General features: G+C 63.9%; 113 protein-coding genes and 1 tRNA gene (2 of these 114 running past the window's edge). 47 read left to right on the top strand and 67 right to left on the bottom strand.

Annotation, left to right across the window (positions count from 1 at the left end; genetic code table 11):
- Both O7B34_RS05045 and O7B34_RS05040 read left to right on the top strand, forming a co-directional pair.
- Positions 1-591: the 3' portion of an ABC transporter ATP-binding protein gene (locus O7B34_RS05045; protein ID WP_337145103.1), read on the top strand. The gene continues 135 nt to the left of window position 1, outside the view; 591 of the gene's 726 nt are visible here — the last part of the coding sequence; its start codon lies off the left edge, out of view; the stop codon is at positions 589-591.
- A complete protein-coding gene (locus tag O7B34_RS05040; RefSeq protein WP_337145102.1) occupies positions 588-1,310 on the top strand; it encodes an ABC transporter ATP-binding protein in 723 nt (240 codons plus the stop codon). The genes O7B34_RS05045 and O7B34_RS05040 overlap by 4 nt, the downstream gene beginning before the upstream one ends.
- Positions 1,311-1,394: 84 nt before the next feature.
- Here O7B34_RS05040 and O7B34_RS05035 read toward each other — a convergent pair whose 3' ends face one another.
- On the bottom strand, positions 1,395-2,813 hold the full coding sequence (locus O7B34_RS05035) for a sodium:proton antiporter (protein WP_337145101.1): 1,419 nt from the start codon (positions 2,811-2,813) through the stop codon (positions 1,395-1,397).
- Positions 2,814-2,847: 34 nt separating this feature from the next.
- Positions 2,848-3,462, bottom strand: coding sequence for a bifunctional nicotinamidase/pyrazinamidase (gene pncA, locus O7B34_RS05030; protein ID WP_337145100.1), 615 nt, complete (start codon positions 3,460-3,462; stop codon positions 2,848-2,850).
- Positions 3,463-3,812: 350 nt separating this feature from the next.
- Here pncA and O7B34_RS05025 point away from each other — a divergent pair, with 350 nt between their 5' ends.
- The 6 genes from O7B34_RS05025 to O7B34_RS05000 are packed head-to-tail and all read left to right on the top strand — an operon-like array spanning position 3,813 to position 10,868.
- Positions 3,813-4,667 carry an FAD binding domain-containing protein gene (locus O7B34_RS05025; protein ID WP_337145099.1) on the top strand — a complete coding sequence of 285 codons (855 nt, stop codon included), beginning with the start codon at positions 3,813-3,815 and terminating at the stop codon, positions 4,665-4,667.
- Positions 4,664-7,417, top strand: a complete 2,754-nt coding sequence (locus O7B34_RS05020; protein ID WP_337145098.1) for a molybdopterin-dependent oxidoreductase — start codon at positions 4,664-4,666, stop codon at positions 7,415-7,417. Before O7B34_RS05025 ends, O7B34_RS05020 begins: the two co-directional genes overlap by 4 nt.
- Entirely contained in the window at positions 7,414-8,949 is a 1,536-nt protein-coding gene (locus O7B34_RS05015; RefSeq protein WP_337145097.1) for a 6-hydroxynicotinate reductase, read from the top strand. Before O7B34_RS05020 ends, O7B34_RS05015 begins: the two co-directional genes overlap by 4 nt.
- On the top strand, positions 8,949-9,833 hold the full coding sequence (locus tag O7B34_RS05010; RefSeq protein ID WP_337145096.1) for a UPF0280 family protein: 885 nt from the start codon (positions 8,949-8,951) through the stop codon (positions 9,831-9,833). The genes O7B34_RS05015 and O7B34_RS05010 overlap by 1 nt, the downstream gene beginning before the upstream one ends.
- Entirely contained in the window at positions 9,826-10,410 is a 585-nt protein-coding gene (locus tag O7B34_RS05005) for an amino acid synthesis family protein (RefSeq protein WP_337145095.1), read from the top strand. The genes O7B34_RS05010 and O7B34_RS05005 overlap by 8 nt, the downstream gene beginning before the upstream one ends.
- Positions 10,407-10,868: a MarR family winged helix-turn-helix transcriptional regulator gene (locus O7B34_RS05000; RefSeq protein ID WP_337145094.1), complete on the top strand. Its 462-nt coding sequence runs from the start codon at positions 10,407-10,409 to the stop codon at positions 10,866-10,868. Before O7B34_RS05005 ends, O7B34_RS05000 begins: the two co-directional genes overlap by 4 nt.
- Positions 10,869-10,914: 46 nt before the next feature.
- Here the strand turns inward: O7B34_RS05000 and O7B34_RS04995 are convergent, their stop codons facing one another.
- The 3 genes from O7B34_RS04995 to O7B34_RS04985 are packed head-to-tail and all read right to left on the bottom strand — an operon-like array spanning position 10,915 to position 14,776.
- Positions 10,915-11,883 (bottom strand): substrate-binding domain-containing protein, encoded by a 969-nt coding sequence (locus O7B34_RS04995; RefSeq protein ID WP_140508341.1) that lies wholly within the window; start codon positions 11,881-11,883, stop codon positions 10,915-10,917.
- Entirely contained in the window at positions 11,880-13,193 is a 1,314-nt protein-coding gene (locus tag O7B34_RS04990; protein ID WP_337142159.1) for an ABC transporter permease, read from the bottom strand. The genes O7B34_RS04995 and O7B34_RS04990 overlap by 4 nt, the downstream gene beginning before the upstream one ends.
- Positions 13,190-14,776: a sugar ABC transporter ATP-binding protein gene (locus tag O7B34_RS04985; protein WP_337145093.1), complete on the bottom strand. Its 1,587-nt coding sequence runs from the start codon at positions 14,774-14,776 to the stop codon at positions 13,190-13,192. The genes O7B34_RS04990 and O7B34_RS04985 overlap by 4 nt, the downstream gene beginning before the upstream one ends.
- A 219-nt stretch (positions 14,777-14,995) precedes the next feature.
- Here O7B34_RS04985 and O7B34_RS04980 point away from each other — a divergent pair, with 219 nt between their 5' ends.
- Positions 14,996-16,015: a LacI family DNA-binding transcriptional regulator gene (locus tag O7B34_RS04980; protein WP_337145092.1), complete on the top strand. Its 1,020-nt coding sequence runs from the start codon at positions 14,996-14,998 to the stop codon at positions 16,013-16,015.
- Positions 16,016-16,067: 52 nt separating this feature from the next.
- Here O7B34_RS04980 and O7B34_RS04975 read toward each other — a convergent pair whose 3' ends face one another.
- From O7B34_RS04975 to O7B34_RS04960, 4 genes are all read right to left on the bottom strand, one after another.
- Positions 16,068-16,862, bottom strand: a complete 795-nt coding sequence (locus O7B34_RS04975) for an inositol monophosphatase family protein (RefSeq protein ID WP_337145091.1) — start codon at positions 16,860-16,862, stop codon at positions 16,068-16,070.
- Between the two features lie 80 nt (positions 16,863-16,942).
- Positions 16,943-17,944 carry an LLM class flavin-dependent oxidoreductase gene (locus O7B34_RS04970; protein WP_337145090.1) on the bottom strand — a complete coding sequence of 334 codons (1,002 nt, stop codon included), beginning with the start codon at positions 17,942-17,944 and terminating at the stop codon, positions 16,943-16,945.
- Positions 17,941-18,774 carry an arylamine N-acetyltransferase family protein gene (locus O7B34_RS04965; protein WP_337145089.1) on the bottom strand — a complete coding sequence of 278 codons (834 nt, stop codon included), beginning with the start codon at positions 18,772-18,774 and terminating at the stop codon, positions 17,941-17,943. Before O7B34_RS04965 ends, O7B34_RS04970 begins: the two co-directional genes overlap by 4 nt.
- A gap of 69 nt (positions 18,775-18,843) precedes the next feature.
- Positions 18,844-20,025, bottom strand: a complete 1,182-nt coding sequence (locus tag O7B34_RS04960) for an AI-2E family transporter (RefSeq protein WP_337142150.1) — start codon at positions 20,023-20,025, stop codon at positions 18,844-18,846.
- 295 nt (positions 20,026-20,320) lie between these two features.
- On the opposite strand from O7B34_RS04960, the gene O7B34_RS04955 reads away from it, so the two are divergent.
- Positions 20,321-20,887: a carboxymuconolactone decarboxylase family protein gene (locus tag O7B34_RS04955; protein ID WP_337145088.1), complete on the top strand. Its 567-nt coding sequence runs from the start codon at positions 20,321-20,323 to the stop codon at positions 20,885-20,887.
- Positions 20,888-21,012: 125 nt separating this feature from the next.
- Positions 21,013-21,825 carry a helix-turn-helix domain-containing protein gene (locus O7B34_RS04950; protein WP_337145087.1) on the top strand — a complete coding sequence of 271 codons (813 nt, stop codon included), beginning with the start codon at positions 21,013-21,015 and terminating at the stop codon, positions 21,823-21,825.
- Positions 21,826-21,881: 56 nt separating this feature from the next.
- Here O7B34_RS04950 and O7B34_RS04945 read toward each other — a convergent pair whose 3' ends face one another.
- Positions 21,882-22,943, bottom strand: coding sequence for an LLM class flavin-dependent oxidoreductase (locus O7B34_RS04945; protein ID WP_337145086.1), 1,062 nt, complete (start codon positions 22,941-22,943; stop codon positions 21,882-21,884).
- Positions 22,944-23,164: 221 nt separating this feature from the next.
- On the opposite strand from O7B34_RS04945, the gene O7B34_RS04940 reads away from it, so the two are divergent.
- Positions 23,165-23,593, top strand: a complete 429-nt coding sequence (locus tag O7B34_RS04940; protein ID WP_027143810.1) for a DUF6481 family protein — start codon at positions 23,165-23,167, stop codon at positions 23,591-23,593.
- Between the two features lie 181 nt (positions 23,594-23,774).
- Here O7B34_RS04940 and sugE read toward each other — a convergent pair whose 3' ends face one another.
- Complete coding sequence (gene sugE / locus O7B34_RS04935) at positions 23,775-24,089, bottom strand: quaternary ammonium compound efflux SMR transporter SugE (RefSeq protein ID WP_027143811.1); 315 nt, start codon at positions 24,087-24,089, stop codon at positions 23,775-23,777.
- Between the two features lie 202 nt (positions 24,090-24,291).
- Entirely contained in the window at positions 24,292-24,417 is a 126-nt protein-coding gene (locus O7B34_RS04930; protein ID WP_023772267.1) for a hypothetical protein, read from the bottom strand.
- Between the two features lie 211 nt (positions 24,418-24,628).
- Here O7B34_RS04930 and O7B34_RS04925 point away from each other — a divergent pair, with 211 nt between their 5' ends.
- The 3 genes from O7B34_RS04925 (at position 24,629) to O7B34_RS04915 (ending at position 27,039) form a co-directional block, all read left to right on the top strand.
- Entirely contained in the window at positions 24,629-25,438 is an 810-nt protein-coding gene (locus O7B34_RS04925) for a transglutaminase-like domain-containing protein (RefSeq protein ID WP_337145085.1), read from the top strand.
- A 119-nt stretch (positions 25,439-25,557) separates the two neighbouring features.
- Complete coding sequence (locus tag O7B34_RS04920; RefSeq protein WP_337145084.1) at positions 25,558-26,511, top strand: cation diffusion facilitator family transporter; 954 nt, start codon at positions 25,558-25,560, stop codon at positions 26,509-26,511.
- A 123-nt stretch (positions 26,512-26,634) separates the two neighbouring features.
- Positions 26,635-27,039 (top strand): GFA family protein, encoded by a 405-nt coding sequence (locus O7B34_RS04915; RefSeq protein WP_337145083.1) that lies wholly within the window; start codon positions 26,635-26,637, stop codon positions 27,037-27,039.
- A gap of 3 nt (positions 27,040-27,042) precedes the next feature.
- On the opposite strand, the gene O7B34_RS04910 is transcribed toward O7B34_RS04915, so the two are convergent.
- Positions 27,043-28,296: a DNA recombination protein RmuC gene (locus O7B34_RS04910; protein WP_337142138.1), complete on the bottom strand. Its 1,254-nt coding sequence runs from the start codon at positions 28,294-28,296 to the stop codon at positions 27,043-27,045.
- A 103-nt stretch (positions 28,297-28,399) separates the two neighbouring features.
- Between O7B34_RS04910 and def the strand changes: the two genes are divergently transcribed.
- From def to truA, 6 genes are all read left to right on the top strand, one after another.
- Positions 28,400-28,930, top strand: coding sequence for a peptide deformylase (gene def, locus O7B34_RS04905; protein ID WP_337145082.1), 531 nt, complete (start codon positions 28,400-28,402; stop codon positions 28,928-28,930).
- 75 nt (positions 28,931-29,005) lie between these two features.
- Positions 29,006-29,293, top strand: a complete 288-nt coding sequence (locus tag O7B34_RS04900; protein WP_337145081.1) for a plasmid stabilization protein — start codon at positions 29,006-29,008, stop codon at positions 29,291-29,293.
- Positions 29,290-29,715: a type II toxin-antitoxin system VapC family toxin gene (locus O7B34_RS04895; RefSeq protein ID WP_337145080.1), complete on the top strand. Its 426-nt coding sequence runs from the start codon at positions 29,290-29,292 to the stop codon at positions 29,713-29,715. The genes O7B34_RS04900 and O7B34_RS04895 overlap by 4 nt, the downstream gene beginning before the upstream one ends.
- A 40-nt stretch (positions 29,716-29,755) precedes the next feature.
- A complete protein-coding gene (gene fmt / locus O7B34_RS04890; RefSeq protein ID WP_337145079.1) occupies positions 29,756-30,709 on the top strand; it encodes a methionyl-tRNA formyltransferase in 954 nt (317 codons plus the stop codon).
- On the top strand, positions 30,706-31,212 hold the full coding sequence (locus tag O7B34_RS04885) for a GNAT family N-acetyltransferase (protein WP_337104661.1): 507 nt from the start codon (positions 30,706-30,708) through the stop codon (positions 31,210-31,212). The genes fmt and O7B34_RS04885 overlap by 4 nt, the downstream gene beginning before the upstream one ends.
- Before the next feature lie 23 nt (positions 31,213-31,235).
- Positions 31,236-31,985, top strand: a complete 750-nt coding sequence (gene truA / locus O7B34_RS04880; RefSeq protein ID WP_337145078.1) for a tRNA pseudouridine(38-40) synthase TruA — start codon at positions 31,236-31,238, stop codon at positions 31,983-31,985.
- A gap of 33 nt (positions 31,986-32,018) precedes the next feature.
- On the opposite strand, the gene O7B34_RS04875 is transcribed toward truA, so the two are convergent.
- The gene (locus tag O7B34_RS04875) at positions 32,019-32,651 is read right to left on the bottom strand and encodes a transporter (RefSeq protein WP_337142131.1); all 633 of its coding nucleotides are present in this window, start codon (positions 32,649-32,651) and stop codon (positions 32,019-32,021) included.
- A gap of 2 nt (positions 32,652-32,653) precedes the next feature.
- The gene (dapE, locus tag O7B34_RS04870) at positions 32,654-33,847 is read right to left on the bottom strand and encodes a succinyl-diaminopimelate desuccinylase (protein ID WP_337145077.1); all 1,194 of its coding nucleotides are present in this window, start codon (positions 33,845-33,847) and stop codon (positions 32,654-32,656) included.
- A gap of 125 nt (positions 33,848-33,972) precedes the next feature.
- Between dapE and O7B34_RS04865 the strand changes: the two genes are divergently transcribed.
- Positions 33,973-35,010 (top strand): 2-dehydropantoate 2-reductase, encoded by a 1,038-nt coding sequence (locus tag O7B34_RS04865; protein WP_337145076.1) that lies wholly within the window; start codon positions 33,973-33,975, stop codon positions 35,008-35,010.
- On the opposite strand, the gene O7B34_RS04860 is transcribed toward O7B34_RS04865, so the two are convergent.
- From O7B34_RS04860 to dapD, 4 genes are all read right to left on the bottom strand, one after another.
- Entirely contained in the window at positions 34,910-35,686 is a 777-nt protein-coding gene (locus O7B34_RS04860) for a hypothetical protein (protein WP_337145075.1), read from the bottom strand. The genes O7B34_RS04865 and O7B34_RS04860 overlap by 101 nt on opposite strands.
- A gap of 74 nt (positions 35,687-35,760) precedes the next feature.
- Positions 35,761-36,144 (bottom strand): DUF805 domain-containing protein, encoded by a 384-nt coding sequence (locus tag O7B34_RS04855; RefSeq protein ID WP_027143826.1) that lies wholly within the window; start codon positions 36,142-36,144, stop codon positions 35,761-35,763.
- Positions 36,137-36,499: a DUF805 domain-containing protein gene (locus O7B34_RS04850; protein WP_027143827.1), complete on the bottom strand. Its 363-nt coding sequence runs from the start codon at positions 36,497-36,499 to the stop codon at positions 36,137-36,139. Before O7B34_RS04850 ends, O7B34_RS04855 begins: the two co-directional genes overlap by 8 nt.
- Positions 36,500-36,571: 72 nt before the next feature.
- A complete protein-coding gene (dapD, locus tag O7B34_RS04845) occupies positions 36,572-37,426 on the bottom strand; it encodes a 2,3,4,5-tetrahydropyridine-2,6-dicarboxylate N-succinyltransferase (RefSeq protein WP_337145074.1) in 855 nt (284 codons plus the stop codon).
- A 143-nt stretch (positions 37,427-37,569) separates the two neighbouring features.
- Here dapD and O7B34_RS04840 point away from each other — a divergent pair, with 143 nt between their 5' ends.
- On the top strand, positions 37,570-38,415 hold the full coding sequence (locus tag O7B34_RS04840) for an LOG family protein (protein ID WP_337145073.1): 846 nt from the start codon (positions 37,570-37,572) through the stop codon (positions 38,413-38,415).
- A gap of 125 nt (positions 38,416-38,540) precedes the next feature.
- Here O7B34_RS04840 and O7B34_RS04835 read toward each other — a convergent pair whose 3' ends face one another.
- Entirely contained in the window at positions 38,541-39,245 is a 705-nt protein-coding gene (locus O7B34_RS04835) for a pyrimidine 5'-nucleotidase (protein ID WP_337145072.1), read from the bottom strand.
- 161 nt (positions 39,246-39,406) lie between these two features.
- Here O7B34_RS04835 and O7B34_RS04830 point away from each other — a divergent pair, with 161 nt between their 5' ends.
- The gene (locus O7B34_RS04830) at positions 39,407-40,168 is read left to right on the top strand and encodes a GGDEF domain-containing protein (protein ID WP_027143831.1); all 762 of its coding nucleotides are present in this window, start codon (positions 39,407-39,409) and stop codon (positions 40,166-40,168) included.
- 221 nt (positions 40,169-40,389) lie between these two features.
- Here O7B34_RS04830 and O7B34_RS04825 read toward each other — a convergent pair whose 3' ends face one another.
- Complete coding sequence (locus tag O7B34_RS04825) at positions 40,390-40,557, bottom strand: hypothetical protein (protein WP_337131892.1); 168 nt, start codon at positions 40,555-40,557, stop codon at positions 40,390-40,392.
- A 158-nt stretch (positions 40,558-40,715) separates the two neighbouring features.
- Between O7B34_RS04825 and O7B34_RS04820 the strand changes: the two genes are divergently transcribed.
- Positions 40,716-41,162 carry a MarR family winged helix-turn-helix transcriptional regulator gene (locus O7B34_RS04820; protein ID WP_337145071.1) on the top strand — a complete coding sequence of 149 codons (447 nt, stop codon included), beginning with the start codon at positions 40,716-40,718 and terminating at the stop codon, positions 41,160-41,162.
- Here O7B34_RS04820 and O7B34_RS04815 read toward each other — a convergent pair.
- From O7B34_RS04815 to O7B34_RS04805, 3 genes are all read right to left on the bottom strand, one after another.
- Complete coding sequence (locus O7B34_RS04815; protein ID WP_337145070.1) at positions 41,159-42,127, bottom strand: amino acid ABC transporter permease; 969 nt, start codon at positions 42,125-42,127, stop codon at positions 41,159-41,161. The genes O7B34_RS04820 and O7B34_RS04815 overlap by 4 nt on opposite strands.
- Entirely contained in the window at positions 42,124-43,428 is a 1,305-nt protein-coding gene (locus O7B34_RS04810; RefSeq protein WP_337145069.1) for an NAD(P)/FAD-dependent oxidoreductase, read from the bottom strand. Before O7B34_RS04810 ends, O7B34_RS04815 begins: the two co-directional genes overlap by 4 nt.
- Positions 43,429-43,498: 70 nt before the next feature.
- Complete coding sequence (locus tag O7B34_RS04805) at positions 43,499-44,263, bottom strand: transporter substrate-binding domain-containing protein (RefSeq protein WP_245262126.1); 765 nt, start codon at positions 44,261-44,263, stop codon at positions 43,499-43,501.
- A 429-nt stretch (positions 44,264-44,692) separates the two neighbouring features.
- Here O7B34_RS04805 and O7B34_RS04800 point away from each other — a divergent pair, with 429 nt between their 5' ends.
- On the top strand, positions 44,693-45,139 hold the full coding sequence (locus O7B34_RS04800; RefSeq protein WP_337145068.1) for an Lrp/AsnC family transcriptional regulator: 447 nt from the start codon (positions 44,693-44,695) through the stop codon (positions 45,137-45,139).
- 250 nt (positions 45,140-45,389) lie between these two features.
- Here the strand turns inward: O7B34_RS04800 and O7B34_RS04795 are convergent, their stop codons facing one another.
- Complete coding sequence (locus O7B34_RS04795) at positions 45,390-46,022, bottom strand: TetR/AcrR family transcriptional regulator (RefSeq protein WP_337142118.1); 633 nt, start codon at positions 46,020-46,022, stop codon at positions 45,390-45,392.
- Positions 46,023-46,125: 103 nt separating this feature from the next.
- Between O7B34_RS04795 and O7B34_RS04790 the strand changes: the two genes are divergently transcribed.
- Positions 46,126-46,530, top strand: coding sequence for a VOC family protein (locus tag O7B34_RS04790; protein WP_337145067.1), 405 nt, complete (start codon positions 46,126-46,128; stop codon positions 46,528-46,530).
- Between the two features lie 108 nt (positions 46,531-46,638).
- Here the strand turns inward: O7B34_RS04790 and phhA are convergent, their stop codons facing one another.
- Positions 46,639-47,475, bottom strand: coding sequence for a phenylalanine 4-monooxygenase (gene phhA, locus O7B34_RS04785; RefSeq protein WP_337145066.1), 837 nt, complete (start codon positions 47,473-47,475; stop codon positions 46,639-46,641).
- Between the two features lie 139 nt (positions 47,476-47,614).
- Between phhA and O7B34_RS04780 the strand changes: the two genes are divergently transcribed.
- From O7B34_RS04780 to O7B34_RS04770, 3 genes are all read left to right on the top strand, one after another.
- Positions 47,615-48,091, top strand: coding sequence for an Lrp/AsnC family transcriptional regulator (locus O7B34_RS04780; RefSeq protein ID WP_027143838.1), 477 nt, complete (start codon positions 47,615-47,617; stop codon positions 48,089-48,091).
- Positions 48,092-48,205: 114 nt separating this feature from the next.
- Positions 48,206-49,792 carry a magnesium-protoporphyrin IX monomethyl ester anaerobic oxidative cyclase gene (gene bchE / locus O7B34_RS04775; RefSeq protein WP_337145065.1) on the top strand — a complete coding sequence of 529 codons (1,587 nt, stop codon included), beginning with the start codon at positions 48,206-48,208 and terminating at the stop codon, positions 49,790-49,792.
- Positions 49,793-49,869: 77 nt separating this feature from the next.
- Positions 49,870-50,328, top strand: a complete 459-nt coding sequence (locus tag O7B34_RS04770; RefSeq protein ID WP_337145064.1) for a RidA family protein — start codon at positions 49,870-49,872, stop codon at positions 50,326-50,328.
- Positions 50,329-50,354: 26 nt separating this feature from the next.
- On the opposite strand, the gene argB is transcribed toward O7B34_RS04770, so the two are convergent.
- The 3 genes from argB to O7B34_RS04755 all read right to left on the bottom strand — a co-directional run bounded on the left by argB (position 50,355) and on the right by O7B34_RS04755 (position 53,445).
- A complete protein-coding gene (argB, locus tag O7B34_RS04765) occupies positions 50,355-51,248 on the bottom strand; it encodes an acetylglutamate kinase (protein ID WP_027143840.1) in 894 nt (297 codons plus the stop codon).
- 162 nt (positions 51,249-51,410) lie between these two features.
- Positions 51,411-52,907, bottom strand: coding sequence for an amidase (locus O7B34_RS04760; RefSeq protein ID WP_337145063.1), 1,497 nt, complete (start codon positions 52,905-52,907; stop codon positions 51,411-51,413).
- A gap of 106 nt (positions 52,908-53,013) precedes the next feature.
- Entirely contained in the window at positions 53,014-53,445 is a 432-nt protein-coding gene (locus tag O7B34_RS04755) for an SgcJ/EcaC family oxidoreductase (RefSeq protein WP_337145062.1), read from the bottom strand.
- A 184-nt stretch (positions 53,446-53,629) separates the two neighbouring features.
- Here O7B34_RS04755 and O7B34_RS04750 point away from each other — a divergent pair, with 184 nt between their 5' ends.
- The 3 genes from O7B34_RS04750 to msrB all read left to right on the top strand — a co-directional run bounded on the left by O7B34_RS04750 (position 53,630) and on the right by msrB (position 55,659).
- Entirely contained in the window at positions 53,630-54,169 is a 540-nt protein-coding gene (locus tag O7B34_RS04750; protein ID WP_027143843.1) for a sigma-70 family RNA polymerase sigma factor, read from the top strand.
- Positions 54,166-54,888, top strand: a complete 723-nt coding sequence (locus O7B34_RS04745) for an anti-sigma factor (protein WP_337145197.1) — start codon at positions 54,166-54,168, stop codon at positions 54,886-54,888. Before O7B34_RS04750 ends, O7B34_RS04745 begins: the two co-directional genes overlap by 4 nt.
- Before the next feature lie 267 nt (positions 54,889-55,155).
- A complete protein-coding gene (gene msrB / locus O7B34_RS04740) occupies positions 55,156-55,659 on the top strand; it encodes a peptide-methionine (R)-S-oxide reductase MsrB (RefSeq protein ID WP_337145061.1) in 504 nt (167 codons plus the stop codon).
- Positions 55,660-55,777: 118 nt separating this feature from the next.
- On the opposite strand, the gene O7B34_RS04735 is transcribed toward msrB, so the two are convergent.
- A complete protein-coding gene (locus O7B34_RS04735; RefSeq protein ID WP_337145060.1) occupies positions 55,778-57,370 on the bottom strand; it encodes a DHA2 family efflux MFS transporter permease subunit in 1,593 nt (530 codons plus the stop codon).
- Positions 57,371-57,444: 74 nt separating this feature from the next.
- Positions 57,445-58,635 carry an HlyD family secretion protein gene (locus O7B34_RS04730; RefSeq protein ID WP_027143848.1) on the bottom strand — a complete coding sequence of 397 codons (1,191 nt, stop codon included), beginning with the start codon at positions 58,633-58,635 and terminating at the stop codon, positions 57,445-57,447.
- 127 nt (positions 58,636-58,762) lie between these two features.
- Here O7B34_RS04730 and O7B34_RS04725 point away from each other — a divergent pair, with 127 nt between their 5' ends.
- Both O7B34_RS04725 and O7B34_RS04720 read left to right on the top strand, forming a co-directional pair.
- Positions 58,763-59,482 (top strand): TetR/AcrR family transcriptional regulator, encoded by a 720-nt coding sequence (locus O7B34_RS04725; protein ID WP_337145059.1) that lies wholly within the window; start codon positions 58,763-58,765, stop codon positions 59,480-59,482.
- Positions 59,483-59,622: 140 nt separating this feature from the next.
- Entirely contained in the window at positions 59,623-60,435 is an 813-nt protein-coding gene (locus O7B34_RS04720) for a tetratricopeptide repeat protein (RefSeq protein ID WP_337145058.1), read from the top strand.
- Here the strand turns inward: O7B34_RS04720 and O7B34_RS04715 are convergent.
- From O7B34_RS04715 to rpmH, 9 genes are all read right to left on the bottom strand, one after another.
- Positions 60,432-61,133, bottom strand: a complete 702-nt coding sequence (locus O7B34_RS04715; protein ID WP_337145057.1) for a hypothetical protein — start codon at positions 61,131-61,133, stop codon at positions 60,432-60,434. The genes O7B34_RS04720 and O7B34_RS04715 overlap by 4 nt on opposite strands.
- A 71-nt stretch (positions 61,134-61,204) precedes the next feature.
- Positions 61,205-61,864 carry a ribosome biogenesis GTP-binding protein YihA/YsxC gene (gene yihA, locus O7B34_RS04710; RefSeq protein ID WP_337145056.1) on the bottom strand — a complete coding sequence of 220 codons (660 nt, stop codon included), beginning with the start codon at positions 61,862-61,864 and terminating at the stop codon, positions 61,205-61,207.
- Complete coding sequence (locus tag O7B34_RS04705; protein ID WP_337145055.1) at positions 61,861-62,499, bottom strand: CatB-related O-acetyltransferase; 639 nt, start codon at positions 62,497-62,499, stop codon at positions 61,861-61,863. The genes yihA and O7B34_RS04705 overlap by 4 nt, the downstream gene beginning before the upstream one ends.
- A gap of 354 nt (positions 62,500-62,853) precedes the next feature.
- Positions 62,854-63,414, bottom strand: a complete 561-nt coding sequence (locus O7B34_RS04700) for a fasciclin domain-containing protein (protein ID WP_337145054.1) — start codon at positions 63,412-63,414, stop codon at positions 62,854-62,856.
- Between the two features lie 214 nt (positions 63,415-63,628).
- Entirely contained in the window at positions 63,629-65,596 is a 1,968-nt protein-coding gene (locus tag O7B34_RS04695; RefSeq protein WP_337145053.1) for a protein-L-isoaspartate(D-aspartate) O-methyltransferase, read from the bottom strand.
- A gap of 56 nt (positions 65,597-65,652) precedes the next feature.
- Entirely contained in the window at positions 65,653-65,871 is a 219-nt protein-coding gene (locus O7B34_RS04690; RefSeq protein ID WP_140716266.1) for a hypothetical protein, read from the bottom strand.
- A gap of 405 nt (positions 65,872-66,276) precedes the next feature.
- The gene (yidC, locus tag O7B34_RS04685) at positions 66,277-68,097 is read right to left on the bottom strand and encodes a membrane protein insertase YidC (protein WP_337145052.1); all 1,821 of its coding nucleotides are present in this window, start codon (positions 68,095-68,097) and stop codon (positions 66,277-66,279) included.
- A 14-nt stretch (positions 68,098-68,111) separates the two neighbouring features.
- On the bottom strand, positions 68,112-68,465 hold the full coding sequence (gene rnpA / locus O7B34_RS04680) for a ribonuclease P protein component (protein WP_027143858.1): 354 nt from the start codon (positions 68,463-68,465) through the stop codon (positions 68,112-68,114).
- A gap of 14 nt (positions 68,466-68,479) precedes the next feature.
- Complete coding sequence (gene rpmH / locus O7B34_RS04675) at positions 68,480-68,614, bottom strand: 50S ribosomal protein L34 (protein ID WP_008833937.1); 135 nt, start codon at positions 68,612-68,614, stop codon at positions 68,480-68,482.
- A 277-nt stretch (positions 68,615-68,891) separates the two neighbouring features.
- Between rpmH and O7B34_RS04670 the strand changes: the two genes are divergently transcribed.
- The gene (locus O7B34_RS04670; RefSeq protein ID WP_027143859.1) at positions 68,892-70,379 is read left to right on the top strand and encodes an ATP-binding protein; all 1,488 of its coding nucleotides are present in this window, start codon (positions 68,892-68,894) and stop codon (positions 70,377-70,379) included.
- 250 nt (positions 70,380-70,629) lie between these two features.
- Positions 70,630-70,706 (top strand) — tRNA-Arg (locus tag O7B34_RS04665).
- 65 nt (positions 70,707-70,771) lie between these two features.
- On the opposite strand, the gene O7B34_RS04660 is transcribed toward O7B34_RS04665, so the two are convergent.
- The 5 genes from O7B34_RS04660 to O7B34_RS04640 form a co-directional block, all read right to left on the bottom strand.
- Positions 70,772-72,430 (bottom strand): FAD-binding dehydrogenase, encoded by a 1,659-nt coding sequence (locus O7B34_RS04660; RefSeq protein WP_337145051.1) that lies wholly within the window; start codon positions 72,428-72,430, stop codon positions 70,772-70,774.
- Between the two features lie 109 nt (positions 72,431-72,539).
- Positions 72,540-73,526, bottom strand: a complete 987-nt coding sequence (locus O7B34_RS04655; RefSeq protein ID WP_337145050.1) for a Gfo/Idh/MocA family protein — start codon at positions 73,524-73,526, stop codon at positions 72,540-72,542.
- Positions 73,527-73,648: 122 nt separating this feature from the next.
- Complete coding sequence (locus O7B34_RS04650; protein ID WP_337145049.1) at positions 73,649-74,224, bottom strand: YceI family protein; 576 nt, start codon at positions 74,222-74,224, stop codon at positions 73,649-73,651.
- Positions 74,225-74,293: 69 nt separating this feature from the next.
- Positions 74,294-74,863: a cytochrome b gene (locus O7B34_RS04645; protein WP_337145048.1), complete on the bottom strand. Its 570-nt coding sequence runs from the start codon at positions 74,861-74,863 to the stop codon at positions 74,294-74,296.
- 52 nt (positions 74,864-74,915) lie between these two features.
- Positions 74,916-75,806: a LysR family transcriptional regulator gene (locus tag O7B34_RS04640; RefSeq protein WP_337145047.1), complete on the bottom strand. Its 891-nt coding sequence runs from the start codon at positions 75,804-75,806 to the stop codon at positions 74,916-74,918.
- 96 nt (positions 75,807-75,902) lie between these two features.
- On the opposite strand from O7B34_RS04640, the gene O7B34_RS04635 reads away from it, so the two are divergent.
- Positions 75,903-76,898 (top strand): aldo/keto reductase, encoded by a 996-nt coding sequence (locus O7B34_RS04635; RefSeq protein ID WP_337145046.1) that lies wholly within the window; start codon positions 75,903-75,905, stop codon positions 76,896-76,898.
- A gap of 203 nt (positions 76,899-77,101) precedes the next feature.
- Here O7B34_RS04635 and O7B34_RS04630 read toward each other — a convergent pair whose 3' ends face one another.
- The 7 genes from O7B34_RS04630 to infC all read right to left on the bottom strand — a co-directional run bounded on the left by O7B34_RS04630 (position 77,102) and on the right by infC (position 83,837).
- Positions 77,102-77,704 carry a nucleotidyltransferase family protein gene (locus tag O7B34_RS04630; protein ID WP_337145045.1) on the bottom strand — a complete coding sequence of 201 codons (603 nt, stop codon included), beginning with the start codon at positions 77,702-77,704 and terminating at the stop codon, positions 77,102-77,104.
- A gap of 46 nt (positions 77,705-77,750) precedes the next feature.
- On the bottom strand, positions 77,751-80,159 hold the full coding sequence (gene pheT / locus O7B34_RS04625) for a phenylalanine--tRNA ligase subunit beta (protein ID WP_337145044.1): 2,409 nt from the start codon (positions 80,157-80,159) through the stop codon (positions 77,751-77,753).
- Between the two features lie 40 nt (positions 80,160-80,199).
- Positions 80,200-81,252 (bottom strand): phenylalanine--tRNA ligase subunit alpha, encoded by a 1,053-nt coding sequence (gene pheS, locus O7B34_RS04620; RefSeq protein WP_337145196.1) that lies wholly within the window; start codon positions 81,250-81,252, stop codon positions 80,200-80,202.
- 299 nt (positions 81,253-81,551) lie between these two features.
- A complete protein-coding gene (gene rplT, locus O7B34_RS04615) occupies positions 81,552-81,953 on the bottom strand; it encodes a 50S ribosomal protein L20 (protein WP_337145043.1) in 402 nt (133 codons plus the stop codon).
- Positions 81,954-82,047: 94 nt separating this feature from the next.
- Positions 82,048-82,251 carry a 50S ribosomal protein L35 gene (rpmI, locus tag O7B34_RS04610; RefSeq protein ID WP_006201248.1) on the bottom strand — a complete coding sequence of 68 codons (204 nt, stop codon included), beginning with the start codon at positions 82,249-82,251 and terminating at the stop codon, positions 82,048-82,050.
- A gap of 183 nt (positions 82,252-82,434) precedes the next feature.
- Positions 82,435-83,061 (bottom strand): methyltransferase family protein, encoded by a 627-nt coding sequence (locus O7B34_RS04605; RefSeq protein WP_337145042.1) that lies wholly within the window; start codon positions 83,059-83,061, stop codon positions 82,435-82,437.
- Between the two features lie 239 nt (positions 83,062-83,300).
- Positions 83,301-83,837 (bottom strand): translation initiation factor IF-3, encoded by a 537-nt coding sequence (infC, locus tag O7B34_RS04600; protein ID WP_010912915.1) that lies wholly within the window; start codon positions 83,835-83,837, stop codon positions 83,301-83,303.
- A 217-nt stretch (positions 83,838-84,054) separates the two neighbouring features.
- Between infC and O7B34_RS04595 the strand changes: the two genes are divergently transcribed.
- The 4 genes from O7B34_RS04595 (at position 84,055) to O7B34_RS04580 (ending at position 87,425) form a co-directional block, all read left to right on the top strand.
- Positions 84,055-84,822: an alpha/beta hydrolase gene (locus O7B34_RS04595; RefSeq protein ID WP_337145041.1), complete on the top strand. Its 768-nt coding sequence runs from the start codon at positions 84,055-84,057 to the stop codon at positions 84,820-84,822.
- A gap of 2 nt (positions 84,823-84,824) precedes the next feature.
- The gene (locus tag O7B34_RS04590; RefSeq protein ID WP_337145195.1) at positions 84,825-86,009 is read left to right on the top strand and encodes a benzoate/H(+) symporter BenE family transporter; all 1,185 of its coding nucleotides are present in this window, start codon (positions 84,825-84,827) and stop codon (positions 86,007-86,009) included.
- Between the two features lie 75 nt (positions 86,010-86,084).
- Positions 86,085-86,567 carry a DUF2852 domain-containing protein gene (locus O7B34_RS04585; protein WP_337145040.1) on the top strand — a complete coding sequence of 161 codons (483 nt, stop codon included), beginning with the start codon at positions 86,085-86,087 and terminating at the stop codon, positions 86,565-86,567.
- A gap of 99 nt (positions 86,568-86,666) precedes the next feature.
- Positions 86,667-87,425, top strand: a complete 759-nt coding sequence (locus tag O7B34_RS04580; protein ID WP_337145039.1) for a M48 family metallopeptidase — start codon at positions 86,667-86,669, stop codon at positions 87,423-87,425.
- 76 nt (positions 87,426-87,501) lie between these two features.
- Here the strand turns inward: O7B34_RS04580 and O7B34_RS04575 are convergent, their stop codons facing one another.
- Positions 87,502-87,720, bottom strand: coding sequence for a hypothetical protein (locus tag O7B34_RS04575; RefSeq protein ID WP_337104617.1), 219 nt, complete (start codon positions 87,718-87,720; stop codon positions 87,502-87,504).
- 112 nt (positions 87,721-87,832) lie between these two features.
- On the opposite strand from O7B34_RS04575, the gene O7B34_RS04570 reads away from it, so the two are divergent.
- The 5 genes from O7B34_RS04570 to O7B34_RS04550 all read left to right on the top strand — a co-directional run bounded on the left by O7B34_RS04570 (position 87,833) and on the right by O7B34_RS04550 (position 93,145).
- Entirely contained in the window at positions 87,833-88,492 is a 660-nt protein-coding gene (locus O7B34_RS04570; RefSeq protein ID WP_337145038.1) for a phosphoribosylanthranilate isomerase, read from the top strand.
- A gap of 91 nt (positions 88,493-88,583) precedes the next feature.
- Positions 88,584-89,834 (top strand): tryptophan synthase subunit beta, encoded by a 1,251-nt coding sequence (gene trpB, locus O7B34_RS04565; protein ID WP_337145037.1) that lies wholly within the window; start codon positions 88,584-88,586, stop codon positions 89,832-89,834.
- A gap of 2 nt (positions 89,835-89,836) precedes the next feature.
- On the top strand, positions 89,837-90,676 hold the full coding sequence (gene trpA / locus O7B34_RS04560) for a tryptophan synthase subunit alpha (protein WP_027143876.1): 840 nt from the start codon (positions 89,837-89,839) through the stop codon (positions 90,674-90,676).
- Positions 90,677-90,723: 47 nt separating this feature from the next.
- On the top strand, positions 90,724-91,650 hold the full coding sequence (gene accD, locus O7B34_RS04555; RefSeq protein WP_442920935.1) for an acetyl-CoA carboxylase, carboxyltransferase subunit beta: 927 nt from the start codon (positions 90,724-90,726) through the stop codon (positions 91,648-91,650).
- 169 nt (positions 91,651-91,819) lie between these two features.
- Positions 91,820-93,145, top strand: coding sequence for a bifunctional folylpolyglutamate synthase/dihydrofolate synthase (locus tag O7B34_RS04550; protein WP_337145036.1), 1,326 nt, complete (start codon positions 91,820-91,822; stop codon positions 93,143-93,145).
- An 87-nt stretch (positions 93,146-93,232) separates the two neighbouring features.
- On the opposite strand, the gene O7B34_RS04545 is transcribed toward O7B34_RS04550, so the two are convergent.
- From O7B34_RS04545 to O7B34_RS04480, 14 genes are all read right to left on the bottom strand, one after another.
- Entirely contained in the window at positions 93,233-93,481 is a 249-nt protein-coding gene (locus tag O7B34_RS04545) for a plasmid stabilization protein (RefSeq protein ID WP_337145035.1), read from the bottom strand.
- 126 nt (positions 93,482-93,607) lie between these two features.
- Positions 93,608-93,889: a cupin domain-containing protein gene (locus tag O7B34_RS04540; protein WP_140506860.1), complete on the bottom strand. Its 282-nt coding sequence runs from the start codon at positions 93,887-93,889 to the stop codon at positions 93,608-93,610.
- A gap of 132 nt (positions 93,890-94,021) precedes the next feature.
- On the bottom strand, positions 94,022-94,345 hold the full coding sequence (gene trxA / locus O7B34_RS04535; protein WP_027143880.1) for a thioredoxin: 324 nt from the start codon (positions 94,343-94,345) through the stop codon (positions 94,022-94,024).
- A 74-nt stretch (positions 94,346-94,419) separates the two neighbouring features.
- Complete coding sequence (gene addA, locus O7B34_RS04530; protein ID WP_337145034.1) at positions 94,420-97,926, bottom strand: double-strand break repair helicase AddA; 3,507 nt, start codon at positions 97,924-97,926, stop codon at positions 94,420-94,422.
- A complete protein-coding gene (gene addB, locus O7B34_RS04525; RefSeq protein WP_337145033.1) occupies positions 97,923-101,054 on the bottom strand; it encodes a double-strand break repair protein AddB in 3,132 nt (1,043 codons plus the stop codon). The genes addA and addB overlap by 4 nt, the downstream gene beginning before the upstream one ends.
- The gene (locus O7B34_RS04520) at positions 101,051-101,779 is read right to left on the bottom strand and encodes a nucleotidyltransferase family protein (protein ID WP_337145032.1); all 729 of its coding nucleotides are present in this window, start codon (positions 101,777-101,779) and stop codon (positions 101,051-101,053) included. Before O7B34_RS04520 ends, addB begins: the two co-directional genes overlap by 4 nt.
- Positions 101,776-103,287 (bottom strand): tRNA (adenosine(37)-N6)-threonylcarbamoyltransferase complex ATPase subunit type 1 TsaE, encoded by a 1,512-nt coding sequence (gene tsaE / locus O7B34_RS04515; protein ID WP_337145031.1) that lies wholly within the window; start codon positions 103,285-103,287, stop codon positions 101,776-101,778. The genes O7B34_RS04520 and tsaE overlap by 4 nt, the downstream gene beginning before the upstream one ends.
- Positions 103,288-103,295: 8 nt before the next feature.
- A complete protein-coding gene (locus O7B34_RS04510; RefSeq protein WP_337145030.1) occupies positions 103,296-105,851 on the bottom strand; it encodes a sensor histidine kinase in 2,556 nt (851 codons plus the stop codon).
- Positions 105,852-106,038: 187 nt separating this feature from the next.
- A complete protein-coding gene (ahcY, locus tag O7B34_RS04505) occupies positions 106,039-107,439 on the bottom strand; it encodes an adenosylhomocysteinase (RefSeq protein ID WP_337145029.1) in 1,401 nt (466 codons plus the stop codon).
- Positions 107,440-107,611: 172 nt separating this feature from the next.
- On the bottom strand, positions 107,612-107,908 hold the full coding sequence (locus tag O7B34_RS04500; protein ID WP_015314359.1) for an HPr family phosphocarrier protein: 297 nt from the start codon (positions 107,906-107,908) through the stop codon (positions 107,612-107,614).
- Positions 107,905-108,306 (bottom strand): PTS sugar transporter subunit IIA, encoded by a 402-nt coding sequence (locus O7B34_RS04495; protein ID WP_010912939.1) that lies wholly within the window; start codon positions 108,304-108,306, stop codon positions 107,905-107,907. The genes O7B34_RS04500 and O7B34_RS04495 overlap by 4 nt, the downstream gene beginning before the upstream one ends.
- Before the next feature lie 164 nt (positions 108,307-108,470).
- Positions 108,471-108,929 carry an HPr kinase/phosphorylase gene (locus O7B34_RS04490; RefSeq protein ID WP_337145028.1) on the bottom strand — a complete coding sequence of 153 codons (459 nt, stop codon included), beginning with the start codon at positions 108,927-108,929 and terminating at the stop codon, positions 108,471-108,473.
- 12 nt (positions 108,930-108,941) lie between these two features.
- Positions 108,942-110,726, bottom strand: coding sequence for a sensor histidine kinase (locus O7B34_RS04485; protein WP_140506841.1), 1,785 nt, complete (start codon positions 110,724-110,726; stop codon positions 108,942-108,944).
- Positions 110,727-110,809: 83 nt separating this feature from the next.
- Positions 110,810-110,958, bottom strand: the end of a protein-coding gene (locus O7B34_RS04480) for a response regulator transcription factor (RefSeq protein WP_010912942.1). Its footprint extends 553 nt past the window's final position; the window shows 149 of its 702 coding nt (coding positions 554-702); its start codon lies off the right edge, out of view; its stop codon occupies positions 110,810-110,812.

Genomic DNA, 110,958 nt, shown 5'->3' with positions numbered 1-110,958 from the left:
TTCGTCAGCCTGGTCAGCGGCCGCATCCAGCCCTCTTCGGGGGGGATCCTCTTCGACGGCGCCGACATCACCGGCCTGCCGGCCTATGTCAGGGTCCGCCAGGGCATCGCCTACACATTCCAGATCACCAGCGTCTTCGCCAACCTCAGCGCCTATGACAATGTCGCGCTGCCGGTGCAGCGCACGCTGAGCGACGGCCGCTCGAAGGGTGCGGTACGGGCCGGCGTCATGTCGGCGCTCGAACGCACCGGGCTGGCCGGCCGCGCCCATATGCCGGCCGGGCAATTGTCCTACGGACATCAGCGATTGCTGGAAGTGGCGATGGGCCTGGCGCTGAAGCCGCGCCTGCTGATCCTCGACGAGCCGACGCAAGGCCTGGCCGATAGCGAGATCGATAATTTCATCGAGCTGGTGCGCGACATCGCCAAGAACGCCACCGTGCTGCTGATCGAGCACAACATGCCGGTCGTCATGCAGCTTGCCGACCGCATCACCGTCTTCAACGCCGGCAGGATCCTGGCCGAGGGCACGCCGGAAGCGATCCGTGACAACGCCGCGGTGCAGGAAGCCTATCTGGGGACCGCCCCATGAGGGAGACGAGCAAGACCGATGCACTGGTGATCTCGGGGCTGGACTGCTTCTATGGCGAGGTCCAGGTGCTCTACGGGCTCGATCTCGTGCTGAACAAGGGCGAGGTGCTGTGCCTGTTCGGCCGCAACGGCGCCGGCAAGACGACGACGCTGAAGGCGATCATGGGCCTGGTTCCGGCGAGTGCCGGTTCGATCAGGCTCGCCGGCCGGGAATTGACCGGCCTGCCGGCGCATGAAGTGCCGAAGGCCGGCGTCGCATACGTGCCGCAGGGAAGGCGGCTGTTCGCCGAGATGACTGTGGCGGAGAACATCGAGATCGGCCTGATGGCGCGCGGCAATGGCAAGGCGACGCGCGAGAACGTCCTCGATCTCTTCCCGCTGCTGCGCCAGCGGCTGCGGCAGCGCTCGGGCACCTTGTCCGGCGGCGAGCAGCAGATGCTGGCCATGGCGCGTGCGCTCTGCCTCGAGCCGCAGGTGCTTTTGCTCGACGAGCCGACCGAAGGGTTGATGCCGTCGATGATCGCCAAGATCCGCGAGACGGTGTCGAAGCTGCGCGAGATGGATGTCTCCACCATCCTGGTCGAGCAGCGGGTCGACGCCGTGCTGTCGGTCGCCGATCGGGTTTGCTTCATCGAAAACGGCCGCAACCGCGAGACGGTCGATGTCGAGACCCTGCGCGCCGACCCGTCGGCGGTCAGGCGTTATGTCGGTGTCGGCTGACGGGAGCAATTCCAGGAAAAGTGTGCAGCGGTTTTTCCGGGAAAAGCGTGTAGCGCTTTCCCTTGGGAATTGCGTCGAATGGATCTAGCCAAAGAACAGAAAACCCGCGATCAAAAAGGTCGGGATCAGCACCAGCCCGGACCACAGCATATACCCGAAGAAGCCCGGCATCTTGACGCCGCGATGCCTGGCAATGGCATAGACCATGAAATTGGGTGCGTTGCCGATATAGGTGTTGGCGCCCATGAACACGGCACCCGCCGAGATCGCGGCAAGCGTCGAGGCGAACTCGGTCATCAGGTGCTGAGGGTCGCCGCCCGCCAGCTCGAAGAACACCAGATAAGTCGGCGCATTGTCGAGGAAGGACGACAGCGCCCCGGTCAGCCAGAAATAGGCGAGGTCGTTTGGCGCGCCTTGCGCCGAGGTGACGAGCGCGACAAGCGGCGCCAGCGCGCCGTCATGGCCGGCCCTCAAAATGGCGACGACCGGAACGATGCAGGTGAAGATGCCGGCGAACAATTTGGCAACTTCCGCGATCGGACCCCAGTTGAAGCCGTTCGCTTCGCGGTGGCTCTTATACGAGAGGGGAAGCGATAGCAGGGCCAGCACGAGGATGATCGCGTCGCGTATCAGGTTCTGCAGCTCGAGGCTGACGCCGAACACCAAAAAGCTCACGCCCGGTTTCCAGGCCGCCGACAGCAGGATGGCGCCGATCACACCGGCCAACAGCGGAAGGTTGGCCAGGCCGCGCAGGCGCACCTTCGTATCCGGGGTCGGATCCTTGATCTTCGGCGCGCCGGCCTCGCGCCGGTGCAGGGTGAGGTCGATCGCCAGGAACGCCGCCAGCACGACGACGCCGACGAACAGCGTCTCCCGGTAGAGGTTGGTGGTCGTCCAGAAGAAATCGACGCCGCGCAGGAAGCCGACGAACAGCGGCGGGTCGCCGAGCGGCGTCAGCGAGCCGCCAATGTTGGACACCAGGAAAATGAAGAAGATGACGACATGGGCATTGAAAGGCCTGTTGTCGTTGGCGCGCAGGATCGGCCGGATCAGGATCATCGAGGCGCCCGTCGTGCCGATCACCGAGGCAAGCAGCGCCCCGACGATCAGCAGTCCGGCATTGACCAGCGGTGTGCCGTGAATATTGCCGGCAAGCAGGATGCCGCCCGAAATCGTGTAGAGCGCAAACAGCAGGACGATGAACGACATGTATTCGGTGAGCAGCGCGTGCAGCACCGCCTCGGTTGCCGCCGGGGCACCGAAGGCGACCGCGAGCGGCACGATCACCAGCGCCGCCCACAAGGCGGTGATCTTGCCGTAGTGGTGTTCCCAGACATGGTGGAACAGCAGGGGCCCGGTGGCGATCGACAGGAGCAGCCCGGCAAAAGGCAGCGCCCACCAGAGCGACATCGTGGCGCCAGGCAGGCCGTGTTCTTCGGCCGCGAATGCCGATACGGGAAACAGCATCGCGACGGCGATCGCACCGGCCGTCCCGATCGCCATCGGCAAAGATCCCCTTCTGCCCCCCACGGTGCGGTCAGCCGGACGTGTGATCTTCGAGCGTCACGCCGGCATCGCGCATTTTCGCCAGCATTGTCTCGAGCGACCCGTTAAGATCGATGCCACGGCAGGCATCGAGCCTGACCATGGTTCTAAAACCCTGTTTGACCGCATCCAGCGCCGAGAAGGCGACACAGAAATCGGTCGCCAGGCCGACCAGGGTCAGCGTGTCGATGCCGCGCTCCCGGAGATAACCGGCGAGCCCGGTCGGCGTCGTGTGATCGTTCTCGAAAAAGGCCGAGTAGCTGTCGATGGCAGGGCGAAAACCCTTGCGGATGACGAGCTCGGCCTTTGTCCACGCAAGGCCGGAATGGAAATCCGAGCCGAGACTGCCCTGAATGCAATGGTCCGGCCACAGCGTCTGCGGACCATAGGGCATGTCGATGGTCGAAAAAGGCTGCGAACCCGGGTGGCTGGAGGCAAAGCTGGAATGGCCGGCGGGGTGCCAGTCCTGCGTCAGCACGACATGGTCGGTTCGCCGGATCATGTCATTGACCAACGGAACGATCTCGTCGCCGCCGGCCACCGCCAGCGCGCCGCCCGGGCAAAAATCGTTCTGCAGGTCGATGACAACGAGCGCTTCGTCGGCCATGGGGCTTCCTTCCTGTCAGGCTAGGGCTCGGGCTCCGAATGAGGGACCGGGCGAAAGAAAAAGCCGCTGGCGCGACCGGAGGGAGAAACTTGACCAGATGGCGGGCCGCGTCAACCTCCAGCGGCATAACAAATGCGTGGCGATGCCAGCCGGGTGGGCGCCGGCGCAAAACTCTGGCTTTGACAATTTCCGCCGTCTTGATATCATTTGCATACGAATGAATTTGCCGGATTGAAACCGGCAAGATATCCCCGGGGCCAAGCGCCTTGGGAGGGCCGGTTTCGGGAAAGGCCCATCTTGTTGGGAAGGCCCATCTTATTGGGAAGGCCCACCTTATTGAGAAGGAAAGCGTGATCCGTTACGCGAAACCCACCACGGTCGACGAGGCGCTCGCGCTGCTTGGCGAGGGCGCCTGGCGTATCCTTGCGGGCGGCACGGATTTCTATCCGGTGCAAGGCAGCAAGCCGTTTCGCGACAATGTGCTCGATATCAACGGCCTGACGGCGCTGCGCGGCATCACCGAGACCGGCAGTCATTGGATCATCGGCGCGCGCACGACCTGGACCGACGTCATCCGCTACCCCTTGCCTCCAGCCTTTGACGCGCTGAAACAGGCGGCTCGCGAGGTCGGCTCGGCGCAAATCCAGAACGTTGCCTCGGTCGCCGGCAATCTCTGCAACGCTTCGCCGGCCGCCGACGGCGTGCCGGGGCTGCTCGTGCTCGACGCCGAGGTCGAACTGCGCTCGGCGACGGCGACGCGCCATCTGCCCTTGTCGGAGTTCATCCTGGGTAACCGCCGTACGGCCCTGCGGCCTGGCGAGATGGTGACGGCCATCCGCGTGCCGAAACCCACTGGCACATCGGCCTTCGTCAAGCTCGGCGCCCGGCGCTATCTCGTCATCTCCATCGCCATGGTGGCGGTGCGTCTGGTTGTCGAGAATGGCACTGTCGCGGATGCGGCCGTCGCCGTCGGCTCGTGTTCCGCCGTTGCCAGGCGGCTTGCCGGTGTCGAGGCGGCGTTGCGCGGGCTTCCACTGGATGCCGGGCTTGTTGCCGCAGTCCGGTCGGCGCCGATGGCTGAGATGTCGCCGATCGCCGATGTGCGCGGCAGCGCCGAATACAGGCTGGACGCGGTGCGCGAGATCGTTGCTCGCGCCGTGCTTGAGGCCGCGGGAAAGCCGACAGGCGACAAGGTGGCCGCATGAGCATGGATCGCGCCGATATCGCCTTCGCGGTCAATGGCGCCGCCGTCTCGGTCAACGTGCCGCCGCTGCGCCGGCTGTCCTCGGTGCTGCGTGACGAATTGCGGCTGACGGGAACAAAGGTCGGCTGCGATGCCGGCGACTGCGGCGCCTGCACGGTGCTGGTCGACGGCGATCCTGTCTGCGCCTGCCTGATGCCGGCGGCCTCCGCTGCCGGCACCGCGGTGACGACGGTCGAGGGCCTCGCCAATGGCCGGCTGTCGGCTCTGCAAGCCTCGTTCCTGGCGCATGGCGCCGCACAATGCGGCATCTGCACGCCGGCACTGCTGGTCGCGGCAACCGCGCTGCTGGACACGAAACCCAGGCCGACCGCGACCGAGGTGCAGGATGCGCTGGGCGGGATTCTCTGCCGCTGCACCGGCTACCGGAAGATCATCGCGGCGGTGATGGAGGCTTCCCTCCAGGCCGCGAGCCTGGATTTCCGTCTGCCTCGGTCCGGCCACGCCATCGGCGCGTCACCGGTCAGGCTCGACGGTGTACCAAAAGTGACCGGGGCGGAGAAATTCGGTGGCGATTCTTTCCCGGCCGATGCGCTTGCCGTGCTGGTGATCCGCTCGCCGCATTATCATGCCGCCTTCGCCTTCGGCGACATCGGTGGCTGGGCAAGCCGCCATCCCGGTATTGCGGGCGTCTTCACGGCCGCCGATATCCCGGGCAAGAACTGCTTTGGCGTTATCGGCCCGTTCGCCGACCAGCCGGCGCTGGCCGAGGGCGTTGCCCGGCTTCGCGGCGAGGCGGTCGCCCTGGTCGCCGGCGAGCGCGAGGCGATGCTCGATCTCGATCTGTCGGATTTCCCTGTCCGCTGGACCGAGCTGCCACATGTTCTCCAGCCTTGCGACGCGCAGGCCGCAGGTGCGGCGCTGATCCACGAAAGCCGCCCGGCCAATTTGTTGACCAAGGGCTTCGTCGAACGCGGCGATCCCGAGTTAGCACTTGCCAGTGCGGCCTTCACCGCGAGCGGCACGATCGACACCTCCTATGTCGAGCACGCCTATATCGAACCGGAAGCCGGCTATGCATATCTCGACGGCGACACGCTGGTCGTCGTCGCCTGCACACAGGCGCCCTATATGGACCGCGACGAGACGGCGAAGGTGCTTGGTCTTGCCGTCGACAAGGTGCGCATCGTGCCGACCGCGACCGGCGGCGGCTTCGGCTCCAAGCTCGACGTTTCCCTGCAACCTCTCATCGGCCTCGTGGCGCTGAAGACCGGGCGGGCGGCGGCGCTCGCCTACACCCGCAACGAATCCATGATGTCGACCACCAAGCGCCATCCGGCGCGGATGAAGGCCACCATCGGCACCGACACCGACGGCTACGTCACCGGCATGGTCTTCGAAGGCGATTTCAACACCGGTGCCTATGCCAGCTGGGGGCCAACGGTCGCCAACCGCGTGCCGGTGCACGCCTCCGGCCCCTATGCGACGCCGAACTACCGCGCCGAGGGCCGCGCAATCCACACCCATGGCCCGATTGCCGGGGCCTTCCGTGGCTTCGGCGTGCCGCAGGCGACGATCATGCAAGAGACGCTGTATGACGAACTCGCCGGCAAGCTCGGCATGGACCGGCTCGACTTTCGCCTGAAGAACTGTCTTCAGAACGGTTCCGAAACGGTTGCCGGGCAGCTTCTTGAGTCTGGCGTCGGCATTGCCGAATGCCTTCAAGCCCTGCGGCCGCATTGGGCGCGGGCGACGGCCGATGCGGATGCGTTCAACAGTGCCAGTATCGATAGAAAGCGTGGCGTCGGCATCGCTTCGTGCTGGTATGGCTGCGGCAACACATCGCTGCCCAACCCGTCGACCATCCGGGTCGGCATCGCGGCCGATGGCGCGGTCATCCTGCACCAGGGCGCGGTCGATATCGGCCAGGGCTCCAACACCGTCATCACGCAGATTTGCGCCGACGCGCTCGGCCTGCCTCTGGAAAAATTCCAGTTGATGAGCGCCGATACGGCGATCAGCCCCGACGCCGGCAAGACTTCGGCCTCGCGACAGACTTTCGTGACCGGCAAGGCGGCCGAGAAGGCGGGCCGCGCCCTGCGCGAAACAATCCTGCGCTTTGCCAATGTCTCGGACCAGGCTTCCCTTGAACTGGATGGCCCGGCGATCGTCATCCGCGAAGGCGAGGCGACGCGCCGTATCGATCTTGCCTCGCTCGAAATGGACGCCGACAGCTTCGTCTTCCGTGCCGAGGAGACCTATGACCCGCCAACGCTGCCGCTCAATGCCAAGGGGCAGGGCAAGCCCTATGCGGTCTATGGCTATGGCGCGCAGATTGCCGAACTCGAGGTCGACCTGAAGCTCGGCACGGTCAAGCTGATCAGGATCATCGCCGCGCATGACGTCGGCAAGGCGATCAATCCGCTGCTGGTCGAGGGCCAGATCGAAGGCGGCATCGCGCAAGGCATAGGCATGGCATTAATGGAGGAATACATACCCGGCCGCACCGAGAACCTGCACGACTATCTCATCCCGACCATTGGCGACGTGCCGCCGATAGAGACCATCCTTATCGAGGTCCCCGATCCTGAAGGGCCATTCGGAGCCAAGGGCCTGGGCGAGCACGTGCTGATCCCGACGGCGCCGGCGATCCTCAACGCCATCCGTCACGCCACCGGCGTGCTGGTCACCAAGGTGCCGGCAACGCCAAGCCGCATCCTTGCGGCCATCCGCAAGAGGGAGGCACGCGCATGAGTGAGCTTGCCGAGCGCTTCGAAACCCATGATCCCGGCGAGAAGCTGGTGGCGGAGAAGATCCGCTGCGATGCCTGTCCCGTCATGTGCTACATCGCTGACGGCCGCACCGGCGCCTGCGATCGCTACGGCAATGTCGCGGGCCGGATCGTGCGCATGGACCCGCTGACCATCCTAGACCATGCGGCCGAGACCAGCGCTGCCATGGTGCCCTTTATCGCCGAGGGCGAGCAGTGGGACGGCGAACTGGTCAACACCGGCCGCCGCTTTGTCACGGCAATCGGCGCCGGCACCACCTATCCCGACTACAAGCCCGCTCCCTTCATCGTCAGCCAGGAAGTCGAGGGCGTCGATCTCGTTACCGTGGTCACCGAGGGCATCTTCTCCTATTGCGGCGTCAAGGTGAAGATCGACACCGACCGCCATATCGGACCCGAGACGGCTATTGTGCGGGCCGAGGGTGAGGCGATCGGCCATGTCACGACGGGAGAATACGGCTCGCAGATGCTGTCGCTGGGCGGCGTGCATCATCTGACCGGCGGCTCCAAGGCGGAAGGCCGCGCTACCTGCGACGCGCTGCTCAATCTGTGCAACCGCAAACCGGTGGAACTCAGCATAGACGGGGGCGCCACGGTCGTTGTCGAAGCCGGCAAACCGCCCGTCATCGACGGCAAGCAGGAACATCGCATGCGCGTCGGCTGCGGCTCGGCGACCATCGGCATGTTCGCCACGCAGTGGCGCGGGCTGGTCGACGAGGTGGTGGTGGTCGACGACCACATCACCGGCGTCGTCTCCGAACACCAGGCCGGCAAGGTGCTGGGCTGGCAGGATACCGGCATCAAGATCATCGGCCGCCGCTCGACACCGGGCCGCTATTTCAAGGTCTCCGAGCCAGGATTGGGCTGGGGCGGCACCAGCATTTCCGATCCGCTGTCGATCCTTGGCGAATGGAATGCCAAGAAGGGCGCGCGCCCGGGCCTGTCGCTGCTGATGGTTTCGACCACCGGCGAACAATTCGCCTATTACGAACTCGACGACGAGCTGAAGCCGGTGCAGAAGCCGTTTCCGGAGCGGCTACGGAAATCGGTCGGCCTGATCGAGGACAATTGCGAGCCGGCCTTGTGCACCGTGCTGTTCATCGGCGGCGCTGGCGGGTCGCTGCGTGCAGGTGTCACCGAAAACCCGGTCAACCTCACCCGCTCCGTGCAAGGCCTTACCACCTATGTCACCGTGGGCGGGGCGCCGGTCTATGTCTGGCCGGGCGGCGGCATCACGCTGATGGTCGATGTCACCAGGGTTCCGGAAGGCGCCTTCGGCTATGTGCCGACGCCGGCGCTGGTGGCGCCGATCGAGTTCACCCTGCGTCGCGACGATTACGTCAGGCTCGGCGGCTACGAGGCGGAGATACGCAGCGTCGCGGACATCGTCGCCAAGGGCGGCGAGTATCTCAATCCCCGGCGCGGCACGGGTGCTGCAACCCAAAATCCATGGCCGCCACTGGCGCAGTTGCGCCGTGCGGGTGGAGCCGGATGATGGAAGGCCCGCAAGCGCATTGGCTGCAGGACGGCAAGCGGCTACATCTCAACCATGGGCCGATCGACCTGATCGTCGAGGCTTTCGGCGATGCCGACGAGTGTCGCGCCGCCTATGCCCAAGCCGTCGCGCGCTTCCAGACGATCCTGATCGAGTTGGTCGAGGAGCTTCCCGAATTGCGCCTTCCTGCATTCTTCCTGGCGCCGCGCGCCTTCGCCGGCCCGACGGCGCGCCGCATGGAAGCAGCCGTCATGCCCCTGGCGGAATGCTTCATCACACCGATGGCCGCCGTTGCCGGATCGGTAGCCGACGAAATGATCACCGCGCTGCTTGCAGGCCGCAAGCTCGATCGCGCCTATGTCAACAATGGCGGCGACAGTGCCATCCACATCGACAACGGCCGGTCCATGGGATTGGCGGTCGCCGGCACCGGCAACGGTATGGCCGACCGGATCACGATCCGCGCGGAAGATGGCGTGCGTGGTGTCGCAACAAGCGGCTGGCGTGGTCGCTCCTTCTCGCTTGGCATTGCCGATGCCGTCACCGTGCTCGCGCGAACCAGCGCCGAGGCCGACGCGGCGGCGACGCTCATCGCCAACGCGGTGGACCTGCCCGGCAATCCCGCCATCAGGCGCATTCCCGCGCGCGACCTGTCGCCCGACAGCGATCTTGGCGCGCGGCTGGTGACACAAGGCGTCGGCACGCTTGCATCTGATGAGGTGGCGCGGGCGCTGGACAATGGTCTTGTCGTCGCCGAAGATTTTCGCCGGCGCGGTCTGATTGCCGCATCGGCGCTGTTTCTTGGCGGGGAAGCCCGTATCAGCGGCTCCGTTGCACTGGCCGCGTCCAACAAGCATGAACCGGAGGAAGTTGCCCATGCCTGAATTTCCGATCCGCAAGATCGCGGTGCTGAGCGAAGAGATCTTTCACGAAGGCGGGCCAGTCGCAGAAGTGCCGCGCCGGCGTGCCGCCGCCATGGCCGTGGTCAGGAACCCGTTCGCGGGGCGCTATGTCGAGGATCTGCAAAGCGCCATGGACGATCTGAAGCCGCTCGGCCTGCTGCTCGCCGACCGGCTGATCGCAGCACTCGGCGGCGACATCAAACAGATTGACGGTTACGGCAAGGGCGCCATCGTCGGCAGCGCGGGCGAACTGGAACATGGTGCGCTGTGGCACGTGCCGGGCGGCTACGCGATGCGCGAGCGGCTGGGCGATGCCAAGGCGATCGTGCCCTCGGCCAAAAAGGTCGGCGCCTTCGGTTCAAAGCTCGACGTGCCGCTCGGCCACATCAACGCCGCCTATGTGCGGAGCCATTTCGACGCCATGGAAGTCGGCATCAGCGACGGCCCGCGTCCTGACGAGATCCTGTTCTGCCTCGCCATGACCTGCGGCCCTCGCGTCCACAACCGCATGGGTGGCCTCGCGGCGGACGACATAAAAGCCTGGGACGGGCTGCGGTGAGCGGCGGGGACAACCTGCTCAAGCTGGTCGAGGCCGAAGAGGTCGACGACCACGACTACCTGCTGCAGGAACAGGTCGGCTTCATCCTGCGCAAGGCGCACCAGCGCCATGTCTCGATCTTCGCCGCCCGTATCGCCGATCTGACGCCGCCGCAATTCGCGGCCCTGGCCAAGCTGCGCGATGTCGGCGAGACCTCGCAGAACCAGCTCGGCACGCTGATCGCCATGGATGCGGCGACGGTGAAGGGCGTCATCGACCGGCTGAAGGCGCGTGGCCTTGTCGAGCTTTCCAGGCATGAAGTCGACAAAAGGCGGCTGCTGGTCAACCTGACGGCCGAGGGCCGCGACGCGATCGAGCGCCTGATCCCGCTTGCAAGGGAGATCACGCAGGAAACGCTGGCGCCGCTCACGGCCAAGGAGGCCGCCACTTTCATGAAGCTGCTGGCGAAGCTGGCGTAGATTGGTTCTGCCGGGCGCCATCAGCGCCCGGCAGAAGAGCATCGCCTCAGAGGCCGTTGTCCTTCAGCACCTGGGCGGCGTTTTCCTTGGTGATCTTCTCGGTCGGCAAGGTGATGGTCTTCTCGACCTTCTCGCCGTTGAGGAACTTGATCGCCTGGCGCAAGCCTTCGGCACCTGGGGTGACATAGGTGAACGTCGCCGTCAGCTCACCCTTGTTCACCATTTGCACGCCTTCGTTGGGCAGGCCGTCGATGCCGATGAACTTGATGTCCTTCTCGCGGCCGACATCCTTGGCGGCGAGATAGGCGCCGTAGGCCATCGGGTCGTTATGGCCGTAGACGAGATCGATCTTCTCGTTGGTCTTCAGCGCGTTGGCCATCAAATTGTAGGCCTGGTCCTGCTTCCAGTCGCCCGACTGCTGGTCGAGCAGATATTTGATGCCCGGCTCCTTGTCGGTGAATTCATGGAAGCCGTCATGACGGTCATGCGCCGGCTGGGTGCCCATGCCGCCCCAGATCTCGACCACATTGCCTGCCGCCTTGCCCTTGCCGCCGAGCAGTTCGACGGCATATTCACCGGCCGCACGGCCGATCAGCTTGTTGTCACCGCCGACGAACTGCGTGTAATCCTTGGTGTCGACATTGCGGTCGAGCACGAAGACCGGGATCTTGGCGTCGATCGCCTGCTGCACGACGCCGGTCAGGCCAGCCGATTCCTTCGGCGATACCAGCAGCGCGTCGACCTCCTGGCGGATCAGGTTTTCGACGTCGGCGACCTGCTTCTCGGTCTTGTCCTCGCCATCGGTGATGATCAGCTCGACCTCCGGATGCTTGGCGGCCTCGGCAATGATGTCCTTGTTGAACTGGGCACGCCAGGGCTCGATAGTGGTCACCTGCGAGAAGCCGATCTTCCACTTCTTATCCTGGGCGAAGGCATGGCCGGTGGAGAGCAGTGCCGTGGTGGTCAGCAATGCCGCGCCGAGTGCGGCAAGCTTCAGCATGTCACGTCGTTTCATTTCTTGTTTCCTCCGAGATTGAGAGACGGTGTCTCTTGCGACGGCCGTTTTGCGGCGGCCGTTTCCTTGTGCGCCGCTCCAGGCAGGCGCAGATAGGCCAGCAGATCACCGGCATTGCGCTCCTGTACGAGCACGGTGCCGATGATGATCATCCCCTTCAGCACCAGCTGAAGGTTCGAATTGATGTTGTGGAGCTGCAATATGTTGGAGAGCAGCCCGAAGATCAGCACGCCGCAGAAGGTGCCTATCAGGCTGCCGCGCCCGCCCATCAGGCTGGTGCCGCCAATGACCACGGCGGCGATGGCGTCGAGCTCCAGCCCGGCGCCGGCGTCGGGCTTGCCCTGTCGGTACTGTGCCACGTAGAGCACCGCGGCAATGCCGGCGAGCAAGCCTGATATGGCGTAGGTGGCGATCTTGACGCGCCCGGCGGCGATGCCGGAAAGCCGGGCCGCCTCCTCATTGCCGCCGATGGCATAGACATAGCGGCCGAACGGCGTGAAGCGCAGCACCGCGCCATAGATGACGATGGCGCCGAGGAAGAACAGGCCGGGCATGGGGATGACGCCGAACACCAGCGAGCGCAGTAGCTCGAAGTCGGCGGTGGCGTTGGAACCGGTATAGACCGGCAGCACTGCATTGTTCTGGCCGGCGGTGAGCCGGGCGATGCCGAGCGCCGTCACCATCATCGCCAGCGTGACGATGAAGGGCTGCAGCCGCCCGCCGACGATGATGAAGCCATTGATGGCGCCGAACAGCAGGCCGACGCAGGGCGCCACCAGCAGCACGCCGAGAACGCCGAATTTGGGCTCGATCTGCGGCAGCAGGTACCAGAGCGAAAGGCAGCACAGGACGACGCCGACGATTGCGGGCGTGACAAGGCCACGAGCGGTGTCCAGCCTGACGTCACGGGCGGCGGCATCCGCGCCGGCGCGGGATTTCTCCAAATTGAGGAAGATGAAGCGCGTGACGACGATGCCGAGGCACAGCGCGACCAGCGCAACGGTCGGCACGCCCAGCACGACGCCCGGCGTCACGCCGGGAACCGTCAGCAGCATGGCGCACACCACCGAGCAGATGGCCATCAGCGAACCGACGGAAAGGTCGATGCCCCCGGTGATGATCACCGCCGTCATGCCGGTCGCGATCAGCCCGGTGGTCGACACCTGGCGCAGCACGTCGAGCAGATTGCCGTAAGAGAGGAAGATGTTGTTGCCCTTGGAACTCACCGGCGAGCCGAGCACGCCAATCAGGAAGATGGCGATCAGGCCCCAGTAGAGCTTGGTGCGGGACAGGAGTTTCAGTGCGGTCATGCGGCGGGTCTCGATAGGGTCCGGCGCGGCGCCGCGAGGCGCATGATGGCCTCCTCGCTCGCCGCGTCGCGGGAAAGGATGCCTGTCTGGCGGCCATCGGCCATCACCAGGATGCGGTCGGAAAGATGCAGCAATTCCGGCAGCTCGGAGCTGATGACGGCGATGGCGAGGCCATCGCGCGCCAGCCGGAAGATGAGGTCGTAGATCTCGCGCTTGGCGCCGACATCGATGCCGCGCGTCGGCTCGTCGAGCAACAGCACTCTTGGCCTCGTCGCCAGCCATTTGCCGATGACGACCTTCTGCTGGTTGCCGCCCGACAGCGTGCCGGCGGGCTGGTCGATATCCCGGCAGCGGATGCCGAGCGCCTTGACCGCCTGCCGCGCCAGCCCCTGTTCGCCGGCCAGCGAACGGATGCCGAAGCGGGCCAGCGCGCCGACCAGCGGCAGCGCCACATTGTCCGATATCGAGGCCTGCAGATGCAGGCCTTGCGTCTTGCGGTCCTCGGTGACCAGCGCGATGCCCAGCCGCCGCGCATCGCGTGGTGAGCGGATATCCACCGGCTGGCCGTCGAGCCTGATCTCGCCGCCGGCACGGCCATCGCTCGCGCCGAAGATCGCTTCCATGATCTCGGTGCGGCCGGAGCCCAGCAGGCCGCCAATGCCCAGAATCTCTCCGGCGGCCAGATCGAAGCTGATGCCGCCGATCACCTGCCGCCAGCCCTGGCGGTCGGGCTTCGACAGCGACAGGTCGCTGACCGAAAGCACGGTCCTGCCGCCGGGATCCCGTTCGTCGTGAGAGGATGCGAGCAGGTCCCGACCGACCATCGCCGAAATGATGGCATTCTCGTCAAGCTCGGCCATCGGCCGTGTCAGCACATGGCGTCCGTCGCGGAAGACGGTGACGCGGCCGGCCAGATGCATGACCTCGTCTATGCGGTGCGAGATGTAGACGATGGCGACGCCGCTATCGGCAAGCTGGCCGATGATGCGGAACAGCCGCTGGCATTCGGCCGGCGACAGCGCCGAGGTCGGCTCGTCCATGATCAGGATGCGCGCCGACATCGACAGCGCCTTGGCGATCTCGACCAGCTGCTGTTCGCCGACACGCAAGGCGCCGACGCGTGCGTCCGGATCGAGTTCGATGCCGAGCCGCTGCAGGAGGGCGCTTGCCGCGCGGCTGCTCGCCTTGCGGTCGACGATCAGTCCCGCGATCAGCTTCTCGCGGCCGAGAAAGATGTTGTCGGCGACACTCAGCTCCGGCACCAGGTTGAGTTCCTGGTGGATGATGGCAATGCCCGCGTCCTCGGCATCGCGCACGCCGGCGAAGCTGACCGGCCGGCCGTCGATACTGACCGTGCCTTCGTAGCCGGTATAGACGCCGGACAGGATCTTCATCAGCGTCGACTTGCCGGCGCCGTTCTCGCCCATCAAGGCATGGACTTCGCCGCGCCGCAATTCGAAGCCGACGTCGACCAGGGCGGCGATGCCGCCAAAACTCTTGGAAATATGCTCGGCACTCAGAACGATGTCCGAGCGATCCGACGCCGCACTGCGCGTCGAGGAAACGGAATTGTTCTGCTCCATGACAATAGCGGCCTCCCTTCCGTCCTCGTCAGCTACTCGAACGCTAATCTAAACGTTTCGATCATGTCAAGCCGATATGGGGGTATCGCAACTTTGATGCATTTCGATTCTTGCCTAAAACGGCAAGATTCCGTAGGTATTGGCGGCAAGGGGTGGCGAAACGTTTCGAAAATGACAGCGTCAGGGCGAAAAAAACAGCGCAAATCCACCGCACCCACCATGCTTCACGTGGCTGAAGCGGCGCGTGTCTCGGTCGCCACCGTGTCGGCGCTGATCAACGGCACGGCGACCGTCAGCCCGGAGCTCAGCCAGCGCATCGAGCAGGCGATCCGCGATATCGGCTACAAGCGCAACGCCATCGCCCGCAGCCTGAAGATGGGCACGACGCGCACCATCGGCCTGACCGTTCCGCACATCACCAACCCCTTCTTCACCGATGTCGTCTCGGTCATCCAGCAGGCCTTCGACCGCGCCGGCTACGCCGTCATGCTGTGCTGCACCGACGAGGATTTGAACACCCAGGACGACCAGATCAGGCTACTGCTCGACCGCATGGTCGACGGGCTGATCGTGGCACGCGTCGGGGACGGCGCGATCCTCAAGCGGATCGTCGCCGACGCCAATGTGCCGGTCGTGCTGATGGATCGTCTGTGCGAGGGCGTCGACACCGACGCCGTGGTTCTCGACAACCAGCGCGCGGTGTTCGACGCCATGAGCTATTTGATCAATCTCGGCCACCGCCGCATCGGTTACATTACCGGCACCTCGGACATTTCACCCATGCATGACCGCATGACCGGATATCGCGAGGCGCTCCAGGCCGCCGGCTTGCCGGTGGCCGAAGAGCTGGTTCGCTCCGGCAATTTCCACGAGATCGACGGCTACAACGCAACCATGCAGCTGCTGTCGCTGCATGACCGGCCAAGCGCCATCTTCTCGGCAAACAATCCCATGGTGATCGGAACGATGAAGGCGATCCGCGACATCGGGCTGTCCTGTCCGGAGGATATTTCGGTAGCCTGCTTCGACGATTTTCCCTGGTCCGACGTGTTCCAGCCTCAACTGACCACGGTGGCGCAGCCTGTGCAGGCGATCGGCGAACAGGCGGCCAATCTGCTGCTCGACCGTCTCGCCGGCAACCGGGATACGCCACCGCGCAAGCTCGTCCTCAAGGGCCGGCTGATGATCCGCAATTCATGCCGGCCGCTGGGCGCGGTGGTGCACAGCGTGAGTGCCTAAATGCCGAAAGTGTGAAGCGGTTTTCGGATAACGTCGTGCTTCCTGAGATTGATCAGGACGTGAAAACACCAGAACACAGTTCTTGCAGTTTCGAAAAGACGCCCTTGCCGCCCGTAATGACCTGTGTGCCGCTCTGCAGCACCGTCTTCGGATCCGCCTTCAGGATCGTGCCGCCGGCTTCCTCGATCAGCAGCATGCCGGCCAGGCAGTCCCACGGGTTCATGTGTTCTTCCACATAGCCGAGCAGCCGCCCCGAGGCGACATAGGCGAGCATCAGCGCACCGGACGCGTTGCGGAAGAAGACGCCGCCCTCGGCCAGGATTTTCTTGATCAGCACGGCGATGTTTTCGGCCTCGGCCCGGTTTGAGAAGCCGGTGCCCACCGAGCCCTCTTCCAGGCTGGCCGCCGCACTTGTCTTGACCCGCCTGCCGTTGACGAAGGCGCCGCCGCCCAGCCTTCCGTGGAAGGTCTCGCCGGTTGACGGCTCGTGGATGACGCCGACGATCGTCTCTCCATCACGGGCGCAGGCGATCACCACGCACCAGGCCGGAATGCCGCGGACGAAATTGGCGGTGCCGTCGATGGGGTCGATGACCCAGGCATAGCCTGTCGAGCCGGCGACCGAGGCATGCTCTTCGCCGACGATGCCATCCTGCGGATAGTCGGCGGCGATTGCCGCGCGGATGAACAGCTCGACCTCGCGGTCCGCCTGCGAGACCAAATCCTGATGGCCCTTGCTCTCGATGGTCAGGCTGTCGAGATCGCGGAAATATTTCAGGCCGAGTTCGCCGGCGCGCCGCGCCAGATCAATGGCAAACTGCTCGCGTCTATCGAGATCATGGGGCAAGGCAAGGCTCGCTGTTGCGAAGGACACCCGCATTTAGCAGAGCATCGGCGTCGGCAAAAGCGGCTGGCGGCTTATTCGTTTCAGGCGGCTTGTGACAGCGATCCGTGCGCCTCGGCTAAAATCTCGAACGACCGCACGCGGGCGGCATGATCGAAGATCTGCGCGGTGACCATCAGCTCGTCGGCTCCGGTGCGGCGCACGAAGGCATCGATGCCCTGGCGGATCGTTTCCGGCGAGCCGACGACGGCGCAGGACAGCGCCTGGCCGAGCATGGTTTTGGCCATCGGGTCGAGATCGCGATCATAATTCTCGACGGGCGGCGGCAATCGTCCGGGTCTGCCGGTGCGCAGATTGACGAAGGCCTGCTGCAGCGAGGTGAACAGCAGCCGTGCCTCGGCGTCGGTGGGTGCTGCAAAGACGTTGAGGCCGAGCATGACATGTGGCTTGTCGAGTTGCTCTGACGGCTGGAAGCGCGAGCGGTAGATGTCCAGCGCGTGGTCCAGTTCCGCCGGCGCGAAATGCGAGGCGAAGGCGTAGGGCAGGCCGAGCATGGCGGCGAGCTGCGCGCCGTAGAGACTCGATCCAAGAATCCAGATCGGCACCGTCTGGCCTTCGCCGGGCACGGCGCGCAGGCGCTGGCCCTCCTCGGCGGGCAGGAAATAGCCCATCAGCTCGACGACATCCTGCGGGAAATTGTCGACGCCGGCCTCGAGGTTGCGGCGTAGCGCCCGCGCCGTGTTCATGTCGGTGCCGGGCGCCCGGCCGAGGCCGAGATCGATCCGGCCGGGAAACAAGGCGGCCAGCGTGCCGAACTGCTCGGCGATCACCAGCGGCGCATGATTGGGCAGCATGATGCCGCCGGCGCCGACACGAATGGTCTTGGTGCCGCCGGCGACATGGGCGATGACGACAGCCGTTGCGGCACTGGCGATGCCTGGCATGTTGTGGTGCTCGGCCAGCCAGTAGCGCTTGTAGCCGAGCCGCTCGGCGTGGCGAGCGAGGTCGAGCGAATTGGCGAGCGAGTGCGAGGCATCGCTGCCTTCGACGATCGGCGACAGGTCGAGAACGGAAAGTTCGGTCATATGCTGGTCTCCACGATCTTCTTCTCGCGCACCCGGACCTCGAAGGCCGTGCGGTCGGGAATGGTGACGCCGAGCTGGCCTTCCAGCGTGTCGGCAAGCTCGGCGGCAGTGGCGATATGCTTCTGCTCGGTGTGGCCATCGATGTGATGGATGGACAGGCGATCGCCGCGCAGCCCATAGCGCCGGTCGGGCGCGGCGCGCGCCGCCGAAACCGAGGTCAGGAAATGCGATGCCGGATTGGTCGACAGGAAATAATTGGCGATGGAATAGTCGACCTCATATTGCGGCTGCAGGTCGAAGCGATACAGCGAGCGCCAGTCGCCGCCGATGGCGGCCTGCAGGCGGAAGTGATCGCCGGTTTCGGCGATGCGGAACGTTTCGTGCGGGGTCGTCTGTTCGAGGCCAGGCTCGAACAGCAGCGGGGCGGTCAGGGTCAGGCCGCCGAAGCCGACATCGGCTATATAGGTCCGGCCATCGATCTCGACGCGCAAAAGCATGTGGCTGCGCGCAGTGATCGCGTCCTCGCTCTGACCCCAGAGCACACGCGCGGCAAGGCCGCCGACCTCGAAGCCAAGCGCCTTCAGCGCATGCATGAAGAGGAGATTGTGCTCGAAGCAATAGCCGCCACGCCCGGCAAGGACGATCTTGTCCTGCAGCGATGCGGCGTCCAATCGGACCGGGCGCCCCAGAAACGGATCCATGTTCTCGAAGGGGATCGCCTGCGGATGCAGGAAATGGAGCGTCTTCAGCGTGTCGAGCGAAGCATCCCTGGACCCGGCATGGCCGATCCGGGCGAAATAGGCGTCGAGGTTAACGGGAGCGTCGTTCATCGGAAGGGCACCGGGCACTGATCGGGCGGATATAGGCATTCGAACCCGCCGCCGCAAACCGTACACCGGTCAGCCGGCGGCCGTCCCGTCCTGCTCCTCGGCGTCCTCGTCCATGACCGCCGTATGTTGGGCGGCGAGAAAATTGCCGACATGGCTCAGGCTCTTGAAATGGTCGCAGAACACCTTGACGACGACCAGCAGCGGCACCGCCATCAGCGCGCCGACGAAGCCCCACAGCCATGACCAGAATGCGATGGCTATGAAGATCGCCACGGCGTTGATCTCGAGCCGCCGCCCGACCACCATCGGCGTCACGAACTGGCCTTCGATGATGTCACACAACACCAGGAAGGCAGGCGCCAGCAACGCGTAGGCGATCGTGTCGAAGCTGATCAGTGCTATGACCGTAACCAGGACAAACGTGATCATGGCTCCGACATAGGGCAGGAAATTGAGCAGGGCGGCCGCCGCGCCCCAGACCAGCGGATTGGGCATGCCGAGCGCCCACAGGCCGAGGCCGATGACCGTGCCGAGGCCGATGTTGATGGTGGTGACAGTGAGCAGATAGTGCGAGATTTCCCGCTCGACGTCGTAGACGACGCGCAGCGCCCGCTTCTTTTCGGTGAGGCTGGCGAAGGACTGGATGATCTTTTCGTAGAACATCGTGCCCGAGGCGAGCAGGAACAGCGACAACACGAAGATTATGGTCAGGCTTGTCCCGGCCGACAGGATGTTGCTCGCCGCCGATGAGAGGAAGCCCGACTGCGCAACCGCGACCTTTTGCACGCCCGGTTCCTGCGATGTCTCGGTCAGCCCTTCGATCTGGTGCGCAATATCCATGATCCTCTCGACCGGCCGCCGCAGCTGCGCCAAGCGTTCGGTCAGTTGCTGGCCGATGGACGAGGTGTTGTTGATGAGATCGATGACCGGGCCACTGAGCACATAGCCGGCGCTCGCGAAGACGAAGATGGACACAAGCACCAGAAGCGTCGCCGAAATCACTTCGGGAATGCCGCGCTTGCGCAGCAGCCGCACGATCGGCGTCAGTGTCAGTGTCAGCAGGAAGGCCAGCATGACCGGCATGAAGAAGGCACGCGCGAAATAGAGCGCATAGACGGTCATGAACAGGAAGATGCCGATGAGCAGCGAGCGCATCAGGCGCGTATCGGCGCGCGCATCGGCGCGCGTCGCCACACGCGACTCGTCAGCTTCGGCAACGCCTGCGCCCAAAGCGGCGGATTCAGCTTTCATCGTGGTCCCTCGGCGGCACACCACAACTGATGCAATCCGCACACGGAAAACGTCGGCACGGCTTCAAGGTTCCGTTAGCCGGCAGCGATGGCACGGCCGTCGTTGCGGGGTCCTGCCGCCGATAGCTCAACGGACGGCTCGGCTGCGAGTGTTCCGTATTACATGCCGTGTAATTGAGGCCGGGCACGTGGCGGCCTAGTACGGGGGCAGGCCTTCGCAACCGTGGGGTCGCAAGGCTGGCGTGGCGAGGATATCGCCCGCGCGATTACGCCCTACCCTGAAAGAGGACACCACGATGCAAAGATTTACCCTTCAAACAACCGAGTCGGCGCCGGAGAAATCCAGGCCAGCGTTGAAGGCGCTTGAGGAGAGGTTTGGCTTTCTTCCGAACGTCATGGCGACGATGGCCAACAATCCGGTTCTCCTCAACGGTTTCGTCAACAGCTTCGGCAGTTTTCACGGCGGAAGCTTCGACGAGATCGAGAAGCAGGTGCTGCTGCTGACCAACGCGGTCACCATCAAATGCCCCTGGACCGTCGCCGCGCATTCGACATTCGCCATCGAGGACGGGATTGCCGAAAGCGAAGTCAAGGCGATCCGGGATGGCAAGTTGCCGTCGGACCCGAAATATGCGGCACTCTCGGCGCTGACGAGGGCGCTGATCGAAAACAAGGGAAACGTGAGCGACGCGGACATCGATGCGTTTACTTCGGCGGGCTATTCGAAGGCCCAGATCCTGGAAGTGGTAACCGGTGTCGGCATCTCCACCATGGCGGCGACCACCACCAACATGGCTGGCACGCCGATCGAGGAACGCTTCCAGCCGCAGGCATGGTCTCCCGCCGCCGCGATGGCGGCCTGACCCGATCGACGGCGCATGGGCCGGCCGGGTGCCATGCGCCGTCGAGCAATGCGTGACCGCATCGGCGTGTATCGTTCGAGGGACTGCGAGGACAGCGGGTTATGAGGACAAACCCCGGAACGGCCATGACACCCGACCTGGGCACGCTCTTGCGTTACTGGCGCGATGTGCGTGGCAGAAGTCAGCTTGATCTATCCCTCGATACCGGCATTTCGCAAAGGCAGATCAGTTTCATCGAAAGCGGACGCAGCGTTCCCGGCCGCGAGACCTTGATGGCGATCGCCCGGGCGCTCGATGTACCTTTGCGTGAGCGCAACGCCTTGCTGCTGGCGGCAGGCTACGCGCCGATGTTTTCCGAAGGCGCCTGGGATTCCGTGGAAATGAAGAGCGTGACCGATGCCCTGACGCGCATCTTGCGGCAGCATGAACCCTATCCGGCGCTGGTCATGGACCGGTACTGGAATGTGCTGATGACCAACGAAGCCGCGCCGCTCTTCTTCGGCTGTTTTCTCGACATGGCCGCTCGTGAAGGGCCGCGCAACATACTCCACCTCATGTTCGATCCCGAAGGCATGCGCCCGTTCGTCGCCAATTGGCCTGAGGTGGCGCGGAGCCTGTTCGAGCGGGTCTATCGCGAATCCATCGGCCGCGTCGTCGACGAAAAGACCAAGGAGTTGCTGGCGGCGCTGCTCGCCTATCCGGACGTGAACAGTGATTGGAAAAATCCGGTGGCGATCGGCTTCATGCCGGTCATTCCGCTCGGCTTCATCAAGGACGGTCGCCGCCTGAACTATTTTTCGATGGTCACCACGGTGGGTACCCCCCAAACCGTCGCCGCCCAGGAACTGCGCATCGAGTGCATGTTCCCGGCCGACGAGGCGACCGAAATTCGTCATGCCGCGATGATGGATACGGCCTCGCACCGGGCAATGCGATAAGCAGGCCTATTCGAGGGCCCATGGAACAAGGCCCTGTCCTTGCGGAGCCATTAAGTTCACGCGACAGGCGCCGCCACGGCCGGCGCGGGTTTCGCCGTTTCCTTGCGCACGATCGGCGCCACCTTGGCGCCGTAAAGCTCGATCGCCTTCATGATCTTGGCGTGTGGCATGGTGCCGATCGCCATTTGCAAGAGGAAGCGGTCGTTGCCGAAGATCCTGTGCTGGGCGACGATCTTTTCCGCCACCTGCTCCGGATTGCCGACGAACAGAGCACCATTGGGACCACGCGATTGGTCGAAATGCGCGCGCGATGTCGGGCCCCAGCCGCGCTCTCGACCGATGCGGTTCATCACTTCTGCCTGCGGGCCGTAGAAGTCGTCCGCCGCCTGCTCGGTCGTCCCGGCGATGAAGCCATGCACGTTGATGCTGGTGGCCAACCCTGCCGGATCGCTGCCGGCCCGCTTGGCTGCCTCACGGTAAATGTCGAACAGCGGCGCGAAGCGCGCCGGCTCGCCGCCGATGATGGCAAGCGCCAGCGGCAGGCCGAGCGCGCCGGCGCGGGCGGCCGATTGTGGCGTTCCGCCAATGGCGATCCAGACCGGCAGCCTGTCCTGGAAGGGCCTGGGATAGATGCCGCGATCGTTGATCGGCGCGCGCAGATTGCCTGACCAGGTCACCTTCACCTGATCGCGGATGGCGAGCAGCAAGTCGAGCTTTTCGGCGAACAGCTCGTCATAGTCTTCGAGATTGTAGCCGAACAGCGGGAAGGATTCGATGAACGATCCGCGCCCGGCCATGATCTCGGCGCGGCCGCCCGACAACAGGTCTAGCGTGGAAAACTGCTGAAAAACGCGCACCGGATCATCGGAGGACAGGACGGTGACCGCGCTGGTCAGTCTGATGCGCTTCGAACGCTCCGCCGCCGCTGCCAAAGCCACGACCGGCGCCGAGGCGGCATAGTCCGGCCGATGGTGTTCGCCGAGGCCAAAGACATCGAGCCCGACCTGGTCGGCCAGTTCGATCTCCTCGATCAGGTTGCGCAGCCGCTCATGCGGGCCGATGGCGCCGGGACCCGGCACAGGGCTCACATCGGCAAAAGTGTAGAGGCCGAGTTCCATTTGGATGTCATCCCAGTATGTTGATTGTCGCGCTAGAGGTAGCGACACGCCCGCCACGCCGCCAGAGGGCGGCTTGTGAACAGTGCATGTCGATTTCGGCGGGAAATGCGTCTCCCCAGTGCAACATCCCGGAATTTCATGGCTGGCATGCCGTTTTGGCGCTTGAACTCCCGGTTTTCGCGCGTATGTAAGCGTCGCGAATAGACTTCAAGGAAGTGGACTTGGCTATCTACAGGGAAAAAGACATTTTCGAGCGGCGCAATGCCGCGACCGAGGCAAAGAAGGCGCTTCTGGAGCGCTTCAAGTCAAAGCCGGCAGCAGACGATCCTGCGGTGCTGGCACGACAGGCCGAACGCAAGGCGATCCTTGCGGCTCGGGAGATCCGTGAGGCCGAGAAGGCCAAGCTGAAGCAGGAAAAGCTGGCGCGCGAAGCGGTTGAGAAGGCCGAGCGTGAGGCAGCAGCCGAAGCGGCGCGCATTGCCGCCGAAGAAGCAGCGCAAGCGGATGCCAAGCTTCGGGAAGCTGAAGAGAACGAGCGTATTGCTCGTTTGCTTGCCGATGAAGCCGAGCGCAAGGCAAAGCGCGACGCGCGCTATGCGGCACGCAAGCAGCGCACCGGCAGGACGCCTCCCGGCTTTACGGGTCGCTAAGAGCGCACTCGCCGCGACGGATGATGAACAAGGGACGCGCCAAGGCGCGGCCCTTTTCGCGTTTGTCCATGTCGCCACCGGAAGCCCCTGCATCCCTGGATGTCAAGCGACATCCAGGGATGTCGCTTGACATCCAGGGATGTCGGCGTGATCGAAACCGTCTGCCGGCGGACAGGGCCGTTCAAGCCGCGAATTTCAGCCCCATGATACCGCAGACGATCAACGCGATGCAGCCGAGCCTGATCGCCGTGGTGGGCTCACCCAGCAGCCAGATGCCGAGCAGCGCCGTGCCGACGGTGCCGATACCGGTCCACACCGCATAGGCGGTGCCGACAGGCAGCGCCTTCAGCGCCAGGCCGAGCAAGGTGAGGCTGACGATCATCGACGCGACCGTGAGCACGGTCGGGACAAGCCTGCTGAAGCCGTCGGTATATTTGAGACCGATTGCCCAGCCGATTTCGAACAGGCCGGCGAAAAACAGAAAAGTCCAGGACATCGCAACGCTCCATCGGAACATCCAGCCTCTCCGGCCTCGGATGCTCAGTCGACAATGGCGGGTCGTCCCGACCGAATTTTTCGGAAAGTGCGAGGTCGTCCCCGCGTCGTCGACATAGGGCTGTCCGAACGCCCGATCAACACGTGCCGGCGGCATTGTCGAATGCCGCCGGTGAAGTCCCGCCCCGTCGGGTTGCCGAGACTTACTTTTCCTTGATCCTCATTGCCTTGACCGGCGGCGCCTTCAGGGCCGGAGCGGCTACAGGCTTCTTGGCGTCTTTCTTTGGTTTGCGGGCTTCCTTGCCTGCCTTCATCGCACCTTTGGCCATGATTCGTTCCTCCTGTTGCGGGAGACGGAGTGAAACAAGACAAACGCCGGACTGCAAGAGGCTAGTGCTTGCTGCCAACGCCGGCAGGCCGCTTTCAACCGGTTTCTAATTTGCTCGTAAACCCCGGCGGTCCATGCCATGGTTGTCTTCGCACTGCAGCATCGACCCGTGCACCGCCGGGTGATCGTCAGGCAGGCCGGTCAGGACGACAATGCGGATCCACATCGGCTGCGAGATGAGCTTCGACTTTCCGCAGGAGACGCCGCTCATTGCGATGCTCAATGTCCACTATTCCCGCGCCTCCGATCTTGAGCGCCCGGATTTCCTGACCTCCAACCCGCCGGTCCCGATTGAAAGTTATCGCGACAGTTTCGGCAACTGGTGCAACCGGTTCGTCGCCCCGCCCGGGCGTTTCACTTTCGGTACCGACGCGGTGATCCGCGACCCCGGCACATTCGAGATGGGCGAGCTGATGGCGTGGCAGCACGAGGTGCGCGACCTGCCGGCGGAAACGCTCCTGTTCCTGCTGCCCAGCCGGTTTTGCGAAAGCGACCTCCTGGCAAGCGAGGCATGGCGGCTGTTCGGCCATATGCCGCCCGGCATCCCGCGCGTGCAGGCGGTGTGCGATTTCGTCCACAACCACATCGTCTTCGACTACGGCAACGCACGGGTGACGCGCACCGCCGCGGAAGCCTGGCGCGAACGGAGTGGCGTGTGCCGCGATTTCGCGCATCTCGCCGTCACATTCTGCCGGGCACTCAATATCCCGACGCGCTACTGCACAGGCTACATCAGCGACATCGGCATGCCGAAGCCCTGGGCGAGCATGGATTTCTGCGCCTGGATGGAGGTTTACCTCGGCGGCCGCTGGCACGCTTTCGATCCGCGCAACAACGCGCCACGTATCGGCCGCATCCTGATCGCCTCGGGCCGTGACGCGGCGGACGTGCCGCTGACCCATATTTTCGGGCCAGGCATGCTTGCGGGCTTCAAGGTATGGACCGACGAAATCCAGGAATAGCTGGCGTTGTTGCCAGCAGGTTTCGAAGACGTTGAACGACCCGACGATTGGCGCGTTGTGATGGCTGTGCAGCTCCGCGGCAGAGCCGCTACATCGTATCTCAAAGAGGATAGACCTGCATGGCAGGGCATGGCGGCTCCAGAACGGTCATCTATGCGGCGCTCGCCGGCAACCTCGCCATAGCGCTGACCAAGTTCGCCGCGGCCTTTTTCACCGGCAGTTCGGCCATGCTGTCGGAAGGCGTGCATTCGCTGGTCGATACCGGTAATGGCGGCCTGCTGCTTTACGGCATGCACCGGGCCGCACGCCCGGCCAGCCCCACCCATCCGCTCGGCCACGGCCGTGAACTCTATTTCTGGAGCTTCATCGTCGCCCTTCTGGTCTTCGCGCTGGGCGCCGGCGTGTCGCTCTACGAGGGCATCATCCACATCATGGCGCCGGAACCGGTCGCCAACGTCAAGGTGAACTACGTCGTTCTCGGCCTGTCCTTCCTGTTCGAAGGCAGTTCCTGGCTGGTGGCGCTGAAGGAATTCCGCAAGCAAAAGGGCAAGCAAGGCTGGCTGGAAGCCGTGCAATCGAGCAAGGACCCGAGCGTCTATACGGTGCTGTTCGAAGACAGCGCGGCCCTGCTCGGCCTGACCGTCGCCTTTGCCGGCATATCGGCGGCGGAGATTTTCGAGATGCCCGAACTCGACGGCGCCGCCTCGATCGGCATCGCGCTCATCCTCGGCGCGACAGCGATCTTCCTGGCGCGGGAAAGCAAGGGCCTGCTCATCGGTGAGCCGGCCTCACCCGAGGCGCAGAGGAAGGTGCTGGCGATCGTCCAGCAGGATCCGGCGGTGCAGCGGGCGAACGGTGTGCTGACCGTGCATATGGGACCGGAAGAGATCGTTGCCGCCCTGAGCATCGAATTCGAGGACCATCTGGCGGCGCCGGACATCGAGGCCTGCGTCGAGCGTCTCGAGGCCCGGCTAAGGAAGGAAATGCCTGAGATCACGCGGCTGTTCGTCAAGCCGCAGACGTCAGGCACCTGGGAAAAGCGGCGCAAGCTGATCGAATCCGCGTCCGGATAGAGTTTGAGTATGATCCGAAAATCCCCTCTTGCTGATCATGCCTTGGCCTCTGGACCAGCGCCGCGCCGTTGCTTCGCGTCGCCGCGCCGCTAAGATTACCTGATCGATGTTGGAGGAATGACGATGAAGATCGACGGCGGCTGTCATTGTGGTGCCATCACCTATGAGGCGGAGGTCGACCCGGGAAAGACCTCGATCTGCCACTGTACCGATTGCCAACAGCTGACCGGTACGGCCTTTCGCGTCACTGTTCCTGCGCCGGAAGATCACTACCGGATCACCAGGGGCGCGCCGAAAATCTATATCAAGACCGTGGCGAGCGGCGCCAAGCGTGCCCAGGCTTTTTGTGCCGACTGCGGCTCGCATCTTTATGCGACCTCGGTCGGCGACGGTCCAAAGGTCTATGGCATCAGGGTCGGGACCTCGCGGCAGCGCCAGGACCTGGTTCCGAGACACCAGAAATGGCACCGCTCGGCGCTGCACTGGCTTCCGGAATTCGAGGGCATGACGACGGTGGAGGAGCAGTAGCGTTCAGTCGTCGCCTTCGACGACCCTCAGCCTCAGCTGTCCCGTCTTGGAATCGGCCACGCGCGGTGCGGCCTCCACCTTGGCGGCGCCGCCGTGTGGCGCGTCGGGTTCGCCCTCCCCGAATTCCAGCGCCTCGATCTTCTGGCCGCGCTTGGTCACTTTCGAGGTCGAGACGAGGATGTCTTCGATGTCCTTGGCCGACTGGCCGAAATGGCCCTGCAATTTGCGCACCCGCTCGTCGACACGCTGGACGTCTTCCATCAGCCTGATGACTTCGCCCTGGATCAGATGCGCCTGTTCGCGCATGCGGGCATCCTTGAGGATCGCCTGGATGACCTGGATCGACAGCATCAGCAGTGAAGGCGAGACGATGATGACCCGGGCGCGGTGCGCCTTCTGGACAACCGCTTCGAAATTCTCATGGATTTCGGCGAACACCGATTCCGACGGCACGAACATGAAGGCCGTATCCTGCGTCTCGCCCTGGAGCAGGTATTTTTCCGAAATATCGCGGACATGGACCTCGATGTCGCGGCGAAAGGCCTGGGCCGCGACCTTCTGCAGGTCGGCCCCGTCGGCGGCGCGGATGGCGTTCCAGGCTTCCAGCGGAAATTTGGCATCGATGGCAAGCGACGGCGCGCCGTTCGGCATTTTCACCAGGCAGTCCGGCCGGCTGCCGTTCGACAGCGTCGCCTGGAATTCATAGGCGCCATGCGGCAGGCCGTCGGCGACGATCGCCTCCATGCGTGACTGGCCGAAGGCGCCGCGCGTCTGCTTGTTGGAGAGGATCGCCTGCAACTGCACGACCTGGCCGGCCAGCGACTGGATGTTGCCTTGCGCGGTGTCGATGACCGCCAGCCGCTCCTGCAGCTTCGCCAGGCTCTCATGCGTTGATTTGGTCTGCTCGGTCATGGTCTGGCCGATGCGGCCGGTCATGGCGTCGAGCCGCTGGCCGATCGATTGCGTCAATTCGGCCTGCCGGGCGCCGAACACTTCAGCAATAGCCCCCATGCGGCCCTGCATTTCCGCCTGCGCCTGCAAAATACCAGCCATGCGTGTCTCGGCGTCGCGGGCATGGTCGGCGGCTTCCGCGGCGGCGACCGCGCGCGCCTTGGCCGACCGCCACAGCGCAGCGACGAGCGCCACGAACAGACCGAGAAACAGCAAGACGCCGAAGGCAAGCGCGTGGCCGAGCGTGATTGTCGAGGCGCCGAGCCGTACGACAGGCTCTGAAAGGATGGTGCTCAGATCATTCATGTGGACAGCATAGCCGATTCGGCAGGCCGGCACAGATCAAAACGTGAACGAGGCTCAGGCCCACCGGTTGACGCCTTTCTTTTGAGGTCTTAGGTGAAACGCCATGCCGATCAAGCCGCTCATCATCCTTCCCGACCCCATCCTGCGCCAGGTTTCCAAGCCGGTGGAGCGCGTCGACGCGCCCTTGCGCAAACTGGCCGACGACATGCTGGCGACCATGTATGACGCACCCGGCATCGGGCTGGCGGCTATCCAGATCGGCGAACCGCTGCGCATGCTGGTGATCGACCTCGCCAAGGAAGACGAAACGCCGGCGCCGCACGTCTTCATCAACCCGGAGATTCTCGAAAGCGCCGACGCACGGTCCGTCTACGAGGAAGGCTGCCTGTCGATCCCCGATTACTATGCCGAGGTCGAGCGCCCGGCCTCGGTGCGGGTCAAATATCTCGACCGCGACGGCACGCCGCAGGAGATGGAGGCCGAAGGGCTGATGGCGACCTGCCTGCAGCACGAGATCGACCATCTCAATGGCGTGCTGTTCATCGACCACATCTCGAAGCTGAAGCGCGACATGGTGGTGAAGAAGTTCAAGAAGCTCGCCAGGGACAAGGCGCCAGGCAAGCTGGCGGGATAGGCGCACCCGGGCGCAGAATCCATTGAGCAGCGATCCTTGCCGTGATATCATTGATATCAACGTTTGGAGAATTGCATGGGCGATATGCTGATCAGGGACGTTCCCGAGCCGTTGAAACGCGAAATCGAACAGGCTGCACGAAGCGGCGGCCAGAGCCTATCGGGAAAAGCAATCGATCTGTTACGCAAAGGCATGGTCGCCGAAAAGGAGGCCAAGCCAGAGCCCGGTCTGTCGGCATGGGACAATATACGCTCCGCGTTCGCGACGGAGAATGCGATCGACGACGAATTCGCCGAGATCATGGACGAGATCGAAGCGGATAGAAAACGCGACTTTGGGCGCCCGGCCGAGGATTTCGAGTGATCGTCCTCGACACCAACATCATTTCCGAAACGAGCAGGACGGCACCCGATGCGAACGTGGTCGAATGGTTTCGCAAACAGGAGTTGCTTGACCTGTACCTGTGCGGCCCTGTCGTCATGGAGCAATCCTTCGGTGCCGAACGATTTCTGGACAAGACCGGCTCCGATCGCCATGTCCGTGCTCTCGATCATCTGATCTCGAAGCAGTTCTCCGGTCGCGTCGTGGAATTTGCTGGTTCTATCCCTCGCCTTGCCGGCAAGCTCCGAGCGACGCGGGAACGGCTCGGGCGCCCAATCAGCCTTGCTGATGCCATGATCGCCGCGATCTGTCTCGCGCATGACGCCACGTTGGCAACTCGCAATGTTCGCGACTTCGATGGGCTTGACCTTAAGCTCGTAAACCCGTTTGAAACGAGTGCCTGAGCCGGATCACGGCAAGGCAGGAACAAGGCCGCAAAAGAAAATGCCCCTTCGCGTCATCTTCATGGGCACGCCGGAGTTTTCGGTGCCGACGCTGCGTGCCATCGCCGAAGCCGGACATGAGATAGCAGCTGTTTATACGCAGCCGCCGCGCGCCGCAGGCCGACGCGGGCTGGAGTTGACGCCGTCCCCCGTGCAGGGCGAGGCCGAGCGGCTGGGCATCGAGGTGCGCACGCCGACATCGTTGAAGGGCGAGGCCGAACAGGCCGCTTTTGCCGCCCTTGGCGCCGATATCGCCGTGGTCGTCGCCTATGGCTTGCTCCTGCCCAAGGCGGTTCTGGAGGCACCCCGGCTTGGCTGCGTCAACGGCCACGCTTCGCTTTTGCCGCGCTGGCGCGGCGCCGCGCCCATCCAGCGCGCCATCATGGCCGGCGACACCGAGACCGGCATGATGGTGATGCGCATGGAGGAGGGCCTCGACACCGGTCCGGTGGGATTGGTTGAAAAATGCGCCATCGACCCCGATATGACAGCCGGCGATCTGCATGATCGGTTGATGAGTGTTAGCGCTGCCCTGATGGTGGAAGCGCTGGCACGGCTGGAACAGAACATCCTGGCATTTACCGCGCAAGCGGCCGAAGGGGTGACTTACGCCAGGAAAATCGATAAATCCGAGACGCGCGTGGAGTGGACACGGCCCGCGGCCGAGGTCCACAACCACATTCGTGGCCTGTCGCCCTTTCCTGGCGCCTGGTCCGAGATTGACATTGGCGGCCGCATCGAACGGCTGAAACTGCTTCGCTCGACGCTGTCCGAAGGCCTGTCGCTTTCGGAAGATTTGGGCGAGTCGGGAGGAATTCTCGATGACCGGCTGACGGTCGCCTGCGGAAAAGGCGCGATCAGGCTGGTCGAAGTTCAACGTGCGGGCGGAGGGCCCGCTGCCGCGTCGGAGTTCCTGCGCGGAGCCAAGATCGAAAAAGGACTGAAATTCTCATGAGCATGATGTCGATACGCGCGGCGACGCCGCGGGACCGCGAGGCCATTCGCCTCGTCGAGGAACACGCTTTCGGCCAGCAGACGGAGGCCGGGCTGGTCGACGCGTTGGTGACCGGCGGTGACGCCGTCGTGGAACTGGTGGCGGAAGAGGACGGCCAGGCCGTTGGCCACATCCTGTTTTCGCGGCTGTTCGTGCAGAACGGCGGCAACAGTTTTGCCGCCGTGGCGCTTGCCCCGCTGGCGGTAGAGCCGTCTTTTCACGGCTCCGGCATCGGCGGCGCGCTGATCCGCGAGGCCCATATCCGGCTCAGGGATGCCGGCGAGACGCTGGCTGTCGTGCTGGGCGATCCGGCCTATTACGGCCGTTTCGGCTATAGCCACGCCCGGGCTGAAAAGTTCGAAAGCGAATATCAAGGCGAAGCGCTGCAGGCGCTGGCCTGGGGCGACGCACCCGAAGCCGGCAGACTGGTCTACGCCTCCGCCTTTACCGCTCTCGCCGCCTAGGCGAGGGCGTATAACCGACCGGCATGCCGCGTTTTCGCCTCGATATCGAATATGACGGCAGCCTGTTTGCCGGCTGGCAGCACCAGGCCGATCAGCCTTCGGTGCAGCAGGCGATCGAACAGGCGATCGAGAAATTCTGCGGCGAGGCGGTCCGGCTGCGCGCCGCCGGCCGCACCGATGCCGGCGTGCACGCGACCGCGCAGGTGGCGCATGCCGACCTTGCCAAGGCGTGGCCCGACGACAAGGTGCGCGACGCCATCAATGCACACCTGCAGGCGGCCGGCGCGCGCATCGTCATCCTGAAGGCCACGATCGTCTCCGACGATTTCGATGCCCGTTTCTCGGCCATCGGCCGGCACTATCTCTACCGCATCCTCAACCGGCGGGCGCCCTCGGCGCTGGAGAAGGGTAAGGTATGGTGGGTGCCGAAGCGGCTCGATGCCGCCGCCATGCACGAGGCGGCGAAGCTCCTGCTCGGCCGGCACGACTTCACCACCTTCCGCTCCACCCAGTGCCAGGCCAACAGCCCGGTCAGGACATTGGAGCGGCTCGATGTGAGCCGGACGGGCGACGTGATCGAGGTGAGAGCCTCGGCGCGGTCCTTCCTGCACAATCAGGTGCGCTCCATGGTCGGCTCGCTCAAGCGGGTCGGCGACGGCGGCTGGACATCAGGCGACCTCAAGGCGGCGCTCGAGGCGCGAGACCGCGCCGCCTGCGGGCAAGTGGCGCCGCCAGATGGACTTTTCCTGATAGGCGTCGATTATCCCGGATAGAACCCGGTCCTATCGTGGGTAAGAGCCCTCGCTCTATCCGGGATAGAGCCCGGAAAGGCTCTGGGCCCCGACATCGTCCGGCACGCTGATCCCAAGCAGCATCTGCAGCCCGAACAGCGCCAGCAGCGAAGCGATGAACATGCCGACGAAAACGGCGGTGCCGACCGCCGCGCCCCTGCCGATCGTGGCGGTGGTCATGCGCCAGGTCAGCACCATCGACAGCGAAAACAACAGCAGCGACACCAGGCTCGCGACCTGGCTTGTCGACGACAGGAAAAGCCTGATCAGCGCCGATGGCAGCATCAGCCAGGCGGTGATGGCCGAGGCCCAGTTGCTGGCGACGACATAGTGGACGAAGCGCCCGCCGATGCCGGCGCGCGGCGCCACCAAGGCGAGCGCGACCAGCGGCAGCACCCAGGAGCCGATATCGACCGTCGCCAGCCGCACCAGCATGGAGAAGCGGCCGGCGAAGGCATCGGGATCGCTGATCTCGTTGGCGATGCCGACCCAGCCGACGATCAGCGCCGGTGTCGCGACGATGATGGCGAAGAACGAATTCCAGAAGCCGTCGGCCGACAGGTCGAGCAGGCGCAGCCCGTCGACCTTGCCGAGCATCAGCCGCCAGGCGCCGGTCAGCGAAGCTTGGGTTTCGTCCGCGGTAAGCATGCTCAGCCCTGTCCGAACCAGTCGTCGATGAAGCGCTGGTAGATCCGCGTCAGCGTTTCCAGATCGGCGATGGCGACGCGCTCGTCGACCATGTGCATGGTCTTGCCGACCAGGCCGAATTCCACCACCGGGCAATAATCCTTGATGAAGCGCGCATCCGATGTGCCGCCGGAGGTGGACAGCGCCGGCGTTTTGCCGACCACCGCCTTGACCGAGCCGCTCAGCGTCTCGACCAGCCTGTCGTCGCGGGTCAGGAAGACATGGCTCGGCCGGTCGCGCCAGACGAGGTCATAGTCGACAGGCGTCTTCTTGCCTGGCCGGTATTTCTTGCGCCTCGCCGCCTGATCGAGGCGGTTGTGGATTTCCGCCTGGACCGTCTCTGCCGTCCACTTGTCGTTGAAGCGGATGTTGAAGGTGGCGGTCGCCTTGGCAGGAATGACGTTGGTGGCCGGGTTGCCGACATCGATGGAGGTCACCTCCAGGTTGGTCGGCTGGAAATCCTGGGTTCCCTTGTCGAAGACGGGATGCAGCAAGGCGTCCACCAGGCTCATCAGGCCGCGCACCGGATTGTCGGCAAGCTGCGGATAGGCGGCATGGCCCTGGCGGCCATTGACGGTGATGCTGCCCGACATCGAGCCGCGCCGGCCGATCTTGATCATGTCGCCGAGCGTGTCCGGATTGGTCGGCTCGCCAACAATCGAGGCGTCCCACTTTTCGCCTTTGGACGCGGCCCATTCGAGCAGCTTGACCGTGCCGTTGATGGCCGGACCTTCCTCGTCGCCGGTGATCAGCAGCGACACCGAACCCTTCGGGCCGCCATTTGCCTCGACATGGCGCGCCACAGCGGCGATGAAACAGGCTATGCCGCCCTTCATGTCGACGGCGCCGCGGCCATACATCTCGCCATTGGCGATCTCGGCTGCGAAAGGCGGATGCGTCCAGGCGGCTTCGTCGCCGATGGGCACGACGTCGGTATGGCCCGCGAACATCAGATGCGGGCCGTTGCCGGAGCGCCGTGCATAGAGGTTCTCGATATCGGGCGTGCCGTCCTCGGAGAACACCGGCCGATCGACCAGGAAGCCGAGCGGTTTCAGCATGGCCTCCAGCGCGCTCAGGGCGCCGCCTTCGGCTGGCGTCACCGAGGCACAGCGGATGAGAGAGACGAGGTTTGCGGCGGGGTCAGTCGGCAGCGTCATGGCAAAAGCGATAGTCGAAAGCGAAAGGCCTGTCACTGCCAGACATAAGGCCAAGCCAATGGCCGACGATACCGCCGACATTATGGTTTTCATGTCGTATAGTTCTGGCCGACGCGGAGTAAGAGATGGCAAACGGCGAAAAGAGGATCGTCATTGCCGGCGCCGGCAGCATTGGCTGTTATGCCGGCGGCTGCCTGGCGCTCGCCGGGCGGCGGGTTGTCCTGCTCGCCAGGCCGCGCGTCGAGGCAGCGCTGCGGCAGGGCGGATTGCGCGTCAGCGACCTCGACGGCCGCGATCGCCTGATCAAGCCCAAAGCGCTTGCCGTCACCACCGATCCTGCCGTCGCCTTGCCGGAAGCCGACGTGATCCTGGTCACCGTCAAGAGCGGCGCGACACAGGATATGGCAGCACTCATCAAGGCCCATGCCCGTCCGGATGCCGTGGTCGTGAGTCTGCAGAACGGCGTCGACAATGCCGACAGGCTGCGCGCGGCGCTTGGCCGGCAAACGGTGGTGGCTGGCATGGTGCCGTTCAATGTCGTGCAATCAGCCGATGGAGAGCTGCCGCTGCGCGTCCACCGCGCTAGCGACGGCAAGGTGATGGTCGAAGATACCGGCCTTGTCGGCCTTCTCGACGTCGAAGGCCTCGTGGTCGAAACGCATGGCGACATGAAGGCCGTGCTGTGGGGCAAGCTTCTGATGAACCTGAACAATGCGTTGGTGGCGCTGTCAGGCCTTCCCCTGGCAACCGAACTCGCCGACAGGCGCTGGCGGCTGATCCTCGCCGACCAGATCGACGAGGCGCTGCGGGCCATGAAGGCCTCCGGCGTCGAGCCGGCGCGCATCGCCGGCGTGCGGCCGGCACTGCTGCCGAAGGTGCTCAGGCTGCCCGACTGGCTGTTCAAGTTGCTGGCGCGGCGCATGCTGGCGATCGACCCCGAGGCGCGCTCGTCGATGTGGGACGATCTGCGGCGCTGTCGGCCGACCGAGATCGACGACCTGCAGGGTGCTGTTTTGCTGCTCGCTGAAAAAACCGGCACGCCGGCGCCGACGGTCCAGCGGATCAGCGCCCTGGTGCGCGCGGCGGAAGCCGAGCGGCTCGGCTCGCCGGGCCTGGCGCCGGAGAAGGTTGTGGCGCCGCCGGCCGGCCGTCGATCAATGTGATCTTCTGCCAGATTTTGCGCGACAGGTTGGACGCCAGGTTCTCGACGTCGTTGACGCCGTCGATGACGACGGCGTCATTGACGGACTGGGCGAACAGCGCCGCGATCTTGCCGGTGATCGACAGCATTTCGGAGCAATAGTCGAGATAGCGCGCGAGATCCGCGGCATTGGTGATGCGGGCCGGCGAATGCGAGGTCGGTTTGAAACTGGCCGACAGCGCCGCCGGATCCTTGGTCAGCTGATGCATGTCGATGACGTGGATCAGCGAACGCAGGCCGTGCAACTGGCGAAACACCTGCTTGCGCTTGATGCGCTCCTCGGTGCGGATCAGGGCGAGGAAGCCGAGTACGGCGAGGATGATCATGTTGATCGTGGCTTCGATGCCTTGCACCGACTGCACCGCGTCGTCGGCTTGGGAGATGTGGATGAGCGGCAGGATGGTGCCGACGAACAGGAAGATCAGCCCGCCGGCGATCACGGCGGCGACAATGATGCCACGCAGCCACCAGATCGGCGCTTCCAGCGCCTTGGCGGCCTTGGCCAGATCGCGCGACAACGACACCAGTTCGGCGGCGACGCCGCGCAACCCGGCGTCCGGGAAACGGTCGGCCACACGGCCTTCAAGCCGCTCGGCGGTTTCGATGATCAGTTTCGGATCAAGCGTGCGGTAGCGCATGGCGAGATATCCGATTGGCCCCCTTGGAGCGTGATGCCGAAAAGTGTGAAGCGGTTTTCGGACGACGTCATGCTCTATTTCTTTGATTCAGCCGGCTCGTTGGTGCGCCGGCCGTAGCGGTTGGGCCCAGGCTGCCCTGGAAACAGGCACAACACAAGGAAGGCGACGATCGAGACGACCGGCACGAACAGGATCAGCGCGGCGATGCCCGGCTTGTCGAGGTCGTGCAGCCGCTTCACCGCCAGCGCGATGTTCGACCACAGCGAGGCGATGAAGGCGATGAAGAAGATGAACGACCACATATTGCTCTCGGCCGAGCCCTCCGGCACCAGCGTGAAGCGGTACAGCGGGAACGCCTGGATGATGGCGACGAGCAATCCGCCGAGAAAATAGGCCGCGCGGCTGACGCGGCCCGAGGTCTTGAAGAAAAGCCAGTTGAGATCCGATCTTTCAGGCAAGCGGGTCCGATCCATATTGATTGGCACCCCTGGTGCCTTCGAGGATGCCGAGTTCGACCAGCAGCCAGATGCCGCCGATCACGGGTACGAAGCCGATCAGCGTCCACCAGCCCGACTTGTTGCGGTCGTGCCAGCGTTTGGCATAGAGGGCAATCGCGAAATAGATCGATGCCAGCGCGAAGAGGATGCCGATGATGCCGATCTGGGCACCGCTGGCCGTGGTGAAACGCGTGCCGAGGATCGCATCGAGAATGAAAGCAATAACGCCGATAACGATGAATACGCCGATGCCAGCCCAGAACTTGCCCCGGTTGATGCGACCGTCAAAGCTTGTGAGCAGATATTTCCAGTCCATGTCACCCCTCCATGTTGAACCAGCGCGACCGATCGTCGCGCCGGCGGAAGGTGCACCTGCCCGGCTGAAAGATCAATCGCGCAGCAATTCGTTGATCGAGGTCTTGGACCGGGTCCTGGCGTCGACCCGCTTGACGATGACGGCGCAATAGAGGCCTGGGCCCGGTTCGTTGTTTGGAAACGGCTTGCCCGGCATCGATCCGGCGACGACGACGGAATTCGGCGGCACCTCGCCGTAGAAGACCTCGCCGGTGGCGCGGTCGACGATCTTGGTCGACTGGCCGATGAAGACGCCCATGCCGAGCACCGAGCCTTCGCGCACGATGCAGCCCTCGACCACTTCGGAACGCGCGCCGATGAAGCAATTGTCCTCGATGATGGTGGGGCCGGCCTGCATCGGCTCCAGCACGCCGCCGATGCCGACGCCGCCCGAAAGGTGGACATTCTTGCCTATCTGGGCACAGGAGCCGACCGAAGCCCAGGTATCGACCATGGTGCCGCTATCGACATAGGCGCCGACATTGACGAAGGACGGCATCAAGACGGCGCCGGGCGCGACATAGGCCGAACGGCGCACGATCGATGACGGCACGGCGCGGAAGCCCGCCTTCTCGAAATCGACGGCGCTCCAGCCGTCGAACTTGGACGCCACCTTGTCCCACCACACGGCCTCGCCGGGGCCGCCCTTGATGATCTCCATCGGATTGAGCCGGAAGGAGAGCAGCACGGCCTTCTTCAGCCACTGGTTGACGTGCCATTTGCCGTCGGACTGCCGCTCGGCGACGCGGGCGGTGCCACGGTCGAGCAGGTCGAGTGCCGACTGGATGGCGTCGCGCACCTCGCCACGGGTCGCGGTCGAAATGGCGTCGCGTTCCTCGAAGGCCCTGTCGATGGTCTTTTCGAGGCTCACCAGATCGGGCTTCGACATGAATTTGCTCCATTACCAAGCTGTTAAGGGGCTGCGCCTTAACCTGTTTAAAAGTCGCGCGGACCCTATGTTAAGGCTCAATGGGGGTCAATCGCGGCTGCGTCACGGGACGACGCAAGTAAAGGAATGGACGGGTGGATTCGATGACTCCCATGGAAAAGGCGGGATGGACGCCGCTGCCGCATTCGGACGAGGATCTGGAGCGGTCGAAAAGCGTGCCGGACACACCGCAGACGCGGGCCGAAACCTACCGCCTGGCCTGGAACGATACCGACTTCATGACGCGGCGCGAATTGCGCGCGGTCAGGCTGCAACTGGAACTGCTGAAGCCGGAAATGATCCTGGCCGAGCGCGGCATCCGTTCGACGGTGATCCTGTTCGGCGGCGCGCGCCTGCCCGAACCCGGCGGCGAGGCCTGGGCCGCCAAGAACGAGACGCAGAAGAAGAACCTCGAGGAAAACAGCAAATATTACGAAGAGGCGCGCAAATTCGCCCGCCTCTGCTCGCAGCAGTCGGCCACGTCATATTATCGCGAATATGTCGTGGTGACCGGCGGCGGGCCTGGCGTGATGGAGGCGGGAAACCGCGGCGCCGCCGATGTCGGCGCGCCGTCGATCGGGCTCAACATCGTGCTGCCGCACGAGCAGGCGCCGAACCCCTATGTTACGCCGGAGCTCTGCTTCAACTTCCACTATTTTGCCATCCGCAAGATGCACTTCGTCATGCGCGCCAAGGCCGTGGCGGTGTTTCCCGGCGGCTTCGGCACGATGGACGAGTTCTTCGAGACGCTGACGCTGATCCAGACCGGGCGCATGGAGCGCGTGCCGGTGATCCTGTTCGGCAAGTCCTTCTGGAAGCGGGCGATCGACCTCGACTTCCTCGCCGAGCAAGGCACGATCAGCCCGGGCGACCAGGACATCATCGATTTCGTCGACACAGCCGACGAAGCCTGGAGCATCATCAGCCGCTTCTACAAGCTAGGGGAATAGGAATTGCGGGAACTGGGAACTGGGGAAATGAGGAAATGAAGAATTGACGAAATAAGGGGCACAGTCTCGCGTCCCGACCAATTCCTCAATTCCTCAATTCCTCAATTCCTCAATTCCTCAATTCCTCACTCCCTTACGACTATGGTCGTGAGGAACGTGGCGAGATCGTCGGTGACGAAATCGACGTCATCCTCGTTGGCCGGGTCGCGTTCCCAGATCTCCGAGAAGGTCGGCTCGAAATTGCGCGGCACCACGAGAACCGTGGTCATGCCCAGCGACTTCGGCACGGAAAGGTTGCGGGCGAGATCCTCGAACATCACCGCATTGTGGCCGGTGACGGCGTGCAGTTCTGCGAACTTCTCGTAGGTCTGGCGCGCCGGCTTGGGGTTGAGGCCGGCGGCGACGATATCGAAGATGTCGTCGAAATGCTCGAGGATGCCGAGCTGGCGCGCGGTGCGCTCGGCGTGTCTGCGGTCGCCATTGGTGAAGATGAACTTGCGGCCGGGAAGCTGGCGGATGGCGGTGCCGAGAACGGGATCGGGCACCAGCCACGAATAATCAATGTCATGGACCTTCTCGAGGAAGTCGTCGGGATCGATGCCGTGGCGCGTCATCAGCCCGTTCAGCGTCGTGCCGTATTCGCGATACAGCTCCTTCTGCAGCTTGCGCGCCTCCTCGCGCGGCAGCGCCAGCAGTTCCCCGACATAGGCGGTCATCTTGACGTCGATCTGCGAGAACAGATTCGAGTGGTGCGGATAAAGCGTGTTGTCGAGGTCGAATACCCAGTCGGTGACATGGGCGAAGCGGGCGGGGTCGGGAAGCGTGGTCATGCGCTCCTTATGGCATGAAACAGGGATTCTGAAAGGGACTTTATCCACAACTTCTGCGCGTTGAAGTTGCAGAAATAGCCTCACGATTCAAATTTTATGCATCCCGGAAAGATAGCCTTCAGGGCTTGCTGGCACAGAGACAGTCCTGTGGGGAGCCCGCGATGAACAGCATCATTCTCAAAGCCGCCGCCATCGCCTTCGCCTCCGTCGCGGCCTCTCTCCTGCTGACGTTGATCATCGTGCCAGCCATGGGGTTCCCGGTCACCCGCACGATCTGGCTGACATCGACGCTCTGTCCGCTGGTCCTTGCCTGGACGGCATGCGCCGGCACGTTCTGGCAGAGCGACAGGCTGAAGAACGCCCATCGCGAACTTGCCCGTGCCCATGCCCAGCTCGCCGCCGCGCACCGCCGCCTGGCGGAAAAGGCGAGCCGCGACGACATGACCGGCATGCTCAACCGGGAAAGCTTCTTTGCCGCGCTGGACGGCTCCCGGCGCAAGTCCGACCGCGGCGCGCTGCTGATCATCGACGCCGATCATTTCAAGACGATCAATGACAATTTCGGCCACCTGACGGGCGACGACGCGCTGCTGTTGATCGCCAGCGCCATCGAGCGCGGCGTGCGCGGCGGCGACGTGCTCGGCCGCATCGGCGGCGAGGAGTTCGGCGCGTTTCTGACCGGAGCCACGGAAGAGGAGGCCAAGCGCGTTGCCGAACGGATCCGCCGCGAGGTCGAGTTGATCCGCTTCCGGCCTGTCGATGAACGGACCATCCCGTTGACGGTCAGCATAGGCGGCACCGTCTGCGGCGAGGATGTCAACGTATCGGAGCTGATGCGCGCCGCGGACCGGCGTCTCTACCAGGCCAAGCATGCGGGCCGCAACCTGACGATCCTGGGCACGGATATCTCGGCCGCCGCGTGACTGATCACGAATGACCGTCGGCCATCGCAACGAGGCAGGCGGCCAGCAACCTCAATGGTGGCGCCAGGGTGAGGAACGTACCTTCGCTCAGGGCTTCGCGCGATCGTACCGCGAGCAGGCAGACGTCAACTGTTTGCCAACGAAGCATGGCGCAAGAGCCAGCCCAGCAACGCCGGCGCCAATGATGGCGACCGGCAATGCCTCGGTGGCGGCAGCCATCATTACAGGCCGTAGACGGCGATGCGCACCAGTACGGCGGCGGCGGCCAGCGACACCAGCAGGATGCCGACGCCGATGGGCGAGCCCCAGCCATACCACTCCATCGCCAGCTTGGCGTATTTGAACTCTTCCTCATGCGAGAGAGGCGTATGTTGTTGGATCGGGCTCATTTTCCACTCCTCGTTGGCGGCCGACCCTTGCCTATCGCAAGCCGCGGCCGCATATTGCTATAATAGTCTAAATGTTAGACAGATTGATAGTTAGATGATCGAAACAGTCGTCAAGCGAAGATCGCGCCGAACTGGCCGCCGCGATCGGACTTGCCGTCATGCAGTGGCAGGACGCGACACAGGCCTATGACGAGGCGGTGGGGGCGAGACTCGGCCTCAACATGGCTGAGCGCCATTGCATTGGTTTGCTCCATGGCGGCCCGCAATCGGCCGGTGCGATCGCGGCCGCGACCGGGCTGACGCCGGCCGCGGTGACGGCGCTGATCGATCGGCTGGAGGCGCGCGGCCTGTTGACGCGCAAGCGCAGCCTCGAGGACAGGCGCAAGGTGGTCATCGAGGCAACTGAGGCAACACGGGAGCTGTCGGCGCGATATTACGGCGCCATCGCGCGGGAAGGCGAGAAGGTCATTGCCACGTTCAGCGACGCCGAGCTTGCCACCATTGGCCGCTTCGTCACCGCCGCGCTCGACCTGCAACGCGACCAGCTCGAGAGGTTGAAGGCCGAGGCGCCACAAGGGCGCCGATTTGAATCGTCAATCGCCTAGCGTTCCGATCGGCCGAAGCGCTGTTCGAGATAGGCCTGGCCGAATTCCAGCGCGATCGACAGGATCCAGTAAATCATCGAGGCGGTGATCAGCATCTCGATGTGGCGGAACTCCGTCTGACCCATTGTGCGGGCGAGATACATGATCTCCCAGACGCCGACGACCGATACCAGCGAGGAATCCTTCAGCATGGCGATGAACTGGTTGCCGGTGGGCGGAATGATGACGCGCATGGCCTGTGGCAGGATGACCAGCGCCATGGTCTGGCCCGGACTCAGGCCGAGCGCCGTTGCGCCTTCGCTTTGGCCGCGCGGAATGCTTTCGATGCCGGCGCGGAATATCTCGGTCATGTAGGCGCCATAACACAGCGACAGCGCCACGATGCCAGCCGGCACCGCGCCGATCACGTAGCCGACCTGCGGCAGGCCGAGATAGATGATGTAGATCTGCATCAGCAACGGCAGGCCACGAAACAGCGACGTGTAGAAGGTGGCCAGTCCGTAAACGATGCCGTTGCCTGTCAGTTTGGCGATGGCGCCGACAAGCGCGATCAAGGTCGCGATCAGGATCGAGATCGCCGAAATGTAAAGCGTCGTGGTAACGCCCTGGGTGATCAGGAAGCCGACCTTCCTGGCGATGAAGGCAAAGGAGAGGTCGAAGGAATAGAAGAACAGCATCAGCAGCGCGAACAGCTCGATCCAGACGCCGGCGATCTGCTGGCGTCGGGGCAGGCGCAGCAGCAGCTTGCAATTCACCAGCACCAGGAGCGCGATCAACACGGCCGAGAGGGCGCGCGACAGGGCTGGGTTGGCCTGCAACCAGTCGGATGCAAGCGGCATCAACGAGCCGATCCAGCTCGACTTGATACCCATGGCGTACAGGGCCGCGGCCAGCAGCGCCGGAAAAAGCGCCGCCGCCGCGTGGCGAACGAGCCCTGGATAGGAGAGCATCAGCCTGCCGATCATGCCGTCACCTTGTCCTTGGCGATGGCGCGGCGTTCCCGACACCAGTCCTGCGCCTGCAGTTTCCAGTAGGTGAGCTGCGCGGCGGCCAGGCCGGCGCCGCCGCCGGCCCAGCTCAGTCCGAACGGCGCGAATTGCCGGTACCGGTCCGAAGCGCCCAGAATGCCCTCCGCGACAACTTTTCCGGCAATCGCCGTGGTGTTGAGACCATGGCCGCCGAAAGCGGTGCAATACCAGACGCCTGATCGCAGCTCTCCGATCTGGGGCATCAGATGCCGGGCGTAGGACATCAGCCCGGACCAGGCCAGCTCGGTCCTGAGGCCGGCAAGCTGCGGGTAGGTGCCGACCATCTCGCGGCGCAACTCGTGCGCCAGCGCGTCGGCGGAAGCGGCGCGCGTGGTGATGCGCCCGCCCCACAAAAGGCGATTGCCGCCCTCGACCAGGCGATAATAGTCGCCGGCCCGCCTGTTGTCGCCGACCGCATCTGTCGTGGCGACGGCTTGCGCAATGAGGCGGGGAGCTGCCTCGGAAACCATCACATAGGTCGCGATGGGCAGAAAGGCGCGGTAGAGCTGGCCGAATACCGGGCCGGTATAGCCGCCGGTCGCGAGCACGATCTTGGGTGCCCGAAGCGTGCCCTGTCTGGTGCGAAGCATCTTTTGCGACCCCGTGAGATCGCATTCTACGACCTCCGAGCCTTCATGGATTTTGCCACCCAGGCGCTCGATCTCGTCAGCCAGGCAACGCAGATAGTTCAGCGGATGGATGTGAAAGGCGTTCGGGTCGCGCAGGCCCTGGTGGTAACGGACGGACTTCAGCACCGCGCGGACGTCTTCTTTATCGAGATACTGAAGTTCATAGCCATGGTCGCGGGCCATCTGGTCGGCATAGGCCTTCAGCGCATCGCCGTCGTCGTAGCGCAAGACGCTGAGCAGGCCGGCACGCGGCAGGGCGGCCGATATTCCGAGCGTCTCGATGGTGTCGCGCACGAATTCCACGCCTTCGATCGACAGCCGATGCAGGTCGCGCGCCGCCTCCCCGCCGACCCGTGCGGCGATATTGTCGCCGCCGGTGGCGAAGCCGGGCGTGACGAAACCACCATTGCGGCCCGAAGCGCCGAAACCGACGACTTGGGCTTCCAGCACGGCGACGTGCAGTCCGGCGCGCGCCAGCTGCAGGGCTGTCGTCAGCCCGGCCAGTCCGGCGCCGACGACGGCCACGTCACATTGCGCCTCGCCTTGCAGCGGAGGCCTCGTCTTCCGGTCGGTCAGAGTGCGGGCGTAATAGGTGTCCGGATAGGCCATCGATGACTTTGCGGTGAGGGCATGCGTTTGGTGGCGCCGCCGGCTGCCGAGGACAGCCGGCGGAATGACTTTACTTGGCGCTGTAGTCCTTGCCGTACCACTTCGTGGTCAGCGCGGCGAGCGTGCCGTCCGTCTTCATCCCGGTGATGATGCCCGCGACCTTTGCTGTCCACTCGGGATCCTTCTTCTCGGCGATGACGACGAGCGGCTCGCGGAAGGCGTACTCGCCTTCCAGGATCTTCACGGGATAGCCGTTCTTGATGGCATTCTGCGCCGTCTGCTCCGGGGCGATCACGGCGTTCAGGCGCACGCCGTCGCCAAGCCGCAGGTCATCGAAGGGAAGCATGGAATCCGCATAGGTGCGGATCTCGCCCGGCTCGAGCTTGTATTCGATGGGAGCCAGGCCGGGTGCGTCGATTTCGAGCTTGCGGCGGATGAAATCCTCCGAGGTGGTGGCCGTCTCGACGCCGATGATCTTGCCGTTGAGATCGGCGACCGATTTCGCGCCGCTGTCCTTGTGCAGGACGTAGACATAGGGGCTGTAATAATAGATGCCGACAAAGTCGATCACCTTGGAACGGGCTTTCGTCGGCGTGACCGATCCGACGCCGAGGTCGTAGCGTCCCTGCCAGCGCCCGCCGGTCAGCGTCGCCCAATCGGGCGTTTCGAACGAGACCTCGACACCAAGGCGCTTGCCGATCTCGCGCGAGACATCGATGTCGAAACCGGCGAGTTCGTTGCTGTCGTTGAGAAAGCTCTGTGGTGGCCAGGCCGCGTTGGTGGCGATGACCATCGCCTTTTTCGACGTGACGCGGTCCAGGGTTTCCCCGGCCATGGCGGCCGTTGTGATCGCGAATGTCGCGGCGGCAAGAACGGCTAAATCGAGTAGCTTTTTCAAAGTTATCCCTCCCTTGTGGTTGAAACTGATAGGATGCTTGACGTCGGATCTCAGCGCTTTCAGCCACAGCTTCAACGCGGACCGGTTTCGGTTTGTGCCCACCACAGCCGAAGCTGGTTCCCCTGATGGACCGGCGTTTGTGACCCAGACAGTCAGGTCGCAAAAAGAAGGGTTCTACCCGGCGAAATGCGGGATAATGGCGATCGCGCAGTCATTGCGTGCCTTGAGACGGCAAAGTGCCGGATATGTTCGCTTTGTTCCGTCCACGCCGGCCCGTCTTCCGGATTGTCGCGGGGGCTGTTCAGCCGATAGGATCGCGCGGCGGGTGTGATGGTTGCAGCGCGGATCGAGCGAGAGGATTTGTTTGTGGAATTGACCGAGAAGGATCGTCAGCTGCTCGCGCTGATGCAGAAGAATGCGCGTGAGCCGGTCGCGTCACTGGCACGTCAGCTCGGCGTATCGCGGACAGCGTTGCAGGAGCGGATCCAGAAGCTGGAGGCCGGCGGCATCATCGAAGGCTATACCGTACGGCTGACCAAGGCGGCGGCCCAGAACGCCGTCCACTGTTTCACGCTCGCCGCCCTGAACAACAAGAGCTATCCGGACGTCTCCAGAAAGATCAAGGCGATGCCTTCGATCCAGGCGGTCTACGCCATAACCGGCGAATGGGACCTGATCATCCACCTTGCCGCCGAGACGCTCGAGAAGCTGAACCGGGAGGTGAATTCGCTGAATGAAATCGGCGGCGTCATCAAAACCGCTTCCCATGTGGTGATGGAGACGAAGTTCAACCGGACCATCTACGCATTGTAGAAGATGGCGGGATGTCCGGCGGCGGCGACCATTGCCGGTTCGAGCGCCGTTTGGCCCTTTGCGGGGGGGCGACGATCGCCTTCGAAATCGCACTCTGGAAGGCATCGCGCAAGGCGTCGAAAGACGGCAGCACGTGATAGGCGCTGGAACTTGTAGATCTTGTAGCGGTGCCAATCACCGTCTCCAGGTCGAACGGCTCATAGTGGGCGTCCTTGCCCTCGACCGCTGCAAACGTCGGCAGGGGACGGGACTATTTCGGCTGGACCCCATAGGCGACAAGAAACGCCTCCACCGAGGCATCCGCGTGCCGTTCAAGTTCGGCCTTGGAGCGCGCATTGCTTCCAGTGAACATAGCTTCATTCATGGGGATCCAAAGAAGCATTCCAAAAAAATGGCTGGCTGCCAGATGGGGGTCACTGGTTTGCATCAGTCCCCGATCGGTGAGCTTTTGAAAGCAGGACGCCATCGAGGCAAGCATGCGCTCAAAACCTTTATCGTACCAGCTGCGGCCAAGCTGCGGCATTCGATCCGCGTTGGCGATGATCAGGCGTCGCAGCTTTAACAACTCTTCATCCATGAGCATCGTTATCAAACGTCGAGCAAGCTGCTGCAGGCCACCCTCCATGAATTTCGCCTCTGAGAGCAGTGTCGTCACGGACTCGATGATATCGTTGACTTGGGTCGCGGTTGATAGAACAACTTCGCCGAAAAGCGTCTCCTTGTCTGTGAAATGCTTGTACACGGTCTGCTTGGAAGCTCCCGCCCTGGTGGCGATTTCCTCCATGCTGGTTCCATCATAGCCCTTGCTGATGAACGCCGCCGTGGCCGCCTGGATGATTTCACGATCCTTGCGTGCCGATCTGGTCTCACCCTTGATTTCCATTGGTGCCCTTCAACCAGTACTAGACGGTACCGTTCCCTCATGATAGTCATCAAACGGTACTGGACTGACTAGTACCTGTCAACGAAGGCAAGGCTTTAGACCGATGACCAAGATGATCTTCATAAACCTGCCGGTGCGCGATCTGCAGGCCGCGACCAACTTTTATCTCGCGATCGGGGGCACGCTGAATCCGCAGTTCTCGAACGACCAGGCCAGCTCGATCATGTTCTCGGACTCCATTGGAGTCATGTTGCTTACGCATCAGCATTACAGCCAGTTCACGGCGCGGCAGATCGGCAACCCCAAGCGTGATAGCCAGATGCTGATAGCGCTCACCACGGACAGCAAGGACGCCGTCAATGCCGTGATCGAGAAGGGCGTGGCGGCAGGCGGCCGCGCTGATCCCAATCCAGCGCAGGATCTCGGCTTCATGTTCAACCGCCACATCGAAGACCCCGACGGCAACGTCTGGGAGTTCCTGTGGATGAACCCCGCCACCCTGCAATAGCCTGTCGGGCTCAAAGCGTCTAAAGCGCGTCGCGTCGAAACGGATTCATGCGACGCGCTTTAGGTCTTTGTTTTTTAAGCCATGTCGTATTCCCAAAACCGAAACGGACTAGACCGTCGCCGGGTCGAGCGCCGGCTGGCCCTTGCGGCGCGCGACGATCGCCTCGAAATCCGCGGTCTGGAAGGCATCGCGCAAGGCGTCGAAGGACGGCAGCACGAAATAGGCGCGCTGGAATTTGTCGATCTCGTAGCCGGTGCGCATCACCGTCTCCAGGTCGAACGGCACATGGTGGGCCTCCGTGCTCTCGACCGCGAACTGCAACTCGGTAAACGATGACATCAGCCCGGCGCCAAACGCCTTCAGCGGCTGGCCAGCCTCCTGCATCAGGCCGTATTCGGCTGTGTACCAGTAGAGCCGGGTGATCATCTCGTCGCCGCCGAGCGCGATGATGTCGCCGGCCTTCTTGCCATACATCTGCATGAAGTCGGCGAACACCGGCTGCGACAGCACCGGCACATGGCCGAAGAAGTCATGGAACATGTCCGGCTCGACGATGTAATCGAGTTCCTGCCTGGTGCGCAGCCAGTTGGTGACCGGGAAGCGGCGGTTGGCGAGGTGATCGAAGAAGGGGGCGGCCGGAATGAGGCCGGGCACGGCGACTATTTCCCAGCCGGTCAGCTTGCGCAGCTTGGCGCTGACGCCCTCGAAATCGGGGATGCGATCGAGAAGGCCGAGCTTCTCGACGCCATCGAGATAGGAATGGTGGGCGAGCTTGCGCGTCAGCTTCGTCTGACGGTCGCACAGCGTGCGCCACACCGCCTGCTCCTCGGCCGAATAGTCATAACCCTGCGCCACGGTAAAATCGGCGCGGCAGACCGAGTAGTCACCACGCAACCCCTGCGCCGCGCAGTCGCGGGCATATTCGGCAACGCTCATCGTCGTCATGTTTTTTCTCCTCGCAAATCATCAATGGCTAACGTGCGCGGAGCGTAACCGGATCTGCCGAGGCAAATCGGTTTTGATGATGGACCGCTGGCGATATTCGAGATAACATTCACTCACAATCCGCATGGGAGGAGTAAAAGTGCCTCAATTCGACGATTTCGAGATCAGGATGCTCGATGTCCTGCAACGCGACGGGCGCAAGCCCGTCTCCGAGCTGGCGCAGGAGATCGGCCTCTCCACCACGCCCTGCGCGCGGCGCTTCGAAGCGCTGCAGGAAGCCGGCATCATCAAGGGATTTGCCGCAATGATCAGCCGCCGCGCCGTCGGCCTGATGGTCGAGGTGTTCATCCAGGTGCGCCTCGTCAGCCACAGCGACGGCTCGCCCGAAAGCTTCATCGCCGCGGTGCAGCGCATGGACGAGGTGTCGTCGTGCTGGACGATGACCGGCGACCACGATTTCCTGCTGCATGTCATGGTGCCGTCGGTCGACGAGCTCAACGCCTTCGTCATGCATCGGCTGATGCGGCTCGACGGCGTGCGCGACGTCCACACGCAACTGGTGCTGCAGAACATCAAGGGACCCGGCCACGTGCCGCTCGCGCATCTCAGGCGCTGATGGTGCCGGCCTTCCGCGTTTTGCGGAAAAGCTGCACGCAAACTGCTGAAACGGGCCAATCGGGCGGCGCTATCGCCGGCCAGCATGCGCGGACCAACTTCCTGGAGGTCCGCCATGAACATCGTCCTGATCAATCCGCCGCACACAGCCATCGGCAGCCGCGTGCCCGACGATCATTTGCCGCCGCTTGGTCTTCTGGCGATCGGCGGCCCGCTGATCGACGCCGGCCACGAGGTGCGGCTCGTCGATGCCGAGTTCGGGCCGATGCCGCTCGCCTCGGTCGTCGCGGAAGCCCTGAAGGACTGCCCCGACTTCGTCCTGATCGGCCATTCCGGATCGACCTCGGCGCATCCGACCGCCTTGTTGATCGCCGGGATGATCAAGGCGCGCGAGCCGGCGACGATCATCCTCTACGGCGGCGTGTTCCCGACCTATCACTGGCGCGACATCCTCGCCGAAACGGACGTTTTCGACTTCATCGTACGCGGCGAGGGCGAGGCGACCGTGGTGGCGCTGGTCGAGGCGGTGGAAATGCGCCAGCCGCCGGCAAGCGTTGCCGGCATCGCCTATCGCGACGATCTCAATCGTCCCATCGCCACGCAACCGGCGATGACCATCGCCGACCTCGACGCCTACCGCATCGGTTGGGAACTGATCGACCACCGCAGATACAGTTACTGGGGCGGCAAGCGCGCCGTGGTCATGCAGTTTTCGCGCGGCTGCCCGCACCTGTGCAACTATTGCGGCCAGCGCGGTTTCTGGACCCGCTGGCGGCATCGCGACCCCGTCAAGTTCGCCAAGGAGATCGCCTGGCTGCACCGCGAGCACGGCGTCGAGCTGATCAACCTCGCCGACGAGAACCCGACCGTCTCGAAGAAGGCCTGGCGCGCTTTCCTGGAGGCGATGATCGCCGAGGACGTGCCGGCGCTGATCGTCGGCTCGACCCGCGCCGACGACATCGTGCGCGACGCCGACATGCTGCACCTCTACCGCAAGGCCGGCGTCATCCGGTGGCTGCTCGGCATGGAGAACACCGACGAGCAGACCTTGCAATTGATCCGCAAGGGCGGCAGCACCTCGTCCGACCGTGAGGCGATCAGGCTTTTGCGCCAACATGGCATCCTGTCGATGGCGACCTGGGTGGCCGGTTTCGAGGATGAGGGATTTCGCGATCTCTGGCGTGGCTTTCGCCAGCTCATCGCCTATGACCCCGACCAGATCCAGGCGCTCTATGTGACGCCGCATCGGTGGACGCCGTTCTTCCGCATCGCTCGCGACCGCAGGGTCATCCAAAGAGACGCCCGCCTGTGGGACTACAAGCACCAGGTGCTGCACATGAGCCGGCTCAAGCCGTGGATGCTGTTCTTTTCGGTCAAGCTGATCGAACTGGCGGTGCAGTCGCGGCCGAAGGCGCTGGCGCGCATCCTGTTCCATCCCGACCCCGAGCAGCGGCATTCGATGCGCTGGTACACAAAAATGGGCCGCCGCGTCTGGTTCCGCGAAGTCTGGGGTTTTCTGGTGACAGACCGCCGGGTGAAAGGCGGCCCGACGCTCGCCGAATTCTGGGGCGCGCCGCAGGACGCCGAGGAGGAATCGATGGTCTTCCAGCGTCCGGCGAAGAGACCTGCAACGGTGCCTGCCGCCGTGCTGCATGTGGCGCCGGAGCAGCGTGCCTTTCGCATCTCGCCGCCGCCGGCCTGACCCGTCCCGCCCTGGCCGCCAGCGGTGCACGCGCTAATTTCCAGCGATCGGACGATGGTGACTGGCAGGAGGAAGCGATGGACCTTGTCACACATAAGAAGATGAAGGGCGGCCGGCTCATGCCTTGGGGCAAAGGCACCGTCGTGACCGGCGCCAAGGGTTATGTCTTCCTTGCCGGCAATACGGGCACGGCCGAGAACTATGATCCATCGAGCGGCAAGGGCGGCGCCGTTGGCGACGCGGCGACGCAATGGCGCTCCATATTGGAGAACATCAAATCGGACCTGGAAGAACTCGGCAGTTCGCTCGAATATCTCCTCAAGATCACACAGTACGTCAAAGGGCCGTTTCCAGACGGCGGCGCGCTGAGCTCGCCCAACTTCCGGCTGGACGTCATGGACGAATTCTTCGCCGAGCACTGCCCGAAGCACTGCAGCTACAACAATCCGCCGCCATCGGAAGTGATCGGGGTTGCAGCACTTGCGCATCCCGATCTCGTCATCGAGATCGTGGCCGTCGCCGCTCTGCCGGACTGAGGACGCCAGGCGCCGAAGGCAAAATATCAGGGCACGATCAGTGTGCCGGCGCCGTGTTCGGTGAAAAGTTCGAGCAGCACCGAATGCGGCGTCTTGCCGTTGAGGATGACGACGCCTTCGACGCCGCGCTCGATGGCCTCGATGCAGGTCTCGACCTTGGGGATCATGCCGCCCGAGACCGTGCCGTCCTTGATCAGCGCCCTGGCCTCGGCGACCGTCAGTTCGTCGATCAGTTTCTTGTCCTTGTCGAGCACGCCCGGCACGTCGGTGAGGAACAGGAGGCGCGAGGCCTTGCAGGCACCGGCAATGGCGCCGGCGAAAGTGTCGGCGTTGATGTTGTAGGTGTGACCGTCGCGGCCGGGCGCCACCGGCGCCAGCACCGGGATCATTTCGGAGCGTGCCAGAAGGTCGAGCAACGTACGGTCGACCTCGACCGGTTCGCCGACGAAGCCGAGATCGAGGACACGCTCGATGTTAGAATCGGGATCGATCATGGTCTTGCGAGCCTTTTCGGCGAACACCATGTTGCCGTCCTTACCGCAAAGGCCGATCGCCCATTCGCCCTCGGCATTGATCAGCGCGACGATCTCCTTGTTGATCGAACCGGCCAGCACCATCTCGACGATCTCGACCGTCTTCTGGTCGGTGACGCGCAGGCCGCCCTCGAATTTGGATTCGATGCCCATCTTGGCCAGCATGGCGCCGATCTGCGGGCCGCCGCCATGGACGACGATCGGGTTGACGCCGGACTGCTTCAACAGCGCGATGTCGCGCGCGAAAGCCTTGCCCAGTTCGAGATCGCCCATGGCATGGCCGCCATATTTCACCACGACCGTCTTGTGCTCATAGCGCTGCATGTAGGGCAGCGCGCGCGACAAGAGGGCGGCCTGCATTTCGGCGGTGGCGGCGACGTCCGTCATCGGCGTGGTTCCCTGGCTTCTGGTTCTATGCATGTCGTTGTCCCAAACCGCTGGGCACTTTTGGGCGACATGCATCAGGTGGAGACGGCGGCGTCTTAGCGGCAATTGACGCGAGCCGCAAATGGCATTGCTGTCATATTCGAGCGGTTCACGATGTCGTCATTATGACGGCACCATCAGCGGCGCCCGCCGTGTCAGCCAGCCCGAGATTTTCTCCATCTGCGCGGCGAGCGACAAAAGCGTTTCCTCGTCACCCGGACGGCCGGCGGCCTGGATGCCGAGCGGCAGGCCGGCATCCGTGACATGGACGGGGAGCGCGATCGACGGCTGGCCGCTGACATTGTGGATCGCGGGCCAATGCGTGAACCAAAGGCTCTTGTCCATCAGCTGGCCGAACAGAGGTTTGATCTTGAGCAAAGAGGTGAGGTGAAGCTTGTCGAGCAGGTTTTCGATCAGTTCATCGGCGCTTTTGGGATCCATGGCACCGCAGGCGAGCGGCGGGTGCGCGATGACAGGCATCAGCACCGCATCATAGCGCGCGGTTTCCTCGATCAGTTGCCGCGAGGCGGCGTGCAGCCGCTGCAGGCTGGCATAGGTCTCGCCGGCCGAGACCATTTCGCCCAACCGGCCGAGCACCCGTGTGGCGCGCTCGATGTCGCCCGTCACGGAACGGCCGACGCGCAGCGCTTCGGCCCGCAACGAGCCGGCGACGGCGGAGGCGACAGTCGTGCAGAAGTCGGCGAAGAAATCACGGCCGATGAAAGGGAGTTCGATATCCTCGACCGAATGGCCGCCTTCACGGGCGAGCGCCACGGCAATGTCGAGCGCCTTGAGCGTCTCGGCCGAAATCGGCAAGCCAAGCGGCGACTTGCGGTAGACCGCCAGCCTGAGCTTGCCGGGATCGCGCGCCGCGGCAGCGGCGAATGTGCCCTTTGGCGGCAGCGCGGCATAAGGCGCCAGCGTATCTGGACCATGGGTGAGGTCGAGCAGCAGCGCGCAGTCGCGCACCGAGCGGGTGACGGCGTGATCGACGACCATGCCGTACCAGCTTTCGCTCACCAGCGGCGACAGCGGGACGCGGCCGCGCGAGGTCTTGAGGCCGACAAGCCCGCTGCAGGCCGACGGCACGCGGATCGAGCCGCCGCCATCCGAGGCGTGCGCCACCGGCACGACGCCGGCGGCGACAAGCGCTGCCGAACCGCCCGACGAGCCGCCGGTGGTGTGGCCGGTATTCCAGGGATTGCGGGTGATGCCGAAGGCTTTGGATTCGGTCATCAGCCGCAGCCCGTGCTCGGGCGACGTCGAGGTGACGATCGGGATCAGCCCGGCCGCGAGATAGCGCTCGGTCATCACCGAGTTGAAATCGGGCACCCAGGCCGGACTGCGGCTGCCGCCATGCGACGGCACCCCTTTGATGGCGATGCCGAGATCCTTGATGGCAAAGGGCACGCCGGCCAGCGGCAAGGAACGGTCGATGCTCTTCGCGCGGGTCCGCGCGGACTCATAGAGCGGCTCTGCCGTTGCATTGATTTCGGGGCGGGTGGCCTCGGCACGGGCGATCGCCGCCTCGGTCAACTCGATCGCCGACAGTTCGCCCCTTCGCACCAGACTGGCAAGACCGGTTGCGTCTTCTTCCCACAGGATCCGTTCGACAGACATGCGCGCTCCCCCCACGTCCGCCAAGCTAGCCAGCGGCGATTCCCTTGGCAATCCAGGCCGATAGTGTCTCAGTTTGGAATTTGAGCAGCGACTTTTTGTAAGTCGGCTATCTTCCAGCGGTGGAACGGGGAGCAATTGCCCCCGGAACGATGTCGGTGTTCTGGGCAACCTTTATCCGCCAGCCCACCTGTTCTTCCTTCACAACCAGAAGCAGAATGCCTTCTCGTGTTCCGGCGGATAAGCCGTCCGGAGTGGATGCGCCGGTCAGGATCCATGTATAGTGCACTGATGCAAGGCCCGAGGATAATTCAACAACCGACGAGACAACACCCTCCAATCGGCTGTTACGAAACATGGTTTCATGAGTTGCGCGGTGCGCCTGTTCGATCTCGGTGCGGTTCTTCCACCACATGCCCACGACGTTGACGAAATTTGCGTCGTCGGCGAACAACGCTGCGAAATCGTCCATGTCATGTCTGTTCCAAGCATCGGCAAAGGCAGGTGCGGCATCCTCAGGTTTGGCGACCACCAACCCCATGACAAATCTCCGTTGCTTTCCGCTAAAAGCCTAGCATGTCGGGGTCATCGCCTCAAATGCGATTGCCAATTTTGAATTTCAAACTGGGACACTGCCCTGAGGCACGTGTGCGGACGCCCGAACTTTAGGGGCGCGGAATATTTCGGGCGTTGCAAACACAACGCATTTGCCTAACTTGGCGCGCATGACGCCGCAGGACATCACCAAGCTGATCGTCCGGACTTCGATGAAGGATCGGGCCGCATTCGACCTGCTCTACCGGCAGACCAGTGCGAAACTTTTCGGCGTTTGCCTTCGTGTATTGAACGACCGGGGAGATGCGGAAGAAGCGCTGCAGGAAGTCTTCGTCAAGATTTGGACGAAGGCGGACCGTTTTGCTGTCTCCGATCTGAGCCCGATCTCCTGGCTGGTGGCAATCGCGCGCAATCATGCCATCGATCGCATCAGGGCGCGGCGCAAGCCTGCCGTCGATATAGATGCCGCGCTCGAGGTGGCCGATCCGGCGCCGGGACCTGAAGCGATGGCGGTGGCGGGCGATGAATTCGGACGCATCCACCACTGTCTCGATGAATTGGAAACGGACCGGGCGGCGGCCGTCCGCGGTGCTTACCTCAAGGGCGAAAGCTATGCCGAACTGGCGGAACGCCACGGCGTGCCATTGAACACGATGCGTACCTGGCTGCGCCGCAGCCTGATGAAACTCAGGGAATGTCTGGAAAGATGACGCTGGCAGAGGACAACGGACCGGAACGTGGGGGCGACGACCTGTTCGCCGCCGAATACGTTCTTGGCGTTCTGTCGGCGGAAGAGCGGCAGATAGCATCCAGGCGCATCGATTCCGAAGCCGATTTCGCGCGGCTCGTCGACGGCTGGGAAGTTCGCCTGTCGCTGCTGGCATCAGCCTATCCGGAAATCGAGCCGCCGGCTTCGGTGAAGCCGGCGATCGATCGCCGGCTTTTTTCGTCGACATCGGCTACGTCACCTCAAGCACCCGCCGGCCTGTGGTCCAGCCTCGCCTTCTGGCGCGGCCTTGCGGCGGCCGCTGTCGCTGCGCTGGCGCTCTACATCGCCGTCCCCTATCTCAACCCACCGGCCGCACAGCCGCGGACGCGCCTTGTCGCCTCGCTCGCCGCCGACGGCAGCGACGTCAAATATCTGGTCGTCTACGACGCTGCCCGCCATGATGTCGGTCTCTCTCTCGTCTCCGGCGAGCGCGCCGCCGGCAAGGACTTCGAACTGTGGATGATCGAGGGCAAGAATGCTCCGGTCTCGATGGGCGTCATCCCGGCCGGCAAGACCGCGCGTGTGACCGTTGCCCCGGCGGTGCAGCAGAAACTCGCGCGGGGCGCCGTGCTGGCCGTCAGCCTTGAGCCTGCCGGAGGATCGCCGACCGGCCAGCCGACCGGACCCGTCGTCGCCGCGGGCGATTTGAAGGGCATCTGACCGACCCCTTCGGACAAGGTTCTGCTCCCGAAGATGTGATCGGGCGAAAGATGTAACAAGGAGCTTGCCGCGGACGAACCCGCTGCAAGAGCCCTCCGTCGATTGCGTCGTCTCGCTCCGCTGATCCGCAATCGACACGAATGCTCCGTGCCGCCCACGGTCAACCGTGTACGGCGCGGAGTCTCCGTTTTGGGGGCAACCGTCACCGGTTTTTGACTTTCGGGCGGCGGCATAGTTTGGCAAAACAGACGACAGGAGGAACTGGTCATGAACCGTCGCGACTTTCTTTTGAGTGGTGCCGCCGCTATTGGCGTCGTCGGGGCCGCGGCAACGATGCTGCGCATGGGCAGCCCGCAGGCCGCACAAGCCGCCGAGAAATTCGAGATCACCAAGACAGACGACGAATGGAAAGCCATCCTGTCGCCGGCCGCCTTCAACGTGCTGCGCAAGGAAGGCACGGAGTATCCAGGCACCAGCCCGCTGCTCAACGAACACCGCAAGGGCATCTTCGCCTGTGCCGGCTGCGACCTGCCGGTCTATCCCTCTGAGACGAAATTCGATTCCGGCACTGGCTGGCCGAGCTTCTGGCAGGAGATCGCCAACGGCATCGGCAAGACCGAGGACCGGTCGCTGGGCATGACCCGTACCGAAGTGCATTGCCGCCGCTGCGGCGGTCATCTCGGCCATGTCTTCGACGACGGTCCGGCGCCGACTGGCCTGCGCCACTGCATCAACGGCGTGGCGCTGACCTTCAAGCCGGCGACCGCCTGACGATATCAAGGCAATAAAAAACTCCGGGCTTTGCGGCCCGGAGTTTTTTGCGTGGTCAGAGCTTTTTCGGGCGTGGACTGGAGGAGCTTCCCGAAATCGCTGCCCACTTTTCTTTGCTTCAGTGCCCGCCGCCGCCACCACCGGGCGCGCCCGGCTTCCTGATCAGCATGGTGAAGAACCCCAGCGTCCCGAACAGTACGGTCAGCAGATAGAACACATCCATGAAGGACAGCAGCGCCGCCTGCTGGTGGACCATGCCCGACAGCTTGGAGATCGCCGCACTTGTGGCATCCAGGCCGGTGGTCTGCTCGAAATTGAGCGTCATGTTCTGCAGCTTGATCTGCGCGGCGGCACTGCCCCACTGCACGTGCTCGGAGAGCCGGGCATAGTGGAAGGCATTGCGATCGATCAGCACGGTGTTGATGATGGCAAGACCGACGGCGCCGCCAAGGTTGCGGGTGAGGTTGAATAGTCCGGACGCGTTCTTCAACCGGTCCGGCGGCAAGGTGCCGAGCGCGATATTGTTGATCGGCACCATGCACAGCATCATCGAGCAGCCGCGCAGGATCTGCGGGATGAGCAGCTCGTAAAAATCCCAGTCGGCGGTCAGATGCGTCATCCACCAGGTGCCGGTGGCGAAGCCGAACAGGCCGATCATCATCATCAGCCGCAGATCCATCTTGCTCGACAGGATGCCGGAGATGGGCGCGGTGAAGAACATGGCCAGACCGCTGACGAACAGCGCTTCGCCGATCATCATCGAATCGTAGCCACGGATGCGTCCGAGGAAGACCGGGTAGAGATAGGTCAGGCCATAGAGGCCGATGCCGATGACGAAGGAAAACAGCGAGCCGAAGGCGAAATTGATGTTGCTGAAGGCTTTGAGGTCGACGATCGGTTCCTCGGCCGTGAAGACACGCCAGAAAAAGATCACCGCGCCGATGGTCATGACGATGGCGCAGATGAACACGGCCTGGTCCTGCAGCCAGTCGTTGTTCGGACCCTCCTCGAGCACATACTCCATGCAGCCGAGGAAGGCGGCCATGCCGGCGAGGCCCCACCAGTCGAACTTCGAGAACAGCTTGAGATTGGGCTTGTCGAAATCGATCAGCGACCAGGCCGCGGTCGCGACCAGAATGCCCGGTACGACATTGACCAGGAACAGCCAGTGCCATGAAAAGGCGTGGCTGATATAGCCGCCAACGGTCGGGCCGATGGTCGGCGCCAGTGTCGCCACCAGGCCGATCATCGGCGAGACGATGGCGCGGCGCGAGGGCGGGAAGATCGTGAAGGCCGCCGCAAAGACACTCGGGATCATGCCGCCGCCGATGAAACCCTGCACGGCGCGGTAGACGATCATCTGGTCGATGTTGGTGGCGGTCGCGGCAAGGGCGCTGGCCGCGGTGAAGCCGGCGGCCGCGACGGTGAACAGCACGCGCGTCGACAGCATCCGGCTGAGGAAGCCCGACAGCGGGATCATGACCACCTCGGCGATCAGATAGGCCGTCTGCACCCACGGTATCTCGTCGGAGCTGGCGCTGAGGCCGGCCTGGATCTCGGCCAGCGAGGCCGAGACGATCTGGATGTCCAGGATCGCCATGAACATGCCGAACACCATCGCCAGGAAGGCGATGACGCGTCGGGTCGAGATGGTGTCGGGCGCGGCCGGTATCGCCGGCGGCGATCCTGCGGTGATGGTTGCGGTTGCCATGTCCTGGGCCTCCTTGAGGCAGGCCGGGCGGCTCGGTGCTTCAATCAGCCACCAAGCCGCCCTCCGAAAAGCGATTAGTTACTGGTCGCCGCAGGCGCGGTGCGGCTGTCGACGGCGACGACGACGCTCAAGCCGGCGCGCAGCTTGCCGGTTTTCAGCGCGTCGGCCGGCACCTCGATGCGGACCGGCACGCGCTGCACCACCTTGGTGAAGTTGCCGGTGGCGTTTTCCGGCGGCAGCAACGAGAACACCGCGCCTGACGCTGGAGCCAGCGAGGAGACGGTCCCCTGGATGGGGTGCCCGTCGATGGCGTCGACCGCGATGTTGACCTTTTCGCCAGGCACGAGCCGGGCTAGCTGCGTCTCCTTGAAATTGGCGACGATATAGAGCTTGTCCATCGGCACGACCACGGCGAGCTTCTGGCCGGGGCTGACCAGATCGCCCTGTTCGACGGAGCGGTTGCCGACGACGCCGTCATAGGGCGCCTTGAGCACGGTGAAGGAGAGATCGCGCGCGGCCTTGTCGCGGCCGAGCTGCAGCGATGCCAGCGTGCTGGCGGATTCTGCGCGCTGCGCCTCGAGCACGCCGATATTGGCCTGCGCGGCGGCGATCTGCGCATCGGCGCCGACGAGCGCGGCCTTAGCCTGGTCGAGCGCGGTCTGGGCGTCGTCCAGCTGTGCCTGCGTGCCGACATGCGTCTTGACCAGTTGCGCGGCGCGCTGCTGGGCACGGCCGGCATTGTCGGCGGCGGCCTGGTCGGCGACCTTCTGCGCCTGTGCCTGCTGCAGGGAGGCCTGCGCGGCCTTGGTCTGCGCGTCGATGCGGTCGAGCGTCTTGGCCAGTGTGGCGATCTGCGCCTCGGCCTGGGCAACAGCGATCTTGTAGTCGCCGGCATCAATCGTCAGCAGCGGATCACCGGCCTTGACCTGCTGGTTTTCGCTGACCAGGATCTGATCGACATAGCCGGAAATTTTTGGCGAGACGAACGACATGTCGGCCTGGACATAAGCATCGTCCGTCGAGATCATGAAGCGGCCGGTGGTCCAGTAATCATAGCCGTACCAGGCGCCGCCGCTCAAAAGGGCAAGGCCGATGATCGGCAGCAGGAAGGAGCGCACCGAACGCTTCTTCTTGGCCGGAGCTTCAGCCTCCGGCGGCGGTGCGACAGCCGGCTGGACATGCACATCGGGCGCTTCCGTCGCCGGGGCGACCTTGGCATTGGGAAAAGGGCGGACTTCGGCGGTGGCGGGCGTGTTCGAGGACATGACATCTCTCTAATGTTATAATACTGAACCGTTCGGTTCGATCTGGCCGTTGACATAGCGCGTAAAGAGGACCATATCAAGAGGAAATCGAACCGGGTGGTTCGAATTATTTCGAGGTGCGACTTATATGGATGAGACTGTGGGCAACGCCGAGACCGACCCGTGCGAAGACCTGCTGGAAGGTCTGCGCCGCGGCCGGCCGGCGGCTGGACAGGACCCGGTCAAGCGCAGCCAGATCATCGACGGCGCCCGTCGTGTCTTCATTGAAAAGGGCTTCGAGGCCGCCTCGATGAACGACATCACGCGCGAGGCTGGCGTCTCCAAGGGCACCATCTATGTCTACTTCGCCAACAAGGAAGAGCTGTTCGAGGCGCTGATCGAGGAAGAGCGCGGCACCATCTTCAAGAACATGTACGACATGCTCGACCGCGCCGATGACCTGCGCCAGACGCTGGTCAAGTTCGGCAAGGTGCTGTCCATGAAGATCACCTCGGCCAGGGTCATCCAGGCGCAGCGTACGGTTATCGGCGCCTCCGACAGGATACCGGACATGGGCGCGCGTTTTTACGAACGCGGGCCCAAGCGCGGCCATGACAAGGTCGTGACTTTCCTCAATGCCGCCATCGAACGCGGCCTGCTCGAGATCGAAGATGTCGATCTCGCAGCCTATCAGTTCACCGAATTGTGCCTGGCCGGTCTTTTCCGGCAGTGCATCTTCGCCTACCGCACCAAGGCCCCGCCCCAGGACGAGATCGACCACATCGTCAGGTCGGGCGTCGACATGTTTCTGAAAGCCTACGGCACCGAAAGGCTGGCAGAGGGAGAAAAGACCTTACATTCATCCTGACAGGACTATCCGAAACGGCCGTCCATTTTTTTGCGGAGGCCGGCTTGACCTCAAAGCGCTGAGCGTCAACGTCTGGATCTGGGTGGAACCGATCGTTCCGCGGGAATGGTTCTCGTTCGTGAGTGTGAAGGCAGATCCGGATGGGCGTTCCGAAGCTCCAGAATGAGATGCGACGCATCGTGGCGGACTTCAACGCCGGTCGCCACGAGCAGGCACGCCTGCTTTGCGTGGAGGCTCTTCGCCAGGCGGCCGACGACCCTGCCCTCAACCACCTTATGGCTGCCGTTCTTTTCGCCAAGGGAGAGATATCGGGAGGCCGCGCCCATATTCAGGCAAGTCTGGCGATCCGGCCTGACAACGCATCCGCTCAATTGCTCGCCGGTCGCTTGGCGCGGGCGGCACGGGATTTTGACCAAGCGCTGTTCCATTTCTCACGCGCGGCCGAATTGGCGCCTGGCGCCGCTGTGCTCATCGAGCAGGCGCGAACACTTGATGAGGCAGGCGACCGGACCCAGGCGCTCGAGCTGTGGCGACAGGTGACACTTGCCGATCCCTTGTCGGCGGAGGCGGCAGCGCGCCTGGGCCGCATGCTGTTCGAGGACGGAATGCCCGCCGATGCGGCACCTTTGCTGGAGCGGGCCGTAAAGGGAGACGCGCCTGCATCGGCGTGGTTCGACCTCGCCCTTGTCAGGCAGGATCTGCATGATCATGCGGGGGCAGCGGCCGCCTATCGCAAAGCGCTGGAGATACGCCCCGACAACGCCGAGGCGGCGGTCAATCTGGGGGTAGTGCTTCAGGAAGCGGGCGACATGGACGCCGCGATCGAGGCCTATCGAACGGCCTACGAGCAACGCGCCACAACCTTCGGCATCATCGCGATGGCCCTGACGTCAGCGCCGCACGGCAAGCTTTGGATCGATCGCGAAACGTTGAAGGGCTTGCTTGGAGGTTAGCGGGCGCGCTTTACGCGAAACTGCTTCCGGTAGACGCCGGGTTCGGCAAGAACATCGGCGACGGTTTTTTCATAGGAGGCCTTGCGCACGGCATCGAAGCTTTCGAAGACAAGTTCGGGCGCGGCGCGCGGCACGGGAAAGCATTGCGCAACCGGTGTGCCCTTCGCCAGCACGCCGGAGAAACCCTGGTCGGTCCAAATCGCCGGGAAATTGATGCCGGCGTCCTGGAAGTGATCTGAATCGACGACACCAGTCACCAGGCGGAAAGGAAGATCATCGCGGTTGACCGGATGGGTGGCGAAGAGGGACCAGCCTTCCTCCAGCTCGATCGTCCAGAAACTGTTGAATTTTATGGCCGCCAGCCCATTCGACAACGGTGCGCCGGCGAGCTGTTCGGCGACATGGAAGCTGAGCGGCGAACGCGGGTGGCCCTTCGTTGACGGCTCGGTGATGTCCCACCGCCATTCAAAGGCCCCGTTCTCAACGGTCACGTCGCATGGCAGCAGGATCATGAAGCCATGCGTCATGGCATCGACGAAGGGCGGACACTGTTTTACCGTCCTGATCTCTCGCCCATGGATTTCCGAATAGGCTTTCGGAGGCATCTTGCGGAGCCAGTCGGGCAGGACGCCGCGCGCGGGAACCGGCCGGGGCAGCATTTCGGCAAGCGCGGGATCACAACGAAAAACGATACGCATCCGGTTGCCCTCGAACGGCATTGCGATGTTGACGGATTGCCAGGGGGCGGTCAACGGATCGCGTAGGACGACTAGCCGCCATTGGCCGCAAGCACGATCGCGGCCTGCAGCTCCTCGAGGCCTTCGCCTTTTTCGGATGAGGTCGCCAGCACGAACGGAAACGCCGCCGGACGCGTCTTGATCTTGGCCAGCGTCTCCTCGATCAGCCGCGGCACGCCGACGGCCTTGATCTTGTCGGTCTTGGTCAGCACGATCTGGTAGGACACCGCCGCCTTGTCGAGCAGCGACAGCACCTCGTCGTCCTTGGCCTTGATGCCGTGGCGGGCATCGATCAGTACGTAGACCCGCTTCAGCGTGACCCGGCCCTTGAGATAATCGAAGACCAGCTTCGTCCACTCGTCGACCTTCTCCTTGGGCGCGGTGGCATAGCCGTAGCCCGGCATGTCGACCAGTGCCATTGGCGGCAGGTCGGCGCCCTCGCCGGAAAACCCGTCCGGCACGAAATAGTTGAGCTCCTGCGTGCGCCCTGGCGTGTTGGAGGTGCGCGCCAGCCCCTTCTGGTTGACCAGCGCATTGATCAGCGACGACTTGCCGACATTGGAGCGGCCGGCAAAGGCGATTTCGGGCGGCCCTTCCGGCGGCAGGAACTTCATGGCCGGCACACCACGGATGAAGATCCACCCGCGCGTGAACAGGTCGGTGCCGATCGCGGTGCTGTTGGGAACGTTCAAGCTGCTGCCTCCAGAAGAGAGATATCGGCGCCCCTGATGGCGTCGAGGTTGCGGCCGACCTTGTCCACCGGCCAGTCCCACCATGCCACCGCCAGCAGCCGCCGGATCGTCCTGTCGTCGAAACGCATCTTGACCACTTTCGCCGCGTTGCCGGCGACGATCGCATAGGGCGGCACATCGTGCGTCACCACCGATTTGGCGGCGACGATGGCGCCATGGCCTATTTCCACGCCAGGCAGGACCACCGCCTCCATGCCGATCCAGACATCGCTGCCGACCACGGTATCGCCGCGCACTTCCTTCGACCAGGTCGCCGGGTCAAAACCGTTTTCCCAGCCATGACCGAAAATGTTGAACGGATAGGTCGAAAAGCCGGACATGGCATGGTTGGCGCCGTTCATGATGAAGCGTGCGCCTTCGGCGATGGCGCAGAATTTGCCGATGATGAGCTTGTCGCCGATGAAGGGATAGTGATGCAGCACGCATTTTTCGGCGAATTTGTCCGGCCCGTCCGGGTCGTCATAATAGGTGAAGTCGCCGATCTCGATATTCGGCACTGTCACCAGCGGTTTCAGGAAGCCGACGCGCGTGTGCATCGGGATCGGGTGCTTGATGCCGGGGTTGGGTCCGTTCATGTGGTTTCGTCCGGGAACTGGCAGACAGGCGCATCCGTGACCGGAGGCGCCTGCTCAAAATAGCGTGATCCGCCCTATAGCACCAATCGGCCGGGGAGCGAGTCTTCCGTGGCGGACAAGCTGATTTGTTGCCGTGGCGGATCACGATCGGGTTGGATAGCGCGCCTGTCGAAACCACTGCCCTGATAGACCTGAACGTTCGACGCTCCGGGCGGCAGCACGAAGGTGTGAGGGACAGGACCCCGGCTTCGCCGACAGGGCTTTCCAAGAAACATGGCACCTCGTCATGAGGCGGGGATGGCGGACCGAGAAGGCCCCGACGATCCGCCAACGCCCCCTTTTCGCCGGAAGCCGCTACTTCGGCAACAGAACCTTGTTGACGACGTGGATGACGCCGTTCGACTGGTTTACGTCGGCGATCGTCACCTTCGCCTCGCCGCCGGACTCGTCCATGATGTAGAGCTTGCCTTTCTTGATCTCGGCGGTGAGCGTGTCGCCCGAGACGGTCTTCATCTCGTATTTGCCGCCCATCGCCTTGGCCTTCTCCATCATCTCGGCGCCGGAAATCTTGCCGGCCACGACATGCGCGGTCAGCACCTTGGTGAGCTTGTCCTTGTTCTCGGGCTTGAGCAGCGTGTCGACCGTGCCGCTCGGCAGTGCCGAGAAGGCTTCGTTGGTCGGGGCAAAGACGGTGAAGGGGCCAGCGCCCTGCAGCGTGTCGACCAGGCCGGCCGCCTTGACGGCGGCGACCAGCGTCGTGTGGTCCTTCGACTTGACCGCGTTCTCGACGATGTTCTTGGTGGCGTACATCGGCGCGCCGCCGACATTCGGGTTCTTGGCATGGGCGGGAGCGGAAATCGCCATGCCGGCGACAAGGGCTGATATGGCGATGGTCCTGAATGTGGGCAAGCGCATGTGGTCTTCCTCCGGGTGAGGGCTGATCGGAATTGATAGCCTTTGGAAACGCACAAGCAGTCACGCCACGCGAGCGCTTTCAGTTTCGCCGATCACGGGAACGTGAACGATGCCCGCCCCAGAGAAAAAGCCCGGACGAGCCAGGCGTTTTCGACAGGCCGTGCGGTTGAGGACAGTCTGACCCGCCAATGCACTGGCATCGAGTTCCGGACATTCAGATGCCGAACGGAAATGTATCCGGTACCTTGCCGGTGCTGTCGGCCGACATGCTGAGCGGCGTAACAGCGGACGTTCGATCGAACCAGACGAAGGCGTCGAACTGGCGGGAGACGGACGAGTCCATGTAATGGCTGAGCCGTTCGGTCTCCGGCCGGTAGATGACGCCGATATAGCGTTCCGGCCTCGGCGCCGCCAGATCGTCGCCGAGCTGGCCATGGCGCCCAAAATCCAGCAGGAACGATGGTTTGCCGCTGTCGTGACACAGTCGCTCGAAGCTGTTCGGCAGCGAAGGATTCACGTCCTTCACCTCCATCTCACCGTCCCAATCCGAGGCACAGGCGACAGTACCGGTATCTGTTCCGAAACCGATCAGCGCCGTCCGCGCGCCGAAGCGTTCCCGGCAGAGCTGGCCGATGTTCAACTCGTCGCGGACGGTACCCATGACGGTATGCCGCGCGTCGCCGATATGCGAGTTATGCGCCCACACCACGGCCTTCGAATCCGGTCCATGCGCTTCGAGAAGCTGATCGAGCGTTTCGAACATGTGCCGGTCGCGGAGGTTCCATGTCTCGGCGCCGCCATAATACATCACGCGATAGTACCGCTCGGCCGATGCGACCAGACGTGCACTCTGTTTGGCGTCGAGGAGAGCGCCGTCGCCTTCGGCCATGGATCGCTCGAACAGATCCATGCACTGTCGCACCACGGCCTCTTCGCAGGTTCTGTAGCCCGGCCGCAGCGCCGCGCGCCCGTAGGTGGTGGGCTCGTTCTGCCAGGGCATCAGACAGCCATAGCGCTCGCGCGCTACGGCGGCCGCTTCGGGATCGACCTTGTCTAGATAGGCGAGCACCGTGGCGATCGAGCCGCTCATATTGTAGAGATCGAGTCCGTAGAAGCCTGCCTTCGCGTGATCGGGCACGTCCTGATTGTACTTGCGCAGCCAGCCGATGAATTCGGACACCTCGGTGTTGCGCCACATCCAGGTCGGGAAGCGCTGGAACGGCTGCGCCTCCGACTGCCGTTCCTCTGCGCGCACATACCGGTTGATCTGTGCTGCATCCGGCCAGTCCGCCTCTACTGCCACGATGGTGAACCCGTGTCGCTGGAGGAGGCGTCGCGTGACAGCCGCGCGGGCACGATAGAATTCCGAAGTGCCGTGGCTGGCTTCCCCGAGCAGGACAACGCGCCGGCTGCCGAACCGGTCGAACATTGCGCCGAAGGCCGGATCGTCGATCGGCGGCAAATCTTCGGCCGCCCCCGCGATTTGCCGCGGCAATGAAGGTGGGCGTACCTCGCGCGCCGACGGCGCGTTTTCCTCGTGCCCGCCATGCTCGCCGATCAGCGGCACGAACATGACACCACCGAGATCCTCCTCCTCGAACTTGTTTGCCGCAATCCGCGTGAGGCGAACGAGGCGCTGCGAGTAAGGGTCCTCACCGACCGGAATGATCAGCCTGCCGCCGATCTCCAACTGCTCCTGCAAGTCGAGAGGAATGGACTTGCCGGCGGCCGCGACGACGATAGCGTCGAAGGGTGCCTTTTCCTGCCAGCCTTTCGTGCCGTCGCCGACCCTGACTTCGATGTTTCGGTAACCGGCGGCATTGAGCCGCCGTTCCGCCTGTTGCGCGAGCGGTCGGTGCCGCTCGATGGTGAAAACGTGTTCAGCAAGTTCGGCCAGTACGGCTGCCGCGTAGCCCGAGCCGGTGCCGATTTCCAGCACGCGATCGGTCGCCTCGATCTCGGCCATCTCAGCCATTTTCGCCACGATGAAGGGTTGCGAGATCGTCTGTCCGCTGCCGATCGGCAGCGGGCTGTCCTCATAGGCGAATTCCTCAAAACCCTTGTCGACGAATTGCTCCCGCGCGACCCGGCGCAACGCATTCAGAACCCGCTTGTCATGCACACCGCGGCGCGCGATGTGCGCCTCCACCATCCGATGCCTGGCGTGCTCGAAATCCAGCATGACAGCCTCCAATCAGGGCGATCCTCTGCACGCTCGACGCCGGTCGTGCCAGGCTCCTATTCGTTGGTTCGCCCGGTCTGCCGGGGATTGACCCCGCCTTGCGGCGTGGTGTCGTTATCGACATCTCCCTTGAAAGTATTCTCGCCGTCCAGTTCCTCGTCCTCGTCGAGAAGATTGCCACCCTTGATCGTGCCCCTGGAGGCGCCAATTCCGGGATTCTGCTTCAAATCCTTGTCGGAGGGCTTGCGTGTCTTTGGGTGAATGTTGCTGCTCATCGGAATGCCTCGCTGCAAGTAGCATGATGAGGCCGATCCGCTGCACTGCCTTGAATTTGGACAGACGCGTCGACCTGATCCTCCCACGCGGGAGCTTTAGGAAGCCTTTTGCGCGAACTCTTGAACGCAGGATAAGTTCCATGCGGGGCAATCCGGCAGCAGCGAGGTGCGGCTGATTTGCCGGCAGCGAGGGGAGGCCAGGAAAATGCCGGTTCGGTCCCTGGTCCCTATCGCGTGCCGGACCACGGCATCGCACGCTGCATCACTGAAACTAGCTGCATCACTGAAACTAAAAGGCTGAGCCCTGTGGAACACAGGACCCAGCCGTCAAATCCACCCCTGTCTAAACCGCCCACTTACGGTTCAGTCTACCGGGCGGGCTCTTTTTTGCCAAAAAGGCGCCGGCTATTCCGCCGGCGAGGGTTTCTTGCGGAACAGCGCCACCAGATTGTCCCACAGCTCGATCTTGGCGCCCTGGCGCTTCATGATCACGCCCTGCTGAAGGATCGACAGCGTGTTGTTCCAGGCCCAGTAGATGACCAGACCCGCTGGAAACCCGGCCATCATGAAGGTGAAGATGACGGGCATCCAGGTGAAGATCGCGGCCTGCGTCGGATCCGGCGGCGTCGGGTTCATGCGCATCTGCAGGAACATGGTGACGCCCATGATCAGCGGCCAGACGCCGATCATCAGCATGTGCGGTAGCGTGACTGGGACCAGCCCGAAAAGGTTGAAGATCGATGTCGGATCGGGCGCGGCCAGATCCTGGATCCAGCCGAAGAACGGCGCGTGGCGCATCTCGATGGTGATGTAGAGCACCTTGTAGAGCGAGAAGAAGACCGGAATCTGCAGCGCCACCGGCCAGCAGCCGGCGAGCGGATTGATCTTCTCGGTCTTGTACAGCTCCATCATCGCCTGTTGCTGCTTCATCTTGTCGTCCGCGTATTTCTCGCGGATCTCGAGCATCTTGGGCTGCACCTTCTTCATGTTCGCCATCGACGCGTAGGACTTGTTGGCGAGCGGGAAGAACAGCGCCTTGACGATGACGGTGGTGGCGAGAATCGCCAGGCCGAAATTGCCGAGGAATTTGTAGAGCGTGTCGATCAGCCAGAACATCGGCTTGGTGATGAAGTGGAACCAGCCCCAGTCGATCAGCAGGTCGAACCGCTTGATGTGGCGGTCTTCGGCATAGGCGTTGATCTTGGCGACTTCCTTGGCACCGGCGAAGACCTCGGTCTCGACGGTCGCCGACTGGCCGGCCTCGACATTGATCGGGTCGGTCAGGAAGTCGGACTGGTAGCGATGGCGGCCGTCCTCGAAATAGGCATAACGCGGCTGGAACGGCTGCTTCTCGGTCGGCACCAGCGTGACGGCCCAGTATTTGTCGGTGATGCCGAGCCAGCCGTCGGTCGACTTGCCGGGCTGGTACTGCTTGTCCTTCTCGACCGACGCGTATTTGTGTTCCTGCAGGCCTTCGGCGCCGGTGAAGCCGATCAGGCCTTCATGCAGCACATAGGTGCTGGCGACGGCCGGCTTGTCGTAGCGCGTGACGCGGCCGTAATTGAACAGCGAAACCGCGCTCGAGCCGGAATTCTGCACCGTGTCCGACACCGTGAACATGTAGTTGACGTCGACGGAGAAGGTGCGCTTGAAGGTCAGGCCCTTGTCGTTGGTGTAGGTGAGCGTCACCGGCGTCGACGGGGTCAGCGTCGGATTGCCGTCCACGCTCCACACCGTTTCGGCACCCGGCACCGCGCCGGTCTTGTCGTTGCCGACAAAACCGATCTCGGCGAAATAGCCCGTGGGCAGAGCCTGCGGGTTGAGCAGCTCGATCTCGGGCGAATTCTTGTCGACGGTCTCGGTGTAGTGCTTGAGCTTGAGGTCATCGAGCCGCGCGCCGGTCAAATTGATCGAGCCCTCGAGGCTCGGCGTGTCGATCTTGACGCGCTTGGATGCCGCCAGCGCCTGATCGCGGCCGGCAGCGGTGACGACATCACCTCCGGGGGCGTTGGGAATGGCGCCCGGGGCGGTTGTGCCTGGGGCCGGCGTCGATGCGCCCGGATTGGCCGCTTCGGCCGCCTTCTTCTGTTCCTCGACGCGCTGCTGCTCGATCTTGGCGGCCTCGCGCTGGGCCTCGCTGCGCGGCAGCACGTAGAAATACTGCCATACCGCCAGGATCAGCACCGACAATGCGATGGTGATGAAGAAGTTCCGGTTGTTTTCCATCGAGAGCCCTTGGCCTATCGTGTTCCGCGAAGTCGGCGGGAGAGTTCGGCCTTCAACTGGCCGAAAGGCGCGCGCAGCGCATCATCGCGCCCGACGATGACATAATCATTGCCGGGCACCATGTCATCTGCCGCATGGACGCGGACGGCCTCTTTCAGCCGCCGCCTGACGCGGTTGCGCACAACAGCGTTGCCGACCTTCTTGGTGACAGTGTAGCCGACGCGCGGCACCCCGCCGTCGCCGCGGTCGAGGACCTCGACGAGGAAAAACCGTCCGCGTCGCTTTTCACCACGACGGACGGCCAGGAATTCCGCGCGGTTCAGAAGCCGCTTGGGATTTTGCCCCACTGGCTTGCCGGTTGCGGGCAACGATCTCGTCTCGCTTAGGCGCTGAGCCGCTTGCGGCCGCGGTTGCGGCGAGCTGCGACGACGCCACGACCACCCTTGGTGGCCATGCGGGCACGGAAGCCGTGCCGGCGTTTGCGGACGAGTTTGGACGGTTGGTAGGTACGCTTCATTTGTTTTAATACCGCGGGGTGCGGCCCTTCTTGATTCTGTCACTTTGTAACAGGAGCTTTGCCGGGCCGGTTTTGGCGCGATCGAAACCGCGCCGGGACGAATGGCCCGAGCGTGAGCGGGCTTATAGAAAGAAGGGTTTTGGAAGTCAATCCGGCGTCGGCGCGCTAAAGACGCACCTCTTTTGGAGCATCTATTTTTCCGACCAAGGGAGAAATTGGCAAAAAAGCCGTAATCGCCTAATCTTGGCTGATCAAGTGATTGTGAAGATCGAGTCGCATGAGCGAAGCCAGCCAAGCAGGGGAAGGGACCGGAACGGCGCCAGCCGCTGTCCGCACCGTACCCCTGTCGCGCGGCCTGTCGACCAAACTGCTGCTGCTCACCATCGTTTTCGTGCTGCTGGCCGAAGTGCTGATCTTCCTGCCCTGGATCGCCAGCTACAGGCTGAGCTGGCTCAAGGAGAGGCTGAGCACGGCCGCCGCCGTGTCGATCGTGCTGGTGCAGGGCGATTCGACGTCGCTGTCGCGCACGGCCCAGAATGACGTGCTGATGGCCATCGGCGCCAAGGCGATCGCGGTGCGCGATGGCGGCGTCTCGCGGCTTCTGGTGGTGGCCGACATGCCGCCGCAGGTCGACGAACACATCGATCTCGCCAGCGTCGGCATGGTCAAGGGCATGACCGGCGCGCTGGACACGCTGTTTTTCGGCGGCGACAGGATGCTGCGCGTTTTCGGACCGGTCGGCGACAGCGACAAGGAGTTCGAGCTGATCATGCCGGACTATTCCCTGCGCAAGGCCATGCTCATCTACTCGCGCAACGTCGCCTTCGTCTCGCTCCTGATCTCGCTGTTCACGGCCATGCTGGTCTATGCCGCGATCGACCTGATCATGATCGGCCCGATCCGTACCATGACGCGCTCGATGCTGTCCTTTTCCGAGGCTCCCGACGATCCCGGGCGGATCATTCACCCCGCCGACCGCGCCGACGAGATCGGCGTGGCCGAGCGCGAGCTGTCGCAGATGCAGGAGCGGCTGCAAAGGATGCTGGCCGAGCAGAAGCATCTTGCCGACCTCGGCTTGGCGGTATCGAAGATCAACCACGACATGCGCAACATCCTGGCCTCGGCCCAGCTGATGTCGGACCGCCTGCGCCAGGTCAAGGATCCGACCGTGCAGGCCTTCGCGCCAAAACTGTTGCGCGCGCTCGACCGCGCCGTCTCCTATTCGGAGGGTGTGCTTCATTACGGCCGCACGCAGGAGCCGCCGCCTTCGCGCCGCAGGGTGAGGCTGCGCCAACTGGTCGAGGACGTGCACGGCCTGCTCGACATCGAGGAGGGCATCGAGTTCATCAACGCCGTCGAGGTGGCTTTCGAGGTGGATGCCGATTCCGACCAGCTCTTCCGGGTGCTCACCAATCTTTGCCGCAACTCGGTGCAGGCGATGGCGGCCGACACCGAAAGCGCCGTGGTGCGGCGGTTGGCGGTCTCGGCCGAGCGCATGGGCAGTGTCAGCCGCATCGCTGTCACCGACACAGGTCCCGGCCTGCCGCCGAAGGCGCGCGAAAACCTGTTCGCGGCCTTTCGCGGCTCGGCGCGCAGCGGCGGCACCGGCCTTGGCCTTGCGATCGCGCACGAACTGATCCGGGCGCATGGCGGCACGGTGGAATTGGTCGAATCGATCGGCGGGCGCACCACATTCGCCGTCACCATCCCCGACCAGCCGGTGCGGCTCGACCAGGCCCGTGGTGGCCTGCGCCGCCCGGCCTGAGGGTTTCGTGCCGTGCCTTCCCCCGTCGCTCTCCCCAACCGTTCCCGATCGTCCGCTGTCTGGATTTAGGCCGGCCCCACAGCGGCTCGAAGTGCCGGGATCGGCGCCGGCATCGCCGCGTGACAGGCTTGCGACAAAACTTTTGCCGGATCGGCTTGCTTTTCGTAAATTCAGTCGTTAGGGAACTGCACACATTCGCGGCCGGTCTTTCGGACCGGATCGCGGGGCCGTCGAAAACATGGCCTGATGCGCGCCCGTAGCTCAGCTGGATAGAGCACCAGACTACGAATCTGGGGGTCAGGAGTTCGAATCTCTTCGGGCGCGCCAAAACTTTCCTAGACTGCAGTTCGTCGATGGCAACGGCTCGGCCGAGCGGGCAAGCCGCTGCCGCTTCACCCCACCGAGCGTGCCGCCGCCCGGCCGGCGCCGCGGCCCGAGAAAATGCAGCCACCCAGGAACGTGCCTTCGAGCGCCGCGTAACCATGCACGCCGCCGCCGCCGAAACCAGCGGCTTCGCCGACGGCATAGAGGCCCGGCACCGGCTGGCCGTCGGGTCCGAGCACGCGGCTGTCGAGATCGGTCTGCAGGCCGCCCAGCGTCTTGCGGGTCAGGATGTTGAGACGCACCGCGATCAGCGGTCCGTTCGCGGGGTCGAGCATCTTGTGCGGCTTTGCCGTGCGGATCAGCCGGTCGCCGAGATAGGCCCGCGCCCCGCGCAGCGCGGTGATCTGCATGTCCTTGGAGAACGGATTGTCGAGCTGCCTGTCGCGGGCGCGGATTTCGCGCTCGACCCCTGCCACATCGAGCAGCGGTTCGCCGCCGGCCAGCGCGTTCATGCGGGCGACCAGCTTTGGCAATTCGGCCTCGACGATGAAATCCTCGCCCTTTTCCATGAACGCCTTGACGGGGCCGGGGATGCCCGACGTGGCGCGGCCGAGCACCTGGCGCCAGCTTTTTCCCGTCAGATCGGGGTTCTGCTCCGAGCCCGACAGCGCGAATTCCTTCTGGATGATCTTCTTCGTCAGGATGAACCAGGAATAATCGAAGCCGGTGCTCATGATGTGGCTGAGCGTGCCAAGCGTGTCGAAGCCGGGATAGAGCGGCACCGGCAGGCGTTTCCCACGCGCATCGAGCCACAGCGAGGACGGGCCGGGCAGGATGCGGATCGCGTGATCGGTCCAGATAGGCGCCCAATTCTTGATGCCCTCGACATAATGCCACATCCGGTCGCGGTTGATGATCGAGCCGCCGGCCTGTTCCGATATGGCCAGCATGCGGCCATCGACATGGTCCGGCACGCCGGTGATCATGCGCTTCGGCGCGTTGCCCAGCCGCTTGGGCCAGTTTTCCCGCACCAGCTGGTGATTGCCGCCGATGCCGCCGGAGGCGACGATCACGGCTTGGGCATGAAGCTCGAAATCGCCTGATACTTCGCGCGAGCTCTTGCGGCCACGCTCGGCAGTGCTCGGCTGCAGGATATCGCCCTGTACCCCGGTCACGGCTGCTCCCGTTCGCGTCAGCGCATTGACACGATGGCGGAACCTGAAGTCGATCAATCCACGCTTTTGCGCCTCGCGCACGCGCAGCACGAAAGATTCCAGCACGCCGGGGCCGGTACCCCAGGTGACGTGGAAGCGCGGCACCGAATTGCCGTGGCCGATGGCATTGCCGCCGCCGCGTTCGGCCCAGCCGACGACAGGAAAGAACTTCAGGCCGCGCTCGATCAGCCAGGAGCGCTTCTCGCCGGCGGCAAAGCCGACATAGGCCTCCGCCCATTTGCGCGGCCAGTGGTCTTCCGGCCGGTCGAAAGCGGCGGTGCCCATCCAGTCCTCGAGCGCCAGATCATGGGAGTCGCGGATGCGCATGCGCCGCTGCTCCGGTGAATCGACGAGGAAAAGCCCGCCGAACGACCAGAACGCCTGACCGCCCAGCGATTGCTCCGGCTCCTGGTCGACGATGATGATTTTCTTGCCGGCCTCGGCAAGCTCGGCGGCGGCAACCAGCCCCGCAAGGCCGGCGCCGACAATGATCACATCCGCGTCGTCAGCCATTTTTCCTCTCAGTTAACCGGCTAAGCAAGCAATTCCAGGAAGTGTGTGAGGCGGTTTTCCCGGGAAAAGCGCGTAGCGCTCTCCCTAGGGAATTGCGTCAAACAATGGCTCAGACGGTCTCCCAGCCGCCTGTGTCTCCGGCGCGGAAGATGGCGTCGATGACTTTCTGGTTGAGCACGGATTCTTCGAGCGTGAAGACCCGCTCCTTGCCGCCAAGTGCCGCCCGCGCGAAGGTTTCGACCTCGAGCCTGTACTGCTGCGTGCCGGGGAAGCGGAACACCTGCGCCTCGGTGTGGTTCTGGTTGTGCAGTTCGACGCGGTGATGGTCGTAGAGCCCGGCATTGAAGGGCGAGAACACTTCGATGAAACCCTTCTCACCGTGGAACACCATCACCTGGCGTGCCGCCATCTGGGTCGACAAATAGAAGGACAGTTCGAAATCGCCGAAATCGGCGCGGATCGAGGAATAGATGTCGGTGCCGAATGTCTTGTCGCGCTCGATCGTCGCCTGCACGCGCAGCGGCTCCTTGCCGGTCGAAAAGCGCGTCGACACGGTCGGGTAGACGCCGATATCGGGCAGCGCGCCGCCGCCCAGATCAAGCTTGTTGCGCATGTTGTTGGGATCGACATTGTAGTAGGAGAAAGCGCCCTGCACATGGCGCAGCCGGCCGATGGCGCCGCTGGCGATCAGATCACGCACCTTGATCCATTGCGGATGATAGATAACCATGAATGCTTCGCAGACCAGCACCTTCCTGGCGTCGCGCAGCTTGATCAGCGGCGCGATGTCCTTGGCGTCGAGCGCCAGCGGTTTTTCGACCAGCACATGCTTGCCGGCTTCGATGGCTTTGGCCGTCCATTCGACGTGCTGCGAGGTCGGCAGCGGGATATAGACGCCGTCGACCTCGTCGGAAGCGAGCAACTCCTCATAGGAGCCGAAGGCGTGGCGCGCGCCGAAGCGGTCGCCCAATGCCTTGGCCTTCGACGGGTCGCGGCTGGCGATCGCCGAGAGCACGCCGTTTTCCGCCCCGACGATCGCCGGCAACAATTGCTCCCGGCCGATCTTGGCCGTCGACAACACACCCCATCGGAACATCACGCTTCTCCATATCGATTTCAAGCAAGGAGGTTTGCCTGAAATCGGTGGAAAAGCCAATGCGGGTGCTCTGTTCCTCGCGCCACGAAAGTGGGCGAGGAAACCAGGTACCGCAGCCGCGCTTAGCCCCTTTTCCCCGTCAGCGTCATGTCGAAATCGACGACGTTGGAATAGAGCGGCGTGCCGACATCCATGCCGTAGCGCGAGCGCAGCACCTTGCCGGTGACGTGGAATTTTATCGTGCCACCCTTCAACCCGTCGAGCTCGGCGGTGAATTTTTCCGGAAACGTCTTGCCGCGCGCCGTCAGCCGGCCGGTGACGATCGCCGTCGTGTCGCCGGTGCGGGTCACGCCGGTCGAGCGGAACTGGATTTCGGGGCTGTTGGCCGCGTCGAACACCGCGTCGGAACGCAGGAAGGCATCGATGCGGCCCTGGCCGGTCCCGACACTTTCGGGATAGATGGTGAGGTCGACCTTGGAGCGACCGACATCCTTGTTGTCGATGCGGATAGTGCCCTTGAAACGGGCAAAGGCGCCGTCGAAGCCGCCGCCGCCGGCCTTGCCGATGGTGAAGCGGATCGCGGAACCAGCCTGGCTGATCGTATAGTTGCCGGCAGCATCGCTAAGCACGACTGCCGCATGGACTGGCATGGCAAGGCAGGCGGCGGCAGCCGCCAATCCGAGGATTCGCGCACGCATTGGGTTGTTCCTTGTTAGGAGGCAACGCTCTCTGGCGTCCTCACCTCACAAACGAGACCAACGCCCGTTCTATTCCCCGGCTGACGAAGGCGTGATCATGCGCGTGAGCACGCTGTCACGCAGTAGGAAATGGTGGCGCAGGGCCGCGCAGACATGCAGCGCAACGAGCGCGATGCCGGCATAGGCGAGATACCAGTGCGCCGACGCCCAAAAACTTTCGGCGGCGTCGGATTCGGGCAGCGGCAGGTTGGGCATGACGAACAGGTTGAACGGCATGCTGGGGATTTCCAGCGTCGAAACCGACACCAGCGCCCATCCGGACAGAGGCAGGGCGAGCTGGAATACATAGAGCGCCAGATGTGCCAGCGGCGCCGAGCGGCGCTCCAACGCGCCGACAGAAGACGGCAAGGGCGGTACCGCATTGCCGAGCCGCCAGGCGATACGCAGGATGACGAGGCCAAGCAGCAGAAAGCCCAGGGATTTGTGCAGCTGGATCAGCTCGAAGGCCGTGCGTTGGCTTTGGGTCCTGACCATGACGAAGCCGAGTATGAACTGGCCGATGAAGATAACCCCGATCAGCCAGTGGAGAACGATGGTTGCCCAGCCATAGCGGGTCGCGGTGTTGGTGATGGTCTGCATGGGAGGCGAACGACTGCCAGGCTGGGTTTCTTCCACCCTTGGGGAGGGTGGACTACCCGCTCACCTTGAAGAAGTCGACGAAAGCCCTCAGCGCCGGCCGCATTTGCCGGCGGCTCGGATAGTAGACGAAGAAACCGTCGAAGAACGGGCACCAGTCCTCCAGGACGCGGATCAGCCGGCCGTCGGCAAGCGGCGCGCGGACATACTCCTCGAAGACGAAGGCAAGGCCGGTGCCGCCGACGGCGGCCTGAGCGATCAGATGGTCCTCGTCGAGGATCAGCGGTCCTTGCACCGCGATCTCGACCTCTTCGCCGTCTTTCTCGAACTCCCAGCGGTAGAGGACACCGCTGGAGAAGCGGAAGCGGATGCAGCGATGGTCGGCGAGATCGCGTGGATGGCGCGGCTTGGGGCTTGTCTCGAAATAGGATGGCGCGCCCACCACGGCGCCACGAATGTCCGGCCCGATGCGCACCGCGATCATGTCGCGCTGCAGGCTTTCGCCGAGCCGCACACCCGCATCGAAACCGCCTTCCACCACGTCGGTGAAGCGATCCTCGATGACGATCTCCAGCACGATGTCGGGATAGGCTGACGCAAAGGCGCTGAGCCGCGGCGTCAGCACCAGATGCGCTGACGTGCGTGGCACGCTGAGCCGCAGGTTTCCGGCAGGCCGATCGCGCGCCTCGACGGCTGTCTCCAGCGCCAGATCGATCTCGGAAAGCGCCGGGCGCAATCGCTCCAGCAGCTGCGCGCCTTCCTCGGTCGGAGCGACACTGCGCGTGCTGCGCGCCAAAAGGCGCACGCCAAGCCGTGCTTCCAGGCTGGAGACCGCATGGCTAACCGCCGAAGGCGCGATAGCCAGTTCCCTGGCCGCACCGCGAAAACTGCCGCATTGGGCAACGGTTGCCAGTACCGCAAGCTGTGAGAGATGTGCTCGGTTCATTGATCTATTTCTTGGAACGACCCGTACGAAGAAGAGCCGATTATCGAACGGACTGCAAGCCGTTATGTCTGCCGCATCACAACAAGGAGATGCGTGATGAAAACTCGCAAGCTAGGAACTGAACTCGAAGTCTTCCCGGTCGGCCTTGGCTGCATGGGCATGAGCTTTGCCTACGGCGGCCAGCCGGAAGCCGAGGCGATCGCCACCTTGCACCGCGCCGTCGAGATCGGTGTCAACTTCTTCGACACGGCGGAAGTCTACGGACCCTATGAGAACGAAATCCTGCTCGGCAAGGCGCTGAAATCGGTTCGCGGCAAGGTGACGATCGCGACCAAATTCGGTTTCAAGATCCTGGAGGAAGGCACCGGCATGGATCGGATGGCCGGTGTCGACAGCCGTCCCGAGCACGTCAAGGCTGTTGCCGAGGCCTCGCTGAAGCGGCTCGGCACCGATGTCATCGACCTCTACTACCAGCACCGTGTCGACCCGAACGTGCCGATCGAGGATACGGTCGGCGCCATGGCCGAGCTGGTGCGCGAGGGCAAGGTGCGGGCGCTGGGCCTGTCGGAGGCGAGTGCGGCCACCATCCGACGGGCACACGCGGTGCACCCGATCGCGGCCGTGCAGAGCGAATATTCGCTGTGGAGCCGCGACCCGGAAGACGATGTCTTTGCCGTCTGCCGCGAACTCGGCATCGGCTTCGTGCCTTACAGCCCGCTCGGCCGTGGCCTGCTCACGGGCACGATCGCCAAGCCGGAGACCCTGAGCGACGACGATTGGCGCCGTGGCCTGCCGCGCTTCCAGGCCGATGCCATGGCCGCCAATGCCAAGGTGATCGCCACGCTGGATAAGATGGCGGCCGAAAAGGGCGTCACCTCGGCGCAGCTGGCACTAGCCTGGGTACTGCACCAGGGCGACTTTATTGTTCCGATCCCGGGTGCCCGAAAAATCCGCCATCTGGAGCAGAACACCGCGGCGGCCGGAATTGAGCTGAGCGCGGCCGAGGTGGCATCGATAGGCGATGCGCTGTCGCCCGACAAGGTGATGGGCAAGCGCTATACCGAGGAGCTGCTGGCGCTGGTGAATGGGTAGATAGATAGGCGCGAGGCGCCCCCTCTGTCCTGCCGGACATCTCCCCCTCAAGGGGGGAGATTGGATATTACCCCGGCTTTCGCCAATCGCCGGCGTCGAAAGAAGGCTGAGACCGCCAAGCGGCTGATCTCCCCCCTTGAGGGGGAGATGCCCGGCAGGGCAGAGGGGGGCGCTGTCCCGCCGACATTCAAAATTTCCGCCACTCACCACGGCACCACCCTAATCTCCGGCCAGTTCTCCTTTGCCCGCTTGCCCTTCGTCTCATGCGTCCGCCGGTTATCCATCACCCGGTTCGGTGTGATGCGAAACGAGAAGAGATCGTCGAGCCCGAACGGCGCCACGAGTTCCAATTGCCCATCGCCGCCGTAGCGCACACCGACCGCATGCGTCTTCGAGGCGAAATAGCTGACGGATTCACTGGCACTCGCATAGCGCGGGCAGGGTTGCCCGAACTTCTGCGGATACCACAGATGCACGCGGGCCTGGTTGCGCACTTCGACCGGCAGCGGCAGTCCCTCGAAATGCGCCGCCGCCCTGCGGATCACGCCGTCCTCTGCCTCATAGGACAGGTCGGAGCCATCGAAATAGAACAGGTCGACATCCCTGATGCCATAGCCCGACGGCTTGCCTGTCAGATGGTTCCAGACGCTGTTGTAGAGCGCGCCGGAAACCACCAGCCAATCCGGCAAGGCAAGGTCGCGCACTCGCGCCAGCGTTTCGCCCAGCAGCGGATCAGCCGCGACGATGTCGAGAAACGCCGCACGTTGCACCTCGAAGGGAAGCCCGGAATACGCGAGATGGTCCATCGCCCTTTGGAGGGCGATTCGCCACCTGCCCGCAATCCTGAATTCTCTATGCCCTGAGCATGCCGCCCGTCTGCTTGCCGACATTGTCGACGATGCGCCTGGCCAGCGCCTCGAAATCCTCGTCGGTCAGCGTCTTCTCGACCGGCTGGATCGACACTTCGATGGCGATCGATTTCTTGCCCTCGCCAAGCGACGCGCCTTCGAAGATATCGAAGACCGAGACAGCCGTGATCAGCTTCTTGTCGGCGGCAAGTGCGGCGCGCACCAGCGTGCCGGCCTCGACGGCCCTGTCGACGACGAAGGCGAAATCGCGTTTCACCGCCTGGAAAGCGGACAGCTCCAGCCTGGGCTTGGTTTTCGTCGGCTTGGCCTTCGGCTCGGGCACGGCATCGACGAACACTTCGAAGCCGCATAGCGGTCCGGAGACATCGAGCCCTTCCAGCGTCTTCGGATGAAACTCGCCGAACGTGCCGAGCACGGTCTTCGGACCGAGCTTGATCGTGCCCGAACGGCCGGGGTGATACCAGGCCGGTCCGCCGGCCTCGATCTGCAGCCGGTCGACCGGCGCGCCGCAGGCTTCGAGCGCGGCGATGGCATCGGCCTTGGCGTCGAACACGCCGACAGGGCCGGAATTGCCGGCCCAGTTGCGGCCTGAGCCGTCGAGCTTGGCCGTGCCGCGTCGCACGCCGGCGGCGACGCGTCGCTGCTGGTCGGCGCCATCGCCTTCATAGGTGCCCGACACCTCGAACAAGGCAACGTCGCCGATGCCCTTGTCGGCATTGCGCTGCGCGGCCGAAATCAGCCCTGGCAGCAGCGAGGGCCGCATGTCGGACATGTCGGCTGCGATCGGGTTGGCAAGCTTCAGCGCCGTCTGGCCGCCGCCGAACAACTCGGCGTGCCTGGCCGGAATGAACGACCAGGTAACGGCCTCCATCATACCGCGCACGGCAAGCGAACGCTTGGCGGCACGGGTGCGGATCTGCAGCATCGTCAGGATCTTGCCGTTGACCACGTCATGCGCGCCGAGCGGCTGCGGCGCGATATTGTCGACGCCATGGATGCGCATGACCTCCTCGACCAGGTCGGCCTTGCCGTCGACATCGGGACGCCAGGAGGGCACGGTCACGTCGACGACGTAGCCCGATCCCTGCGCGTGGAAGCCGAGACGCGACAGGATGTCGAGGCTCTCCGCCTTCGGCACCTCGATGCCGGTCAGCCGCTTCACTTCCGACAAGGGAAGGGAAACGATCTTCGGCTGATGTCCGGCATAGCCGGCCACCTCGGTCTCCGTCGGGGTGCCGCCGCAGAAGTCGATCACCAGCTTCGTCGCCAACTCGATACCCGGCACCATGAATTCGGGATCGACACCGCGCTCGAAACGGTAGCGCGCGTCGGTGATGATGCCGAGCGTGCGGCCGGTGCGGGCCGTGGTGATCGGGTCCCAAAGAGCGGATTCGATCAGCACGTCCGTCGTGTTCTCGTCACAGCCGGAATGCTCGCCGCCCATGATGCCGGCAATGGATTCGACGCCATTGTCGTCCGCGATCACGCAGATCTCCGGCGTCAGCGTGTATTCGCGCCCGTCGAGCGCCTGCACCGTTTCGCCATCCTTGGCGCGGCGCACGACGAGATTGCCCGCGACCTTGGCGGCATCGAAGACATGCAACGGCCGGCCGCGGTCGAAGGTGACGTAATTGGTGATGTCGACCAGCGCGCTGATCGGCCTCAGCCCAATGGCGATCAGCCGCTGCTGCAGCCATTTCGGCGATGGGCCGTTCTTGACGCCCCTGACCAGCCTGAGTGCGAAGCCGGGGCAAAGCTCCGGTGCCACGATCGTCACCTTGACCGGACACATGCCGCTGCCGACATGCGGCATGATCGCGCCGCCGACGAGGCGGCCGAGTCCGCTCGCCGCCAAATCCCGGGCGATGCCGTAGACGCTGGTGGCATCGGGCCGGTTCGGCGTCAAATTGATCTCGATGACCGGATCGTCGAGATGCGCGTAAGCGGCAAAGCTGGTGCCGACCGGCGCATCCTCTGGCAGGTCGATAATGCCATTGTGTTCGTCGGACAGTTCCAGCTCGCGCTCGGAGCACATCATGCCATGGCTTTCGACGCCCCTGATCTTGCCGACCGTCAGCGTCACGTCGATGCCGGGCACATAGGTGCCTGCCGCGGCGAAGGCGCCGATCAGGCCGGCGCGGGCATTCGGCGCGCCGCACACCACTTGCACCGGCGGCTTGCCGTCGCCGGTATCGACGGTCAGCACCCGCAGCCGGTCGGCATCGGGATGCTGCACCGCCGTCAGCACCTTGGCGATGACGAAGGGCCTCAGGCCGGCCTTGTCATCGACATGTTCGACCTCCAGGCCGATCGAGGTCAGCCGCTCGACGATCTCGGCCAGCGTGGCGTCGGTCTCGAGATGATCCTTGAGCCAGGAGAGGGTGAATTTCATTGGACTGTTCCGTAATAGCTGGCAGGAGTCTTCAGGACCGTCACGCGCTCAGGCCTCCGAACAGCGTCGGCATGTCGAGCGGCCTGAAGCCGTAATGCGATAGCCAGCGCACATCCGCGTCGAAGAAGGCACGCAGGTCCGGCATGCCGTATTTCAGCATGGCGATGCGGTCGATGCCCATGCCCCAGGCAAAGCCCTGGTACTCGTCGGGATCGAGCCCGCCGGCCCTGAGCACATTGGGATGCACCATGCCGCAGCCGAGGATCTCCATCCAGTCGGAGCCTTCGCCGAAGCGCACTTCGCCTGGCCGCGAACGGTCGCACTGGATGTCGACCTCGAGGCTCGGCTCCGTGAACGGGAAGAAGGACGGCCGGAAGCGCATCTTGACCTGCGGCACTTCGAAGAAGGCCTTGCAGAACTCTTCCAGCACCCACTTCATGTTGGCGACGTTGGCCGACTTGTCGATCACCAGCCCCTCGACCTGATGAAACATAGGCGAATGGGTGGCGTCGGAATCCTGGCGGTAGGTCTTGCCGGGAATGACGATGCGGATCGGCGGCTTCTGCTTCTCCATGGTGCGGATCTGCACCGGCGAGGTGTGGGTGCGCAACAGCTTGCGCTCGCCCTTCTCGTCCGGCTGGAAGAAGAAGGTGTCGTGCATCTCGCGGGCCGGATGGCCTTCCGGGAAATTCAGCGCGGTGAAATTATAGTAGTCGGTCTCGATGTCAGGTCCTTCAGCAATGGCAAAGCCGAGATCGCCGAAGATCGCCGCGATCTCGTCGATGACCTGGCTGATCGGATGGATGCGGCCGCGCTCGGCCGGCGACTGCCGCACCGGTAGCGTCACGTCGACCTTTTCGGCGGCAAGCCGTGCGGCGATCGCCACGTCTTTCAATTCCGCCTTGCGCAAAGCAAGCGCATCGGTGACGCGGTTCTTCAGGCCGTTGATCGCCGGGCCCCTCACCTGCCGTTCCTCGGCGCTCATCGCGCCAAGCGTCTTCAGCATTTCGGAGACCGAACCCTTCTTGCCAAGCGCCGAGACACGCACGGCCTCGATCGACGCCTCGTCGGCGGCCGAGGCGATGTCAGCCATCAGGGAATTTTCGAGTGCATCAAGGCCAATGGTTGCGTCGTTCACGATCAAGCTCGCTGCGTTGGAAATCGCTCTGGACGTGAAAGTCACGTTTGGAGTGAAAGTTCAGGCATAAGAAAAACCCGCGCCAGCCGTGCCAGCGCGGGTTCCCCAAATCAAGTGTCGAAAGTGCTTGGGAAGCGCTGGGCTCGGAGCCCGATCCCGAAAAGTTGCAGACTTTTCGGAAAAGATCGCGCTCCTCGCTAATTTCCCTGGAGCATGATGTTGTCCAAAAGTCAGAAACTTTTTGGCATCATGCTCTAGGCGACAGCGCTCTCAAAAGCATTCGGCGTGGTGTTCTTCAGATATTCGAGCGCGACCTTGGCCTTGGCGACCAGGGCGGCGAAAGCCTGCGGCTCGTGGATGGCCATGTCGGACAGGATCTTGCGATCGATCTCGATGCCGGCCTTGTTCAAACCGTCGATGAAGCGGCCATAGGTCAGGCCATGCTCGTGGGTCGCGGCGTTGATGCGCTGGATCCACAGCGCGCGGAACGAGCGCTTGCGGTTCTTGCGGTCGCGATAGGCGTACTGCAGCGACTTTTCCACCGCCTGCTTGGCGATGCGGATGGTGTTCTTGCGGCGGCCGTATAAGCCTTTCGCGGCTTTCAGGACCTTCTTGTGCTTGGCGTGCGAGGTGACGCCTCTTTTTACGCGTGCCATGTCATGATCTCCTTAAAAGCAATTCCAGAAAAAGTGCCTTGCGGTTTTCCGTTCGGAATTGCGTAAAACAAATGCGTGTCCGGACCGAAATGCCTTAGAGGCCGTTCGGAAGAAAATTCTTGATGACCTTCTTGCCATCCGGTTCAGCCAGAACCATCGTGCCGCGGGCATTTCGAATGAACTTGTTGGAACGCTTGATCATGCCGTGACGCTTGCCGGCCGCAGCCGACAGGACTTTACCCGTACCTGTGATCTTGAACCGCTTCTTGGCGGCCGATTTGGTCTTCATCTTGGGCATTTTGCTACTCCGTAATGTTGGCGCACGATCGCGCTTCTTGTTCGCTTCAGGCCGACCAAAGCCCGAAAAGCAAATGAAACCGCCACGGCATGCCCTGCCGGGCGGTTTTCTTGGAACGGCGGTGCTATAGATCAAAGATGGCGCGGGCGCAACACCTCAGGCCGTGCGACGCGCTGTCCCCGGTCAGGGCAGCCTGAACCACACCGGCAGCATGCCCGACAGCTGCGCGCCGTCGATCAGTTCGAAAGCCGGCAGCGCGATCAGGAACACCAGTCCGTCGAGCAGCGTGGTCAACAGCAGGCGCGGCTTGAAGCTGCCGGTGTCGCCTTCCTGGTAGAGCGAAAGCTTGGGGAAGAAGCGCGGCACGCGCGCCAGATAGTCGGCATACGGCGCGCCGAGCGCCTCCTTGAGGAATTTCTCCTCGCGCAAGATGACGATATGGAAGGCGCCGGCGCACAGAACCGCGAAAAGGATGATGCCGGAGAACGAGCCGATCTGCGCGCCGACGCCGGCGGCGGCCACGGTCGAGAACACGTAAAGCGGGTTGCGGGTGATGGAATAGGGGCCGCCTGTGACCACTTCGGAGGATTTGCGCCCGCCTATGTAGAGCGTCGCCCAGAGGCGCCCGACGATGCCGAGGAAAATCAACAGCACGCCGAACATCTCGATCGATTCGTGCACCGGCGTGTCCGGCGGGAACGTCGATTGGCCGAACAGAAGTGCCAGAAACAGCACCGCGACGAGCATGGCAAGCACCAGCCGGCGCATCTGCTGGTAGTTGCCCAGCCCGTGTTTGTATTCTGTGTCCAAGTTTGGGATCCGATCGTCGAGGAGCTTAGCCGGCGATCGCAGCTCTAGCCAGGAATAGGCGTCCCGCCGGTCGTCGGGACGCCCTGTAGCACAATTCAGGCGGATTTTAGCGCGATGACTAGACCTGACGTCATCGTGATCCAAGCGGATTCCGCAAAAGCGTTCACGGTTTGCGGCGGGAACCCGCGACAACCATGGAAACTATGCAGACGGCGCGTTGCGAAGCGTGCGGAGCCTGCTTAGCGCGGCGCCAGCACCATCATCATCTGGCGGCCTTCGAGCTTCGGCTCGGCTTCCACCTTGGCGATGGTCGCCACCTCCTCGCGCACCTTGTTCAGGAGTTGCATGCCGAGTTCCATATGCGCCATCTCGCGGCCGCGGAAGCGCAGCGTCAGCTTGACCTTGTCGCCTTCCTCGAAGAAGCGGCGGACCGCCTTCATCTTGGTCTCGTAGTCATGGCTGTCGATGTTCGGGCGCATCTTGATCTCCTTGATCTCGATGACCTTCTGGTTCTTGCGCGCCTCGGCCGCCTTCTTCTGGTTGGCGTATTTCAATTTGCCGAGATCGAGGATTTTTACAACGGGCGGCACCGCGTTGGGCGATATTTCAACCAGATCGAGCCCGGCCTCTTCGGCGAGCAGCAATGCGTCGTTGATGGAAACATCGCCGCGGTTCTGGCCTTCGGCGTCGATAAGCTGGACCCGGGGAACCCGGATATCGCGGTTGGAGCGCGGCCCATCCTTGGTCGGCGCCGCTGCTTTGAAAGGTCTGCGAATGGTCGTGGTCTCCTTGGCCGTTTCGTTCGGGGTTCGTACAAATGTGTGTGGACGCGCCAATGTGGGAAGCGCGCGGCGCAAGTCAATAGCACAGCGTTCTCAAGAAATCACCTGATCACGAGCCTGTGCCAAGCAAAGAAACATCGCGAGCACTTTCCGCCTTGCCTTCGGCCGTGCCAAAAGCAGGCGTGAAAAAAATCAGGACCGCCCCACAGCCATGACCGCCGCTCCGACCTTTCTGGATGTTGATGGATCCGAAATCGCCGTGCGCCATTCGGCGGGCTCGACGCCCGGCATCGTCTGGCTCGGCGGCTACAAGTCGGACATGTTGGGCACGAAAGCCGAGACGCTGTCGGACTGGGCGGCACGGGAAGGCCGCGCCTTCCTGCGGCACGACTATTCGGGCCATGGCGAATCCGGCGGCGCCTTCGCCGATGGCACGATTTCGACATGGCTTGCGCAAAGCCTTGCGGTTTTCCGGAATTTCGCCAGGGGCGATCAGGTCCTGGTCGGCTCGTCGATGGGTGCCTGGATCGCGCTACGCATGGTGCAGGAATTGCGCAAGGCGGGCGACGCAAGGGTGGTCGGCATGGTGCTGCTGGCACCGGCGCCGGATTTTACCAGTGAATTGGTCGAGCCGGTGCTGACCAAGGCGCAGAAGCGCGACCTCGCCAAAAAGGGCTACTTCGCGGAGCCGTCGGACTATTCCGCGGAACCCTACATCTACACGAGCGCGCTGATCGAGGATGGCCGCCATAACCGGGTGATGACCGGGCCTATCGACACGCATTGCCCGGTTCACATCTTGCAGGGGCTGGCCGATGCGGACGTGCCGTCGAGCCACGCCTTGAGGCTGGTCAGCCTGCTGCCGGCCGACGATGTCACGCTGTCGCTGATTCCTGACGGCGACCATCGCCTGTCGCGGCCGCAAGATCTCCACATGCTGGTGCGGGCCGTCGGTGACATGGCCGGACGAGGCAAATGACCATGCGCCTTTCCATCCCGGTTTCCGCCTTCGTCGCGGCCATCGTCGGCTTTGGCGGCACGCTGGCCATCGTCATCGCCGCCGCCAAGGCGGTCGGCGCGACGCAGGTCGAGACGGCGAGTGGTGTGACGGCGATCTGTCTGGCCATGACGGTCGAGTGCCTGTGGCTGTCATGGCGCACGAAAATGCCTGTCATCACCGCCTGGTCGACGCCGGGCCTGGCACTGGTCGCCGCCTCGAGCGGCTTTTCGATGGGCGAGACCGTCGGCGCCTATATCATCACCGGCGTCCTGCTGGTCGCGACCGGCCTCTTCGGGCCGCTGACCCGGCTGATATCGAGAATACCGGCTTCGGTCGCTTCCGGCATGCTGGCCGGCATCGTCGTCACCTTCGCCATCAACGCCATGAAAGCCATTCCGGCGGATCCTTGGCTCATCCTGCCGCTGATCGCGGCATTCTTTGTCATCCGGCTGTTCAATCCGGCGCTATCGGTACTGGCGGTGCTGGTTGGCGGTGGCCTTGCCGCCTTCCTTACCGGCCGTGTCGGCGGCTTGCCCGCGCCCGAACTGTCGACACTGACGTTCATTGCTCCCCATTTCACCGCCAAGGCCATCATCGGCCTGGCACTGCCGCTCTATCTCGTCACCATGGCCTCGCAGAACCTTTCCGGCCTCGCTGTGCTGCGCGCCGCCGGCTACCACCCTGAGCCCGGCCCGCTGATCGGTGTCACCGGCCTGTTTTCGCTCTTATCGGCGCCATTCGGGGCCGCGACCACCAATCTGGCGGCGATCTCGGCGGCGATATGCACCGGGCCGGACGTCCATCCCGATCCGGCCGAACGCTGGAAGACCGGCCCGTTCTATGCGCTTGCCTATCTGATCTTCGCGATTTTCGGCGCCTCGCTGGTGGCGATCTTCGCGGTCCTGCCGCAGAGCCTGATCGTGCTTGTGGCGGGTCTCGCGCTGATGGCCTCGCTCGCCAACGCGCTGGCGATCGCGCTTAGGGATGAGGGTGACCGGATGGCAGCCACCGTCACCTTCGTCGTCACCGCCTCCGGGCTGACGCTGTTCGGCGTCGGTGCGGCATTTTGGGGCCTGATCGCCGGCTTGGCCGTGCTTTTCCTCGATATGCTCAAAAAGCGGCAATCATTTCAGAAGCTTGTCCGGTTTTGGCCGACATTGTCTTGAATCGCCGTTTTCGCCTTCCCATTTCGATTCCACGCAGCCGGTTCTGGCTGTCTCCAACCGAAGGAATGGGAGAAAATGAACACATCTGCATTGATCCGCCCGGCCTGGACGCCGGCGACCATCGCGTTGATGGTGATCGGCTTCATGGTGTTCTGGCCGCTCGGCTTCGCCATGCTCGCCTACATCATCTGGGGCGACCGGCTCGAGGGCTTCAGGCGTGACGTCAACCGCGCGACCGACGGCATCTTCGCCGGCTGCCGCCGTGGTTCCGACAAGGCCGCACGCTGGGGCAACGGCTCCGCCCGCACCGGCAACGTCGCTTTCGACGATTGGCGCGAAAAGGAACTTGAGCGCCTGAACGAAGAGCGCCGCAAGCTCGACGAGATGCTGACGCAGTTCGACGAGTATGCCCGCGAGTTGCGCCGCGCCAAGGATCAGGACGAGTTCGACCGGTTCATGGCCAACCGCAACAAGTCGACCGCGCCGACCAAGACCGATCCGGGCACCGGAACGACCCCCACCAAGCGTGGCAAAGGCTCGAACCTGCTCGACGACTGAGGCCAGGCGACAGGGCCAAGGTATGATGACGGCGTCGCGCGAGCGGCGCCGTTTCTTTTTTGTTCTATTCGTTTTCCTCGAATCGCGTATCGTCCCGCCATGACCATCGGGTTCTTCCGCAATCTGACGAAGCCCAAACCCACGCCTGCCGTGGAGCGGGAATACTGTGTCGCCGGCCGCACCCTGCCGCTCAAGATCGTCGAGAGTGCCAGGGCAAAGCGCCTGACGCTGCGCATCGATTCCGGCGGTCAGGGCCTGCGCATCACCGTGCCGCCGGGCCTGCGCCGCGGCGAGGTGGACAGGTTCCTCGACCGCCATCAGGACTGGCTGGAGCAGCGGCTGGCCAAGGTGCCGACGCGGCCGCAGGTGCGGCCCGGCATCAGGATCCCCGTGCGCGGCGTGCCGCACCGCATCGTCCACGAGCCGTCAAGGCGCGGCACCGTAACAATATCGCGCGACGAGCGCGGCCCGCTGCTGATCGTGCATGGCGAGCGCATTCATCTGCCGCGCCGCATCGCCGATTTTTTGAAGCGCGAGGCCAAGAAGGAGATCGAGAAGCTGGTCGTCAGACACACCGAGGCGCTCGGCAAGCGCGCCAAGGCGATCCGCTACAAGGATACCTCCAGCCGCTGGGGCTCCTGCACCTCCGAAGGCAATCTCTCCTTCTCCTGGCGCATCATGATGGCGCCGCAGCCGGTCATCAACTACCTCGTTGCGCATGAAGTGGCGCATCTCAAGGAGATGAACCACGGGCCGAAATTCTGGAAATTGTGCGAAAAGCTCTGCCCCGACACCGATCGCTGCAAGGACTGGCTGAAGCGCAATGGCGGCGCGCTGCAGGCGATCATGTTCGAATAGGGTGCGGCGGAGTCACCTTGGAGTCAGGCGAAGGCTTCTCCACTTCGTCATGTATGGACGGCCCCAAAGAAGGCCGCTAGTCGTCATTCGCCGCATTCAATTCCTCCGGCCGCAGCCCCTCTTCGCCCTGATGCGGCCAGGGCAGGAAGTTCCGGTCGAAGGCGTCGCCGCCGAAATAATCCAGCGCCCGATGCGCTTCGGCGCCGTTGAAGGCGGCCTTGTCCATCAGATGCGCGATGACCTCGCGCGCCTGTGCGATCTTCTGCTTCAGTTCGGCAACGGTCTGGTCGGCCATGGCTGTGCTCCCGCCTTGCATGCTGTCCATCCATAGGTAGCGCCTTTCACCTTGCCGGCAAACAGCATGCTTTTTCTCGACTCTTGATGCTTTTCGTGCCAATTCCCGCGCCATGGCGCTCGACATCAAAATCTGCGGCTTGAAGACCGACCAGGCAATGGCCGCGGCCCTTGCCGGCGGCGCCAGCCATGTCGGCTTCATTTTCTTTCCGAAAAGCCCGCGTTACGTCGAACCGGCCGAAGCCGGCCGTCTGCGCGAAGCGGCGCGCGGCAAGGCCTTGGCGGTTGCCGTCACGGTCGATGCCAGCGACGCCGTCCTCGATGAAATCGTGGAAAAGATGCAGCCCGAAATGCTGCAACTGCACGGCTCCGAGACCCCCGAGCGGGTGACCGAACTGAAAGCCCGCCATGGGCTGCCGGTGATGAAGGCGTTGCCGCTCAGCGAGGCCGCCGATCTCGACCGGATAAGGCCGTTCATCGGCGTTGCCGACCGCTTCCTGTTCGATGCCAAGCCGCCGAAGGGCTCCGAGCTGCCGGGCGGCAACGGCGTCGCCTTCGACTGGCGCATCCTCGCCGGCCTTGACGCCGGGATCGATTACATGCTTTCCGGTGGGCTCAACGCCGCCAACATCGGCGATGCCCTTCGGCTTGCCAATCCGCCCGCAATAGACATTTCGTCGGGCGTGGAAAGCGCGCCGGGCGTCAAGGATCCGGCGCTGATCGAACAGTTTTTCCGGGCCGTCAGGGCCGCGCGGGACGACCGCGCCGCCTGAACAAAATTTCGAACCCTGAGCATGTCCCGGAAAAGTGGGAACCGGTTTTCCGACAGGGACATGCTCAAAGTACAGATCCAGGAGATCGGCGATGAACAAGCCGGCGACACCCAATTCCTTCCGCACCGGACCCGACGAAAAGGGCATGTTCGGCATTTTCGGCGGTCGTTTCGTCGCCGAAACGCTGATGCCGCTGATCCTCGACCTGGAGAAGAACTGGAATGAGGTCAAGAACGATCCGGATTTCAGGGCTGAGCTGACCGATCTGTCGACCCACTATGCCGGGCGGCCGTCAAAGCTGTACTTCGCCGAAGGCCTGACGAAGCATCTTCGTGACATTTCCTCGGCGAAAGGCCTCGGGGGCGGCGCGAAAGTCTATTTCAAGCGCGAGGATTTGAACCACACCGGCTCGCACAAGATCAACAATTGCCTCGGCCAGATCCTGCTGGCCAAGCGCATGGGCAAGAAGCGCATCATCGCCGAGACCGGCGCCGGCCAGCATGGCGTGGCGTCCGCGACCGTCGCCGCCCGCTTCGGCTTTCCCTGCGTCGTTTATATGGGCGCGACCGACGTTGCCCGGCAGAGCCCCAACGTCTTCCGCATGAAACTGCTGGGCGCCGAAGTGCGGCCGGTCACCGCCGGCCATGGCACGCTGAAGGACGCCATGAACGAAGCCCTTCGTGACTGGGTGACCAATGTCGAGGACACCTATTACCTGATCGGCACCGCCGCCGGTCCGCACCCCTATCCGGAGCTGGTGCGCGACTTCCAGTCGGTGATCGGTACCGAGGCCCGCGCGCAGATCCTCGAACAGGAGGGACGGCTGCCCGACACCATCATCGCCGCCGTCGGCGGCGGCTCCAACGCCATCGGCATGTTCCATCCCTTCCTCGATGACAAAGAGGTTCGCATCATCGGCATTGAAGCGGGCGGACGCGGCCTTGACGGCATCGAGCATTGCGCTTCGATGAATGCCGGCTCTCCCGGCGTGCTGCACGGCAACCGCACCTATCTCCTGCAGAACGCCGACGGCCAGATCATGGACGGCCATTCGATTTCGGCCGGCCTCGATTATCCCGGCGTCGGTCCGGAGCATTCGTGGCTGCGCGACTCGGGCCGTGTCGAGTATGTGCCTATCCTCGACGACGAGGCGCTGGAAGCCTTCAAGCTGACGACGCGCGTCGAAGGCATCATCCCGGCGCTGGAATCGGCGCACGCCATCGCCCATGCCGTCAAGATCGTACCCGCCATGGACAAGGACCAGATCGTCATCGTCAACCTGTCCGGCCGTGGCGACAAGGACGTGCACACGGTGGCCTCGATGCTGGGCATGGAGATCTGATCATGGCAACCCGCATCGACCGCCGCATGGCGAAGCTCAGGAACGAAGGCCGTCCGGCGCTCGTCACCTATTTCATGGGTGGCGACCCCGACTATGCAACCTCGCTGTCGATCATGAAAGCGCTGCCGGGCGCCGGCTCGGACGTCATCGAGCTCGGCATGCCGTTTTCCGACCCGATGGCTGACGGCCCGGCGATTCAAGCCGCCGGCCTCAGGGCGCTTAAAGGCGGCCAGACGCTGGTCAAGACACTGAAAATGGCCTCGGACTTCCGCGCCGGCGACGATGAAACGCCGATCGTGCTGATGGGCTACTACAACCCGATCTACATCTACGGCGTCGACCGCTTCCTGAAGGATGCGATTGCCAGCGGCATTGACGGGCTGATCGTCGTCGACCTGCCGCCGGAGATGGACGAGGAACTGTGCATCCCGGCGTTGAAGGCCGGCATCAACTTCATTCGGCTGGCGACGCCGACCACCGACGACAAGCGCCTGCCCAAGGTGCTGCAGAACACGTCCGGCTTCGTCTACTACGTGTCGATGACCGGTATCACCGGCTCGGCGCTTGCCGACACAGGCAAGGTCGCCACGGCGGTCCAGCGTATCAAGGGTCACACCAACCTGCCGGTCTGCGTCGGTTTCGGTGTCAAGACCGCCGAACAGGCGCGCGTCATCGGCGCCAACGCCGACGGCGTGGTCGTCGGCACGGCGATCGTCAATGCGGTTGCCAATGTGCTGGGGCCGAAGGGCGAAAAGACCGCTGATCCGGCCGAGGCGGTGGCCACGCTGGTCAGCGGCCTCGCGCAAGGCGTGCGCTCGGCCCGCCTTGCTGCTGCCGAATAGTCTTCCTACTCTCTTACCAACTCTTCGTCAGGACAGGAGCCGAAGCGATGAACTGGATCACCAATTACGTTCGCCCGAAGATCAACTCGATGCTCGGCCGGCGTACCGACATGCCCGAGAATCTCTGGATCAAGGATCCCGAGACCGGCGAGATGGTGTTCCACAAGGACCTGGAATCCAACCAGTTCGTCATCCCGTCCTCCGGCCATCACATGAAGATCTCGGCCAAGGAGCGGCTGAAATTCTTCTTTGATGACGGCAAGTACGAGACCCTGGACAATCCCAAGGTCATGCAGGATCCGCTGAAGTTCCGCGACGAGAAACGCTATGTCGACCGGCTGAAGGACGCCAAGGCCAAGACCGGCCTGGAAGACGCCATCATCAATGCGCTGGGGACCGTCGAGGGCCTGCCAGTCGTGGTGACGGTGCAGGATTTCGCTTTCATGGGCGGCTCGCTCGGCATGGCGGCGGGTGATGCCATCGTGCATGGCTTCGAGGTCGCCCTGCAGCGCAAGCGACCGCTGATCCTGTTCGCTGCTTCCGGTGGCGCCCGCATGCAGGAAGGTATCCTGTCGCTGATGCAGCTGCCGCGCACCACGGTCGGCGTCGACCGGCTGAAGGAAGCCGGCCTTCCCTACATTGTCGTGCTGACCAACCCGACCACCGGCGGCGTCACCGCCTCCTACGCCATGCTGGGCGACGTGCACATCGCCGAGCCAGGAGCGTTGATCGGTTTTGCCGGTCCGCGCGTCATCGAGCAGACCATCCGCGAGAAATTGCCGGACGGCTTCCAACGCTCCGAATATCTGATGGAGCACGGCATGGTAGACATGGTGGTGTCCAGGCTGGAAATGCGCCAGACGATCGCGCGGCTTTTGAAAATGCTGCTCAAGATGCCCGAGGAGCAAAAGCCGCTGGAACCGGAAATCATGCCGCCGGCCGCGCTTGCCGCCGAAGTCCGGCCGCAAGCTTGACGCTACAATGGCCGGCCGCGACACCGGCCCTGACGTGAGACTGGCCTGACGCGACATTGGCCGCCGCGGACAGCGATTGCGCAGCATCCGTGGCGCGCTGTAGCCTTTTGATAGCCGTGGTCATTGCGGGAGCGATTCTGGCTCTCGGGCCATGCGCCGGGATTGTGCCATGACGACGCTTGCCGCCGACCGCGAAATCGAAGCCCTGATGGCGCTTCACCCGAAAGGCTTTGACCTTTCGCTCGACCGCATCACGCGGCTTCTGGAGCGGCTGGGCAATCCGCAGGACCTGCTGCCGCCGGTCATCCACATCGCCGGCACCAACGGCAAGGGTTCCTGCGCCGCCTTCTCGCGGGCGCTGCTGGAAGCTTCCGGCCGGCTCGTCCATGTCCACACCTCGCCGCATCTGGTCAGCTGGCACGAGCGCTACAGGCTTGCGGCAGAGGGCGGCGGCAGGCTGGTCGACGATGACATCTTCGCCGAGGCCATTGCCCGCGTCGCCAAGGCCAATGCAGGCCAGAAGATCACCGTCTTCGAGATACTCACCGCCGTCACCTTCGTCCTGTTTTCGGAACATCCGGCCGATGCCGCCATCATCGAGGTTGGTCTTGGCGGCCGCTTCGATGCCACCAATGTCATCGCGCGGCCGGCCGTGTCGGTGATCATGCCGGTGTCGATGGACCATGAGGCCTATCTCGGCGACCGTGTCGAGTTGATCGCCGCCGAAAAGGCCGGCATCATGAAACGCGGCTGCCCGGTGGTCATCGGCGCGCAGGAAAGCGAGACCGCGCTGCAGACGCTGATCGACACCGCGGAGCGGCTGGAATGTCCGACCCTGGTCTATGGCCAGGATTTTCTCGCTTTCGAGGAAAACGGCCGCATGGTCTACCAGGACGATGATGGCCTGATGGATCTGTCATCACCGCGTCTGCCCGGTCGCCACCAATTTGCGAATGCGGCGGCGGCGATCGCCGCGGTCAAGGCCGCCGGTTTCGAGATCAGCCACCGCGCCGCCGAGAAGGCGATGACCAACGTCGCCTGGCCGGGCCGTATGCAGAAGCTGGTGCAGGGCAAGCTGGCGGAACTTGCGCCGAAGGGCGCCGACATCTGGCTCGACGGCGGCCACAATCCGGGTGCCGGCGTGGTCGTCGCCGAAGCGCTGGCCGAGCAGGAGGAAAAGAACCCGCGCCCACTGTTCCTCATCTCGGGCATGATCAACACCAAGGACCAGAGCGGCTATTTCCGCGCCTTCAAGGGCCTGGTCAAGCATGTCTACACGGTGCCGGTGAGCCAGAGCGACGCCGGCGTGCCAAACGACGAACTGGCCATCCGCGCCACGGAAGCCGGGCTGACGGCCGAACCGGTAAACTCCGTCGCCAGCGCCCTGATGCTGCTGCGCGACACCTGGGACGGCCCGACGCCGCGCATTCTGATCGGGGGCTCGCTTTATCTCGCAGGCGCGGTCCTGGCCGAAAACGGCACGCCGCCTACCTGAGGGGGCTACAGTTTCGACGCCTGCAGCGGAAATGTCTACTTCAGCCACATACCTTAGTCCTCGATCCGCTTCAGGTATCGACGAAAATCAAAGCTCAACTCCGGGATGAACCTGGCGACCTTCGCGAATAACTTTCGCCAGATCGATGTCGACGCCACTGCTTGCGGTCAGGCTGGCGTGGAAGGTGGAGGCAGGTTCGGCGCCAGCTTCCCGAATCTCGTAGAATTCAAGCGCGCGTTCGACCACTTCGGCAATCGAACGATTTTCACGACGAGCTAGCCGATGAGCCAGGTCGCGTGCCTTTGCACTGCGGACTGAGAGCTGTGATTTGCCCATTTTTAACTCCCTTTTGGAAGAAACATACGCCGATCGTTTCTGCCATCAAGATGGAGGCGATGGCCCGCCTTCACACAACCGACTGAGTGAATGGACTTCCAGCGCGGCAATCAGTGGCCAAGGCCTTTACTTCAGCTCGATCTCGATAAAAGCGTACTCGCCCTCGTTGGCGCTGATGACGTCGTGTTCGACGCCCTCCTTGCGGAAGTAGGGGGAACCTTTCTTCATTTCGGCGAAGGTTTCGCCGTCCTTGGTCACCAGCTTCAGCTTGCCGTCCATCAGCGGGACCACGACATAGTCGTGGCCGTGGCGATGCCAGCCGGTGTTGTCGCCCGGCTGGAAGCGGTATTCGGTGACGATGACACGCTCATTGTCGATGAAGACTGTGGCCTTGGCGGATCCGGTCATTTCTCTCTCCATGCTTCTGCTGCCAACAAAAGACATGGAGAGCCCCGACGTGAGTGCCAGAGCGGCGCACCGATGGCGCCAACAAAAAGCCCGGCGCGATGGCCGGGCTTGATATCCGAAATTCGGAATGGATCAGGCGAGATTGCCATTGACCCAGTGCGACAGCGCGGTCTTGGGCGCGGCGCCAACCTTGATGTCGGCCACTTCGCCGCCCTTGAAGATCATCAGCGTCGGGATCGAGCGCACGCCAAACTGGGCGGCAAGCTCGGGATTCTCGTCGATGTTCAGCTTGGCGATCTTGACCTTGGCGCCGAGTTCAGCGGCGATGTCCTCAAGCGCCGGTGCGATCATCTTGCAGGGGCCGCACCACTCCGCCCAGAAATCAACCACGACCGGTACCTGGGCATTGAGCACATCGGCCTGGAAATTGTTCTTGTCGACCTTGACGGTGGTCATGCGGAAATCCTTTCGAAATCTTTCGCCGCACCAAATGTGGTGGTTGTCGCGCCCTTCTTCAAGCAGTTCTTGTGTCACGCTCCCGTGAGTCGGGCAAGGGCGTCGTCCATGGCCCGAGCCGGCAGTTCGATCAGCCTTGGCGCTTCGGTGAACAGCAGGGCCGCCTTGACTTCCCGCCCGGGAAAAAGCGGCTGCAGCAGGGCGCGATACAGCGCGAGTTGCAGCAGGTAGGCCGGCGGGACTTCGGCGAGGGAAGCGGGTGCGGGCCTGTTGGTCTTGTAGTCGACGATCGAAACCGTATCCCCTGTCACCGCCAACCGGTCGATCTTGCCGGAGATGGAGCGGATTTTGCCCTTGACCTCAAGGCTGCCCATGATCGCGACCTCGGCACGTGACGACGGCGCGAACAGTTGACCGAGGCCGGGCTCGGCAAGGATGGCCACGACCGATGCCAGGGCTTTTTGGCCCTCGGCTTGCGGCCACGCCGCACCCGTTCGCGAGAGGTAACGCTCTGCCGCACTTTGGCGGTCGCTCTCGGCAATGGCGGGCAACATCTGCAGCAGTTTGTGGAGGGCGAGCCCGCGCAGCACCGCAAAACCCGGCTCGGCATCGGCGTCCAGCACCGGCGAGGCCTTGTCGACCACCGCTTCCTTGCCTTCCTCGATCAGCGCCGAGGCACCCGACGGCGACAATGGACGCGGCAGGTCCTCGAAAGGCGGCAAGGGCCGGAACAAGGTCGCCGGCAACGGACCGAACGCATCGACCTGCCGCGCCTGCTCGCCCAGGCTTGGCGTAACCGGCGGCAGTTTGGTGACGTGAAAACGGTAGACAGGCTCGCCGCCGGCTGGATGCGGACGCTGTTCGCTTTCGGGCGCGCCGCTCAGCGCTCTGCTGACGATCGAATGCCAGGTGCCGCTGTTCGGCGCCCGCTTGCCGTGATAGCCGCAGACGATCAACCGGTCCTCGGCGCGCGTCATGCCGACATAGAGCAGCCGGCGGTACTCGTCGTCGGCGAGTTCGCGGGCGCGAGCGGCGGCCGTTTTCGAAAAGCCGTTGGCGACGTCGCTCGCCGAACGCCAGAGGTAGCCCTTGCCGTCCCAATGTCGACCCGAGCCGTCGAAAGGCATCAGGCGCGGCAGATGCTGGTCGCTGAACGGGGCGGAACCGCCGTCGATCAGGAACACAACCGGCGCCTCCAGGCCCTTGGCCGCGTGCACGGTCATCACCCTGACCTCGTCACGGGTCTGGTCCATCTCGCGTTTGATCTCGGGGCCGGCGTTTTCCAGCGTCGACAGGAAGGCTTCCAGCCCGGGCAGGCCGGTCCGCTCCTCGGCAAGGCAGAAGCTCAGGAATTCGTCGAGAATATCGCCGGCTTCCGGCCCGAGCCGCGCGATCATCTTGCGGCGCACGCCATCGCGCGCCAGCAGGGCGGCATAGAACTCGAACACCGGCTTGAAGGCGGCCTCGTCAGTCCAGGCGTCGAGCTGCGCAACGATCGCCGCTAGCGCTTCGCTTTCGCCGGCATGCTGGCGCAGCGATACCGCCAGCGACACGCCGGGCGGCCTCTGTGCGGCGAGCGTGAACAGCGTCTCCTCCGGCAGGTCGAAGATCGGGCTGCGCAGGACGGCGGCCAGCGACAGGTCGTCCTGCGGCTGGATCAGCAGATGGCCGAGCGCGATCAGGTCCTTGACCGCGATATGTCCGGGCAGGCTCAGCCGGTCGGCGCCGGCAACCGGAATGTCGCGCCGCTTGAGCGCGCGGGTCAGCGCGTGGACGAAGCTGTCGCGCTTGCGCACCAGCACCAGCACGTCGCCCGGCCGCAGCCGCTTGCCACGGCCCTCGATGATTTCGCTCTTGCCGATCCAGCCGGCAATGGTGGCCGCGACATTCTCGGCGACGCGCACCGCCGGTGCATGGGCATGGTCGATGGCTTGCGCCCAGTCGTCGGGCTCGTCGACGGCCTCGGCGCCGATCGATGGCCAGACCTCGACATAGCCTGGCGCATCGGTGCGGATCGCCTTGTGGTTCAGCGGATCGGGGTCGTGGCTGATGCCGCGCCGCACGATTGGATCGGCAAAGACGCGGTCGACGGCGGCCAGCACATCGTCCGTGGAGCGGAACGACCAGGTCAGCTTCAGGTCGGCGAAGGACGCCTCGGCGTCGCGCACCCGCCCGGCGAACAGCAACCGGCTGTCGGCGAAAGAATCCGGTGCCGCGCCCTGGAAGGAGTAGATCGACTGCTTCTCGTCGCCGACGGCGAAGATCGTGCGGTGGACCCGGTCCCGAGCGCCAAAGCCGGCAAAGAATTCTTCCGCCAGCCGCTTCACCACCTCCCATTGATCAGGGCTGGTGTCCTGCGCCTCGTCGAGCAGGATGTGGTCGATGCCCTGGTCGAGCTTGTACTGAACCCAAGGGCCGGCATCGGGCCGCGCCAAGAGGTTCACCGTGCGGGTGATCAGGTCGTTGAAGTCAAGAAAGCCGCGGCTGCGTTTCAACACTTCGTAGCGCGCGATCAACCAGTCGGCGATGGTCAGCGCCGCGCGTGTGCCTTCCAGCATCCGGAACAGCGCCAGCCGGTCGACGGTCTCCATGATGGCGCTGGCCGCCGAGAGATAGCGCCCGGCGAGATCCGGCAGCCGGTCGGTCAGCGCCTTCTTGAAGGCCTTTGCCGGATCGTAGGGATCGCCATCGGTCTTGAGGAAGGCTCTTGCCAGCAACTGCAGCCGTCGGACGGGATCGCCCTCGGTGAAAGCCTGACGCGCATAGGGAAGGATGTTGTTCAACACCGATCTGGCGTCGGTGGCTTCGGCAGCCTGGGCAAAGCCGGCAAAATAGTCCGGCAGAAAGCCGGGCAGCGGCCATACAGATGCCGCTATGCCTTCGGCGGCCTGGCCGGGCTGGAAATGGAATTCATCGAACAAGGGCTGGAAGCCGTCACGCCCGACAGCATCGAGGAAATGGCGCAACCCGTCGCGCTTGCGCACGATTTCGCCGAGCAACGCGTCGAGACCGGCCTCGCCCCCACGTTCCAGCACAGTGGCGAAGGCCTCGGCCAAATTCCTGTCGCCGGCGGCGGAGATCATCTCGCGGCGCGCGGCGGCAAAAAGCGAGGCCTCCATCTGGCTGTCGAGCATGTCGAAATGGGCGGGAATGTTGGCTTCCAGCGGGAACTGATGCAGCACGGATTCGCAGAAAGCGTGGATCGTCTGGATTTTCAGCCCGCCAGGCGTCTCCAGGGCCTCGGCGAACAGGCGGCGGGCTCTGCGCATGGTGTCGCGATCGGGCCGGCGTCCCTCCAACGCCTCGACTTTGGACGCCAGGTCGGCGTCACTGAGCGTCGTCCACCCCGACAGCGTCGAAAAAACCCGGTTCGACATGTTGGCGGCCGCGGCGCGCGTATAGGTCAGGCACAGTATCTTCGACGGGTCGGTGCCGTCGAGCAGCAACCGGATGACACGCTGGGCAAGCACATGGGTCTTGCCCGATCCCGCATTGGCCGACACCCAGGCGGAATTGCCGGGATCGGCGGCGCGGGCCTGGCTCGAAGCGGTATCGCTCGGGATCGGATAGGCTTTCTTCATGCCTCCCCTCCCTCATCCCCGGCGTCTCCGCCGGCCGACCATTCGAGCACGCGGGCGAGATGGTCGTAGTCGCCATCGGTTTCGCCTTCGCGAAACGGCAGCGCGCGCGACAGATAGCCGATCGCCAGGTCGGCATAATGGATCAGCAGTTTCTCCAGCCGCGCCCAGGCCTCCTCGGCGAGATCGGCCGCGGTGCGTGGCTGGCGGTTGTGTTCGAGTATGGATTCCTCGAAGACCTCGCCATTCGGTTTCAGCCTGATGAAGGCCAGTTGCGACGGCTGGCGCGCGCCCAGGTCCTTGAACGCGCCACGCCTGAGCAGTGCGCCTTCCAGCGCCAGCTGAGGCGCCAGCAGCGTATGCGCCTGCGCCTTGGATGGCGAGGAGCCGGTCTTGTAGTCCAGAATGTCGGCCATGCCGCCGGCCAGCAGATCGACACGGTCGGCATAGCCGGACAGCGTCACGCCGGACTGTCCGACGACGGTCTTGCCGGCGCGGCCCTCGGCATGCCGCTGGACCACCGCGTCGGCGCGCGTGCGCTCCCATTCGATGATGTTGGCGGCGAGCTTTTCGAAACGCGGCCACCACACCGCCTCGACATCGGCCGGAAGCGCTGCCTCGGCGAAACAGGCGCGGCCGGCGGCGATGAGCCCGGCCAGCGCGTCCAGCGCGCGGGGGTCGGCCACCTCGGACGAGAAGAGATGCAGGATGGCGTGAAACAGCGTGCCGCGCTCGGCGGCACCCGGATCGCGGATGAGCGGATCGAGCGGCATCAGGCCGAGGACCCTTCGGGCATAGACGGCGTAGGGGTCGCGGCGCAGCGTCTCGATCTCGGTGACGGAGAAATGCGTTGGACGCATCGAAAGCGGCGGTTTCGGCTGTGGCCGCGGCGCGAAATCCCGCTTTGGTCCGGTGTCGAGCGCGCGCGCCCAGGCAAGCAGTTCATCGCCGCGCCGGCGCAGCGCTGCCGCCTGGTCGTTGCCGATGAAGGTGAGCAGCCGCTGCAACCAGCGCGAAGGCACCGCGGGTGCGTCGCCGGCACGCGCCGAGCGCGCCAGCACCACGTGTCTCGCGCCCATGGCCATCTGGAAATCATGCGCGGCAAGGCCGATGCGCCGCTCCGGCGGCTCAAGATCGATGCCGGTCTTCATCAGCCGCGACATGAAGCGGTCGCTCTCCGGCTTGCGTGGCCAGATCCCTTCGTTGAGCCCGCCGATGACCAGCGTATCGACATCCTGCAGCCGCGCCTCGAGTGCACCCCAGATGGCGATGTTCCTGTCGGTGCCTTGCGCCGGCTTGACGGTCTCGGGCGCGATCAGCGCCTCCATCACATCGGGCCATTCGCTCGCCGCGAACGACAGCGATGCTGAAGCCGCGACCAGCCCGCGCAGCAGTTCGGCGAGCTTTTCGCCGGCGTCGCCGGCGTAAAGTTCGCCAAGGCCGCCATCAGCGGAACGGCCGAGATTCTCCAGGGCAACGACGCTGGCCTCGACCAGCGCGGCAAGGTCGGCTTCCGCCTGGCCGCGAAAGGCCGAAAGCGGCGCCAGCGCTTGCTTGAGACGTCCAAGCAAATTCCGCGCGCCTTCGATGGAGCGCACGGTCAGCCGGGCAAACCAGAAGGGCGGTCGGCTATCACCGCCGAGCCCGGTGAGGCGGGCCTCGAAAAGGTCCGGCAGCGAAGCGATGTCGGGGCGGCCGGTGCCGCCGCGCAGCGCCACCAGCTCTACCAGTTCCGCCGCGTGGCGCACATCTGACCTCTCCAGACCAAGGCCGAGTAGTGGATGCTTGAGCAGCGACAACAGGCCGACCGGATCGCCCGGCCGGAACACCGCTTCGAGCGCCAGCCTGAGGAGGCTGGCTACCGGGGTGTTGGAAAGCGGCGTGCCGCCGGAATCGTCTGCAACGACACCGAAGCGCTTGAGCTCGACGCTGACGCGGCGTGCCAGCGCGCGGTCACCGGTGACGAGTGCCGCTCTCTGGCCGGGGTCTTCGACCGCGCGCTTGAGCGCGACGGCGATGGCGACGGCCTCATCGCGCTCGCTGGCCGCTTCGAGCAGCGTCACGTCGGCGAAGGCGCCGGCGATATCGGACGCCGAAAACCCGTTTCGCGTCTCGGCCCACAATTCGGTGGTCTCGGCCGGCCGCAGCGCCTCGCCGACAAGGGCCGCGCGGAGCCCAAGCTTCGGCTCGGCCGCACCGATCTCCTCGACATCGCCGCGCAGCACGCCGATCTTGCCGATCAGCTTCGCCAGGCCGTATTGCGGATGGCCAAGCACGGCTGGACGCGCGCCGGGTGCGACGAGCGCCTGGAAGGAGGCTTCGTCCAGCATCTGGTCGAGCCCGGGCAGCACGATGGCGCCGCCGGAGAGGCCGGCAATGGTCGCAAGCAGCTCCGCCGTGGCGGGGATGGAGCCGGTGGACCCCGCTGCTATGACCGGCCCGGCGGGCGGATTGCGCCGCAGCCGCGCCGCTTCGGCACGGATCAGGGCGCTGCGATGCGCGGCCGGGTTGGAGCGGTCGCTCTCTTCGAGGAATCTCGGCCAGGCATCGGTGACGATGCCGAGGAATTCGAGCGTCACCTGCCACCATCCGGCAAGGTTCCCGCTCACCAGGCCGGCGAGTTTGGCCCAGTCGGTGCCTTCCGTCTCGATCTCGTCTATCAGCCCGGCCAGATCGCGCGCCAGCCAGATCGCGTCGGCGGTGGAGGCCGGGACGACGATCTCCTCGGCGAAGAGGGCCGCGACATGGGCGGGCAGCCGGCGTTTCCACGCCCGCACCAGCGGCGTCAGCAGTAACAGCCGCTCGGTGGCGGCGATCGGTGGCGCGAGATCGATTGCCGCGGTTGGCTCGGCATCGAACGCGGCCTCATCCTCGTCGAATTCGCCGAGCGGGCGGATCACCGGCAGGATCGCCGAACCGCCGCCACGCGCCTTCAGGCTGTCGACGAAGACGCCGCGCAAGGCACGTGCGGCGCGGCGCGTCGGCACATAGATGGTGACATCGGCCAGGGCGAGCGGGTCGCCCTCGAAACGAAACCCGGGGACAAGGCGGCCGTCAAGCAGCGCCTCGGCCAGCGTCGGCAGAAACGGCGCTCCGGAGGGAATGGAGAAAACGCGGCTTGAGCCGCTCATTGCGATCCGATGAGTGCGCCGGCCACCGCGTCTTCGGCGAGCGGAATGGCATCGGGCGTGCCGACGGTTATCCAGTGGCCATGCATCGGCATGCCGAACAGGCGGCCGCCGGCAATCGCCTTGTCGAAATAGGCGTTGAGCGAATGCGGTTCGGCGGGTGCGTCCTTGAACAGGCGCGGGTGGATGATCGCGGCGCCGGCATAGATCAGGCCGGCAGGATCGCCTTTTGAACGCCGCAGGGCGCCATCCGGCGCCACCAGGAAATCGGTGTTGCCACAGTGTCCCGTCGCCTGATGGAGATCCGCCAGCATCAGCAGAATATCCATTTTCGCGGCGTCCCATGCAAGGGCAAGCCGCCCGAGATTGAGCGGGCCGTGGTCGATCCAGAATGTATCGGCGTTGAGGATGTAGAACGGCTCCCGGCCGAGCTCCGGCAGCGCCTTGACGATGCCACCGGCGGAATCGAGCAGCCGGTCGCTCTCATCGGAAATGACGATGCGCGGCGCGCGGCGAGCGGCGACATGGGCGACGATCTGTTCGGGAAGATAATGAACATTGACCACCGCCTTGCCGACGCCGGCCGCGGCCAGGCTGTCGAGGCCCCAGTCGAGCAGCGTCTTGCCGGCGATCCGGACCAGAGGTTTGGGCATGGTGTCGGTAATCGGCCGCATGCGCTTGCCGAGCCCGGCGGCAAGAACGATGGCGGTCTCCGGTCTTGTTGTCACAGCGCTCGTTCCTCCAGCAGCCCGTGCGCGCTGTAGAAATCCCGCAGGTCGGCGAGCGCGGGATGCGACAGCGCCCGCCTGAGATAGTCGCGGATGCGCGGCAGGTGCTTGAGATAATAGGGTTTGCCGTCGCGTTTTTCGAGACGCACGAAAATGCCCAGAATCTTGGAATTGCGCTGCGCGGCCATGATTGCATAGGCTTCGAGGAAGCCTGCTTCATCGAAGTCGCCCGCTGCATGACGCGCCGCGACATAGGCATCGCGCGTCCGCTTCTCGATCTCGAGTGCCATGGTGACGCGGGCGTCCATGGCGAGCGAGGCGACGTCATAGGCCGAAGGCCCGATCAGCGCGTCCTGGACGTCGACGATGCCGAGCCGGTCGAGGCCGGACCGTTCGCCGCGCCAGATGATGTTGGGCGAGTGGAAGTCGCGCAGCATCAGCGTGTATTCGCTGCCTTGCAGCCGGTCGAGAAGCGCGTTCCATGTCTTGTGGTAGCCGGAACGCAGCGCGTCGCTCGCCGGGCCGCCCGATATCGCCGGCACGTACCAGTCGATCAGCAGGTCCGCCTCGATCAGCATGGCGTCGCGATCGAAGGGCGGCACGTCATGAACGACGCCTGGAGCCGCCTCCATCCGGTGAGGCCAGGCCTTGCCGTGCATCATGGCGAGCAGTTCGGCTGCCGCCTCGTAACGTTCGGCGACCGGCTCGCCATTGCCGTCGAGAAAGCCTTCCGAGCCTAGATGCTCGAGCAGCAGGAAACCCTGGTCGAGATCCTGCGCGTCGATCCTGGGCACCGCGACGCCGGCGGCCAGCAGCGCACGGTCGATGGCGACGAAGGCGGACACCGACTGCGCGGTGTGGGCGATCACCGCATAGGGTTTGCCGTCGCGCACGGGAGGGCCGAGCACCAGCCGCGGCGAGTTCATCAGCACGCGCGGCGCCTCGCCGGCGAGCGATACGATCTCGTAGGAGCGGGCCGAGGCATCGCCGATGAAATACCGGCGCCGCGCTTCCCCCCATCCGGCGCTCTCCAGAAAACCGCGCATGGCCAGTGAGCGTGCGACACGGTCGAAGGTCGCGCCATGCCCCGACAGTCGGGCCAGCCGGCCCTCGCCATGCTGGACGAGTTCGATCAGCACCGTCGTCTTGGGCAGATAGCCGTCAGCCCGTTCCGGCCATTCGATAAGGGCTGCACCTTGCGCCAGCGCCTCCTCGAAGCCGAGTTCGTCCAGCTCGGCCGCCGACGACAGGCGGTAGAGATCGAAATGATGGACCGGGATGCGCGTTTCGTAGCTCTGCACCAGCGTGAAGGTCGGGCTCGGCACTTCGAGACCGGCATCGTCGGCCAGCGTCCGGATGAGCGCTCTTGCCAGCGTCGACTTGCCGGCGCCGAGATCGCCCTTGAGCGCCAGCACGTCGCCCACGCGCAGAGCCAGCGAAAGATCCTCGCCCAGCCGCGCTGTCTGGGTCTCGTCGGCGAGCAAACGCTCCAGCACCGGTTCCGTCATCGAGCGCGCTACTCGGCCGCTGCGCGGATACCCGGCATGTCGGGAAAGGTGCAGATGACGGTCGTGCCCTTATCCCTGCCGGTTTCGATGCGAACGGCGCCGCCATGCAGTTCGACAAAGCTCTTGACGATCGACAGGCCGAGGCCGGCGCCGCGCCGGCGGCCGCCATTGGCGCGCGGCTCGAAGCGGCGGAACACCGAATCGAGCACGTCGGGCGGCATGCCGGGCCCGTCGTCGTGAACCGAGAACTCGACTCCGTCGGCCAGCTGGCGGCATGCCAGCCGGATGGTGCTGGCCTCGGGCGCGTAATTGGCGGCGTTGCTCAGCAGATTGTAGAGGATCTGGCGGATGCGGGTTTCGTCGCCATGGAAGGTCTTTGGCGCGGCGGCGGCGTCGACCGCGAGCCGGATCGAATGCTCCTCCAGCCGGTCGGCGACAAGCTCGGCGGCGGCCGCGATGGTGCGGTCGACATGCACTTCGGAAATATCGAGCTGCATGATGCCGGCATCGACCGTCGCCAGGTCGAGTATGTCGTTGACGATGGTCAGCAGCACCGATGAGGACGAGCCGACATGCTCGACATATTCGCGCTGCTTCTGCGTCAGCGGGCCGGTCGCCGGCAGCGACAGCAACTCGGTGAAACCGATGATGTTGGTCAGCGGCGACCGAAGTTCGTAGGACACATGCTGGACGAATTCGTTCTTGAGCTGGTCTGATTTCTCGAGCGCCTCGTTCCTGTCCTTGAGCGCGCGCTCGATGTGGACGCTGTCGGTGACGTCGACGAAGGTCATCATCACTTGCCCGTTGGGCAGCGGAATCACGGCGTAACGCAGCACGGTGCCGTTGTTGAGCTCGGTCTGGCCGTGGCGGTCGCGGCGCTCGTCGTCGAAGCCGGTGATGGCGGCGACGAAGCCGGGCCAGGGGCTCTCGACCGCTTGCCGATCGGACAGCTCGCGTATGGCCGATACGTGTACATTGGGCTTGGCGGCTTCCGCGTCCAACCCCCACAGCGTGGCAAAGGCCGGGTTCGACAGCCGCAGGCGGCCGTCGGGGCCGAACACCGCGACGCCTTCGGCGAGATTGTCGAGCGTTTCGCCCTGGACTCGAACCGCGGTGCGGTAGCGGCTTTCGAGATCCATCTTCTCGGTCAGGTTCTCGAACACCCAGGTGACGCCGCCCTTGGGTTGCGGGTTGGCGACGACACGGATCGTCTTGCCATCCGGCAGGTGCCACCAATGTTCCTGCGATTCGACCGCACGATAGGCGCTGAGCAAGCCTTCCTTCCAGCGGCGCCACTCCGGCTGTTCGGCGATCTTGCCCTCGCTGCGCAGCCGGTCGAGCAAAAGGGCGTTGTCGGGCGCGCTGTGCAGGAAGCCGCTGTCGAGCCCCCACAGCTTCTGGAAAGCCTGGTTGAAGAAGCGCAGCTTCTCGTCGGTGTCGAAGATGGCGACAGCGGTGTTGAGCTGGTCGAGCGTATCGGCGTGGCTGCGCACGGTCCGCTCATATTCGCCACGGATAGCCTCGATGGCGCTGGTGTCGCAGGCAAGGCCGGCCGAACCGTCGGCGCCGGCAAAGTCGGTCACGGCGAACACGCGGCGGTCGCCTTCGATCACCGTCGAAAGCGACTGCTCGAAGACCGGATGCGATTTGTGCTGCGTGGCGATGGCTTCGCGCGCCTGGCCGCCGAGGAATTCCTTGGCGTCACGCACGGCGGCTTCCGCGCTCTCGGCTTCGACCGCGTCGGCATAGGCCCGGTTGACCCATTTCAGGCGGCCATGCTCGTCGCGCAGCCATGCCGGCATCTTCAGCGCCTCGAGCAGCCCGATCATGGTGTCATGATCGGTGGCCAGCCGCTGGTTGTCGATCTTGAGCCGGGCCTGGCTGCGCTGCGTCTCGGAAAGCGAGACAAACCGCACCAGCACATGGGCCGCGCTCTTGCGGCCATGCACTTCCAGTGGAGCACCGGCCTGGGATTCGATCACCAGGTCGAACTGCCTGCCTTTTTCGCGCAAACCCGCCACGGCATGTTCGAGTGCCGCCGCCGAGCGCGGCATCAACCAGCGGCCAAAGGCGAGGAACGCGGCCCGGTCCTCCGGCGCACCGCTTTCAGTCGGCAATGTGCCGATGAGTTCGGGTTTCTTGTTTTCCGAGGCCCAGACGACCACACGCTGGTCGCGCAGATTGAGCAGCGCTTCCGAACGCCGCAACGCGGCGCTGACATCGGCGACGCGGCTTCTCAGCTCGACATTCTCCGCCGAGGTACGCGCCCGTTCGCGGATGAGAACGATGGCCGACAGGAATGCCGTACCCGTCACGCCGACGAACACCGCCAGCTGTACGACCTCGATGGTGCTGATCGAAAGACTGGCCACGGCGGCGCCGGCGGTCTGGGCATGCGCGACCGCGCTCGCCAAGGGGCAGGCGAGAGCGGAGCCGGCAAGAAACAATCCCGCACGGGCGCGCCATGAAAGGCGCTCGCCTCGCGGGGCGGAGCCCATGGTCCTCGACTCGTCATGGCCGCCGGAAACGGCCTTTCCCGCCTGAAGCGGGTTATCCCCCGGCATGTCTTGGTCCTCTTCGCCGCCTGAATGCAAGACCGCCCTGATGCGTACGCCGGTCCTCGTCCCCGGACCCGCGAATCACAACATAGCGCCTGCCGGAATCGCCGTGAAGAATCATTCGGTGCAAAAATAAAGCCGGGCGAAAAGTCAATCGCCCGGCTTCAATATCTAGTGGTAAATCTGGATTTGGTTAATAGCGGTAGTGTTCCGGCTTGAACGGACCCTGCGGTGTGACGCCGATATAGGCTGCCTGCTCGCCAGACAGCTCGGTCAACCGGGCGCCGAGCTTGTCGAGATGCAGGCGGGCGACCTTCTCGTCGAGATGCTTGGGCAGCACATAGACCTGGTTCTGGTACTGCTCACCCTTGGTGAACAGCTCGATCTGGGCCAGCACCTGGTTGGTGAAAGAGGCCGACATGACGAAGCTCGGATGGCCGGTCGCGTTGCCGAGATTGAGCAGGCGGCCTTCCGACAGGAGGATCATCCGCTTGCCGTCCGGGAAGGTGATCATGTCGACCTGCGGCTTGACATTGGTCCACTTCAGATTGCGCAGCGACGCGACCTGGATCTCGTTGTCGAAATGGCCGATGTTGCCGACGATCACCATGTCCTTCATCGAACGCATGTGGTCGAGGGTAACGACATCCTTGTTGCCGGTGGTGGTGATGACGATGTCGGCGGTCGGTGCCGCATCTTCCAGCGTGACCACTTCAAAGCCGTCCATAGCCGCCTGCAGAGCGCAGATCGGATCGACCTCGGTGACCTTGACGCGGGCGCCCGCACCCTTGAGCGAGGCCGACGAGCCCTTGCCGACGTCGCCATAACCGCAGACGACCGCTACCTTGCCGGCCATCATCGTGTCGGTGCCGCGACGGATGCCGTCGACCAGCGATTCCTTGCAGCCATATTTGTTGTCGAACTTCGACTTGGTGACCGAGTCGTTGACGTTGATGGCCGGGAAGGGCAGCAGGCCCTTCTTCTGCAACTGGTAGAGCCGGTTGACGCCGGTCGTCGTCTCTTCAGTGACGCCGCGGATCGCCGCTTTCTGTTTGGTGAAGAAGCCAGGCGAAGCCTTCAGGCGCTTCTTGACCTGGGCGTAGAAGTATTCCTCTTCCTCGCTCTGCGGATTGGACAGCACGTCCTCGCCGGCCTCGGCGCGGGCGCCGATCAGGATGTACATGGTGGCGTCGCCGCCATCGTCGAGGATCATGTTGGAGAGGCCGCCATCGGCCCACTGGAAGATCCTGTCGGTGTAGTCCCAGTACTGCTCGAGGCTCTCGCCCTTGACGGCGAAGACCGGAATGCCGGCCTCGGCGATGGCCGCGGCGGCGTGGTCCTGGGTCGAGAAGATGTTGCAGGAAGCCCAGCGGATGTCGGCGCCGAGCTCCTGCAGCGTCTCGATCAGCACCGCCGTCTGGATGGTCATGTGCAGCGAGCCGGTGATGCGCGCGCCCTTGAGCGGCTTCTTGGCGCCGAATTCCTCGCGGCAGGCCATCAGGCCCGGCATTTCGGTTTCGGCGATATCGAGTTCCTTGCGGCCCCAGCCGGCAAGCGAGATGTCGGCGACCACATAGTCCTTGCTACCCGTCATGGCAGTGCTCCGATGCGAATTGTCATACTTGCGAATTGTTAGCGGATGCGCCGTGCCGGAAGACATTTCCAAGGGCGCGAATTGCCGGCCTGACTAGCAGATCAGGCCTCGGACGACAATGGGACATAAAGAAATCTTTATTCGTGCATGTCCTGGAGGGCTGACTTCGAGGTCAGCACTCCTCGCCGAAACGGGAGGCGACAAGCTGCTCCAGCGCATCCATGACCTCGAGCGCCTCCGGGCCGCTGGCGGTGACGCGGATCGAGTATCCCGGGCTGGCTGCCAGCATCATCAGGCCCATGATCGAGGTGCCGCCGACCTTGACACCGTCCTTCTCGACATGGACCGATGCGTTGAAGCCGCTGGCAAGCTGGACGAATTTCGCCGAAGCGCGCGCATGCAGGCCGCGCTGGTTGACGATCGGAAACTCCCGGACGATCTGGTCCTTGTCAGGCGACAGCGTGCTCATTTGCTGCTCAAAAGCTGGCTGGCGACGTTGATATATTTGCGGCCCGCGGCCTGCGCTTCGTCGAGCGCTGCCGCCATGTTATCGCCCTTGCGGATCGACGACAGCTTGATCAGCATCGGCAGGTTCATGCCGGCGATCACCTCGGTGCGGCCGGACTCCATCACCGAGATTGCAAGGTTGGATGGCGTGCCGCCGAACATGTCGGTCAACACGATCACACCTGCCCCCGTATCGACACGGGCGACCGCATCGACGATGTCGCGGCGACGCTGCTCCATATCGTCGTCGGCACCGATCGCCACGGTTTCGAAATTGTCTTGTGGCCCGACGACATGTTCGACGGCATGTCTGAACTCGGTGGCCAGTTGACCGTGCGTTACAAGCACGAGTCCGATCATTCTTTGGTGGCTCCCGTCATCGCCGCTTCACAGGCGCATTTTATGCTCGCCAGCCAATCCAGGCGGCGGGAGCGCTATCTTGTCGACGCGAGGCCCGTTGACAAGCCCAAAATTGCGCCGGCCCATGCCATTTTGACGCATTGCAGCAAAAAACCCAGGGCGGATCATAGAAAAGGCGCGATCGACAGCCGCGCCATCACGGCGGCCAAGGCGGCGGCGACATTGCGCTCGGCCAGATCGATGCGCGCCACCGCGCAGCCGGCGATCTTGTCGCTGGCGTCCTCCTGGAAGCGTGCGATTTCGACGGCCGGCAGAAGCCGCACATGCAGGTCGACGACGCAGGCAGGCTCGAATGGCAGGGGTCGTGGCCCAAGCCCTGGAACTTCGGCCAGGCCCTCGATGGTGGCGGGCGCACGGCACACCAGCCGCCCCGCATGGGCTTCGACGAAGAGCTGATCGTCGCCGACGAGCCGCGAGAACAATCCGCGTTGCAGGCAATGGTCGATCAGCGTCAGCGCCAGCGTTGTCTTGCCCGACCCGGGTGAGCCGGTGATGAGAATGCCGCGCTCGCCCATCAGCAGTGCCGTCGCATGAATGTTCTCAGGCCGCACGGCGCAATCCATAACGATCGGCGATCATCCCTCGGCCGGCAGCGTCACGACGAAGCGTGCGCCCTTGATCTCGCCGGGCTTGGTGCCGGGAATGTTTTCGGCGGTCAGCGTGCCGCCATGGGCCTCGACGATCTGCCGGGAGATCGACAGGCCAAGGCCCGAGTTCTGGCCGAACGCCTCGCCGGCGGGCCGGTCGGTATAGAAGCGTTCGAAGATGCGGTCGATGTTGTCGGCGCGGATGCCGGGACCATTGTCGTCGACGGTCAGGATGTTGAACTTGCCGGCGCGCGCCAGCGACAGGCTGATGTGGCCATGGTCCTCCGGCACGAAGGAGCGGGCGTTCTCGATCAGATTGGTGATGACCTGGCCGATGCGCAGATCATGGCCGACGACGACATAGCCCTTGGCGCCCTGCGGCAGCTTGGCGACCTTGAGCTCGATCTCGACCGCCTTCTTGTTGCGCGTCGTTTCACGCGAAACAGCGACGAGGTCGGTAACGAATTTCTTCAAGTCGACGGTTCCCGCGTCCTCGCGCGCCAGTTCGGCGTCGAGGCGGGAGGCATCGGAAATGTCGGTGATGAGGCGGTCCAGCCGTTTGACGTCATGCTGGATGATCTCCATCAGACGCGCGCGTGAGGTGTCGTTTTTCGCCAGGGGCAATGTTTCGACGGCGCTACGCAACGACGTCAGCGGGTTCTTCAGCTCATGTGAAACATCGGCGGCGAAACTCTCGATCGCCTCGATGCGCGCATAGAGCGCGTTGGTCATGTCGCGTACGGCGATCGACAAATTGCCGATCTCGTCCTGGCGGTCGGAAAAGTCGGGGATTTCCTCGCGGCTCTTGACGCCGCGCCTGACCCGCACGGCAGCGGCGGACAGCCGGCGCAGCGGGTTGGCGATGGTGGAGGCCAGGAGCATCGACAAGATGGCCGTGACCAGCGCCGCGATGCCGAAGACGCGCAGGATCGCCTTGCGTTCCGCCGCGACGATCTTGTCGATATCGCCGCCTTCGGTCGACAGCATCAGCACACCGAGAACGGCGCGAAAACGCTGGATCGGCACCGCCACCGAGACGATCTGCTCGCCCTGTTCCGAGACGCGCACGATGGTCGACGGACTGCCGGTCAGCGCCTTCACCACTTCCGGGAAGGCAGCGCCATTGCCGCCCGGCTGCTCGTGATAGACCGGCAGGTCGGTGTTGCGGAAGAAGTCGAAGATGAACTTCTGGATGCGCTCGACAAGGTCCGGCTCTTCCTCGTCCACCGGCGGCAGGTCGTAGCGCAGGATCTGGCCGCGCGAATAGAGATGGCGCGAATCGAGCAGCAGGTTGGCGTCGCGGTCATAGATGCGGGCGCGGGTGCGGGTCGGCGAGATCAGTCGCCGCAGCACCGGCGCCACGCGCTCGGGATTGATCGGAAAATCGAGGTTGTCGAGCTGGTCCGAGCCAGGCCCCAAGCTTTCGCCGGCCTGCAGCTCGAGCAGCTTTTCCGGGTCGATGCTGATCGAATCCGTCTCGACCGTCGCCGACGCCGCGATCGCCCCGGCGATGATCTCGCCTTGCGTCATCAGGCTTTCGACGCGCGCGTCGATCAGCCCGTCGCGGAAGGTGTTGAGGTAGAGGATGCCGGTGACGAGCACCGCCAGGCCGGCAAGGTTGAGGAAGAGGATGCGCCGCGTCAGGCTGGAAAAGATATGGTGGCCGAGGAACCGGCGCATCGGCACCGTGATTTTCGACACGAAGGAAGGCATGATGCGCGACGGCCGCCTGGCGGCGCCCGTCGGCCTGCTTCGCTGTGCTTCCACTGCCATCGAATAGCAGCTCCCGCTAGTCCCAGGTTTGAAGTATGTCGCAGCCCCAAGATGGGGGCCGCTTTTGCTCGACATACATCAAATTACGCTTCGCGGAACCGATATCCGACTCCGTAAAGGGTTTCGATCATCTCGAAGTCGTCGTCGACAGCCTTGAATTTCTTGCGCAGCCGCTTGATGTGGCTGTCGATCGTGCGGTCATCGACATAGACCTGCTCATCATAGGCCGAAT

It is taken from the genome of Mesorhizobium sp. Cs1299R1N3 (genome assembly GCF_037179625.1).
Taxonomy (GTDB): domain Bacteria; phylum Pseudomonadota; class Alphaproteobacteria; order Rhizobiales; family Rhizobiaceae; genus Mesorhizobium; species Mesorhizobium salmacidum.
The sequence above is the reverse complement of the archived record's forward strand: the minus strand, read 5'-3'. Positions and strand labels throughout refer to the sequence as shown.

What these genes read in the sequence shown, in the direction of transcription:
- O7B34_RS05040 (WP_337145102.1), top strand. Translation starts at nt 588, where the DNA reads ATGAGGGAGACGAGCAAGACCGATGCACTGGTGATCTCGGGGCTGGAC.
- O7B34_RS05035 (WP_337145101.1), bottom strand. Translation starts at nt 2,813, where the DNA reads ATGGCGATCGGGACGGCCGGTGCGATCGCCGTCGCGATGCTGTTTCCC.
- pncA (WP_337145100.1), bottom strand. Translation starts at nt 3,462, where the DNA reads ATGGCCGACGAAGCGCTCGTTGTCATCGACCTGCAGAACGATTTTTGC.
- O7B34_RS05020 (WP_337145098.1), top strand. Translation starts at nt 4,664, where the DNA reads ATGAGCATGGATCGCGCCGATATCGCCTTCGCGGTCAATGGCGCCGCC.
- O7B34_RS05015 (WP_337145097.1), top strand. Translation starts at nt 7,414, where the DNA reads ATGAGTGAGCTTGCCGAGCGCTTCGAAACCCATGATCCCGGCGAGAAG.
- O7B34_RS05010 (WP_337145096.1), top strand. Translation starts at nt 8,949, where the DNA reads ATGGAAGGCCCGCAAGCGCATTGGCTGCAGGACGGCAAGCGGCTACAT.
- O7B34_RS05005 (WP_337145095.1), top strand. Translation starts at nt 9,826, where the DNA reads ATGCCTGAATTTCCGATCCGCAAGATCGCGGTGCTGAGCGAAGAGATC.
- O7B34_RS04995 (WP_140508341.1), bottom strand. Translation starts at nt 11,883, where the DNA reads ATGAAACGACGTGACATGCTGAAGCTTGCCGCACTCGGCGCGGCATTG.
- O7B34_RS04990 (WP_337142159.1), bottom strand. Translation starts at nt 13,193, where the DNA reads ATGACCGCACTGAAACTCCTGTCCCGCACCAAGCTCTACTGGGGCCTG.
- O7B34_RS04985 (WP_337145093.1), bottom strand. Translation starts at nt 14,776, where the DNA reads ATGGAGCAGAACAATTCCGTTTCCTCGACGCGCAGTGCGGCGTCGGAT.
- O7B34_RS04980 (WP_337145092.1), top strand. Translation starts at nt 14,996, where the DNA reads ATGCTTCACGTGGCTGAAGCGGCGCGTGTCTCGGTCGCCACCGTGTCG.
- O7B34_RS04970 (WP_337145090.1), bottom strand. Translation starts at nt 17,944, where the DNA reads ATGACCGAACTTTCCGTTCTCGACCTGTCGCCGATCGTCGAAGGCAGC.
- O7B34_RS04965 (WP_337145089.1), bottom strand. Translation starts at nt 18,774, where the DNA reads ATGAACGACGCTCCCGTTAACCTCGACGCCTATTTCGCCCGGATCGGC.
- O7B34_RS04960 (WP_337142150.1), bottom strand. Translation starts at nt 20,025, where the DNA reads ATGAAAGCTGAATCCGCCGCTTTGGGCGCAGGCGTTGCCGAAGCTGAC.
- O7B34_RS04955 (WP_337145088.1), top strand. Translation starts at nt 20,321, where the DNA reads ATGCAAAGATTTACCCTTCAAACAACCGAGTCGGCGCCGGAGAAATCC.
- O7B34_RS04950 (WP_337145087.1), top strand. Translation starts at nt 21,013, where the DNA reads ATGACACCCGACCTGGGCACGCTCTTGCGTTACTGGCGCGATGTGCGT.
- O7B34_RS04945 (WP_337145086.1), bottom strand. Translation starts at nt 22,943, where the DNA reads ATGGAACTCGGCCTCTACACTTTTGCCGATGTGAGCCCTGTGCCGGGT.
- sugE (WP_027143811.1), bottom strand. Translation starts at nt 24,089, where the DNA reads ATGTCCTGGACTTTTCTGTTTTTCGCCGGCCTGTTCGAAATCGGCTGG.
- O7B34_RS04930 (WP_023772267.1), bottom strand. Translation starts at nt 24,417, where the DNA reads ATGGCCAAAGGTGCGATGAAGGCAGGCAAGGAAGCCCGCAAACCAAAG.
- O7B34_RS04925 (WP_337145085.1), top strand. Translation starts at nt 24,629, where the DNA reads ATGCGGATCCACATCGGCTGCGAGATGAGCTTCGACTTTCCGCAGGAG.
- O7B34_RS04920 (WP_337145084.1), top strand. Translation starts at nt 25,558, where the DNA reads ATGGCAGGGCATGGCGGCTCCAGAACGGTCATCTATGCGGCGCTCGCC.
- O7B34_RS04915 (WP_337145083.1), top strand. Translation starts at nt 26,635, where the DNA reads ATGAAGATCGACGGCGGCTGTCATTGTGGTGCCATCACCTATGAGGCG.
- O7B34_RS04910 (WP_337142138.1), bottom strand. Translation starts at nt 28,296, where the DNA reads ATGAATGATCTGAGCACCATCCTTTCAGAGCCTGTCGTACGGCTCGGC.
- def (WP_337145082.1), top strand. Translation starts at nt 28,400, where the DNA reads ATGCCGATCAAGCCGCTCATCATCCTTCCCGACCCCATCCTGCGCCAG.
- O7B34_RS04900 (WP_337145081.1), top strand. Translation starts at nt 29,006, where the DNA reads ATGGGCGATATGCTGATCAGGGACGTTCCCGAGCCGTTGAAACGCGAA.
- fmt (WP_337145079.1), top strand. Translation starts at nt 29,756, where the DNA reads ATGCCCCTTCGCGTCATCTTCATGGGCACGCCGGAGTTTTCGGTGCCG.
- O7B34_RS04885 (WP_337104661.1), top strand. Translation starts at nt 30,706, where the DNA reads ATGAGCATGATGTCGATACGCGCGGCGACGCCGCGGGACCGCGAGGCC.
- truA (WP_337145078.1), top strand. Translation starts at nt 31,236, where the DNA reads ATGCCGCGTTTTCGCCTCGATATCGAATATGACGGCAGCCTGTTTGCC.
- O7B34_RS04875 (WP_337142131.1), bottom strand. Translation starts at nt 32,651, where the DNA reads ATGCTTACCGCGGACGAAACCCAAGCTTCGCTGACCGGCGCCTGGCGG.
- dapE (WP_337145077.1), bottom strand. Translation starts at nt 33,847, where the DNA reads ATGACGCTGCCGACTGACCCCGCCGCAAACCTCGTCTCTCTCATCCGC.
- O7B34_RS04865 (WP_337145076.1), top strand. Translation starts at nt 33,973, where the DNA reads ATGGCAAACGGCGAAAAGAGGATCGTCATTGCCGGCGCCGGCAGCATT.
- O7B34_RS04860 (WP_337145075.1), bottom strand. Translation starts at nt 35,686, where the DNA reads ATGCGCTACCGCACGCTTGATCCGAAACTGATCATCGAAACCGCCGAG.
- O7B34_RS04850 (WP_027143827.1), bottom strand. Translation starts at nt 36,499, where the DNA reads ATGGACTGGAAATATCTGCTCACAAGCTTTGACGGTCGCATCAACCGG.
- dapD (WP_337145074.1), bottom strand. Translation starts at nt 37,426, where the DNA reads ATGTCGAAGCCCGATCTGGTGAGCCTCGAAAAGACCATCGACAGGGCC.
- O7B34_RS04840 (WP_337145073.1), top strand. Translation starts at nt 37,570, where the DNA reads ATGACTCCCATGGAAAAGGCGGGATGGACGCCGCTGCCGCATTCGGAC.
- O7B34_RS04835 (WP_337145072.1), bottom strand. Translation starts at nt 39,245, where the DNA reads ATGACCACGCTTCCCGACCCCGCCCGCTTCGCCCATGTCACCGACTGG.
- O7B34_RS04830 (WP_027143831.1), top strand. Translation starts at nt 39,407, where the DNA reads ATGAACAGCATCATTCTCAAAGCCGCCGCCATCGCCTTCGCCTCCGTC.
- O7B34_RS04825 (WP_337131892.1), bottom strand. Translation starts at nt 40,557, where the DNA reads ATGAGCCCGATCCAACAACATACGCCTCTCTCGCATGAGGAAGAGTTC.
- O7B34_RS04820 (WP_337145071.1), top strand. Translation starts at nt 40,716, where the DNA reads ATGCAGTGGCAGGACGCGACACAGGCCTATGACGAGGCGGTGGGGGCG.
- O7B34_RS04815 (WP_337145070.1), bottom strand. Translation starts at nt 42,127, where the DNA reads ATGATCGGCAGGCTGATGCTCTCCTATCCAGGGCTCGTTCGCCACGCG.
- O7B34_RS04810 (WP_337145069.1), bottom strand. Translation starts at nt 43,428, where the DNA reads ATGGCCTATCCGGACACCTATTACGCCCGCACTCTGACCGACCGGAAG.
- O7B34_RS04805 (WP_245262126.1), bottom strand. Translation starts at nt 44,263, where the DNA reads ATGGCCGGGGAAACCCTGGACCGCGTCACGTCGAAAAAGGCGATGGTC.
- O7B34_RS04795 (WP_337142118.1), bottom strand. Translation starts at nt 46,022, where the DNA reads ATGGAAATCAAGGGTGAGACCAGATCGGCACGCAAGGATCGTGAAATC.
- O7B34_RS04790 (WP_337145067.1), top strand. Translation starts at nt 46,126, where the DNA reads ATGACCAAGATGATCTTCATAAACCTGCCGGTGCGCGATCTGCAGGCC.
- phhA (WP_337145066.1), bottom strand. Translation starts at nt 47,475, where the DNA reads ATGACGACGATGAGCGTTGCCGAATATGCCCGCGACTGCGCGGCGCAG.
- bchE (WP_337145065.1), top strand. Translation starts at nt 48,206, where the DNA reads ATGAACATCGTCCTGATCAATCCGCCGCACACAGCCATCGGCAGCCGC.
- O7B34_RS04770 (WP_337145064.1), top strand. Translation starts at nt 49,870, where the DNA reads ATGGACCTTGTCACACATAAGAAGATGAAGGGCGGCCGGCTCATGCCT.
- argB (WP_027143840.1), bottom strand. Translation starts at nt 51,248, where the DNA reads ATGACGGACGTCGCCGCCACCGCCGAAATGCAGGCCGCCCTCTTGTCG.
- O7B34_RS04760 (WP_337145063.1), bottom strand. Translation starts at nt 52,907, where the DNA reads ATGTCTGTCGAACGGATCCTGTGGGAAGAAGACGCAACCGGTCTTGCC.
- O7B34_RS04755 (WP_337145062.1), bottom strand. Translation starts at nt 53,445, where the DNA reads ATGGGGTTGGTGGTCGCCAAACCTGAGGATGCCGCACCTGCCTTTGCC.
- O7B34_RS04750 (WP_027143843.1), top strand. Translation starts at nt 53,630, where the DNA reads ATGACGCCGCAGGACATCACCAAGCTGATCGTCCGGACTTCGATGAAG.
- O7B34_RS04745 (WP_337145197.1), top strand. Translation starts at nt 54,166, where the DNA reads ATGACGCTGGCAGAGGACAACGGACCGGAACGTGGGGGCGACGACCTG.
- msrB (WP_337145061.1), top strand. Translation starts at nt 55,156, where the DNA reads ATGAACCGTCGCGACTTTCTTTTGAGTGGTGCCGCCGCTATTGGCGTC.
- O7B34_RS04735 (WP_337145060.1), bottom strand. Translation starts at nt 57,370, where the DNA reads ATGGCAACCGCAACCATCACCGCAGGATCGCCGCCGGCGATACCGGCC.
- O7B34_RS04730 (WP_027143848.1), bottom strand. Translation starts at nt 58,635, where the DNA reads ATGTCCTCGAACACGCCCGCCACCGCCGAAGTCCGCCCTTTTCCCAAT.
- O7B34_RS04725 (WP_337145059.1), top strand. Translation starts at nt 58,763, where the DNA reads ATGGATGAGACTGTGGGCAACGCCGAGACCGACCCGTGCGAAGACCTG.
- O7B34_RS04720 (WP_337145058.1), top strand. Translation starts at nt 59,623, where the DNA reads ATGGGCGTTCCGAAGCTCCAGAATGAGATGCGACGCATCGTGGCGGAC.
- O7B34_RS04715 (WP_337145057.1), bottom strand. Translation starts at nt 61,133, where the DNA reads ATGCGTATCGTTTTTCGTTGTGATCCCGCGCTTGCCGAAATGCTGCCC.
- O7B34_RS04705 (WP_337145055.1), bottom strand. Translation starts at nt 62,499, where the DNA reads ATGAACGGACCCAACCCCGGCATCAAGCACCCGATCCCGATGCACACG.
- O7B34_RS04700 (WP_337145054.1), bottom strand. Translation starts at nt 63,414, where the DNA reads ATGCGCTTGCCCACATTCAGGACCATCGCCATATCAGCCCTTGTCGCC.
- O7B34_RS04695 (WP_337145053.1), bottom strand. Translation starts at nt 65,596, where the DNA reads ATGCTGGATTTCGAGCACGCCAGGCATCGGATGGTGGAGGCGCACATC.
- O7B34_RS04690 (WP_140716266.1), bottom strand. Translation starts at nt 65,871, where the DNA reads ATGAGCAGCAACATTCACCCAAAGACACGCAAGCCCTCCGACAAGGAT.
- yidC (WP_337145052.1), bottom strand. Translation starts at nt 68,097, where the DNA reads ATGGAAAACAACCGGAACTTCTTCATCACCATCGCATTGTCGGTGCTG.
- rpmH (WP_008833937.1), bottom strand. Translation starts at nt 68,614, where the DNA reads ATGAAGCGTACCTACCAACCGTCCAAACTCGTCCGCAAACGCCGGCAC.
- O7B34_RS04670 (WP_027143859.1), top strand. Translation starts at nt 68,892, where the DNA reads ATGAGCGAAGCCAGCCAAGCAGGGGAAGGGACCGGAACGGCGCCAGCC.
- O7B34_RS04660 (WP_337145051.1), bottom strand. Translation starts at nt 72,430, where the DNA reads ATGGCTGACGACGCGGATGTGATCATTGTCGGCGCCGGCCTTGCGGGG.
- O7B34_RS04655 (WP_337145050.1), bottom strand. Translation starts at nt 73,526, where the DNA reads ATGTTCCGATGGGGTGTGTTGTCGACGGCCAAGATCGGCCGGGAGCAA.
- O7B34_RS04650 (WP_337145049.1), bottom strand. Translation starts at nt 74,224, where the DNA reads ATGCGTGCGCGAATCCTCGGATTGGCGGCTGCCGCCGCCTGCCTTGCC.
- O7B34_RS04645 (WP_337145048.1), bottom strand. Translation starts at nt 74,863, where the DNA reads ATGCAGACCATCACCAACACCGCGACCCGCTATGGCTGGGCAACCATC.
- O7B34_RS04640 (WP_337145047.1), bottom strand. Translation starts at nt 75,806, where the DNA reads ATGAACCGAGCACATCTCTCACAGCTTGCGGTACTGGCAACCGTTGCC.
- O7B34_RS04635 (WP_337145046.1), top strand. Translation starts at nt 75,903, where the DNA reads ATGAAAACTCGCAAGCTAGGAACTGAACTCGAAGTCTTCCCGGTCGGC.
- O7B34_RS04630 (WP_337145045.1), bottom strand. Translation starts at nt 77,704, where the DNA reads ATGGACCATCTCGCGTATTCCGGGCTTCCCTTCGAGGTGCAACGTGCG.
- pheT (WP_337145044.1), bottom strand. Translation starts at nt 80,159, where the DNA reads ATGAAATTCACCCTCTCCTGGCTCAAGGATCATCTCGAGACCGACGCC.
- pheS (WP_337145196.1), bottom strand. Translation starts at nt 81,252, where the DNA reads ATGGCTGACATCGCCTCGGCCGCCGACGAGGCGTCGATCGAGGCCGTG.
- rplT (WP_337145043.1), bottom strand. Translation starts at nt 81,953, where the DNA reads ATGGCACGCGTAAAAAGAGGCGTCACCTCGCACGCCAAGCACAAGAAG.
- rpmI (WP_006201248.1), bottom strand. Translation starts at nt 82,251, where the DNA reads ATGCCCAAGATGAAGACCAAATCGGCCGCCAAGAAGCGGTTCAAGATC.
- O7B34_RS04595 (WP_337145041.1), top strand. Translation starts at nt 84,055, where the DNA reads ATGACCGCCGCTCCGACCTTTCTGGATGTTGATGGATCCGAAATCGCC.
- O7B34_RS04590 (WP_337145195.1), top strand. Translation starts at nt 84,825, where the DNA reads ATGCGCCTTTCCATCCCGGTTTCCGCCTTCGTCGCGGCCATCGTCGGC.
- O7B34_RS04585 (WP_337145040.1), top strand. Translation starts at nt 86,085, where the DNA reads ATGAACACATCTGCATTGATCCGCCCGGCCTGGACGCCGGCGACCATC.
- O7B34_RS04580 (WP_337145039.1), top strand. Translation starts at nt 86,667, where the DNA reads ATGACCATCGGGTTCTTCCGCAATCTGACGAAGCCCAAACCCACGCCT.
- O7B34_RS04575 (WP_337104617.1), bottom strand. Translation starts at nt 87,720, where the DNA reads ATGGCCGACCAGACCGTTGCCGAACTGAAGCAGAAGATCGCACAGGCG.
- O7B34_RS04570 (WP_337145038.1), top strand. Translation starts at nt 87,833, where the DNA reads ATGGCGCTCGACATCAAAATCTGCGGCTTGAAGACCGACCAGGCAATG.
- trpB (WP_337145037.1), top strand. Translation starts at nt 88,584, where the DNA reads ATGAACAAGCCGGCGACACCCAATTCCTTCCGCACCGGACCCGACGAA.
- trpA (WP_027143876.1), top strand. Translation starts at nt 89,837, where the DNA reads ATGGCAACCCGCATCGACCGCCGCATGGCGAAGCTCAGGAACGAAGGC.
- accD (WP_442920935.1), top strand. Translation starts at nt 90,724, where the DNA reads ATGAACTGGATCACCAATTACGTTCGCCCGAAGATCAACTCGATGCTC.
- O7B34_RS04550 (WP_337145036.1), top strand. Translation starts at nt 91,820, where the DNA reads ATGACGACGCTTGCCGCCGACCGCGAAATCGAAGCCCTGATGGCGCTT.
- O7B34_RS04545 (WP_337145035.1), bottom strand. Translation starts at nt 93,481, where the DNA reads ATGGGCAAATCACAGCTCTCAGTCCGCAGTGCAAAGGCACGCGACCTG.
- O7B34_RS04540 (WP_140506860.1), bottom strand. Translation starts at nt 93,889, where the DNA reads ATGACCGGATCCGCCAAGGCCACAGTCTTCATCGACAATGAGCGTGTC.
- trxA (WP_027143880.1), bottom strand. Translation starts at nt 94,345, where the DNA reads ATGACCACCGTCAAGGTCGACAAGAACAATTTCCAGGCCGATGTGCTC.
- addA (WP_337145034.1), bottom strand. Translation starts at nt 97,926, where the DNA reads ATGAAGAAAGCCTATCCGATCCCGAGCGATACCGCTTCGAGCCAGGCC.
- addB (WP_337145033.1), bottom strand. Translation starts at nt 101,054, where the DNA reads ATGAGCGGCTCAAGCCGCGTTTTCTCCATTCCCTCCGGAGCGCCGTTT.
- tsaE (WP_337145031.1), bottom strand. Translation starts at nt 103,287, where the DNA reads ATGACGGAACCGGTGCTGGAGCGTTTGCTCGCCGACGAGACCCAGACA.
- O7B34_RS04510 (WP_337145030.1), bottom strand. Translation starts at nt 105,851, where the DNA reads ATGCCGGGGGATAACCCGCTTCAGGCGGGAAAGGCCGTTTCCGGCGGC.
- ahcY (WP_337145029.1), bottom strand. Translation starts at nt 107,439, where the DNA reads ATGACGGGTAGCAAGGACTATGTGGTCGCCGACATCTCGCTTGCCGGC.
- O7B34_RS04500 (WP_015314359.1), bottom strand. Translation starts at nt 107,908, where the DNA reads ATGAGCACGCTGTCGCCTGACAAGGACCAGATCGTCCGGGAGTTTCCG.
- O7B34_RS04495 (WP_010912939.1), bottom strand. Translation starts at nt 108,306, where the DNA reads ATGATCGGACTCGTGCTTGTAACGCACGGTCAACTGGCCACCGAGTTC.
- O7B34_RS04490 (WP_337145028.1), bottom strand. Translation starts at nt 108,929, where the DNA reads ATGGATTGCGCCGTGCGGCCTGAGAACATTCATGCGACGGCACTGCTG.
- O7B34_RS04485 (WP_140506841.1), bottom strand. Translation starts at nt 110,726, where the DNA reads ATGGCAGTGGAAGCACAGCGAAGCAGGCCGACGGGCGCCGCCAGGCGG.